This window comes from Variovorax paradoxus, assembly GCF_040544635.1.
Taxonomy (GTDB): Bacteria; Pseudomonadota; Gammaproteobacteria; order Burkholderiales; family Burkholderiaceae_C; genus Variovorax; species Variovorax paradoxus_R.
This window is the reverse complement of sequence record NZ_JBEPKJ010000013.1, coordinates 1-112,342: the sequence shown is the minus strand read 5'-3', so window position 1 is coordinate 112,342 and position 112,342 is coordinate 1. Positions and strand designations below refer to the sequence as shown.

Genomic DNA, 112,342 nt, shown 5'->3' with positions numbered 1-112,342 from the left:
AATCGAGCCATTAGCTACCCTGTCTACGCGATATCAGGTAGTACATCTATGTAACATTTGATTCTAGATTGTAACTTGACCAACATTTGCACCCACCGTCTCCGTCAAAGCCCCTAGGATCAACAGCGAAATATGACCAAACGTACTACCTCCTTTCCCTTTCACCCGATGTCCTGTTTCCGTATTAAATCCATCCGCCAATATTACTCATTTGAGTTTTTTCATGAAATTTCAATCCGTCTTTTCGGCGCAATTCGAAGTCCCCCAACTAGCCTTGGGCGACTTGTTCGTTTCGCTGTCCAATTCGAAAACAGCAGAACGAATTGTCATCTCAATGGTGATTGGACCGAAAAATATGCGGCTTTGGAGGCAATGGGCCGGAGCCGCCGGGCAATTGCCGGACACCCCCTTTGCAGCAGCCTGGCTTCTGTTGCAGGCACGCTGGCTCGGCACGCAACAGCCGGTTCTGCACGAAGCGGTGATGAGCGCATCGGAAGCAGTCGCCAGGCAAGCCACGCTTGCCACAGCATTCGATTCCGAGCAGCCGGCAAGCGCCTGGCTCTCCGCGCTGGACCAGCAACGCCGGCGTGTAACCGAAACAGCCAGAACCACCGAAGCAACCGCACCTGAGTCATCGCCGGGCTTTCTCTGGCTGCGCGGCGACGCCGACACTCCCCCCACCCAAACCCAAGCCGAGGCTCCCCTCCATCTTTGGCTGAGCACCGCATCCGACTCGCCGTGCCTTCACGCCGACGCCGCAGCCGGCCTTCTGGATCCCGCATCGATCGAGCAATTGCTCGTGGCCATCGCCGACACCGCCGCTGACCTGCTCGACCGCGCCGACGCTCCACTCGGCGACATCCGCACCCTGCCCGCCGCCGACTGCGAGCACCAGCTCGCCATTTGGAACGAGGCCATTGCGCCGCTGGACCGCACCCTCACCGTGCCGGGAGTGTTCAGCCGCCAAGCCGCGACCGCTCCCGATGCCGTAGCCCTTGCCGAGGGCGACGCCCGGATGAGCTACGGCGAACTCGAGCGCCGTTCCGACCGGCTAGCCCAACGGCTCCAGCACCTGGGCGTGCAGGCGGGCGACAGCGTCGGGTTGCTGCTCGACCGGTCGATGGCGGCCGTGGTCGCGCAGCTCGGCATCCTGAAGGCGGGCGCGGCGTATGTGCCGGTTCCGACGGACTTCCCGCCCGAGCGCATCGCCTACATGCTCGACGAGGCGAACGCGCAGCAGGTAATCGCCACGCCCGCGCACCGCGATCTCGTGCCTGTGCCCAAGGCCCTGCTGCTGCTCGATGAATCCGGGGAGTTCGAAAGCGCCGAAGACAACGCACCCGCTTCCTGGAGCGCCCCGGCCATCGACGGCGAATCGGTGGCGTATGTGATGTACACCTCGGGCTCGACGGGCACGCCCAAGGGCATCGAGATCTGCCACCGCGCAATCCTCCGCCTGGTCGTCGATGCCGGCTATGTCGAGCTGGCTGCGGGCCGCGCCATGCTGCATGCCGCGCCGCTCGCCTTCGATGCCGCGACGCTCGAGATCTGGGGTCCGCTGCTCAACGGGGGCTGCTGCGTCATTCACGACGAGCGCGTGCCCACGGGCGCCGGCCTGGCCCGCACCATTGCACGCCACGACGTGCACACCGCCTGGCTCACGGCCGCGCTGTTCAACGCGGTGATCGACGACGACCCGGCGCATCTCTCGGGTCTGCGGCACCTCTTGACCGGCGGCGAAGCCCTGTCGGTGCCGCATGTGCGGCGCGCACTGGCGGCGCTTCCGCAACTGGTGCTGAGCAACGGCTACGGGCCGACCGAATGCACGACCTTCGCGGCGACCTACCGCATTCCCGCCGCATTGCCTGCCGACCTGCGCTCCGTGCCGCTCGGCCGCCCGATCAATAACACCGTGCTGCGCGTGCTGAGCCCCACGATGGACCTGCTGCCGACGGGCCTCGTGGGCGAGCTTTGCATCGGCGGCCACGGTCTGGCACGGGGCTATCTGCGGCAACCCGCGTTGACGGAAGAACGCTTCGTGCCCGATCCGTTCGGCGCGCCGGGCGAGCGCCTCTACCGCACAGGTGACCTCGCGCGCTGGCTGCCCGACGGCACCCTCGAATTCATCGGCCGCCGCGACGGGCAAGTCAAGATCCACGGCCATCGCATCGAGACCGGAGAGGTCGAGGCGGCCATCCTCGCCCATCCTGCCGTCAAGAGCTGCGCCGTCGTCGCGCGGCCCGATGCCGATGGGCAGTTGAGCCTGGTCGCCTACCTTGTCGCGCGTTCGCAGAAGCTTTCTTGGGAGGCGCTGCGTGCGCACCTTGCGGCACGCCTGCCCGCGGCGCTGCTGCCCTCTGCGCAAGTCTGGCTCGAGCAGCTCCCGGTCACGGCCAACGGCAAGCTCGACCGCAAGGCCCTCCCCGAACCCGCGGGCGAGCGCCCCGAACTCGCGCAGCCGTTCGAAGAAGCGCGCAACGCCGCCGAGCAACGTGTGTGCGAAGCCTTTGCACGCGCACTGCGCATCGGGAAGGTCGGGCGGAACGACAACTTCTTCGACCTCGGCGGCGATTCGATGCGTGTGCTGCAGGTGCTGGCGGAATTGCAGCGCGAAAGCACGCGGTCGCTTTCGACCAACCTCTTCTTCCGGCATCCGACGCCGAGCGCCATGGCGGCCCACCTGGAACCGGCCGGTGATGCAACGCCTGCGGCCGCCGCCCGGTCACGCGCAAACCAGGCACCGGCAAACACAGCCGACATGTCGGATGCCGTCGCGCTGATTGCCACCGCGGGCCGCTTTCCAGGCGCTGCGGATGTCGAGCAATTCTGGGACAACCTCGTCGCCGGCCGCGACACCATCAGCTTCTTCGATGACGAAACGCTCGATGCGGGGGTGGCCGAAGCCTTGCGCACGGACCCGGCCTATGTGCGGGCCCGCGGCGTGATCGAAGGCATCGAGAACTTCGACGCCGCCTTCTTCGGCATCGGCCCGAAGGAAGCCGCGTTGATGGACCCGCAGCAGCGCGTGTTCCTCGAGATCTGCTGGGAGTGCCTCGAGCGCGCGGGCTATGTGCCCGACGCCGCGCCGGGCCCCGTGGGCGTGTATGCCGGCATGTACAACGCCAGCTACTTCCAGCGCCACGTCAGCACGCGGCCCGACCTCATCGAGGCGGTGGGCGAGTTCCAGGTGATGCTGGCCAACGAGAAGGACTACATCACCACGCGGGTCGCCAACCGGCTCAACCTCACGGGCCCCGCGGTAAGCGTGCACACTGCCTGCTCGACCTCGCTGGTGGCCGTGGCCCATGCCTTCCATGCGCTGCGCACCGGCCAGTGCTACATGGCGCTGGCGGGCGGCGCGTCCGTCACCTGCCCGACGCGCAGCGGCTACCTCTACCAGGAAGGCTCGATGCTTTCGCCCGACGGCCGCACGCGCAGCTTCGATGCGCAGGCCCAGGGCACGGTGTTCAGCGACGGCGCCTCGGTCGTGCTGCTGAAGCGCCTGGCCGACGCGCAGGCTGACGGCGACACCATCTACGCGGTGCTGCGCAGCGCCTGCGTGAACAACGACGGCGGCGCCAAGGCGAGCTTCACCGCGCCCAGCGTGGACGGACAGGCCGCCGTGATCCGCGCCGCGCTGGCGGCTGCCAACGTCGACGCGCGCAGCATCTCGTACGTCGAGGCGCACGGCACGGCCACGCCGATGGGCGACCCGATCGAAGTCGAGGCGCTGGCCTGCGCCTACGGTGAACACACCGATGCGCTGGGCTACTGCACGCTCGGCTCGCTCAAGAGCAACGTGGGCCACATGGTGACGGCCGCGGGTGCCGCGGGGCTCATCAAGACAGCGCTTGCGCTGCACCACGAAGTGATTCCGCCGACGGCGCACTTCACCGCGCCGAACCCGACGATCGACTTTGCGCGCACGCCCTTCTACGTCACCCCAAGCCTGCAGCCGTGGCCGCGCACCGGCGAGCCGCGGCGCGCCGGCGTCAGCTCTTTCGGTGTCGGCGGGACCAACGCGCACGTCATCGTCGAAGAGGCACCCCCGCGTCCCGCCTCGACCAGCGCGGTGGGTCCGCACGTGCTGCCGCTGTCGGCCCGCTCGGAGGCCGCGCTGGCGGTGGCCGCGGAGCAGCTCGCCGCGCACCTCGATGCAACGCCGCAGGTGCCGCTGGCCGATGTGGCCTACACGCTCGGCGTCGGCCGCAAGGCACACGCTTTCCGCCGCGCCGTGGTGGCCGGCAATGCAGCCGAAGCCATCGCCGCGCTGCGCGGCAACGACAGCGCGTGGCGCGTCAGCGGCCACGTCGATGCACGCGCGCCGCAACTGGTGCTGATGTTCCCCGGCCAGGGCGCGCAGTACGCCGGCATGGGCAAGAACCTGCACGCGAACGACCCCGTCTTCGCGGCCGCGTTCGACGCCTGCCTGAAAGCCTTCGGCAGCGCGCTCGAATTCGACCTGCGCGAGCGGATGTTCGGAGACGACGCCGATGCGCTGGCACCCACGGCCGTCACTCAGCCCGCCATTTTTGCGCTGGAATATGCGCTCGCACGCAGGCTCCTCTCGCTCGGTGCGCGGCCGCACGCGCTCATCGGCCACAGCGTCGGCGAGTTCGTGGCCGCGGTGCTGGCCGGTGTGATGCGCCTCGAAGACGCCGCCCGCCTCGTTGCCCGCCGCGGAGCGCTCATGCAGGCCCAGCCCGCGGGCGCGATGCTCTCGGTGCGCCTTGGCGCCGCCGAACTCGAGCCCAGGCTCGGTCCGTCCCTGTCGCTTGCCGCGGACAACGGCCCCACGGCTTGCGTGGCCGCCGGTCCCTTCGATGCCATCGCGGCCCTGCAAGCCTCGCTGCAGGAAGAAGACATTCCAAGCCGCCCGCTGCAGACCTCGCATGCGTTTCACTCCGCAATGATGGACGGCGCCGTCGCGCCTTTCGAAGCGCTGGTCGGCGAAGTGGCCTTGCACCCGCCGACGATTCCGATTTTTTCGACGCTCACGGGCCGGCTGCTTGAAGACGCGGAGGCCACGAGCTCGGCCTACTGGGCCCAGCACCTGCGCGGCACCGTGCACTTCTCGCCGGCCGTGCGCAATGCCATGGCGGAGACCGCGCGGCCGCTCTTCGTGGAAGTCGGCCCCCGCAACGCGCTCGCAACGCTGGTGCGCCAGCACGGCGCCGGCGAAGTGATGTCGCTGCTGCATGGCGAGCCGGCCGACGAGGCCCGCACCCTGCGGCTGGCGCTGGCCCGTCTGTGGACTTGCGGTGCCGACATCGAGTTGTCGCGCCTCGCCGTGCGCACCGGCGCACAGCGGGTTCGCCTGCCCACCTATCCGTTCGAGCGCAAGCGTTTCTGGGTCGACATCGCGGCCCCTGCGGCAAAGCCGGCGATTTCGCCGGAGGCCGCGCCGCCCACGCCCGCCCTTTTCGTTCCACCCCCCGTTTTGGAGACGACCGTGACAGTTGCTGCAGCGCCCCCGCCACTTGCTTCTTCCGCCTTGACTTCTTCCGCCCCGTCGCTGGACGCGCGGTTGCGGACCTTGTTCGAAGACATCTCCGGCATCGACATGGCCCAGGCGGAGGGGCACGCTGCCTTCGGCGAACTCGGCCTGGATTCGCTCACGCTGACCCAGGTTGCCACGCAGATCAAGAAGCGCTTCAAGGTGAACCTGAGCTTTCGCCAGCTCATGGAGAGCTACCGCAGCTTCGACGCCCTCTCCGCATTCCTGCGCGAGAGCCTGCCGCCGGAGCCGGTGGCCGAACCCGCAGCCGCGGCATCCGCGCCGGCTCCAACCGCCGTCGCCGCACCTGCGCAAACGGCCAGCGTCGTCCCGGCGCCTCTGCATTGGTCGCCGGTGTACACGCCGCTTCAGGGCAGCGGAATTGGCGCCACGCCGCTTGTACAACTGGTTACGCAGCAAATGGAATTGATGCGCCACCAGCTCGCGCTGCTGTCGGGCGCGGGGGTGGACGTGCCCTTCAGCGCGATGGCGCAAACGATGCAACCGGCGACGCAGCAAGCCATGCAGGCAACGGCCGCGCTGCCCGCCGCCGACGAACCCGCTGCATCCAAAGAGCCGCTGCGCTACGACGTGACGAAGGCGTTCGGCGCCATCGCGCGGATCCACACGCAGCGCACCACCGAGCCGACCGGCCGGCAAAAGGCGCGGCTGGCGGCCTTCATGCGGCGCTATGTGGAGCGCACGCAAAAGAGCAAGCAGTTCACCGAAGCCAACCGCCCCCACATGGCCGACCCGCGCGTGGTCAACGGCTTCCGGCCGCTCACCAAGGAGATCACCTACCAGATCGTCATCGAGCGCTCGAAGGGGTCGAAGCTCTGGGATATCGACGGCAACGAATACGTCGATGCGCTCAACGGCTTCGGCATGAACATGTTCGGCTGGCAGCCCGACTTCGTGCAGGAAGCGGTACGCCGGCAGCTCGACGAAGGCTATGAAATCGGCCCGCAGCATCCGCTGGCCGCCGACGTCACGGCGCTCATCTGCGAGCTCACGGGCAGCGACCGCGCGGCGCTTTGCAACACCGGCTCCGAAGCGGTCATGGCCGCGCTGCGCATCGCGCGCACGGTCACGGGGCGCAGCACCGTGGTGGTGTTCACGGGCTCCTACCACGGCACCTTCGACGAAGTGCTGGTTCGCGCCGGCAAGGGCGGCAAGGGCCTCTCGGCCGCGCCGGGGGTGATGAGCGGCATGTTCGGCGACATCCGCGTGCTGGATTACGGCACGCCCGAGGCGCTGGCCTTCATTCGCGAGAACGCCGAAGACCTTGCTGCCGTGCTGGCCGAGCCGGTGCAAAGCCGCCGACCCGACTTCCAGCCGCGCGAGTTCCTGGAAGAAGTGCGGGCCATCACCGCGCAAAGCGGCAGCTGCCTGATCTTCGACGAAGTCATCACGGGCTTTCGCGTCGGGCTGGGCGGCGCCCAGGAACTCTTCGGTGTGCGGGCCGACCTTGCCACCTATGGCAAGGTGATCGGCGGCGGCTTCCCGGTGGGCGTGATTGCCGGCAAGCGCGAGTTCATGGACGCGCTCGACGGCGGCGCCTGGCAGTACGGCGACGACTCCATTCCCGGCGTGGGCGTGACGTACTTTGCCGGCACCTTCGTGCGGCACCCGCTCGCGCTGGCCGCGGCCAAGGCATCGCTCACCTATCTGAAAGAAGCTGGCCCCGTGCTGCAGATCGGCCTCAGCACCAGCACCGGCACCATGGCCGAGGAGCTCACGGCCTGGTGCGCCGAGGTGGGCGCGCCCATCGCGATCAGGCACTTCGCTTCGCTCTGGCGCGTGAGCTGGCTCGAAGACCATCCGCTGCAAGACCTTCTGTTCGCAATGATGCGCAGCCGCGGCGTGCACATCCTCGACAACTTCCCGTGCTTCCTGACCAGCGCGCACAGCGAGGAAGACATCGCGACCATCCAGCGCGCATTCAAGGAGTCCGTGGCCGAAATGCAGGAATCCGGATTCCTGCCGCGCCGCGCAACGGTCATCACCGGCTTCGACTACCGCAAGGACCAGGAAGAAGACGGCTCGGTCCTCGCCCGCGACATCGACGGCCAGCCCTTCTGGTACGTGCCGGACACCTCCTCTCCCAGCCATCTCATCAATGGAAAGGCCACAGCATGAACGCCGTTCTTCGCCCCCCCGCCGCCGCGGGCCTTATCGAATGCGTCATCCCGACGACGGAATCGCAGCGCGAGGTCTGGCTCGGCGCGACGATGAGCACCCAAGCCTCGCTGGCCTACAACGAATCGGTGCTGCTTCGCATGCGCGGTCCACTCGATCCGGATGCCATGGCGCGTGCCGTGGCCCGGCTCGTCGATCGCCACCAGTCGCTGCGCGCCACGATTTCGCCGGACGGCACCTGCATGCTGGTCGGCCACTCCGGCGACGATCCGATGGCACAGAAAGACCTGAGCGGCCTTTCGCCGGAAGCCCGTGCACAAGCGCTGAAGGCCGCGCACGACGCCGCCGTGTGCACGCCTTTTTCGCTGGAGCAAGGCCCGCTGTTCCGCGCCGTGCTGTACCGGCTCGGCGATGCCGAGCATGAACTCGTCATGTCGGCGCACCACGTGGTGTGCGACGGCTGGTCCTGGGTGGTCATCACCGAACAGCTCGGCCATCTCTATGCCGAGCAGACCGGCAACGGGCTGCGGCTCAAGGCGGCACCGGCTTATGCAAGCTTTGCCGCGGAAGAAGCCGCCGAAGCCGCACACCCCGATATGCAGGTGCATGTCGACTACTGGCTCGAGCGCTTCCCTGGCGGGATCCCACCCGTGCTCGAGCTTCCGGTCGACCACCTGCGCCCCGCCACGCGCACCTTCAGCTCGCAGCGCACCGAACGGCTGCTCGACCGCCGCCTTGTGACCACCCTGCGCTCGATGAGCGCGAAAACCGGCGCCAGCCTGTTCGCAGGCCTGCTCAGCGGCCTCGTCGCGACACTGCACCGCCTCACCGCGCAGGACGACATCGTGGTCGGCATTCCGGCGTCGGGCCAGATCGCGCGCGACATGCCCGACCTGGTGGGCCACTGCGTCAACCTGCTGCCGCTGCGCCTTTCCGCGCACAGCCAGATGCGCTTCGATGCATTGATGGGCGAGTGCAGCACCGCCGTGCTCGACGCCTTCGACCACCAGGCGCTCACCTACGGCGCGCTGCTGGGCAAGCTTTCGCTCCAGCGCGACCCGAGCCGGCTGCCGCTGGTGAGCGTGGTGTTCAACGTCGACCCCGACGTGGCCAGCAGCACGCAGGCGTTCACGGGCCTCGACGTCACGCAGGACACGATTCCCCGCCAGTACGAGAACTTCGAGCTCTTCCTGAACCTGCGCCCGCTCGACGGCGGGCTGCAGATCGAGGCGCAATACAACACCGACCTGTTCGACGAAGCCAGCGTGCAGCGTTGGCTGGACATGTTCGAGTGCGTGCTTCGCTCGGCCGCGCGCAATCCGAGCGAGGCCATCGGCCGGCTCGAGGTGCTCTCGCCGGAAGGCGCGAAAGAGCTGATTGCGCTGCAGCCGCCGCCCACCGCGCTGGAAGGCGCGCCGCATGCGCTCGCACGCTTCCTGGCCCGCGTGCCCCTGCAGCCTGACCGCCCTGCCGTGCGCGACGGCGCGCGAATCTTCACCTATGCCGAACTCGACGCGCAGTCCAACCGGCTCGCGCGTGCATTGCGCGAACGCGGCGTGTGCCGCGGCCAGCATGTGGGCCTGTGCCTGGAGCGCAGCCTCGAGATGGTCCTTGCGATGGTCGCCGTGCTGAAGGCGGGCGCCGCCTACGTGCCGCTCGACCCCGGGTTTCCGCAGGCGCGGCTCGACCACTACGCCAAGGATGCCGGCCTCAGCCTGCTGCTGACCTCGTCCGATATTGGCGCGGCGCCGCGCAGCTGGCGTGAGGGCGCGGGCGAACAGGTGTTCGAGATCGACCGCGACAGCGCCTGGCAACAGGCCTCCGGCGATCCCCTGCCCGCGAGCGAAGACGACGCCGGCCCGGACGACCCTGCCTATGTGATCTACACCTCCGGCTCCACCGGCCTGCCCAAGGGTGTGTCCGCGCGGCACGCATCGGTGGCCAACCTGCTGCAGTGGATGCAGAGGAAGTCCGGCATGAACGCCAGCGACCGCATTGCCGCGGTGACCACGCTGTCGTTCGACATGGCGGTGCCGGACCTGCTGTTGCCGCTGGCAGTGGGCGCCGAGATCGTGATGGTGCAGCGCGAGCTGGCCATGGACGGCGTGCGCCTGAGCACGCTGCTCCAGGAAGAGCAGATCAATTTCCTGCAGGCCACGCCCGGCATGTGGCAGCTGCTGCTCGACGCCCAATGGCCGGGCGCACCCGGCTTTCGCGGCTGGATCGGCGGCGAGCCGCTGCGGCCCAGCTTCGCGCTTGCGCTGTGCGAGCGTCTTTCAGAACTCTGGAACGGCTATGGGCCGACCGAAACCACCGTGTACTCCACGGCCTGGCTGGTCGACCCCGAAACCGTTGCATCGCGCGGCGTGTCGATCGGCCACCCCGTCGACAACACCGAGATCTGGATTCTCGACGCCGACCTGCAGCCCTGCCCCATCGGCGTGCCGGGTGAAATCTGCATTGCGGGCGACGGTCTTTCGCAGGGCTACATCGACCGCCCCGAGCTCACCGCCGAGCGCTTCGTTACCGCCCGCCTCTTCGGCACGGCAAAGCGGCTGTACCGCACCGGCGACCGCGGCCGCTGGCGCAACGACGGGCTGATCCAGCATCTCGGCCGGCTCGACTTCCAGCTCAAGGTGCGGGGCTACCGCATCGAGCCGGGCGAAATCGAGGCGCGCTGCCGCGAGGCGGCCGGCGTGTCGCGCTGCGTGGTCGTGGCACGCGAAGACAGCCCCGGCGACGTTCGCCTGGTGGCCTACCTTGCGCTGACGCCCGGCGTCGATTTCAATCACGACGCGCTCATGGCGCACCTGCGCGAACACTTGCCGGCCTTCATGCTGCCGCAGCACGTGGTCGCGCTGAAGGCCCTGCCCACATTGCCGAACGGCAAGGTCGACCGGGTCTCGCTGCCGGCGCCGCAAGCGGTTTCGCGCGACGAGGCACGGCGCGGCGCCGCACCGCGCACCGAATGCGAACGCAAGGTGCTGGCCACCATGGAGAAGGTGCTGAGCCTGCCCGGCCTCGACATGCGGGACGACTTCTTCACGATGGGCGGCCACTCGCTCCTGGCCTCGCGCCTCACCACGCTGCTGAGCCGCGAGTTCAAGATCACGCTGCCGCTGCGGTCGCTGTTCGAGGCGCCCACGGCCGAACGCCTGGCTGCCGTGGTCGAGGGCCTGCAGAGCGCGGGCTCCGGCGTGCAGGCCCCGCTGCCTTGCCGCTTCAATCGCAAGACGGCTCCGCTGACGCCGTCGCAGGAACGCATCCGCTTCATGGAGGACCTGCACCCCGGCCGCTCGGTCTACAACGCGCCCGCCGCCCAGCGGCTGACCGGCAATTTCGATGCCGCGCGCTTCGAGGCTGCGTTCAGGGAAATCATTCGCCGCCAACCCGCCCTGCGCACCCGCATGGCGACCGACCCGCACACCGGCCAGCCGGTTCAGGCAATGTCGGAGGCGGTGGACTTCGAGCTGCCCTTCATCGACCTGCGCAACCTGCCGGCCGACCAGCGCGAAGCCGAACTGGCCGAGCGCATGCAGGAGCTTGCCGACCGGCCCATCGACATCCACCGCGCGCCGATGATGCATGCGGCGGTGTTCCAGCTCGATGCGCATGAGCATGTCTTCGTGTTCGTGCCGCATCACCTGATCTGGGACGGCTGGTCTTTCGACCTGCTCCAGCGCGAACTCTCCGCCCTCTACGACGCGGCCGAGCGCGGGCGCCCGCACGCCCTGCCCCCGCTTTCCACCACCCACGGCGACTATGCCGAATGGCAGGCGAACTGGATGAAGGAGCCCGGCTTCCAGGAGCAGCTGGACTTCTGGCTCAAGCGCTTCGCCGACGCGCCGATGCCGCGCCAGCCCAACACCGACATGCCGCGGCGTTCGGGCAAGAGCGGCCAGGGCGGTGCGCAGTGGGTCCGGGTCGATCTCTCGACCACGCAGCAGCTGCGCAAGGTTGCGCGCGACATGGATGTGACGCTCAGCATGCTGACCTTCGGCCTCTATGCGCTCACCATGAGCCGGGTCATCGGATCGGAGACCATCGTCATCGCCAACCCGGTGCGGGGCCGCCAGCAGCCCGAGACCGAAGACGTGATGGGCTTCTTCAACAACGTGCTGCCGGTGACGCTGCAGGTCGGCCCCGAGCAGTCGCTCACCGAGTTCATGCGCTACGTGAAGCGCGAGCTGCTGTCGCTCATGAACTACCAGCAGGTGCCGTTCGAGCGACTGATGGCCGAGCCCGCCCTGGGCGCCCGCATCCGGGCGGTCGGCCCGTACCAGTCGATGTTCTCGTTCCAGGACGCCCGCGACCGCGCACGCCGGCTCGGCAGCCTGCAGACCCGCCAGCTGCACCTGATGCAGCACGGCGCCACCGACGACATCGGCATGTGGCTGATGGACAAGCCGCACGGGCTGGAGGGCGCGCTGATCTACAACGCGGACATCTACCTGCGCGAAACCGGGGCGCAGCTGCGCGACCGCTATCTCGAGCTGCTGCAAAGGGCCGCCGACCATCCCGAAGCCACGCTGGCCGAACTTTCCAGCGAAGAAGGCTCCACCAGCGCCGTCTACCTGCGCAAGCTCGCCGCGGTAGATCCGCACAAGGCTTCGGCACCGGTGAACGGCGCTGCCGCGGCACCGAAGGCGGACGACACCCTCCTGAATCCGGAACATGCGCGGCTCGCGCAGATTTGGGCTTCGGTGATCGGCATCGACGTCAACGACATCCGCCCGACCGACAACTTCTTCGACCTCGGCGGCGATTCGCTGCTCGTGCTGCGGGCGCTCCAGCAGGCCGAGCAGACGCTGGGCTACCGCGTGCATTCGCGCCGCTACCTGTTCGAGAACCTCGGGCAGATCGCGTCGTCCGCCCACGAAGCGCCAGACAGCGCCGACCTCTCGGAACTTGCCCCGCTGCCCCTGGGCAACCTCAAGGGCACGGCGCGCGGCGAAGGCCTTCTGAGCCGCACCTTCGGCGGCTGGCTGCGCAAGGAGTGAGCCATCATGGGACACGCGGCTTTTGCCCTTTCTTCAGTCGACGCGCCGGTCTGCCGGTATCTCGACCTGGATGACTGCGCCGGTCCCGGCGCCGCGCTGATCCTCTCCAGGGAGGAGCAGGCACGCGCCGGACAGTTCCGGTTCCCCCTCGACCGGACGCGCTTCGTGGCTGCGCATGCCGCTCTGCGGTACGCACTGGCCGAGCAGACCGGCGGGCGCGCCGATGCGCTGCGCTTTACCCACAGCGCATTCGGCAAGCCTTCGCTGCTGGGCTGGCCGCGCGTTCATTTTTCGCTGAGCCACAGCCAGGGGCTGGGCCTGATCGCCATCGGCGGGCGCGGTCCGCTGGGCGTGGATGTGGAGCAACTGCGCCCGGTGCCCGATGCACTGGCGCTCGCCGCAACGCATTTCACGCGCCTGGAGAACGAAGCGCTGGCCGCCCTGCCCGCCAACGAGCGCGACCGCGCCTTCCTTACCTGCTGGACGCGCAAGGAAGCCTGCCTCAAGGCCATCGGCCTCGGGCTGATCGTGCCTCCGGAGCGCTTCGAGGTGGGGGTGGAGGCGGACTGCCGCAGCGTCGAGGTGCCGGTCGCCGGCCGCATTCTGTGGCTGGTGCTGCAACCCGCGCCTTCCCGCATGGACAGCGTGGGATCGATCGCGGAATGGCGCCAGACGCACAACCGCGCCAGCGTGCCGAGCGGGGCAACGGAGAGCTTTGCATGACCCCCTATCCATTCTTGTTCGGCCCCGCTTCACGGCAGATCTTCGGCCTGTTCCACGCGGCCGAAGAAGCGCAGCCCGGAAACACCGCGGTGCTCGTCTGCCCGCCTTTCGGGCAGGAAGGCATGCGCACCCACCGCTTCTTCAAGGTGCTGGCCGAGCGCCTCGCGCGCACGGGCATCGCCACCTTGCGCTTCGACTTCTACGGCACGGGCGACTCGCCGGGCGACGAGGAAGACGGCGAGCTCGACGGCTGGCGGCGCGACCTGTGCTCGGCGCATGAAGAACTGCGCCGGCGGGCACCGGCAAGCCGCATCGTCTGGGTCGGTGCGCGGCTCGGCGCCACCCTGGCTGTGCTGGCGGCGCGCAACGGGCGCTGCGACCCGGCGCGGCTGGTGCTGTGGGAGCCGGTCATCGACGGCCGGCGCTATGCGCGCCTGCTGCGCGAACAGCATGTGGCCGCCATCGACACGACCTTCTGCATTCCCGACCTGGCGTGGCGCCGCAGCCTCTTGCGAGAGCCCGATGCAATGCCCGAGGAGGCGCTGGGCACGTCGCTCTCGCCCACGCTGCGCGCGCAGCTCGCCGCGCTCATGCCCGAATCGCTCCCGCTCACAGCCCTGCACGACACGCTGGTGCTGACAGGGTCCGACGACGAGCAGACCGCGCAATGGGCGGCCGAGCAGCAGTCGCGCTACATGCCGGTGCGGCTCGCCTACTTCGAGCACCGACTCGACTGGACGTCCGATCCCTATCCCAACAGCGCCATGGTCCCGGCCGACGCGCTCAACCGCCTGCAGGGGGCTCTCCATGAATGACATGACACACAACCCGGTCCGGTTCGGCTCCGGCAACTCGCTGGTCGGCACGGTCACCAGCCCCTCGCTCCAGATGCCCGCCACCGTTGCCTGCCTGATGTTCAACATGGGCGCCAACCATCGCATCGGGCCGCGCCGCATCAACGTCAAGCTGGCGCATGTGCTGGCCGCCCGCGGCGTGTGCAGCTTGCACTTCGACCTGGGCGGCGTCGGGGACAGCGACGCATCCGACTTCGCGCACGACCTGCAGACCCGCGCGATGCATGACCTGCAGGCCGGCATGGACCTGCTCGAAAGTACGCTGGGCATCCGGCAGTTCGTGATCGTGGCCATGTGCTCGGGCGTGGAGCACGCCATGTCGGTGGCCGAGGCGGACACGCGCGTGGTCGCGCTTTCGCTGTTCGACGGCTTCGCGTTCCCCGAACGGCGCGCCCGCTGGGAGCGCACGGTGCGGCGTGCCATTGCGGCGCCCGCGCATCCGGCCTTCGCGGGCAAGGCCAAGCGTTGGCTTCAGCGGCATTTCCTGCGCAGCTATTCGACCAAGGCGCTGCCCGGCTTCTTCACGGAAAGAAAGGCGCCCGAGGTCAATGCCGTCTGGTTCGGCGCCACCATGAAACGACTGGTCGAGCGGAAGGTGGCGGTGCAGCTGCTGTATTCGGGCTCGCTGCATGTCTCGGACCACGGCCGCGACCAGCTCGGCCCGTTCCGGCGCGAACCGTTCACGCAAGCCCTGCAGTACGAGTTCATGCGCGAACTCGACCACACGTTCTGCACGGCAAAGGGGCAGCAGCTTTTCCTCCAGTCGGTCGGCGACTGGGTGACCGCATGCGCCTGGGGCGCCGGCACGGAACGCCGCAACGCCGCCAGCCCCGCAACAGCCGCCGCCGAGCGCCCGCTGCGCGGCGCTTACGTCCCGCAGTGAACTCATTCCAGGACTTACAGGACCCCACCCCAACGAGCAAAGGACACCCCATGGCACACCTCGACTCAGCCAGTTCCTCGCGCGGCGCACCCGTTGCACCCGCGTCCACCCAAGCTCCGGCCCGTGCGCGCATTCGACGCCGGATCGGATCGGTGGCCTTGCTCGTGCTGCCGCTGTGCCTGGGTGGCTGCGGAATTCCCGGTTTCGGAACGCCCTCCACCGGGGGCTGGAGCTCGTCCCATGCCGAAGGCGAGCCGAAGATCGTCGCCATCACGCCCGAGCTGATCCGCACGCGCGCCGCGCAGGAACCGCAGGGCGTGCCGGCGGACGTGCAGAAGCTCTTCGGCAAGGCACCGGCCTACACGATCGCTCCGGGCGACGTGATCGGCATCGTGGTGTACCGCCATCCGGAGCTGATGCCCAATGCGGGCGCGGTCATCTCGCAGCAGTCGGACCCGACGGGCGTGAGCGTGGCGCCCGGTTTCATCGTCGATGGACAGGGCGAGATCAGCTTTCCCTACATCGGGCGCACGAAGGTCGAGGGCATGACGGAGAGCGCCGCCTCCCAACTGATCACGCGCCGGATCTCTCCCTTCGTCAAAGACCCGCTGGTCAGCGTCAGGATCCAGTCGTTTCGCAGCCGGCGCGTTTATGTGGAAGGAGAGGTTCGCACGCCGGGCTTGCAGATCTTCACCGACGTGCCGATGACGCTGGCCGAAGCGCTCAACCGCGCCGGCAGCATCACCCCCGTCGCCGACCGCTCGCGCGTGAACCTGACGCGTGGCGAACGCACGTTGACCATCGATCTGCCGCTGCTGCAGCGCTACGGCTACGACGCAAGCCGCATCCCGCTGCAGAGCGGCGACATCGTGAACGTGGGCACGCGGGAAGACAGCCGCGTGTATGTGATGGGCGAGATCCGCAACCCCTCGGCCCTGCTGATGCGCAACGGCCGGCTGAGCCTGAACGAGGCGCTGGGCGATGCGGGCGGCCCCGATCTGCTGACCTCGTCGACCGGCCAGATCTACGTGGTGCGCAACTCGCGCGGCGACGTGCCCGAGGTGTACCACCTCGACGCGAAGAACCCCGTGGCGCTGGCGCTGGCCGACCGCTTCCCGCTGCAGCCGCGCGACGTCGTCTACATCGACCCCGTGCCGCTGGTGCGATGGAACCGCGTCATCAGCCTGATTCTTCCCGCCGCGCAGGTCGTGAACCTCGGCGGCACGGCAAGCCGCCGCTGAACCCTCCCTCCCCGTCCAGGCAACCCAAAAAGGTGAACTCATGAATGCGCACTGGCAACCCATGGTTACCGCCCCAACAGATGCGGCGCCGGCTTCCGAGCAGCCTCCTTCAAGACTGCGGGAGCATGTCGACCTGCTGATCGACAACCGATGGAAGATCGCGAAGTTCACCGCGGTGGCGCTGCTGATCGGCGCGGCCTACGCGATGTTCGGGCCGCGCGTGTACGAAGCCAACGTACTCATCCAGGTCGAGGACCCCGAGCGCTCGGGCGGCACGCTGGTCGGCGATTCCGCAAGCAGTGCGCTGAACGCCAAGACGCCGACGGCGGGCGAGGCCGAGATCCTGAAGTCGCGCCTCGTGCTCGGACAGGCCATCGAGAACACCAAGCTCTACATCGAAGCCGAGCCGCTTTATGTGCCGATCGTCGGCCCCTGGCTGGCACGCCGCGCGAAGACACTCTCCGAGCCCGGCTTCGCGGGCCTTTCGGGCTACGTGAGCGGCAATGAGCGGATCGTGGTCGCGCAATTGGACGTGCCGACGGATCTGGAAGGCACGCGCTTCCTGCTGACCACGGGCGCGAACGGCGCCTACACGCTGACGCACCCCAAGCTGGATGCGCCGATCGAAGGCAAGGTCGGCACGCTGCTCGACGCCGAAACCCCGCTCGGCCCGGTGCACCTGCTGGTGGGCTCCGTCTCGGGGCTGCCGGGCGCCGCCTTCTCGCTGGTGCGCCAATCCAAGCAGCTCACCCTGCTCGAGTTGCAGAAGGACCTGCGCGTGATCGAAAAAGGCAAGCAGTCCTCGGTCATGGACGTGAGCTGGCAAACCGGCAACCGAACGCAGCTGGCCAACCTGCTCAACGAAGTCGCACGGCTGTATGTCCGCGTGAACATCGACCAGAAGACGGCGCAGGCGCAGCGCGCGCTCAACTTCCTGGGCAGCGAGCTGCCCAAGTTCAAGCAGCAGCTGGAAGACTCCGAAGAGGTCTACAACCAGTACCGCAACCGCAACGGAACGATCAGCCTCGACGACGAGGCGCGCAACGCGCTGTCGCAAAACATCGAGCTGCAGACAAAGCTCTTCGATGCGACCCAGAAGCGGCTCGAGCTCACCGAGCGCTTCACCGCCAGGGACCCGAGCGTCATGACCATCGACGCGCAGATCGCCTCGCTGAAGAGGGCGCTCGGCGGCGTGGAACAGCGCATCCGCCGCATGCCGATGATGCAGCAGGACTCGCTGCGCATGCAGCGGGACATCAAGGTCAACACCGACCTCTACGTGTCGCTGCTCAACAGCTCGCTGCAGATGCGGCTCGCGAAGGAAGGGCGCATTGGCAACGTGCGCGTGCTCGACCAGGCGCTGACGCCTGAAAAGCAGATCCGGCCCAAGACCTCGATCACCATGGCGCTTGCGCTGCTGGCCGGCCTGTTCCTCGGCGCGGCCTCCACCTTCCTGCGCAGGTCATGGCGCAACACCATCGCCAGCCCGGCGGAGATCGAAACCCACACCGGCCTGGACGTGTACAGCACCGTCACGCTGAGCGACCAGCAGCGCCATCTCGACCGCGCCGTGCTCCACGGCAAGCCCGGCGTGCACCTGCTGGCGGCGGCGCATCCGGACGACCCGGCGCTCGAGGGCTTGCGGCGGCTGCGCACCGCACTGAAGTTCGCGATGCCGCGCGCGCTGAACAACCGGATCATGATTTCGAGCGCCACGCCCGGCGCCGGCAAGACCTTCGTCTCGGCCAACCTTGCGGCGGTGCTTGCTTCGAGCGGGCGGTGCGTACTGTTGATCGATGCCGACCTGCGGCGCAGCAGCGTGGCACCCCGCTTCGGACTGAAGCGCAATGGCGGGCTCTCGGAGCTGATCCAGGGCTCCATCGAACTCGACAATGCCATCCACAAGGGGGTTCTGCCGCATCTCGACGTGATGACGACAGGCGCGCTGCCGGTCGACCCGGCGGGCCTTCTCACGAGCGACGCTTTCGCCCGGGTGCTCGAGAAGGTTTCGGCGCGCTACGACATGGTGATTGTCGACACGCCGCCCACGCTGCTCGCCTCGGAAACGGTCGAGATGGCGACTTGCATGGGCACCCTGCTGATGGTCGCGCGTGCCGGCGACAACGAACTGGGCGACCTGACCGAGAGCGTGAAGCAGCTTCGGCATGCCGGCGTGCATTTCCAGGGCGTGGTGCTGAATGCGCTGGACACCCGCCAGCGCTATTACGGCAGCCTCGCCTACCGGTACGGCGCCTACCGGCTGCGGGTGCACGACTACCCGACCGTGGTCGCGGAACTGCCCCGCCCCGCAACCGTGGCTGCGACGGCGAGCGAGGGAGCGGCAGCGTGAACACCTTGCCATCCAATGCTCCCGTTCAGTGGGCGGGCAATTCGCGGTTGCTGATGGCCACCAAGCGCGGCGCGGACATCGTGATGGCATGCGGCTTCTTCCTGTTCCTGGGGTGGGCCTATGCGCTCGTATGGCTCGGCGTGCTGCTGACGTCGGGCGGCCCGGCGATCTACAGGCAGCCGCGCTACGGCCGGGACGGGCGCGTCTTCAGCTTCTACAAGTTCCGCTCGATGGTGCCCGACGCCGATGCGGTGCTGGCACGCCATCTGCGCGAGAACGAAGCCGCGCGCCGGCAATGGGCGATGTACCAGAAGCTCGACCACGACCCGCGCATCACGCCCTTCGGCGCATTCCTGCGCAAATACAGCCTCGACGAACTGCCGCAGTTCTGGAACGTGCTCAAGGGTGACATGAGCATGGTCGGCCCGCGCCCCTGCATGTTCTCCCAGAAGGACCTGTACGGCGTCTATTGGCCCCACTACTGCTCCGTGCGGCCCGGCATCACCGGCCTGTGGCAGGTGAGCGGGCGCAGCGAGGTGAGCTACCGGCGCCGCGCGGCCATGGACGCCGACTACGTCGCCACGCTGTCCCTGCGCCAGGACATCGCAATCCTGCTGAAGACCTTCCTGGTGGTCGCCGGCGCAAAAGGGTCCGGCTAGGCGCCGAGGTCCGTGCATTCCTTTTTCCCGGCATCTCAATCCTCAACCTTCAACCGAAAGAATATATGCGTATATACGTTGCTGGTCATCGTGGCATGGTGGGTCAGTCGCTCATGAAGCGCCTGCGGGGCCTCGGGCACGAGGTCGTCACGCGCGGCCGTGAGGAGCTCGATCTTCTCGACCAGGAGGCAGTCCGCCGGTTCTTCGCCACCGAGCAGATCGACCAGGTCTATCTCGCGGCGGCAAGGGTCGGCGGCATCCACGCCAACATGACTTACCCGGCGGAGTTCATCTACCAGAACCTCCTGATCGCCGCCAATGTCACGCACCAGGCGTTCCTTGCGAACGTCAGGCGTCTCCTGTTCCTCGGCTCGAGCTGCATCTACCCGCGGCTTGCCGAGCAGCCCATCCACGAAGATGCGCTGCTCAGCGGCAAGCTCGAGCCGACGAACGAACCCTATGCAATCGCCAAGATTGCAGGCATCAAGCTGTGCGAGAGCTACAACCGGCAGTACGGCGCCTCCCACGGCATCGACTACCGCAGCGTGATGCCGACCAACCTGTACGGGCCCGGCGACAACTACCACGCGCAGAACAGCCACGTGGTGCCGGCCCTCGTCAGGCGCTTTCACCTGGCCAAGATGGAGAACGCGCCCGAGGTGGTGATCTGGGGCACCGGCCGCGCGCGGCGCGAGTTTCTCTACGTCGACGACATGACCGACGGCTGCATTGCGGTGATGGACATGACGCGCGAAAGCTACGAGCAGCACACCACGCCCATGTGCGCGCACATCAATCTCGGCACGGGTGAAGACCTGTCGATCGGCGAACTGGCGGGGTTGATCGGCGATGTCGTCGGCTACCGCGGCCGAATCTGCTTCGACACCTCCCAGCCGGACGGCGCGCCCAGAAAGCTGCTCGACGTTTCGTGTGCCGCCGCCATCGGGTGGCACGCCACGGTGCCGCTCGAAGAAGGCCTGCGCCGCACCTATGCGGCCTATCAGGAGGCGATCCGTCCGGTCCAAGAGATCGCCCACGCCTGAGCCGAAAGCCCACACCCCGACCGACAAGGCCCATCATGAGAACACTCTGCTTCTGGTTCGGCGTCGCGGCTGCGTTCGCATGCGCCCAGGTAGATCCGGTCTGGGGCTACGCGGCGGTGTGCGTGCTCTCGCTGGTGCAGCTTGCGATGCTCGGCGCCCCGGGAAAGAGCACGTTCCTGCTGATTCACTACACCGCGATCCTCACGTACTTCTCGGTGGCGCCGGCCATGCAGATCGCCGCCGACGTCTCGTTCTGGGACACGGGCGTCATCGGCGCAGGGGCGCACACGCAAGCCATCACGCTGCTGCTGCTGTACATGGCGGGCGTGGAGGCCGCCCGGTTCGGCATGCATGAGGCGGCGCCCCCCGCCTTCACGCGCGGGATCGGGGTCCCCGAGACGCAGATCGCCGGCGTTGCGCACCCCGTGCTGCTGCTGCTGAGCGGCACGGTCGCAGCGTTCGCGTCGCTGTTCATCCGTCCCGAGCTGAACTTCATCGCGCGCGGCCTGCCGGACGAGGGGTCGAACCTTCCCGTCGATTTCATCATCTATTCGACGCTGCCGAAACTGATCGTGCTGATGTGCTTCGTGGCGCTGGCCATCCACGCGTACCGCCGCCGGACGATCTGGTCGTGGTGTGCCGCGGGTTTTGCGCTGGTGCTGGCCGGCATTGCGGCCTACCCGGTCAACACGCCGCGGCAGATCCTGCTGATCGGCCTCCTGCCGCTTCTCATCTACGGCCTCGGCGTGAAGCGCCGCTGGCTGATGGCGATGCTGATCTTCGGCGCCATCGCAGGCCTTGGCCCGGTGCTGAACCTGGTGTCGCGCGGGAGCTTCTGGGGCGAGTCGCTCACCACGTTCCCCTACAGCCAGGACTTCGACGCCATGTTCATCGTGGCCGGACTGCTGGAGCGCGCGCCCGAACCCGAGCTCGGCCTCGGTCGCTATCTGTTGTCGGCCTTCTCCTTCGTGCTGCCGCGGAGCCTGAAGATGTTTCCGGAATTCGATCCGCTCGGATGGCCGGCGGTTCTGGGCAACTTCTCGCAGAGCAACCTCTCGCTGCCGCCCTTTACCACTGCGTACTTCGACTTCGGACTGGTGGGCCCCGTGATGCTGGGCGTCGCGATCTCGGCCTTGTTCCGCATGCTCGACAAGGTGGTTCAACCGCATGCCGCGCTGTCGGGCTCCTATCTCAGCGCGCTGGTGCTGATGGCCGCCTACGTGCCGTTCATGCGAGGGCCGATTCTGGGATGGGGCCCGTTCGCGGCCTCGGGGCTGATTGCGGCGGTTTTTGCCGGGCTGCTGAGTTCGCGGTTTCGCCAGCCGCGCCGCGGGCCGGCGATGTACGCCCAAGGCACGACGTGAGGTTTCACCATGTACAAATACCTTTTTTACGACTCGATCAGCCTCAACAGGGGCGCGGGCGGTGTGCTGAACGTGTCCGATCTTCTGCTGCGCAGGATGCGCATGTGCAAGGGCGACCACATCCAGCCGATCAGCGAGCGGCACCCGGGCATCTACGCCGCCGCGCAGCGCCTGAAGATCAGCCGGTTCCTCCTGGAAATAGTGCTCTACAACTATCACCGGCTGCGGGCGCTGGTGTCCGGCGAGACGGTGTTCTCGCTGTTTCCCAACTACTTCCTGCCGTTCACGCTTTTCGGGCGCCACCGCGATTCGATCGTGGTCATCCACGACCTGCAGTACAAGGCCTACCCGCAGTATTTCAGCCGCACCAAGCGCTTGTGGCTCGACTGGTGCCTGCGGCGCGTGGCGCGCAGCGCGGCCGATGTGGTGTTCATCAGCAGAAGCAGCCAGCAGGATTTTGAACGGTACTTCGGACGCTGCGAGCACCCCACCGTCATCTTCAACCCGGTGGATGCAACGCGCTCGCCCGGCCCGCCGGGCCCGGTCAAGCCGGCACGCGCGGCGGCCATCGGCGAGCGCTACCTCATCGCCTCGTACCACTACTACCCGCACAAGAACTTCGACGGCACGCTGAAGCTGTTCGAGCGCATGAAGCGCGAGGGCCTGGTCGACTGGCTGGACGTTACCGGCAACGGCGCGGCGGAAGTGAAGCGAATGGCCGCCCAAATGGGCCCCGCCATCAGCGGCTGCGTGCGCCACAGGGGCTTGGTCTCGCGCAAGGAGCTGTCGCAGCTGTACTGCGGCGCGGCCGCCTTCATTTCGCTGTCGGCCTTCGAGGGCTTCAACCTCTCCGCCGCCGAGGCGGCCACGCTGGGCGTGCCGCTGCTGCTGTCGGACATTCCGGTGCACAGGGAACTTTTCGGCGACTACGCCTTCTTCGTCGGCAACGGCTCCAGCGGCCTCGACGGGTTGTCGCGCTACCTGGCCGAGCACCGCTCCAAGCAGCCGGCCTGGCCGCTTGCCGAGGCCTGCGCGCCGGGCACGGTGGCAAGGCGCTACCTCACGCTCAAGCATGAAGCCGTTTCGCTCGCGGGGGCCATGCAATGACCTGGCTTGCAGGCGCTCTTCGGCGGGTTGTCCCGGCATGGCTGCTGTGCGCGGCTTGCGCGGCATCGGCCGCTCCGCCGGTGACGGGCTTCGGCGTGATGGTGCATTACCTGCCCGACAAGCAATCCATCGCCGATGTGGCGCGCTTCGATGCCGACGCGCTTGCCGCGTCGCTCGCCCGCATGCGGGCCTCCTACCTCATCCTGACGCTCGGCCAGAACAACGGCCAGTTCATCGCGCCCAATGCCGCGCTGGAGCTGCTGTGCCCGGGCAGCATCGAGAACCGGCCGCCGCGCGACCTGCCGATGGAGATCGGCCGCGCCCTGCAGCGCCGGGGCATTGCGCTGATGCTCTACCTGCCCTTCCGCGCGCCGCAGGGCGACGCTTATCTGATGGATTGCCTGGGCGATGTCTCGGAGCAGAAGCCGCCGCCCGCGCGCTTCATCGCGGGATGGACCGCGGTGATTCGCGAATGGTCGGAGCACTACGGCGCGCTCGCCAAGGGCTGGTGGTTCGACGGTGTCTACAACACGAAGGACATGTCGGCGGAAGACTGGAACGGGCTCTGCGCCGCCGCGCGCACCGGCGCGCCGAAGCGGTGGCTCGCCTTCAACGCCGGCGAAGGTCCGCAGCGCTTCAGCGCCAAGGCCGCGCCGTGCCAGAACCTCATGGCGGGGGAGCTCCTGCAGCCCCCGGCGCCTTCCGCCGCCTTGGCATCGGGCCTGGCGTTCCATGTGCTCACACCGCTCGGGGCGTCTTGGGCCCAGCCGACGCCGCCGCGCTTCACGGCCGCCCAGGTGCGCGACTGGATTGCCGACGCGAAAGCGCGCGGGGGGCTGTTCACGCTCGACCTGCCATTGGACGCGGACTTGCGCCTTCTACCCACGCACGTCGCGCTGGTGCGCAGCGCCACCGCGCCGCGGCCCTGAGCGCCGCTTGCTCCTTGCTCCTTATTGCTCCTTGTTGCCCTCGCACCAACCAACCCACGCCATTCGTCCACACCCCATGACCAACGCTCTCGCATTCATCGTGGTGGAAGACCGCCAGAACAAGACCCTGCTGCTTTGCCGCGAGTCCGCGGCCTTGGCGCAGGAGCACCTCGTCGTGCTGGCGGGCACCGACGCCGGCCCCGACTACGAGCGCCTGTGCAACAACTATGTGCACCTGTCGAGCAACCCGCCGGAGTTCGAAAAGATCTGCTTCCGGCGTTATTTCCTGCTGGCCGAATACCTCAAGGCGCATCCCGAATGCCGCGAGTTCGTGCTGATCGACAGCGATGTGCTGCTGTTTCGCGGCGCTGGCACGCACATCCGCCGCGTGGCGGGAAAGGCGGATTTTTCCGGCTCGTACATGCGCCCGCGCGACGGCTGGGATCCTTGCCAGATATCGCCGCACGTCAGCTACTGGACCGCCACGGGCCTTCAGCGCTTCATCGCGTTCGTGCTCAACACCTACGCCACCCCCGCGGGCCGCAGAAAGCTGCGCTCGATTGCGGCCCGGTTCGCAGCCAGGGGCGTGCGCGGCGGGGTGTCGGACATGACCCTGCTCCACCTCTGGGCCCAGGCGAGCGGAAACGCCGACCCCATCAACCGGGTGTTCTGCGGACGGGTGATCGACCACAACATCAACGGCGGCCACAACCTGCTTGTGAACGAATTCCAGGTTCGGGGCGGCGCCAAGCGCATCGTGTACGTCGACGGTCGGCCCAGCCTGGTCACGCCCGCCGGCGAGATGGTGCACGTGATGGCGCTGCACTTCCAGGGCAGCGCCAAGATGGCCATGCCGCATGTGCTGCACGGCCGCGTGCGCACGGTCGCAGTGCTGACGTATGCGCTGCAGGTGGCACGCCGGGCCAAGAACTGGGCATTCGTCAGCGGTCTGCTCGTGCAGCGCGCCGTGAGCGGGGGCCGCTTCGCGGGCGCCTCGGCGCCGAAATAACACGCGCAGCACCAAGAGGCGCACGCCATGAACCCGCTCAACTGGCCCCTTGCCCTGACGGGCGTTCGCACGGTGCAGATCCGGGGCCTGGGTGCGCTGGCTTCGCGGCTCTATGCCTACCTGTCGGGCTTCCTGGCTGTGTTTCTCATGGCGGCGTATGTCTCGCCCGCGGAGTTCGGCAAATACTCGATCTACCAGTCGGTGCTGGAAGCGGCGTTGGTCGTCGGAACGCTGGGCAGCTCGCTGCTGTTTTCACGCGAAGCCGCCAGCGTGCCTCCGGGCGTACGCCGCGGCGACGTGTTCCGCACGCTGGCCATCGGGCTCCCGCTGGCCACGCTGCTGATCGCCGTCATCCTGAAGATCCAGCACCTGCCCGTGGCCGGCGTGCCCTTTGCGCTCGTGGTGGCCTCGCTGGCGGTCTTCTCGTTCATCAGCCTGCGCCTTTCGTACAGCCGGGGCCTGGGCTACGCCGGGTTGCTCAACCTGGAAACGGGCATCCGCTCGACCATTCTGGTGCTGGGCGTTGCGGCTCTGGCCGTGCTGGGGTTGGACCTGGATGCATGGCACCTGCTGCTCATCAACCTGATGGCCTTCGTGCTCGTGGGCGCGGCCAGCATGCGCACCGGTTGGGCCGCGGGCCCGCCGCGCGGCCAACCCGCGCTCGAGCTCGCGTCGCAGGGCAGCGCCACCGCCTATTCGCTGCTGATGTTCCTGCTGCGCAAGTCGGACCTGCTGGTGGTGGCCTTCTTCATGCCGCTCGGATACGTGGGCGCCTTCAAGGTCGCCTTTCTGCTGGCAGAGGCGCCGTCGCAGTTCGTGCAGGCCTTTCTCTACACCAAGACACGCGCCATGCTCGGCACCAATGCCGGCGACCTCGATGCTTCGACGCTGCGGTTGGCCAGGCAATCGTTTCTGCTGGGTTGCGTGCTCTTCGCCGGGCTTGCTGCGCTGGTCACCGTTGCCGCGCCGCTGCTGAAGGTCGGCCGCGAAGCGCTCGAGATCTTCCTGTGCATTGCGCCCTACTTCCTGCTGCGCACCTACACGATCCATCACGAGATGCTGCTCGCGCTCAAGAGCCCGATGAGCGTGCTCGGCGGCTGGGCACTGCTCGAAGTGGTGCTGCGGCTGCTGTCGTACGGCGTGGTGGTGGCGGTCTTTCCCGGCAAGCCGCACTACGTTTTCTTCATCGCCTTCGTTTCCGACTTTCTTCTCTACGAGGTGCGAATGCGCGCGCTGTTCGGCTTCTACCCGATCGTGCGGCTGGTCCGCGGTTCCTTTGAAAGGTCGTCGTGAAAATTCTGCTCTATTCGATGAACTTCACACCCGAGCTCGTCGGCATCGGCAAGTACTCGGGCGAGATGGCGCAGTGGCTGCACGCAAAAGGCCATGACGTGCGCGTGATTGCGTCGCCGCCTTTCTTTCCGAACTGGGCGCCGTTCGAAGGATATTCGGCCTGGGCCTACCGCAAGACGGACTGGAACGGCATCACCGTCTGGCGCGCGCCGACCTGGGTGCCCGCGCGGCCGCGGGCGCTCGCGCGCCTGGCGCATCTGTTCTCGTTCATGGTGTCGAGCATGCCCTTGCTCTTCGCGCAGATCCGCTGGAAGCCGGACCTGGTCTTCGTCGTGGAGCCGCCCCTTTTTTGCGCGCCGGCCGTGCTCTTCTTCTCACGGATGCTCGGCATCAAGTCGTGGCTGCACATCCAGGACTACGAGGTGGACGCCGCCTTCGGAATGAGGCTGGTGCGCGGCGTGCGGCTGCGGCGCTTCGCGCTCTCGGTGGAGAGCTGGCTCCTGAGCCGGTTCAACCGGGTGTCGACCATCTCCAGCGCCATGCTCGACAAGGCAAAGAACAAGGGTATCGACGAAACCCGGCTGGTGCTGCTGCCCAACTGGGTGGACGCACGCTTGATCTTTCCGCAATCTGCGGCTGCATCGGTGGCAGGCCAGCCCACGAACGGCTACCGAGGCATGCTCGGTATTGCCGCAGACGAGGTGGTGGTGCTCTACGCGGGCAGCCTGGGCGCCAAGCAGGGCATCGAGCTGCTGGCCGATGCGGCGCACCGCCTGGTCGCGGCGGCGCATATCCACTTCGTCTTCTGCGGCAACGGCCCGAGCCGCGAGCCGCTGAAGGCCGCCTGCGCGAACCTGCCGCGCGTCCACTTCATCGACCTGCAGCCTGCAGAGAGGCTCAACGAACTGCTGGGCATGGCGGACATCCACGTGCTGCCGCAGCGTGCCGACGCCGCGGACCTGGTGATGCCCTCGAAGCTGGCCGGCATGCTCGCGAGCGGCAAGGCCGTGATCGTGACGGCCCATGCGGGCACCGAGCTGAGCAACGTGGTGTCCGGCCGCGGCATGGTGGTTGCACCCGGCGACGCGGACGCATTGGCCGAAGCGATCGCGCAGCTCGCGATGTCTCGCCCGCAACGCGAAGCAATGGGGGCGGCCGCCCGCTCGTTCGCGGAGACCGAACTGGACCGCAACGCCATTCTCCAGCGCCTGGAGCGCGAGTTGCTGCGCTGCGTGGCCGAGCCGCTTGCGGTTCCCGCCCCCACCGGATCCAGGCCATGACTTTTTCAAAGCTGCCTGCCAAGGCTCCCAAAGTGCCAGCCCCAGAGGGCCGGCGTATCTCGACGCAAACGTGAAACCTCCTCCAACCCTAACAACTCCCTAGGAATCTTCATGTCCGACACCGCGCCTCACTCTTCCGACACCCCTGACTCCGCTCGGGCGTCCGAGCGCCGCACGGTTTATCCGTCCGGCGTCTGTCCTCCGGCCGCACCGCTGTGGCCGCATTTCCTGACCGGGCAGGAGGATGCACCGGTTCGCGTACTGCTCGTCGACGACGACGAGTTCATGCGCCGCGTGATTGCCCAGGAGCTGCTGTCGGACATGCGCATCCAGCTCGAGGCGCAGGCCGGCAGCGTGCGCGACGGCCGCCGCCTGCTGACGACCCATGAGTTCGATGTGCTGATGGTCGACCTGCGGCTCGGCGATGGATCGGGGTTCGAGCTCATCCGCGAAGCGCGCAAGCTGCATCGCTACTGTGAAATCATCGTGATCTCGGCCATGGAAGACGATGCCCACGTGATGCATGCCTTCGAGCTCGGCGCCACAGGCTACCTGCTCAAGCACGCCTGGCTGCAGAGCTTCGCGCAGGCCGTTCTGCAGGTGGTGAACGGCGGCGCGGCCATCACGCCCAAGCTGGCGCGCCGGCTGCTTACGCGAATGAACCAGCAGCACAGCGCGGCGCCTCCGGTTGAAGCGCCGCAGCGGGAAGTGACGCTGACGACACGCGAGCGGGAGGTGCTCCGCTGCGTGGCGCGCGGCTGCGTGTCCAAGGAGATCAGCATGCGGCTCGGAATCTCGGGGCAGACGGTCAACGCCCACATCAAGAACATCTACAAGAAGCTGCAGGTTCATTCGCGCGCCCAGGCAGTGAGCTTCGCCACCAACACCGGCCAGCTCTGAACGAGCGGTCCACGCCTTCACAAGGACGTTGCCATGAACAGCCCCACCATTCATCCCGTCGTGCTGTGCGGAGGCAGCGGCACGCGCCTGTGGCCGCTCTCGCGCAAGACGCTGCCCAAGCAGTTTGCACCGCTGATCGGCGACAAGAGCCTGCTGCAGATGACGCTGGAGCGCCTGTGCAGCCTGAACGGCAACATCACCTGCATTGCATCGGAAGACCATCGCTTCCTGGTACGGGAAGCGCTCGAGAAAGCCGGCGCGACCGGGCGGCAGATCCTGGAGCCGATGGCGCGCAACACCGCCGCGGCCATGGCGGCCGCGGCACTGCTCGCCGGCAAGGACGATCTGTTGCTGTTCGCACCGGCCGACCACCATATTCCGGACACGCCGCTTTTCGCGCAGACGGTGCGCCGCGGCGTCGACGCCGCGCTGGCCGGACACATCGTGACCTTCGGAGTGGCGCCCTCCTTCGCCAGCACTGCGTATGGCTATATCGAGGCCGGCGCCGTACTGGCGGACGGCTGCAGCCGGGCTGTCGTGCGCTTCGTGGAAAAGCCGACGGAGGCCGTGGCCCAGTCGCTGATCCTGCACGGCGGCTACAGCTGGAACGCGGGCATCTTCCTCGTGCAGGCCGGCACGCTGATCTCGGCGCTGCAGGCCCACGCTCCCGACATCCTGCTGGCGTGCCAGCGCGCGACCGCCGCCGTTGCCAGCGAAGGCAGCTTCGACCGCCTGGACGCCGAGGCCTTCCAGGCCTGCCGCAGCGACAGCATCGACTATGCGGTGCTCGAAAAGCAGCAGAACATCGCCGTCGTGAAATTCGAGGGTGCCTGGAGCGACGTCGGAAGCTGGAACGCGGTGGCCACGCTGCATCCGGAAGACGGAACCGGCAACCGCCTGAGCGGCAAGGCGAGCGCGCTGCGTTCGCGCAATACCTTCATTCATGCGCCGTACCGCCCGGTCGTGGCGCTGGGCACCGACGACCTGATCATCGTGGACACGCCCGACGCGGTGCTGGTGGCCAAGGCGGACTGTGCCGAGCAGGTGGGAGAAGTGGTGCGCATGCTCGCACTGGCAGGGCAGGCTGAAGCAACGGAGCACCGCCGCGTGGTTCGGCCCTGGGGGGCTTATGACAGGCTCGACTTCGGCGAGCGCTTTCAGGTGAAGCGCCTCACCGTCAATCCGGGGGGCAAGCTGTCGCTGCAAATGCACCACCATCGCGCCGAGCACTGGATCGTGGTCCGCGGTACGGCCAGGGCCACGTGCGACGGGCAGGTCAGCCTGGTGCGGGAGAACGAATCCATCTACCTGCCCTCGGGCGCCATTCACCGGCTCGAAAACCCCGGCAAGACCGTGCTGGAAGTGATCGAGGTGCAAACCGGCAGCTATCTGGGCGAGGACGACATCGTCCGCTTCGACGACACCTACGGCCGCTGCGCACCCATCAGGACACAGGCCGGGACGGCGGTTGCGCTACCGGCCGATGCCGTAGATGTTGGCGATGTTGGCGATGTTGGCGGTGGTGTCGACGCGGCCCCGCAACTGGCAACACAGCCGTGAAAGTGCAGCGGGCGGTCGTTGCATGACGACACGGCCGCTGCCATCACGTAGCATCCGCCCCATGAGCTACACAGTGAACCTGATCGATTTCCCCGATGCACCGGCCGAAGTCATTTCCGCGGCAGAGTCGCGCTTCCGGCGCGAGCTCGACAAGTTGCTGGGCGACGGCGTGAAGCAAGCGCTGAAGGCCTTCGAAAACGCCAGCGAGTCGAGCGCCAACGAACTCACGAAGGACGAAATCGCGCTGGCTGCAAGTTGGGCCAAGGCCTACGAAGCAGCCAAGACTGCGGGCTTTCGCGCGCTGGGCGAAGCCGACGAAGCGTATTTCGAAGTCCGGCTGGACTGACGGCCGAGGCTCGCCACCCCGTCACCCTGTATCAGGCAGATCCTCCATGACGAAGCTCTGGTCTGCCTTGTTGACAGCTTCCGCCCTGCTCTCGGGCTGCGCCGCACCGTCTGCAACACCTCCCGCCACCTCGGCCGCGGCCGTGAGTGCGGTGCAATGGCATTACGTGCGCTCGACCTCGTACGAGGCACGCCAGCCGGGGTTGGGCATCAGCCACCGCCATGAAAGCAAGGTGGGCTGGGTCGATGTCTACGTGTACGGCATGAAGCGCAGCAATTGGGCCGCGGGCGTCGGAGATCCGGAGTTCGACGAACATTTCAAGGCCGCCGTGGAAGAGGTCCGGCTTGCGGGCACAAGGGGCGTTTATGCCAAGGTGGAAGTCGGCCCGGTCAGCGACGAACTGATCGACGGACAGCCGTTTCGCCGCGTGAGCTTTCGCCTGCTGCACGCCGCGAGCCAGAAGACTTACGAGTCGTTCACCTTCCTCACGGGGCGCAATGGCCGGCTGCTGAAATACCGCATGTCGTTTGCCGCGCCGGCACCGAGCAACCTGGACGCCATCGCCCGCGAGTTCATCGAGCACAACCTGCGCAGCGGGCCGGACATGCCGAGGGCCACCCACCCGCTTCTGCGCATCTGAGGCACGCAAATATACTGTACGTTCATACAGTGTTTCCTCTAGAATGACTCGTCTCCCAGAGCAACATTCGAGGCGACACCATGACCACCGCCAGCCCGCCAGCGCCCTCCGCGCGGATCCTGTTTTTTTCGCCGTTGCGGCGCCCGCAACCCCGATCGCATGCAGGCCGAATTTCGACCTGGCCCTTTCGCGTCCACTCCGAGAAAGAGCGCGACGACGGCAGCACTCCTCACGATGGCAACGACATCCGCATGCAGGCGGCGCGCATCATCCGCACGACGGCCGAACAGTGGTGGCCGCCCGCCGAGTGAGCAAGGGCCATGGGCGAGCAGACACTGCCGTTGGCAGCACGGGAGTTCCTGATCGGGCTGTTTCCCGATGCGGCGATACAAGCCGCCATCAAGGCGCATTGCGCCGAATGGTGGTGGCCCGTGGGCCACTACTTTCCGCCCGGCCATCGCCTGCATCTCACGTTGCATTGCGTGGAAGATCGCGGCTGTGCCATCGAAGACCTGCTGCGCGAGGCGCTGGCCGAAGTGCCGGGGCGGCCACTGGAACTCACGCTCGACAGCTCATGCACCTGGCGCAACGACATTTCGGTGGTGCGGCCGGCCGAACACGAGGGCCTGCGCGCGCTTCATGACGACATCGTGCGGGCGGTGCGCAGAACGGGTCTCGCGGTACCCGCCAGGGGCTGGACGCCGCACGTCACCATCGCCAGGCAAACCGAGCGCGCCGCGCGGCCCCCGTGCCTCGCGCCCATTCACTGGAAAGTGCGGGAGTTCAAGCTGATCCGCTCGCACCGCGGCAACTTTTTCTACCACGAGCCGCTGGCGTCTTATCCCATGCAGCGCTAGGCCTCGCCGGTCGCGAGTTCGCCGAGCATGTCCTGCGCATCGTCGTCGAAGCCTGCGATGGGCTGGGCCTTTGCAAGCGCCAGCCACACCGCGAACGGAATGCGGTCGAAGGCGCGATGCACGGCGGCGCGCGCCACCACGAGCCGTTCGCCTTCGAGCACCAGCACGCCGCATTCGGGCGGAACTTCGTCGGGTGACGCAATCGACCGGCCGCGCGCGTCGTTGCCCAGCACGTACCAGCACTCGCCTCCCAGATCGAGGTAGGCCGCGCGCTTGTCCGGCTTGCGCAGGTCGCCCAGCAGATCGGCGCGGCTCACCTTCACCTCGTGCACGATGGGGTGCGCATAGGCTTCGACGCTGGTATTGCGGATCGAGAACACATCGGGCTTCGCAATGCACCAGCGCGGCTTGCCGCCCTCTTCGAGCGGCGGCAGGCGCGCACGCAGGCCGAGGCCGCGCCAGGCGATGCGCCCGCCGCGCGTCATCTCGCGCGCCACGCGCTCGACCAGCGCTTCATGCGGCGAGAGCGCCGCACGGTTGATGGTGAGCGTGGTTGCAATGCGCGCAATGCCGGCGTCCGTCACGCGCAAGGTCTCGTGGCCCTGCGAAGTGCGCACGCGTTCGAGGAACCCACCCGCCAGCAGCTCGACCTCGATGGCGTCGCAGCAGGGCCATCCTGCCGAGCGGTAGATTTCGCGCAGCCGCCGCGCGTGCAGCTTTCCGAAAGGAACGGTGCCGGCGCTCTGCATGGGCGGAGGATCTACCACCGGCGAGGGAAACCCAGGATCGGTGAACGGCGGCTCCACGGGCGGCGGATCGCCCTCGGGCGGCAGCCCGGGCGGCGGTGGCGGCGGCACGGGTATGGGCACATCGGGCGCGGGCGGCGGCGGACCGATCGGCCCGGCGACGGCGGAGTCAAGAACGAGTGCGGACATGAGAGAAACAGGTTAGCGAAAATTCGTTGGGCGCGCGAGACATGGAACGATCGGTTTCAGATTCATTCATGCGGAGTTTTCGTTTTCGTTCAACGGTGCTCGCTCGATTTATTTCAATGGAAGTCGCGGCTGGTGTTGCTCAGCGCCAGCCGGCCCATGAGCGGCGTCAGGTCCTTGAAGCCGGTGGCGATCAGGTGCTGCACCTTGCCGCCGCTGTCGTCGTCGCGCTGCCAGGTGCCCTGCACCGCGAGCAGGTGCGACTTGAGAAGCGGCTCGCGCCACGCTTCGATGACATGGTTCCAGACAATGACGTTGACGTTGCCTGTCTCGTCCTCGAGCGTGACGAAGATGGTGCCGTTGGCGGTTCCCGGACGCTGCCGCCCCTTGACGATGCCGCAGGCGCGCGCGGTTTGCCCACTGGGCAGGCTGCGCAGCTCTTCGGCGCTCATGAGCTTCATGCGCGCGAGGCGCGGGCGCAGCAGCGCAAGCGGATGGCGGCGCAGCGTAAGGCCGAGCGCGGCGTAGTCGCCGACGATTTCCTCGCCCTCGGGCGCTGCGGGCAGTTGCAGAACCTGCTCATTGATCGGCACGCCCTTGAGCAAAGCCGGCGAGCGGCCACCCATGCCGCGGGTGGCGGTGGCGTCCCACACCTGCTGGCGCCGATGGCCCGAGAGCGACATCAACGCATCGGCGGCGGCCAGCGCGGCCATGTCCTTGCCATCGAGTTCGGCGCGCAGGGCGAGATCTTCGGTGCTGGTGAAGGGAGCTTCGGCGCGCGCTGCCAGCAGGCGCTCGGCCCCCGCTTTGCTGAGGCTCAAGATGCGGCGCAACCCGAGCCGTACGGCCGGCTGGTTCTCGTTGCCGAGGCGGTGCTCGATGTAGCGCACGTCGGTGCCGGACGGTGCACGCGGCGCGTCGGGGGCACGGGCCTCGAGCGTGGTGTCCATGTCGCTGCACGTGACATCGACCGGCCGCACTTCGACGCCATGCCGCCGCGCGTCCTGCACCAGTTGCGAGGGGCTGTAGAAGCCCATGGGCTGCGAGTCGAGCAATGCCGCGAGAAAGCAGGCGGGCTCGTAGTTCTTGAGCCAGCTGCTCACAGTGACCAGCAGCGCGAAGCTCGCGGCGTGGCTTTCGGGAAAGCCGTAGTCGCCGAAGCCGAGGATCTGCTTGAAGATGGCTTCGGCGAATTCGACCTTGTACTCTTTCGCGACCATGCCGTTCACGAGTTTGTCGTGGAACTTGTCGAGGCCGCCCTTGCGCTTCCACGCCGCCATGGCGCGGCGCAGCTGGTCGGCCTCGTCGGCGGTGAAACCGGCCGCGATCATCGCGATCTGCATCACCTGCTCCTGGAAAATCGGGATGCCCAGCGTGCGTTCCAGTGCGGGCCGCAGTTCTTCTTTCTCGTAGTGAATCGGCAAGCCCTTGGCCACCCGCTCGCGCTGCTTGAGATACGGGTGCACCATGCCGCCTTGTATGGGCCCGGGCCGCACGATCGCGACTTCGATCACCAGGTCTTCATAGGTTTGCGGCTTCAGGCGCGGCAGCATCGACATCTGCGCCCTGCTCTCGATCTGGAAAACGCCGATGGTGTCGGCGTCGCAGATCATGTCGAACACTTTCTGGTCGTCGTTCGGGATGTGATGCATTTCCACCATCGAGCCACGCCAGCGGTTCATGTGGTCGAGCCCGCGGCGGATGGCGCTGAGCATCCCGAGCGCGAGCACGTCGACCTTGAGCATGCCCATGGCTTCGAGGTCGTCTTTCTCCCACTGGATGACAGAACGGTCCACCATGGACGCCTTCTCGACCGGCACCAGCCGCGTGAGCTTGGTGTGCGTGAGCACGAAGCCGCCGACGTGCTGGCTCAGGTGGCGCGGAAAGCCCTTGAGCCGCTGCGTCATCTCGATCCATTGCACCAGCTTGAGCTCGTCTTCCTCCACGCCGACGCGCGCTGCAGCTTGCCGCAGTTGTTCGCCCAGCACGGTGTCGTCGAACCAGTAGTGGTCCTTGGCGAATTCGTCGATCAGCCGCTCGTCGATGCCCATGGCCTTGCCCACGTCGCGCAAGGCGCTGCGCGCGCGGTAGCAGATGACGACGGCCGCAATGGCGGCGCGCTCGCGGCCGTATTTCTCGTAGATGTACTGGATGACTTCTTCGCGCCGCTGGTGCTCGAAGTCGACGTCGATGTCGGGCGGCTCACGGCGGTGGCGGCTCAGGAAGCGCTCGAACAGCAGGTGGCCCTTTTCAGGATTGATGGCGGTGATGCCCAGGCAATAGCAGACGGCGGAATTGGCCGAGGAGCCGCGGCCCTGGCAGAGGATGTTCTGCGAGCGCGCAAATCGAACGACGTTCTCCACGGTGAGGAAGAACATCTCGTATTCAAGCTCGCGGATCAGATCCAGCTCTTTCTGCAATTGAGTCCGCACCATATCGGGAATGCCGTTCGGGTAGCGCACCTGAGCCCCCTCCCACGTCTTGCGCGCCAGCGTCTGCGTCGCCGTCTCGTTGCTGCCCAACATTTCCAACGGGTACTTGTAGTTGTCCCGGATCACCTCCGGATCGAACCTGCACCGCTCGGCCACCACCAGCGTGTTCGACAGCATCTCGGGCAGATAGAGTTCGGCCAGCCGCACCCGCTGCCGCAGATGCCGCTCGGCATTCGGCTGCAGCGCAAAGCCGCACTCGGCCACGGTCTTGCCTTCGCGCACGGCCGTCAGCACGTCGTGCAGCGGCTTGGCCGAACGCGCATGCATGTGCACGTCGCCGGCCGCCACGAGCGGCACGCCCGTCTGCTCGCCCGCCTGCATCAGCGTGACGAACCACAGGTCGTCGTCGAGCTCGTTGAGCAGCTCGATCGCCAGCCACAGGTTCTCTCCGTAGAGCGCCTTGGCGGCCGTCAGGTCTTCGTGCAGCGTGGCGGCATCCATGGCGCCGCCCGGCGCTCGATGGGGCACGAAAAGAACCTGGCAGTCTTGCAGCGAGGCCACGTCGCTGCCCTCCCAGCTCACGCGGTACTCGCCTTTGGGCAGCTCGGTGTTGCGCGCGGCGGTAATGAACTCGCAGAGGTTGCCCCAGCCCTCGGTGTCGTTCGCGATGACCACGAGCCTGAAGCGCTCGAAGCGGAACTCGCTGCCGAACAGCAGCCGGAAACCGGGGTTGCGCGGAATCGGTGGCTCATCGGGATGGTCGCGCTCGTGTTCCTCCAGTTTGGCCGGCAGATCGCGCAGGCAGACGTGCGCGCGCACGATGCCCGCCACCGAGCACTCGTCGGTGATGGCCAGCGCCGTGTAGCCGAGTTGGTAGGCACGCTCGACCATCTCTTCGGGCGTGGAGGCGCCGCGCTGGAAGCTGAAGTTGGTGAGGCAGTGCAGCTCGGCATAGTCGGGCAGCGTTGGTGCCGGCTTCTTGCGCAACGGCAAGGGCAACGCATGCACCTTGGCGGAATTGCGCCCGAGCAGCTGCTTGTCGCTCAGGTCAGGCATAGAACCCCTGCAGGTACCAGCGCACCTCGCCCTGTGAAAACCGCGCGGAGGGCCGCTCGCGAAAGATCCACACCAGGCCGGCCTCGGGGCTTTCCGCGATGTAGTAGTCGCGCATCGCCGGCTGCCCGCCGTCTTCCTCGCCGCCCCACCAGCCTGCCTCGATGCGCTGCGGCCCGATCAATTTGCTGAGCGGGCCGCGGTAGCACGGGCGCTCGCCGTCCATCTCGAGCAGCAAGGGTTCGGGCAAGAGCCACGGCGGGTAGAGGGCATCGGGCTGCGAAGCCGCGGCCTTTGCCTTCTCCTTTGCTCCCTGGCGGGTCTTGTCCGGCGGCGTCTTGTCTTTCTGCAGCGCGGGCCGCCATGCCTGCTTGCGCTCGGGCCGGTGGTCGGCCTGCGCCGCAGGCACCACCACCTGGTGTGGTCCGAGCCGCACGCTGAGCCGCTCGACCATTTCGTGCAGCTTGTCGCCCTTGCGGTTGTCTTCGGGCAGGAAGCTGGTGCTGGCGCCGGCCCACGGATCGGTTTCGAGCGTACGCAGGCGCAGCCAGCTCGCGGGCGCCGCAAGCGTGGTGAGGGCGAGCTTTTCAGACAGCAGGCGGCGCAGGTGCGCCATGTCCTGCGTGGGCTCGGCCGTGCGCACGGTCACTTGCTGGTGCGGCGGCAGGTTCACGCCGTTGAAGCGCTTGAGGTCGAGCGTCCATTGCAGCTCGAGCGCGCGCGCACCGCGCTGGCGGGCCCGCAGCCAGATCTGCAGCGCCGTGAGCAGGCGGTTGGCCGACCACATCAGTTCGGGCGCGGTTTCGGCCAGCGCGGGCAGCTCGAGCTTCTGCTCGAACACGTCGGGCAGCGTGAGCCAGCTGTGGCTTTCAGGGCGCAGGCCCCAGGCGATATCGAGCGCTTCGCGCAGCCCCGCGCCGAATCGCCGCGTGAGGCCGCCGCGCGGCAAGGCCGCCACCTCGCCCCAGGTGCGGCAACCGAGCCGCGCGAGCAGGTCGAGGTGTTCGCGCGCGGCGCTCAACGTGTCCAGCGGCAGGCCGGCGGGAATGTCCTTGGGCCGGCTCTCGTCGCGCTCGAACAGGCGCAGCCGGGCCAGTGCGATGAGGCTGGTGGCGCCCTGCGCGCCGCGCATCACGGCGTCGGGCGCAGGGTTCTCGTGGGCCAGTTGGCGCATCAGCGACGAGCGCCCGCCCCACAGGCGCTCGCAGGCCGAGACCTCGAGCATCAGCGCTTCGTCTTGCCAGGCGACGTGCGGCGTGTACTGCAGCGCCCACCAGCCCAGCGCCTCGGGCGTGGGCAGGGTCGGCGCTTCAGGCGCGTCGGGTTCAAGCGACCACCGCAATGCGATCCAGTGCATTGGGGCCTCCCTTCCACGCGTCGATGCGCACCACGGTCGCGGACGTTGCCGCCACTTCACCGGCGGGCACCGTGCCCTGCTGCTGCAGGCGCAGCTTGCGGCGCAGCCGGGCGGCGGCCAGCAATGCGGCCATGCGCTCGTTGCGCGCCGGCAGCATTACCGGGGCAGCCAGCGGCGGGCCGCGGCGCTTGAGGATGCGCAGTTCGATCTGCGAGCTGTCGGCCCCGCAACTTTCCACCTGAAGCCGAAGCCGCGCCGGCGACGCGCCCCGTGCGGCCGATTCGGGCCGGCACACGAAGAGCAGCACGTCATGCTGGGCGGCCGCCAGTTGCAGCCGCCGCAGTTCGCCCACCCGGGCCTGCGGGAGCCAGGCCAGCACGGCGGCCACGTCCGCGCAGCGCAGCGCCTGCTCGCAAGCCCACAGCCGCGAGGCCGAGGCATCGCTCCTGACCCACATCAGCGCTTCCACCGGCAACCCCTGCGCCGCGAGCGACGGCCCGCAGGGTTCGTAAGGCGCACCGATCAGCACCACCGGCCCGCCGCGCGCCTGGACCGCCTGCGCCAGCGCGGGCAGCAGCAGCCGCCAGACATGCGCTTCGGGCGCGCTTTGCAGCAGTTCCGTCATGGCGCCGACCGGCCAGCCGCCCCCGGGCAACTCCGCGTCGAGCGCGGTGTAGCCGGTGGCGACGACCTGCGCGTCGGCCAGGCCGAGTTCGTCGGCGTGCCAGACGCCACGGCCTGCGGCAGCGGAAAAGGAGTCGAGGAAAGGGAGGCCCATGATTCAATCGTTAACTGTATTTTTATACAGTATCGCGATCCTCGCAAGGCAAGGGAAATCTCCCGCCTCCCTCCGGACAGCGCCTACGCCCTGCGTAGCGCGCTTTCGCCCGACGCCTGGCTCAGTTGTCCTTGACGATCTTCCAGCTCTTTCCCTCGTCCGTGGACCGCACGATCAGGTTCTCGGGCAGAAAGGCGATCAGGGAACCGTCGGCGCGGTCCACCATCATCTGGCGAACGGCATAGGGATTGGTCATTCCCGGCGAGCTTCCGGTCTGCGACCAGCTCTTGCCGCCGTCGCGCGTGGTCATCAAGCCGAGCTTTCCGGGCATCAGGCTGGACGCGATGGGGCCCACGGCATAAGCCGTCTGCCGGTCCTTGAAGGCGATCGTCACGACAAAACGGCTGGTGTCCAGATCGGTCCAGGTCTGCCCCCAATCGGGCGAAAGCAAGGTGGTTTTCGTCATCACCACCGTCTGGGACACCAGGGTGCCGTCGGGCAAAGCATTCACGTCGAGGGTGGAGCGGCCATTGCTGGAGCGAAACAGCGTGCGGCCATCGGTGGCATGGAGGTCGCCGTTGGGCATCATCACGCCCGCCCGCTCCGGCTGGCCGAAGCTCATGCTGCGCTGCCATGGCACGTTGATCGAGCGGGAATCGGAAAACTCCCCGAGCTTTTGCCACGCTCCGGCATCGAGGTCCTTCGACACGTAGACGGTCCAAAGGCTGTCGCGGCGCGAAATCGCGACCACGCCACCACCGCGCATCGGCTGCGCCAGTTGGATGAGCCCGTCATCGGGCGGCACCAGGTTTTTCCAGGTCAACCCCTCGTCGGAGGAATGGCGCAGCAGGCCTTCCTCGCCCGCCGCCAGCAGCCCGCCACGGTATGGCCGGACCGAGAGCACTTCGCGCCAGGAACCCACGTCGAGTTCCTTCCAGCGGCTCTCGCCGCTCTTGCGCCACAGCACCTTGCCGAGCTTGCTGCCGGCCATGAACTCGCCGTCGGCCGTCTGTGTCAGCCCGTGCCAGATGGACGCCAGGCGCTTGACCTGCGGCGCCAGCGTGGCGCGGCGATCGAGGTCGAGTGTTGGAACGAAGCCATGCTGCGGACGGCCGCGCGTCTGCGCGGCCAACGCGGGGTACAGGGTCTCGAAGGTCTTCTGCAGTTCGGCCTCGGGCGGCACGTAGGCGACGACGAAGCGCATACCGAGGCGCGGCTGGATCAACAGCGTTCCGAGCAACGTGACTTCACCGCGCACTACATCGAAGCTGCCGAATTTCTCATCGATCGGATAGAAGTAGCTCATGTTGCCACCCGCACCCGTGATGTTCTTGATGATGTAGCGCCCGGGCGCGACCATGCCGCTGAACACGGCGGTGGTGTAGGTAGCCTTGCGCGTGCGCGTCAGCACCACGATGTCCCGCCCAGTCTGTTTTTCGCCGGGCGCGAGTACGCGTTCGAGGCGCACGGCGGACAGCGTCTCTGCCGGGTCGGTCTCCCCGGGGCTGTTGGTGATCAGCTTCATGACTACCGCGCCCTCCTGTCCGGTAAGGGTCTGCTCGGGCGTGATCGGTGCAGCGCTGCACGCGGCCAGCAGCAGGGCAACCAGCAACAGCACAAGCCCGTGCAACAGGCGGGAGATGGAATGGGAAGTGGGGTTCATGGATTGGCAATAGCCGGCGGTGCGGCGCCCGCGCCGGCCGGTGATGTTCTTGTGGAGACGGCAGGCCCTCCGCCTGCGGGGAGGCACGATACATTGCGAAACATGCGGGGGCAAGCAATGGCGGTGCGCGATGTTGTATCGACGCACGCAGGTGCTGCGGGACGCTCTCTGGCCTTGGCCCGGCAATCAGAATCAGGGCTATGCAGTAGCAAAAAAGGAGGCGTGATAGTGCCTGTTCCGAAAGAGCGGACCCTGACCGGAAACGTTCAAATGCCGATCGGTGCCGACAGAGGCTTTTGTCCAAATTGCAGCACCGAATGCGAACAAAATGCAGCCGAGTGCATCGCGTGCGGGGCCAGCTTCGAGGCGGGCAGTAATTGGCAGCTCAGTTTTGAAACTCCCGCCGTTCGTCGCCCTGCCGCCGCACCCTTGCCTATGCCCGCGGCCTGGAATTTCGCAAGAAAAGTCATCAACCGACTTTTGTTGGTGCTCACGCTCTTGCCATTGGCGCTCTATCTTCTGCGCCTTTCGTTCTCTCCAATCTATCCCCTTCCCACCGGAGTCGCTGCGGTCGCCGGTCTTTGGGCCTTGTTCCTCTGGATCGCTGCTGGCGCTTGCCTGTGGGCGGTGCATATGGTGGTACTGGCGGGAGCAGAGTTTCTCTTTCGATTCTTTCGATCGAGAAGATGATCACCTTCCCTTCCGGGCCTGAAATGCCATTGAGGCAACAAAGGACTCGAATCATGCGATTCGTTATCGGGCTGGTCGCACTCGGAATTCATTGGGCAGCATGTGCCAGCATGCCGACATGGCGTGGCGTCGAGATCCGGCAGTTCGGCCAATCGGCGGCGCAGCCGGAGCGGGTCTACGCCTTGGGCAATGGCATTCTTTTTCGCTCGGATGATCGGGGCCGAACCTGGAGTCCCTTGCGCATGCCTCGGCTCAGCCAGGCAACTGAACTGCACGTCGATCCGAACGATGCGCAGCACGTGCTGGTACTCGGCCGCAGCCAGAACAACAGAGAAAACCCCGAACTGCACGAGTCGTTCGATGGTGGCCTGCACTGGGTTCGACGCGCGACATTGAAATTTTCGGATCCAAACGGATTGCCTGGCGGCAGCTTTCTACCCACGCGACTGGCCATCCCGACCAGTAGGCAACCTGGCGACTGGTGGGCCTACGACGGTCGCTGGTTCCGATCTTCCGATAGCGGGCAGACTTGGACTCGGTTGCCCGGCGGGCGACTTGCTTTCGCAGCGATGCGAGGACCATCCGTCAGCTTCAGCCTGGACGACAACGTACTTTGGCGGTCCAAGAGCGCGGACCTGTCCTGGGAGAACGTCCACGAGTTCAAAAAGAATGCGGCAACTCCGAGCTATCGCGTACGCCCCCCCTCTAACTTGATCGTGCTCAGCGACGAAGAACTCGTCGTGCGCGACAGCGAAGGCAACTGGTTACAGAGCATCGACGGCGGAGCGAATTGGCTGCCGGCTACCAACGGCTTCCAGAGCTTGAACGGCCCGCATCCGGGATCTGCGTCCCAGGGACCTGCAGCGAGGTCCCTTGGCGAGACGTGGTGCAGCGTTCAGCGCTCGCCTGCTGCGGCAAATACGCTGCTCGCGCAGTGCATATGGGACAACGGCTCGTTTCCGATTTCGACGTGCCTTCACGTCAGCACTGATACGGGGCGCTCATGGATGCCACCGCGAACATCGGGAAGCACGTCAGGCCCTGACTGCCAAGCGCAGGGCCTTCGCAGAGGATGGGCGCCGACCGCCGTGCTGCTGGACGCGGTCGACCCATTCCACATGCTTGCTGCCTGGCAGGCCGGTGGCCTATACCGCAGCGATGACGGAGGCAAGACTTGGCAGTCGTCGGCCGTAGGATTGATGTTCCGCAACGAGCAGGCGTCCGAGATCAACTGGGCTGCGATCGGCGAGCCCGCCCTCATCCAGGCCGTGCTCTACAGAGATTCGAATCTGCTCTCGCGCACTCTCGCAAGTGGGGTCGATATCGATGCTCCGGGTAATCGGTTGGCAAACGTGCTCGACGCTGATCTGACCGCGCGCGAACTGGAGTCTCGGGAGCAAGCAACCCCAAATCCGATGATGTGGCCCGAGTTGCGCAAGGCTCGGGCAGAGGCATTCGCCGTTCCGACGGTGCGCAAAGGACTTCTGACACGTGCGTTGGAACTGAAATTGGATGACATTGCGGATGACTTGATTCGCCGAGGCTATGACTGGGGAATCATCACCGCCGATGCCGCACCATCCGATATGCCGGATAGCGAGCTTCGCGAGATCTTGCACCATAGCCGACATCTTCCTTCGGGCTCGGATCGGATCGGACGGCTGATCGCCAATTACATTGCGGCGACGCGATTTCCTTCCGCGGACCGAACAACACTGGATCTACTTGACGCAGGCGAAACTGAACTGGCGATAAGGGTACTCAAGGCATCGACTCGACGCAGCCCTTTCGATCGGCAGAGCACCATCTCCAAGACATCGAGGCGGCTTGTCGCGGAAGGCCTGCTGACCGCGGGAGAAAAGTCATGGGCCAGAAGAGTCTTCGCCACTGTTCCGCGGCTGCAACAAGGAAGGGGCAAATAGCGATTTACCCAAAGCGCCGTGCCTCTTAAGATGGTCAAACAAACAATTTGTGACCATGCAATACAAAAAGATTCATTTGCTGGCTTCGGCCTTTGCCACCCTTCTCCTTGCGGTACAGCCTGCGGCGCAGGCGCAAACCAAGCCGCTCCTGATCGGCCAGACCTACGTGCAGACCGGGCCGCTGGCGTCCCTGTCGACCGAGCCGCTGATCGGCATCCGTGCCTTCTTGGCCACACTGAATGCCAGCGGCGGCGTCAACGGGCGGCCGGTCGAACTGCGCCAGCTCGACGACGCCTTTGACCCTGCCAAGGGCGCCGAGAACGTCAAGACCTTCGTCAAGGACGGCGCCGTCGGCATCCTCATGCCCATCGGCACGTCGCCGACGGTCGGTGCCTTGAAGGCCGCCAACGAGCTCAAGATTCCGGTCGTGGGCGCGTACACAGGCGCAGCCCCGGTGGTCAAACCGTCCGAATACGGCTTTCCGGTGCGCATCAGCTTCGACGAGGAATACAGCCGCATCGTGAACCACCTGTTCACCATCGGCCTCACGCGCATCGCCTTCGCGCACAACGACAACCCCGGCGCGCGCTCGGCAATGGAGAGCACGCAAAAATTCATTGCCGAACGCGGCGAAAAAATGGTCGGCAGCGTGCCAATCAAGAACGACGGCTCCGACGCGGCCGAACGCGCGGCGGAACTGGTCAAGCTCAAACCGAAGGCCGTGGTGCTGTCGGCCACCAACGACGTGGCAGCCAAGTTCATCACCGCCTACCGCGCGGCGGGCGGCGAAACGGCTTTCTATTCGTTCTCCTTCCTGAACGGGCAAAAGCTGTTCCAGGACATCAAGAAGGACGCGGCCGGCGTGGTCATCTCGCAGGTCGTGCCCTACCCGTGGAACAGCGCCATGCCGGTGATTGCCGAATACCAGGCGGCCATGAAGAAAATCGGCGCGACGGAGTTCAGCTACGCCAGCCTCGAAGGCTATGTGGCGGCCAAGGTCATGGTCGAGGGCCTGAAGCGCGCGGGCACGAGTCCGACGGCCGATTCGCTGCACAAGGGCCTCGAGTCGTTCAAGACGCTGGACATCGGCGGGATTGCGGTGTCTTACCGGCCGGGCGAGCACCGTGGGCTGACCTTTTCCGAGCTGTCGATGCTTAAGGCTGACGGGCGGTATTTGCGCTGAGGGTTTTCTCCGTACGTGAATTCATTCGGGGCGGGTGCAAAGGCCACCGGGTGCTCCCCTCCGCGAATGTCCCCCGGCTTCGCCTCCTCCTTTATTTCGCTGCGGGGAGCACCCGATGCCCTGTGCACTGGGGCATGCTGCTGGTGTACCGCTGATCAACGACTGCTCTGAACAACGCTCCCGCTGGCGGGGTGCCTTGCGCAGCGAAATAAAGGAGGAGGCCGCAGGCCGGGGGACATTCGCGGAGCAAGGTACCCCGTCGGCGGGTGCGCCGCCCTGAACAACGCACCTCGAACGTCGCCCTGAACGCCCCGCCAACATAGCCCCAGCAAGCGCCGAGTAAAAGCCCCAGGCGCAGAATTTGATTCGTGACACCCCTCACGAACCAACCCCACATCACGCGCGCCCGGCTGCTCAGGCTCAGCGCCGCACTCTGCGCCGGTGCAGCGCTCCCCTCCTTCGCACAGCAACAAGGCAGGCCTGCGATGACCATGAACACCCGCCCTATCCCTTCCACCCAGGAGGCCTTGCCGGTTGTCGGCTGCGGCACCTGGATCGGCTTCGACCAGCGCCCCGGCACCGACGAGTACAAGCGCCTGCCCGGCGTGCTCGAAGCCCTCTTCGCAGCCGGCGGCAAGGTGATCGACAGCTCGCCGATGTACGGCCGCTCCGAAGAAACCACAGGCGAACTGCTGGCCGCATCGAAGCAGCGCGAGAACAAGGCTTTTCTTGCGACCAAGGTCTGGACGTCGGGCCGCGAAGCCGGCATTGCGCAGATGGAGCAGTCTTTCGCGCGGCTGCGCACCGAGCGCATGGACCTGATGCAAGTGCACAACCTGATGGACTGGAAAACCCATCTCGCCACGCTGCGCGGCTGGAAAGAGAAAGGCCGGGTGCGCTACATCGGCATCACGCACTACACCGCTTCGGCCTACGACGAAGTGGAAGCCGTGCTGCGCGCCGAGAAGCTCGACTTTCTGCAGATCAACTATTCGATCGACGCGCGCGAGGCCGAGCAGCGACTGCTGCCGCTCGCCGCCGAGCGCGGGGTGGCGGTGATCGTCAACATGCCGTTTGGCGGCGGCGGCCTCCTGCGCCGGCTGCGGGACAAGCCGCTGCCGGCGTGGGCCACTGAAATCGGCTGCACAAGCTGGGCGCAGGTGCTGCTGAAGTTCGTGCTGAGCCACCCTGCCGTGACCTGCACCATTCCCGGCACCAGCCGCGCCCAGCACATGGCCGACAACGCCGCGGCCGGCGCGGGCTCGTTTCCGGATGCGGCGTTCTGGCGCAGCAACGCGGGCTCGATCGGGCTCTGAGCCGCAACCGCGGCGGCTATTCGAACTTCACGTTGTGCTGCCGCACGGTGGCGCCGAAGGCCTCGTACTGCGCGCGGAAAAATTCGGTGAATTTCGCGGGGCTCATGCCGTAACCCTCGAAGCCCTGCTGCACCAGCTGCGCATGCACGTCCGGCCGCTTCAGCGTGTTCTGCAGTTCCTGCGACAGCTTGTCGGTAATGGCCTGCGGCAACCCCGGCGGCCCGAAGAAGCCGGCCCAGGGCGTGATGGTGAGCTTGCCCAGCCCCAGCTCGCTGCCGGTGGGCACGTCGGGCAGCAAGGCGCTGCGCTGCGGCAGCAGCGTGACCAGCGCGCGAATGCGCCCCTCCTTCACGAAGCCCGGTGCCAGCGTGCCAGTGGTGAACATCATGTGGATCTGCCCGCCCAGCAAGTCGGTCATGGCCTGCATGTCGCCCTTGTAGCGCGCGTTCACCACCTTGCGTTCGCCCAGCAGTTGCAGCATGGCCAGCTCCGAGGCGCTGTTGCTCGATGCCGAGTTGTAAGCGCCGGGCTTCGCCGCCACCATCGCCAGCAGTTCGTTCACGCTCTTCACCGGAAGGCTCGACGGCACCACCAGGAACATCGAGAACTGGCCGGCCGAGCTGATCGGCGTGAAGGCCTTGAACGGGTCGTAAGGCGGCGTCGGCCGCAGCGTGGGCGCAGCCACCATCGCGGTGTTGGTGCCCATCAGCAGCGTGTAGCCATCCGGCTTGGCCGATGACGTGGCCTGCGCCGCCAGAACGCCGTCGGCACCGGGCCGGTTCTCCACGATCACCTGTTGGCCGAGCTGCTTCGACAGCCCCTCCGCGATGATGCGCGTGAGCGCGTCGGCGCCGCCGCCGGGTGCAAAGCCGACGATCAGGCGCAGCGGCTTGTCCGGATAGGTCTCCGCGCTCCATGCTGCCGCGCCGGGCAGCATGGCCAGCGCGCTACCGGCAAGGGCCGCCAGGGTCAGGTTTCTGCGTCGCATTTCTTGCTCCTTCTTCAGAAGAGATGCCGCACGCCGAGCTCCCAGCCCGACGAGCGGCGGCCGCCGGCCGGCGCCACACCGCCGCTGACAACATAGCGCGCCTGGCCGCTGTTCATCAACCGCGCGTAGGTGCCGTAGAGCGCGGTGCGCTTCGAGAGGTTGTGCACATAGCCGATGCCGAACTGGCGCGCGTCGTCGCGGTTGCGCGGCATGCCGTTGGCGTTGCGCAGGCTCTCGTCGCTGCGGTCGTCCAGGTACGCATAGCTCACGCGGATGCGGCCGACCTCGAAGGCCGGAATGTGCGCGCCGATCTCTGCGGTGTTCTTGCGCACCGTGCCGGCGGCGAGCTTCACGGTCACCTTGTTGTAGAGCGCGAAGAACTTCGCAAAGCCCGCATCCCACGTGCCGCCGATGTTGGCGTGCGTGTAGTTGCCGATGGTGGCTGTGGCGTCGTAGTGGGTACGGGTCACGGCGGCGGCAATGTCGAATGCGCCCGAGGCGAAACCGAAGCGCGCGCCGGCAAAGTTGCCGTCGTCGCGATTCGGCGCGGTGGAGTTGTTCTCCCCCGTGCCGACCATCGCCATGCCGTAGAAGCCGCCGAGCTTGGACGGCAGCCAATAGCTCACCGTGTTGCTGCCCGTGATGCCGGTGGGCAACGGCCCGGTGCCCGCGCCCGCGAACGTGAGGTTGCCCGCGCGCGCCACGCCGTTGGCGTTGAAGGGATCGAAGTAGATGCTGTTGTAGTGCGTGGGAATGAAGTCGCGGCCCAGGCGCAGTTCACCGACCTTGTCGTGCGACAGGCTCACGAAAGACATGCGGTCGAAGGTGATCGGCCCCGCCACTCCTGCGCCGCTCGCCTGGTTGTTGCTGTTGCTCGCGCGGCCGGTGCCGGTGTCGGGGTTCAGGCTGCCTTCGAGCCAGAAGCCCGCGCGCAAACCGCCGCCCAGATCTTCGGTGCCGCGGAATCCGAGCCGGCTGGTCGAGAGCCCGCCGTTGGACAGCGCCTTGACCGAGCCGCCGCCATCGCCGTTGGTGTACTGGATGCCGAGGTCCATCACGCCGAACACGGTGACGCTGGATTGCGCATGTGCCGCGCCGCTGCTTGCAAGCCCTAACGCTGACCACATCAAAATTTTCTTCATGGTTTCTTGTCTCCTGCTTCTTCTCTTGGTTGAAAAACTCGGAACGCGCGCAGGGCTGCGCCACCGGGTGCGCACGGGGGTGCGCACCGGTCGGCGAAGGCCGGGGTAAAAAGGTGTTGCTAGCCGGAAGGCTCGGGCCGTTCGGTGCGCACGAGCACGGCGCCCTTGGACAGCGGGCTCACGTTGCGCCGGTACTGCTGCAGCCAGCCGGTGTCGAAGGCCGGCGGCGGCGCTTGCCAGTCGGCGCGGCGCGCCTGCAGTTCTGCATCGGTCAATGCGATGTCGAGGCGGCGCGCGTCGAGGTCGATGGTGATCACGTCGCCATCGCGCACCAGCCCCAGCGGCCCGCCGAGCGCGGCTTCGGGCGACACCTCGGCCACCACGAGCCCCTTGCAGACCAGGCCTGAAAGGTGACCGTCGGTCAGGATCGCGACCTGGTCACCCAAGCCCGCGCCGTCAACGGCGAACACCACGCGTGAGGCGCCGCCGCCCATCGCCGGGCCGCCGCACGCACCTGCGCCGCGCATCACGACCACCTGCCCCGGCACGATCTCGCCTTTCTTCAGCGCGGCGATGGCGGCGTCCGAAGTCCAGAAGCACACGGCCGGACCTGTGAAGCTGCGCACCTTGCGTTCCACGATGCCGGTCTTGATGAGTCCTGATTCGGGCGCGAGGTTGCCGCGCAGCAGCACGATGGCGGGCAGCGGCGCCACGGGGCGATCGATGGGGCGGATCACCTCTGGGTCGACGACTTCAACGCTCTGCAGGTTGTCCGCCACGGTGCCACTCGTCACGGTGGGCGCGCTCGTGTCGAGCAAGGGCGCAAGCTGCTTCATTAGCGCACGGCAACCGCCCGCAGCTTCGAAGGCTTCGATGCTGTGCTCGCCGATCGGCCGCACGCCGGCCAGCACCGGCGTCGTCGGGCCGAGGCTTTCGAAGAGGCCATACACATCGACGCCGCACTCCCCTTCGGTCGATATCGCCTGCAGGTGCTTGGCCGTGTTGAGCGAGCCGCCGACGGACAGCACCGCGCGCACCGCGTTGGCGAAGGCGCCGGGCGTGAGGATGTCGCGCGGCTTCAGGTCGTCCCACACCATCTGCACGATGCGCGTTCCGGCGGCGCGCACGTCGGCCATCATCTTCGGGCTCAGCGCGGCCACGGGCGCACTGCCGGGCAAGGCCATGCCGAGCGCCTCGCAGACGATGTGCATCGAGTTGGCCGTGCCCAGGCCCGAGCACACACCCGGCCCGCGAATGGCCTCGCGGCTCATGCCCACGAGTTCTTCGACCAGAAGGTTGCCCGTGACCGCGTGCATCGCGCCGATGAACACTTCCTCGATGTCCATGTGCTTGCCCCGGTACTCGCCGCTGGGCTGGTAGCCGCAGGGCACGAGCAACGTCGGAATGTTGAGCCGCGCCGCTGCCATGAGCTGGCCCGGCACGGTCTTGTCGCACGAGGTGAGGCACACCATGCCGTCGAGCTGCGCGCCCTCCACGGCCACTTCGATGTCGTTGGTGACCAGGTCGCGCGCGCCGAGCATGTAGGCGCCGCGCGCGCCGGCACCGGTGATGAAGTCGCTGGGCGCTGCCGTGCGGATCTCGAACGGCACGCCGCCCGCCGCGCGGATCGCGGTCTTGATTTCCGCCGCCACCTTGTCGAGGTGGCTGAAGCAAGCCGCGAGTTCGGACGAGCTGTTGACGATGGCGATCTTCGGCTTCTCGCAGTCTTCTTCCGGAATGCCGAGCGCGCGCCAGTGCGCATTGCGCACCGACCAGAGATACGAGCCGCGCGGAAAGTTGCTGCGCAGGGAGCGGGTCATGGGCGGTCTCCGGGTTTGTTCTTCTTGGTGATTTCGATCACGCCGCGGTCGGCATCCACGCGCACCCAGTCGCCGGTCTCGATGCATTCCAGCGGGTCGCGCTCGAAGTCGGTCATCGAGGGCGAGTGCGTGACCACGGCGCCGAGCGCCATCTTGGTGGTCATCTCGTTGAACAGGAACGCCGCGGGCGCCGAGTTCATGAGCCGCGTCATGTGGAACATGGCCGACCAGCCCGACGAGCCCTTGGCACCCGGAAACACCAGCACCTTGCCGGCGAAGCTCTGGCCGCGCAGCTCGTGCCGCGTTTCGATGACGGTGCCGGTGCGCGGATCGATGCCGCCCCAGCCCGAGATGCGGTCGCGCGTGACGAGTGCTTCGCCTTCGGCCACACCGCCGACCACCTTGCGGCCGCGGATCACGATGGTGTGTTCATCGGTCACGACTGCGTCGTTCATGCGTAGCCTCCATTCCACCGCCCCGTGCACGCCGCATCGATGCATTCCGCCGTGCTGCCGAACCACGCCTGCACGCCGAGAATCGCGGGCAGGTAGTGCGCCTGCTTGGCCGAATCGAGCGCCACCGTCTTCGTGCCCTTGGGCACGGCGCGGCTCATTGCGGAGCAGCTGTCGGTCATGAGGATGCCGCCCGCGTCCTCGATGATCTTGGTGTAGCCGTTGCGGTCGGCCAGCGACTTGATGGCGCGCGGGGTGAATATCCACAGCTCGCAATCGGGATGCACCTTGCGGCCCTCGATGAGCTGCGCGGCTTCCCAGATCTGCTCGATGGTGTAGTGCGGGCAGCCGAGCATCACGTACTGCACCTCGGCGTCCTTGCCCGTCGCGTTGATCTTCTCGTAGGTGGCGCGGCGCTCGGCCTCGCCATAACGCAGCACCTCGACCGGCGCTTTTCCTGCGAGCGCCTGCTCCAGCGTCAGCGCCTCGGGCGTGATGCCGGCGATGTGATACATCTCCACGCCGCCCGACGACGAAGCCGCCGCGCCGAAGTGCTTGAGCCGCGGCAAGTTGGGCACGCGGGCGATGCCGCGCTTGCTGTGCACCACCGGCACGCGCTCCTGCACATGCTCGCCGATGTAGTAGCCGAGCAAGCCCCAGTCCTGCACCGATTCGACTTCGACGTCGAGCTCGACCACATGCGTGGCGTGGCGGTTCTCGTCGAGGTGGTAGCCCCAGTAGGGAATGCGGCCGGTGAGCATGGCCGCACCCGTGCTCTCGCGGCCTTCGGTGTTGGTACGCGCGCCGAGCACCGAGTTGCAATACACCACGGCCGACGACTCCATCCACGCGCAGTGCTCGCCGCGCGTCGGGATGTTGCCGACCTGGTACGGGGTGCAGGTGTTCATGATCTGCGCGCCGAGGCCCGCCGCATGGCGCTCGCTCTTGTTGTAGAACTGCACGATCTCCTCGCTCACGCCCATGCGCTCGGGCTGGCCGGGGTCGAAGCCCAGCTGCAGGTGGCTGGTGAAGACCTTGAACTTCGGAATCTCGACGGTCTCCTGGCTGTCGAGGCTGAATTCGGAGAACACCGCATCCATGCCGCCGCCCTTGGCGAGCGCGAAGTCGCGCTGGAACGGCGTGGTCGAGGTGATGGTGGCGCAGACGTTGCGCGTCTCGACCAGCCGCTCGGCGCCCAGCGCTTCGCCGTAGCGCATCAGGAGGTCCATCGCCTTCTGCACGGCCGGTCCGTCACGGCCGTCCATCATGGCTTTTTCTTCATCGCTCAGGTGCATGACCTGTGTCTCCGTTTTTATGTTGTCGTGGGGTCGGCCGGGCTAGCCCGGCGAGGGCGTGGGCACATGGCCGCCGATGTCGCGCGCAATGGTGAGCGCGATGTCGTGCAGGCGCGGTGCCAGTTCGTTGCGCAGGCGCTCCTCGGTGAAGACGAAGGCCGCGCCGCCGCCGTTGAGCGCCATCACCTCGCCGTCCGGCCCGATGAGGGGCACGGACACTGAATTGATTTCGCGGTGGAATTCGCCGAGCGAGAGGCAATAGCCCAGCCGCCTGGCTTCGCCGATGGCGCGCGTCATGCCGGGTGCGATGCTGTCCCATTCGGGGCCGCGCAAGAGGCGCATCGAATCGATGAGCTGGTTGCGCTGCACCTCGGGCAGTGCCGAGAGGTAGGCGCGGCCCAGGGCCGAATTGGCCAGCGGCGCGCGCGAACCCACGTCGAGCCGCGCCGAGAGCATCGACGAGCGCGGCCGGCAGGCCTCGATCAGCACCATCTCCATGCCGTCGCGTATGGCCAGGTAGACCGAGGCGCCCACCTCCTCCGCCATCGCCTGCATGCTGGGCCGCGCCGCGGCGCGCACGTCGAGGCTGCCGAGGAACACGCGCGAGAGCGACACGACGCCCGGGCCGAGCATGAAGCGGTCGGCAATCTGCGCGGCCTTGAGCATGCCCATGGAGAGCAGCGTGGCGACCAGCCGGTTGACGGTCGGCCGAGGAATGCCGGTCATGCGGGCAATGTCGGCATGACCCAGCACGGGCCGCTCTTCGCTGAAGCAGCGCAGCACCGAGATGCCGCGCTCCAGCGCGCTCACGGTGTCGGAGCGGTCGCCACGCGCATCGGCGGCTTCGGCGGCGGAAAAAGAGGTGTCGTTTTTATCAGTGGACATGGAAGAACCCGTTGCAAGACTCAAGACTCTGCAATGTAGAGGCTCGCGAGAGAAGTCGGTCGGGCTCATGGCAAGACATTCAGACGCCGGCCTCGGCCGCAGCGGCTGCCACCGGCGCATGCACGCCCTGCCCGGCGCCAGCGCGCAGGTACACGCCCTGGCTCAGGAGTTCGGACTGCAGCGCGCCCACGTCGATGAAGCGCGGCGCTATGCCGCCCCGCGACGCCAGCGCCGCCGCCACGCCCGCAGCCTGGCCGGTAATCCAGCATTGCGGAATCTCGCGCATGAAGCCGTGCGAGTTGCGGTCGCACGAAATGTGGCGGCCGCAGGCCAGCAGACCGTCGAGTTGCTGCGGCACCAGCGCGCCATAGGGAATGGAAATGTTCGGAAACTTGGGCGACACCGCGGGCGTCACGCCCACCTCGTCGGGCAGCGCCACGCCGTCGGGCCACTGGCTGCGCAGCACCGCGCCCACACCGGTGAGGCGGCGCGCATGGCGCACGCCGATCTGCGGCGCGCTGAGCATCAGGTAGGCATCCTCGAAACCCGGCGCATGGGCGCGGAAGTAGTCCAGGTGCGCGGCCATCGCACGGTGCGAACGCACTTCCACGGCCGTGAGGTCGTCCACGTCGAGCGCCGAATACCCCGACTGGCGCGGCCCCATGAACAGCGCCACGTCGTTGCGCCACGAGACGAAGGGCCGCTCGAACAGGCCGCATTGCTCGCGGCCGCCCGCCATGAAGGCGGTGAACGCCTCGGGCTGGCCGGCCTTGAACTCGATCCAGCGGTTCATGTCCACGCCGCCGAAGAGCCACGAGGTGTTCATGCAGTGGTGCACGTCGGCTTCCTCGATGTCGTTCACGTAGGCGGCGCCGGCGCGCGCGAACAGGTCGCCGTCGCCGGTGGCGTCGACCACCACGTCGGCCATGATCGCCATGCGGCCTTCCTTGCTCTCGAACACCACGCCTTTCACGGCGCCGTCCTGCACGATGGGAATGGCCGCCCACGAGTGGTAGATGAGCTTGACCTTGCGCTCCAGCACGATCTCCTGCGAGAGCAGCTTGAGCCGCTCCGGGTCGATGGTGGGCGACCACGTGACGACGCCGTGATAAGCGGCCGTGCGCTGCGACCAGTGCGCAGCCTTGGCCGCGTCCTGCGAGCCCCAGTCTTCCCGCGCGGGGCCGGCAATGGCGTCGGCCGGCAGGCGGTCGAACAGTTCTTCGGCAAAGCCGCGGATCACCAGCTTGCCTTCCCAGTCGGTCATGCGGTCGATCCAGATCACGAGGCCGCCGGTCGAAAGGCCGCCCAGGTGGTTGTAGCGTTCGAGCAGCGCCACGTCGGCGCCTGCGCGGGCGGCAGCTGCGGCCGCCGCGGTGCCCGAAGGCCCGCCGCCGACCACCAGCACGCCGCAGCGGTGGTAGACCGGAATGTTCTTGCCGGGCTCGGCCCAGCTGCCATGGTCAGGCCGCTTGACGCGGCTGTCGCGGTCGAAGATGTCGGAGCTGAGGATGCGCTCGTCGGTGCGGACGACAGTTTTCATGGATGAGTATCTTGGATGGGCTGTTTCGTCGTATTTTGATTTCAATGTTCATTTTGTCAAACATAAAAGTCTGAAAAAGGCCGTTCTTCGGGGTATTCCCTAGATGATGTGGATTTTTATGGTTTTCTAAATCAATATGAGAAGAACATTACAACGGAGACATCGATGAAAAAACCCTGCGGCACTCGCCGTGCGTTCGGCGTTGCGCTCGGCGCGACGGCCTTTCTGGGCCTGACACCCCTGGCGCTGGCGCAAGACTTTCCCGTGCGCGGCGGCAAGCCGATACGCATCGTGGTGGGCTTCACGGCCGGCGGCGGCACCGATGCGCAGGCGCGCATCGTGGCGCAGAAGCTCGGCGAGGTGCTGGGCACCGGCGTGATCGTCGACAACAAGCCCGGCGCCAGCACCATGCTCGCCGCAAGCGAGGTCGCGCGCGCGCTGCCCGACGGCTACACGCTGCTCTACGCGCCCTCTTCGACCATGGCGCAGAACCCGCACACCTTCTCGCAGGTGCCGTACGACCCGTTCAAGGACTTCACCGCCATTTCGATGGGCGGCCGCGGACCGCTGGTGCTGTCGGTGAGCACCACCGTGCCGGCCAGCAACGTGAAGGAACTCGTCGCCTACGTGAAGGCCAACCCCGGCAAGGTGAGCTATGCCTCCTTCGGTGCGGGCACTTCGTCGCACATCTACGGCGAGGCCTTCGTGAAGAAGGCCGGCATCGACGCGGTGCATATCCCCTACAAGGGCGGCTCGGATGCGGCGAAAGACCTGATCGGCGGCCGCGTGCAGTACATGTTCGATTCGGCCTCCTCGGCCCTCATCACATCAGGCACCGGCAAGGTGAAGATCCTGGCCATTGCCGCGAACGCGCGCATTGCCGCACTGCCCGACGTGCCCACCTTCGCGGAGCAAGGCGTGACAGGGCTCGACCTGCCGAGCTGGCTCGGCTTCTACGGGCCGGCGCACATGCCCGCGCCGGTGGTCGCGAGGCTCAATGCTGCGCTCACGCAGGTGTTGGCGATGCCGCAGGTGCGCGACTTCTACCGCTCGGGCGGCTACGAGGCCGGCGCGTCCACGCCGGAAGAGTTCGCCGGCATCACGCGTTCGAGCTTCGAGCGCTGGGGCACCATGGTCCAGCAGGTCGGGTTGGCGAAGCAATGAACCGATTGCCCTCCTCCATCGGGCGACGCCGCGTTGCCGCCTGGCTCGGGCTCGGGATCGCATTTGGCGCAGCCGCATTGCCGCCGGGCGCGCTCGCGGCCGAGCCCACGGCTTTTCCGGAAAAGGGACGCAGCATCCGCATCGTGCTCGGCCTTGCGGCGGGCGGCGCCTCCGACGCGCAAGCGCGCTTCGTCGCCAACAAGCTCGGCGAGGTGCTGCAGACGCCGGTCATCGTCGAGAACCGGCCGGGCGCGAGCTTCATCCTCGCAACGGAAGAAGTGATTCGCGCCGCACCCGACGGCTACACGATGATGTATGCGCCCTCTTCCGTGGTGGCGCAAAACCCGCAGACGCTGGCACAGGTGCGCTACGACCCGTTCAAGGACCTGACGCCCATCTCGCTCGGCGCACGCGGGCCGCTGGTGTTGACCGTGCACGCCAGCGTACCGGCGCGCACGGTGCAGGAGCTTGTGGCGTACATCAAGGCCAACCCAGGAAAGATGAGCTACGCCTCCTTCGGCACCGGCACCTCGTCGCACATCTACGGCGAGGCCTTCGCGCAGCAGGCGGGGCTGGACGTGGTGCATGTGCCCTACAAGGGCGGCGCCGACGCCGCGAAGGACTTTCTCGCGGGCCGCGTGCAGTACTACTTCGACGCGGCGCCCAACGCCATCCAGAACACTGCCACCGGCAAGGTCCGCATGCTGGCGGTGGCGGCGCCGAAGCGCAGCGCGATGCTGCCCGACGTGCCCACGATGACCGAGCAGGGTGTGAGCGGCGTCGACATGCCGAGCTGGCTCGGCTTCTTCGGGCCGGCACGCATGCCGGCGCCCGTGGTCGCCAGGCTCAACGCCGCATTGGCGCAGGTGCTGGGAATGCCGGCCACACGCGACTTCTTTCGCCAGGGCGCCTACGAAGCCGAGTCGTCGAGCCCCGCCCAGCTGGCCGAGCTCACGCGTACAACCTACGACCAGTGGGGCGACATGATCCGCAAGCTGGGGCTGGTGAAGCAATAGCGAGGGCCTGAGGCTCGAGGCTCGGGCTTAAAGAGATATTAAAAACTCTGGGGCATCATTCGCACTGCTTCCCGCGCGCCAACCCACACCACCCCATGCACCTGCTCCTGGTCGAAGACGATGCCATGCTGGGAGAGGCGGTGTGCGACGGCGCGCGCCAGAGCGGCTGGACCATCGACCACGTCGGCGATGCGCCGGCCGCGCGGCTCGCGCTCATCGACCATGCCTACGCCGCCGTGCTGCTCGACATCGGGCTTCCCGGCGAGTCGGGGCTTTCGGTGCTGCGCGCGATGCGCAGCCGCTACGACCCCACGCCCGTGCTGATGCTGACTGCCCGCGGCCAGCTCAGCGAGCGCATCCATGGGCTCGACGCGGGTGCGGACGACTATCTTGTCAAGCCCTTCCAGTTCGACGAGCTCTGGGCGCGCGTGCGGTCGGTCATTCGCCGCAGCCAGGGCCGCGTGATCCCGGTGTTTTCGCACGGCGACATCGAGGTCGACCGCAGCCGCCGCGTGGTGTCGAAGGCCGGCATTGACGTGACGCTGAGCGCGCACGAATACCGCACCTTGCTGGCACTGCTCGAGCGGCCCGGCCACGTGGTCACGCGCGACCACCTGCAGGACGCCGTCTATGGCGGGGCGAGCGCGGTCGAGAGCAACACCATCGCCGTCTTCATCCATCAGTTGCGCCGCAAGCTCGGCGACGACCTGATCCGCACCGTGCACGGGCACGGCTACGTCGTCGGCCAGCCGCGGCCATGAAGCTGAAGTCGCTGCACGGGCGGATGATCATGGTGATCGCCGCGACCATCGCGCTGTGCTGGGCGGTGGCGCTCGCGGTGCTGTTCCTTTACCTCACGCACAACAAGAACAGCATCTGGGACGACAAGCTGCGCACCATTGCCACGCGCATCCTGCTGACCATCCCGGCCGAGAACAAGCTGCGCGTGATGCGGCCGCCGGGCAACGGCCTGCAGTTGCGCGACGAAGCGCTGTCGGAGAGCGAGGCGCTCGCCTTCCAGGTCTGGGTGGACGGCAGCCGGCTGGTCGTGCGCTCGCCAGGCGCGCCGGAGGCGCCGCTGCGGCCCGACTTTACCGAAGGCGTGGCCACGACCGTCATCGCGGGCGAGCGATGGCGCGTGTATTCCGTCTCCGACAAGATGGGCCGCGTGTATGTGCAGGTGGGCAACCTCCACAGCGTGGTGGACGCCGAGCTGCGGCAGGAGGCGCTGACCGCGCTGGTCCTCAACACGCTGCTGCTGCTGCTGGTGGGCGCGCTGATGTGGTTCGTGGTCCGCATCTCGCTGAAGCCGGTGGTGGCGCTGGGCGCGGCAATGCGCAACCGGCGCAGCTTCGACCTCACGCCGCTGACGCCGGCGCTGCTGCCGCGCGAGCTCCATCCGCTGGTCGCCTCCTTCAACCATGCGCTCCGGCAACTCGACGAAGCCGTCGAGGGCGAGCGCCGCTTCATCGGCGACGCGGCCCACGAATTGCGCACGCCGCTCTCGGCAGTGCAGGCGCAGGCCCAGATCGCCCTGCGCGCGCCCACCGCGGCCGAGAAAGACGTGGCGCTGGCCAAGCTGCTCACCGTGGCCGAGCGCAGCACGCGCCTGTCCGAGCAACTGCTCGACCTGGCGCGCCTGAACGCGGGCGCCAATGCGCCGCAGCATGCGGCGGCCGACTTGGGCGCGCTGGTGATGCACGTGGTGCACGAGTTCGACATCCACGCGCTCCAGCAAGTGCGCAAGATCCTGCTCGACGTGCGGCCCTGCACCATTCGCTGCGACATCGACGAGATCGGCATCCTGCTGCGCAACCTGGTCGACAACGCACTGCGCTACACGCCCAAGGGCGGGCGGGTGCGCGTGAGCTGCGGCCAGGAGGCGGGCACGGCGCCGCCGCAGGAACGGCGCGTGTACCTCGAGGTGGCCGACGACGGGCCCGGCGTGCCCGCGTCGGAGCGCGCAGCCATCTTCAAGCGCTTTCACCGCGTGGCCGGCACACCGTCGCGCGGCAGCGGCATCGGGTTGTCGCTGGTGGCGGGCATTGCCGAGGTGCATCGCGCGACCATCGAGACCGGCACCGGTCTCGACGGCCGCGGCCTCGGCATTCGCGTGATGTTTCCGGCGTTGGGCTTCGCCGAGGCTCCTGCGCCTCAGAACCTGTAGAGGTAGCCGACGCGCACGCCGGTCTGGCTCGACCGGCCGACCAGCGGGCTGTTCTTGATGCCGCTGCCGAGGCTGGTGCCGCTGACATCGAGGAAGATCGTCTGCTTCGGCGCCACGGCGTAGTCCACGCGCAGGCCCAGCTCGACGTTCGCGGCGGATTCGCCGTCGTAGCGGGCGCGGTCCGAGCGGGATTCCGCTGCGCGCACGCCGTAGTAGTAGTCGACGTACTTGCGGTCGGCCCAATGCACCGCGAGCCGCGGCGTGAAGCCGAAGGCACCCGAGGTGAAGCGACGATCGACCTGCAGCTTGAACCGGGTGCCCTTGCTGTGCCCGGAAGTGTCGGCCAGCAGCTCGGCCGACAGATTGGCGAACTCGTTGCGCCAGATCGCAGCGCCCCCCAGCCAGATGCTGGCCTTGCGTTCGTCCATGCCGGTCAGGTAGGGGGAGTCTTCGGCCTCGTAGCCGTCGGACGCGTAGCGCGCACGCAGCCGGAACGACACCGGACCGGCGGAAGGCAGCTTCAGGTCGAGGCTCGGGCCCGCAACGCTGACCCACCGGTTCTCGTAGGTGACCATCGGAATGGCGACTCCCTTGTCGTCGAATTCGCGGTAGGGCTTGCGATCCATGCCCGCCGCGATGCCAAGGCCCCACTGGGAGCCCCCGGCCTGGAATTTCTCTTCGTCGGACTGTGCCCAGGCGAGTGGCATGCAGGTGGCGGAGATGGCGCCCACGGCAATTGCCGCGAAGGTCGAGCGGCCATGGAAACGGGGGCCTCGGGCGGCAAGGCGGGTTTGCTTCTTCATCAGGATCCTCAGGGTGAAAAGTCGAAGGTTCGAAGCGGCATGGCCGCCTCGCCGCCGGATGCTGACCCTGAGGCTTTAATAACTCTTTAGGCTTTTTAAGATTCGATGAATGGCGCGCTGCCGCGAGCTTTCACGTCGCCCAGGCTCGCGAAGCCCAGGGGGAAGCTGCGAGGCTGTGAGGCTCAGGCCAGAAAGCGCAGCAGCAGCCGGTTGAATTCGTCGGCGCGCTCGTACTGCGCCCAATGTCCGGCCCCGTCGATCACCACGCCTTCGCGCTGCAGCTGGCCGGCCGTGAGCTGCGCCACCAGCGGACGCGGATCGGCGGTGACGTCGTACTCGCCCCACAGCAGCAATTGCGGTCCGCCGAGCGTGTCGAGCGCAGCCTGCAGTCCGCCTGCCTGCGACACATCCTTGCTGCGAAAGCGCGTGCCGTGGCAGGAGATGTCGTGAATCTCGAAGGCCAGCGGGTCGATGGCGGCCTTGTCGTGCAGCATGAGCGCGGCCAGGTTGTGCAGCAGCGCGGCGCGTTCTTCTTCACGATTGGGTGCGGCACGCCAATTGATCATCTGCGCCGCCATGCGCCGCATCGTGCCGTGGCCTCCGCTGCCCACGAGCGCCAGGCGCCGGATGGCACCTCGCCGCACCGCGAAGCGCGCGGCGGTGAGTCCGCCGAAAGAAAAACCGCCAAGGTCGATGGGCGTGCCGGCGCCGATCAGCTGGTCGAGCGATCCGCCCAATGCATCGAGCAACGGCCCGAGCGGGTCTTCGCCGGGCGCGGCGCGCGGCGGCACGTCGGAGTCGTTGAACCCGGGCATGTCGGGCAGCCACAGGGTGCGGCCGGCCGAAAGCGCATCGACGTTGCGCAGCCAGTGCATCCAGCTGCCGTGGCCGCCGTGCAGCAGCACCAGCGGCGGATGGGCGCTTTCTTCTTCAGCGCCGAAGCGGCGCCAGCAGACGCGAACGCCGCCGTGCACCACGTCATGGCGCGTGCCGCTCGCGGCGATGCGTTCGATGAGCAGGCGGGCTTCGCGGTTTGAACCTGGCGTTGAATCTGAATCGGGAATGGAAGGCATCGCCCGATTCTGCCAACCCGCCGCCTTTTCAGCTGGCGGCCGCGCCGAAGCGGTAGCTCGACACCACGAGGCCGCCCATGAAGGCGTCTTCGTGATAGACGCGTTCGCCGGGCTCCTGCTCGGCCGCACCGACCGCCACCATCAGCGGGATCAGGTGCTCCTCGCGTGGATGCGCCATGCGCGCCGAGGGGGCCGAGGCCCATTCCTGCAGCCGCTGGGCGCGCTCCTGCGGTGCGGACTGCACGGCGGTGTCGTCGAGCCAGTCGCCGAACGCCTTGGACACGCCGTGCGCCTGCGGGCCGAAGTTGCGCAGGTTGTGATAGCTGAGGCCGCTGCCCACGATGAGCACGTTTTCGTCCCGCAAGGGCACAAGCGCGCGACCGAGTGCCAGGTGCTCCGCCGGGTCGAGCCCGCGCTTGAGCGACAGCTGCACCACCGGCACGTTGGCGTCGGGGTACATCGCCTTCATGGGCGAGAACATGCCGTGGTCGAAACCGCGCTCGGGGTCGACGGCCGCAGGCAAGCCTGCCGCGGCCAGGAGCGACTGCACGCGCTTCGCCAGTTCGGGCGAGCCCGGTGCGTCGTAGCGCACTTCATAAGTGTGGGCGGGAAAGCCGCCGTAGTCGTAGATCATCGGCGGCCGCGGGTTGCCCTGCACCGTGAAGACCGGTTCCTCCCAATGCGCGGACACCATGAGGATGGCGCCGGGCGTACGGCCGATCTGGCGCGGCATGTCGGCCAGCGCGGCCGCCAGCTGGTCGTAGACCCCGCCCATCTCCTTCTTCATCCAGGGCCAGGGGCCGCCGCCGTGGGAGATGAAATACGTGGGCAGGCGCGAGGTGTTGTCGTCGTGGGTCAAGTCGATGCTCCTTGAAAGCGTTGCATCGACTGTAGACATTTCCCATCAGGAAATCGACAGGCTAGGATGCATGGATTCATTTCCCCACAGAAAACCTTGCATGGACCGCCTGACCAGCCTGCGCGTGTTTCGAGAGGTCGTCGAATCGGGCAGCTTCGTGGCCGCGGCGGAGCGCCTGTCGATGTCTCCGCCCATGGCCAGCAAGCATGTGGCGCAGCTTGAAAAGTCGCTGGGTGCGCGGCTCTTGCACCGTTCGAGCCGCCACCTCAGCCTGACCGAGGCCGGCACCGCCTGGTACGACCAGAGCCGGCGCGCGCTCGACCTGCTCGATGCCGCTGAGGCCGCCATCGGCCAGAAGAGCGAAGCGCCGCGGGGCCAGCTCAAGGTGAGCGCGCCGGTGTGGTGTGCCACGCCGCGCTTCGCCCGCGTGCTGGCCGACTACCGCGAGCGCTTTCCGGAAGTGCTGGTCGACATTCACCTGGAGAACCGCAAGGTCGACCTCGCGGCCGACGGCTACGACCTTGCGCTGCGCGCCACCCAGGAGCCCTCGCCCGCGCTCATTGCGCGGCCGCTGTGCCGCGTGCCCTTTCACCTGACGGGCACGCCTGCCTACCTGCGCCGCATGGGCGGCAACCCCTCGCTGCCGGCCGACGTGAGCCGGCTCGGCGCCATCGTGCCGAGCTACGTGAACCTCGACAACCTTTCGCTCAAGGGGCCGGGCGGCCGGATGTTTCCGCTGCGGCTCACGCCGACGATGCGCTCCGACGACACCACGCTGACGCTGCATGCGGTGCGCGCCGACATGGGCATTGCGTTCCTGCCCGAGTGGCTGGTCGACGACGACCTGGCAGAGGGGCGGCTGGTGCGGCTGCTGCCAGACCACGCCCCGCATCCGGTCACGCTGTTTGCCGTGTACACCAGCCGCCAGTACATGGCGCCCAAATTGCGCAGTTTTATCGACTTTCTCGGCGAACGGCTGGGCGGCCAGCCGCCCGCGGTGGCAAAACGCACCCTTTCGGGGCAAGGACATACCACCCCGGGCTAAAGTCGGGCTTCCCCTGGAGACCGCACGCCTTGTTCCGTTTCTTCGAAAAACTGCTCCCTCCCTATCCCGCTGCCGAACCGGCGCTTCCCCCGACGGGCTTCTTCGCCTTTCTGTGGGCCTGCACCCAGGGCCTGCGCCTCAAGATGGCCGCCATGGCGGCGCTCACGGCGGCCATATCGACCTTCGAGGCGCTGCTGTTCGCGGTGCTTGGGCGCATCGTCGACTGGCTCGGCGGCCAGGTGCCGTCGCGGCTGTGGGCGGAGCGTGGCGACACGCTGATGTGGCTGGCCGCGCTGCTGGTGATCAGCATCGGCGTGGTCGCGCTGCAGACCATCGTCAAGCACCAGACGCTGGCGGTGAACCTGCCCATGCGCCTGCGCTGGAACTTTCACCGGGTGATGCTGGGCCAGAGCATGGCCTTCTACCAGGACGAGTTCGCGGGCCGCATCACGGCCAAGGTGATGCAGACCGCGCTGGCGGTGCGCGACACCCTCTTCGTGCTGGCCGACGTGGTGGTGGCCATGGGCGTGTATGTGGTGACCATCATCGTGCTGGTGAGCGTGCTCGACACGCAGCTGGTGCTGCCGTTCATCGTGTGGCTCGTGCTCTATGCGGTGTCGCTGATGTACTTCGTGCCGCGGCTGGGCAAGGTGGGCAAGGCGCAGGCCGACGCGCGCGCGCTCATGACCGGCCGCGTGACCGACGCCTACACCAACATCGCCACCGTCAAGCTGTTCTCGCACACGCAGCGCGAGGCCGGCTTTGCACGCGAGGCGATGCGCGAATTCATGTACACGGGCTACGGGCAGATGCGGCTGGTGAGCGCGTTCGAAATCGTCAACCACACGCTCAGCATGGGCCTGACCGCCGGCATGGCCGGCACCGCGCTGTGGCTCTGGTCGAACGGCACGGTGGGCGTGGGCGCGGTGGCGGCGGCCACCGCGATGGCGCTGCGCCTGCAGGGCATGTCGCACTGGATCATGTGGGAGATGACCAGCCTGTTCGAGAACATCGGCACCGTGCAGGACGGCATGAAGACGCTGTCGCGCCCGCGCACCGTGCTCGACGCGCCCGATGCCGGCGTGCTCGACGTGCCGCGCGGCGAGGTGCGCTTCGAGCATGCGAGCTTCCGCTATGCCGATGCGGGCCGCCGCGTCATCGACGACCTGAACCTGGTCGTGAAGCCGGGCGAAAAAATCGGCCTGGTCGGCCGCTCGGGCGCGGGCAAGTCGACGCTGGTCAACCTGCTGCTGCGCTTTCATGACCTGGAGAGCGGCCGTATCCTGGTCGACGGGCAGGACATTGCGCACGTGACGCAGGATTCGCTGCGCAGCCACATCGGCATGGTCACGCAGGACACGTCGCTGATGCACCGCTCGGTGGCCGACAACATCGCCTACGGCCGGCCCGACGCTGCGCAGGCGCAGATAGAAGCCGCCGCCCGACGCGCCGAAGCGCACGACTTCATCCAGACGCTGGGCGACGCCAGCGGCCGGCGCGGCTACGAAGCGCACGTGGGCGAGCGCGGCGTCAAGCTCTCGGGCGGCCAGCGCCAGCGCGTGGCCATTGCGCGCGTGATGCTCAAGGACGCACCGATCCTGCTGCTCGACGAGGCCACCAGCGCACTCGACTCCGAGGTGGAAACCGCCATCCAGCAGAGCCTGTACCGGCTGATGGAAGGCAAGACCGTGATCGCGATTGCGCACCGCCTCTCGACCATCGCGGCGATGGACCGGCTCATCGTGCTCGACGAGGGCCGCGTGGTGGAAGAAGGCGACCACCGCTCGCTGATGGCGCAAGGCGGCCTGTACGCACGGCTGTGGGCCCACCAGAGCGGCGGCTTCCTCGGCGACTCGCTCGACGAAGAAGACGAAGCGCTGCGGGCCTAAGCGGGGCGGGGCTTCAGGTCGGCAACGCGCCGGCCTCGTATTGCGCCGCGAACTCGGCGCTCGGCGGAATCGGCTTGACGATGTCGATCAGCACGCCGTTCGGGTCGCTGGTAATGAAGTGCCGCTGGCCGAAGTCCTCGTCGCGCAGCGCCAGAAGAATCGGCAGGCCCGCGGCCGCGAGCCGGTCGTGAATCGCATCGGGGTCGTCCACCTCGAAATTGAGCAGCATGCCGCCCGCCACCTGGCCGCGCGCGGATGCGGGAATGGTCTCGTGCCGGCCGTCCAGCACGGCGAGGTTTACCGCGGGGTTGCCCGCCAGCTGCAGGTGCACGTACCACTCGCTCGTGAACAGCGGCGTGAAGCCGAAGTGCGCCTGGTAGAAGCCGGCCGTTCCGGCCACGTCGTTGGTCATGATCACCGGGTAGTAGCTCGTCACTTTCATGGCGTCGATCCTTTCAATTAACATACAGACTGCATGTAAATAGCAATATTAATATACAAACAGCCTGTATGTAAATGCCAAAATCAATCACCACTTCTCCGTCCAGAAGCAACCGCGAGCGCACGGAAACCACCCGCCTCGCGCTGATCGATGCGGCGCGCGCCCTGTTCGTCAGCAAGGGCTATGGCGAAACCTCGACGCCGGAGATTGCCGTTGCCGCCGGCATCACCCGTGGCGCCCTGTATCACCACTTCGTGGACAAGCGCGACCTGTTCAGGCAGGTGCTGGTGCGCGAAGCCGAAGCCGTGGCGGCCGACATCGAAGCGGCCACGCCCGGGCAGCTGACGCCGCGCGAAGCACTGCTGGAAGGCAGCAAGGCCTACCTGAATGCGATGAGCGCGCCGGGCCGCACGCGGCTGCTGCTCATCGAAGGCCCCGCCGTCCTGGGCCTCGAAGAAATCATGGCCATCGACGAAGCCACATCGGCGAACTCGCTGCGCCAGGGGCTGGAAAAAGCCAGGCTGGGCAAGGGGGAAGTTTCGCTCGACGCCCTCGCCCGGCTGCTCTCGGCGGCCTTCGACCGGGCGGCACTGGAGATCGATGCCGGCGCCGACGCGAAAGAAATCCACTCGGCGATGCGCTGGCTGCTCGAACAGGCACTGGGGCCCGAGCCACGCCGCAAGCCCTTCGCCTGAAGCGCCCGTGCGGCGCCCGTTTGGGACGCGCCAGCACGATGCATGCGGTCGCCCGGGTCTTCGCAAGTCCTACAGCACAGGCCGCCCCTCGCCGACAGCCGCGGGCCACGTGGGGCCCGATGCTGAAGCTGTCGTCAACAACGAGGAGTCCTCGCGTGAATTCCATCATCTACATCGTCGGTCTGATCGTGGTTGTCGTGGCCGTGCTTTCGTTCTTCGGCCTTCGCTGAGATCGGGCACGCGTTTTCGACTCGTACCTTGCACAAGAACGGGGCCGTCCGCATGGCCCCGTTTTCTCGTGAGTCCCTCGCAGCGCGCCGGGCATAATTCGCGCGCCCCCGCCATCGCGGGACGCCACTTGCGAAGGGACCCTGTTGACCAACACCGCGTTGCGCGAATCTGCTTTTCCGGACGCGGTCATCACCGAGGCGATCCGATGGACCGAAGAGAAAGGTCCACTCGACGATGCGCAAGCCATGCGCACCGCCGCTTCCCGCACAACTGACGAGCACGCGCGCATCGCCGCCCGCGCGCTCCAACTCGGCGAACGCATCGGGCTGCAATCCGAAGTGGCACGCGCCCGCCAATGGGCGCCCTGGGTACTGCTCGGGCTTGTCGCACTGGTGGTCGTTGCCGGCCTGAGCCTTGCGGGCAATGTCGTCGGCGGCGGCGAACGGCATATCAACGTGATCGTGGCGCTCGTGAGCCTTCTGGGCATTCACATGTTCACGCTGCTGCTCTGGCTGATCGGCCTGTGGCTGCCGCTCGGCTCGTTCAATACAAGCTCGCTTGGATGGATATGGCTGTCGCTCACGGCGCGCGTGGCCGGCGGCAAGCGCGGCCAGGCCCCCGTGCTGGTACGCGCAGCCACCGGGCTGCTGACCCGTGCCAGGCTGCTGCCCTGGGCCTTCGGGCTCGTGAGCCACGGCATCTGGGCGCTCTCGTTCGCGGTGGTGCTGGCCGCACTGCTGTTCGCGCTGGCATTCCGCAGCTACACGCTGAGCTGGGAAACGACGATTCTCGACCCGGCCTTTTTCGTGCACGCCGTGCAGGTGCTGGGCTGGGCGCCGGCGCAGATCGGCTTTCCGGTTCCCGATGCACAGACCGTGCTCTCTTCCACGCCCGCCGCGGCGGGCCAGCGCACCTGGGCGCTGTGGCTCACCGGTTGCATCGTGGTGTACGGGCTGCTGCCGCGCCTGGCCCTCGTGGTGCTGAGCGCGGTGGTGTGGCACCGGCGCCGGGCGGCACTGCACCCCGACTGGAGCGAGCCCTACTACCGCAAGCTGACGGCCCGCTTCGCCGCGTTTGCGCCGCCCGCCATCGTCGATGCCGACCCGGGCCGTGCACCCGGCATCGCCCCTGCCGGCCTGGCGCCTTCGGAACTGCAGGACACGCTGTTCGTCATCGGCTTCGAACTGCCTTCGGATACGGCATGGCCGCCCGAAGGGTTGCCCGTCGCAGAGGTGCAACGCATCGACGGCAGCGCCCCCGCGCGCCACGCCCTGCTCGACCGGTTGGCGCATGCGCGTCCACGCGCCGTGCTGCTGGTGTGCCATGCCGCATCGAGCCCCGACCGCGGCACCGAGCGCTTCCTGCGCGAAGTGCTGGCCCATTGCGGTGAATGCCGGTTGTGGCTGGCCCATTCCGCAAAGGACGCGACCCACCCCGACATGGCTCAGCGCTGGGTCGACTGGCTGCAGGGCACCGGCCTGCAACGTGTCGCGGCCACGCACAGGCTCGAAGATGCCTTGCAGCAACTCGGCACCACACCATGACGCAGCAGGCCATCCTCATCGCCGTTGTCGGCCACACCAACGCAGGCAAGACCTCGCTGCTGCGCACGCTGACGCGGCGCGCCAACTTCGGTGAGGTGTCGCAGCGCCCGGGCACCACGCGCCATGTCGAGTCGGTCGATCTCGAAGTGAACGGCCGGGCCGCCGTGCGCTTTTTCGACACGCCGGGGCTCGAAGATGCGGTAGCTCTTCGCGAACACCTGGCCGGCCTCGATCCGCAAGCCACGCCGCCCGAGCGCATCCGCCAATTCCTGCAGGGCCCCGAAGCGCACGGCGTGTTCGAACAGGAGGCCAAGGTGCTGCGCACCATGCTGGGCATCGATGCGGCCTTTCTCGTCATCGACGTGCGCGAGCCGGTGCTGCCGAAGTTCCGCGACGAGATCGAGCTGCTCAACTCCTGCGCCCGGCCCGTGCTGCCGGTGCTGAACTTCGTGCGCGATGCGGCAAGCCGCGAGCCTGCGTGGAAAGAGCTGCTCTCGGCCTACGGCCTGCACGTGCAGGTGCGCTTCGATGCCGCTGCGCCCTTCGTGGGGGCCGAGCGCGAGCTCTACAACGATCTGTCGACGCTGCTTCGCGACCGCCGCGAACTGCTCCATGGCGTGGTGGATTCGCTGACGGCCGAAGCCGCCGAACGGCGCCGCGCGGCTTGCGCGCGCATCGCCGAAATGCTGGTCGACGCCGCCGCGCTGCGCCGCACCGTAGCGGCCGAAGAGTTCGCGGACACCGCGCGCCGAAAGACACTCATCGCTGCGCTGCAGAAAGATGTGTTCGACAAGGCGCAACGCTGCACCGACGACTTGCTCGCGCTCTACGGCTTTCGCCAGGACGACGCCGGCGAGGCGCCGCTGCCGCTCGTCGAAGGCCGCTGGACGCTGGACTTCTTCAGCCCCGAAGCCATGAAGGATGCGGGCCTGCGCCTGGGCAAGGGCGCAGCCATCGGCGCCGCGGTGGGCGTGGTGGCGGACCTGGCCGTGGCCGGCATTTCGCTTGGCGCGGGCGCCGCGGTGGGCGGTGCCATCGGCGGTGCGGTGTCGCAGGGTTGGGGCCCTTTCGGGCGCAAGCTGGTGAACAAGTTGCGCGACGTGCACGAGCTCACGGTCGAAGACGGCGTGCTGTTTGCGCTCGTCGCATGGCAGCTGAAGCTCACGCGGGCATTGGAGCAGCGCGGGCACGCAGCCACCGGGCGCATTGCGGCCGAAACCAGCGCAACGCAGGACGCGCCGACACGCGCCACGGCGGCGGCCATTCGCGCGGCGCGGCCTGCGCGCAGCCATCCCGAATGGGAATCGGCAGGCGTGGCAACGCGCAGCTTCTGGCGCCCCGCGCCGCAGCGCGACGCACTCGCGGCCGATCTGGCGCGCACGCTTCAGGGCGCCTTCGAGGGCTGAGCGCTCCAGGCTTCGCTTGCCTTCACTTGCAGAGGGAGGCGACGGATTCCTACGCACCGGCGCCCGCGCGGGTTCCAGTCTTTTCCAGGACATCGACGGCACGCAGGGTGCCGTTTGTCTTGTCGTCATCGAAAAAAGGAGCATCCATGGCCGTCGAATGCAAACTGCTCGCCACCCCTTTGATCGGACGCGTGTGGCAAGGCCGCACGCCCATTGCGCGGGCCGACGAATACCTGCGCTACAGCTTCGAACATGGCATTCAGGAAATCGCGAAGAAGCCCGCGTGCCTGGGCGTGCAGTACTTTCGCAAGCTGAACGGCGACACCGCCGAATTCCGGACCGTGTCTTACTGGCAATCGATCGACCACATGCACGCCATGCACGCGCAGCGCGGCAATCCGCTGCGCGTGGCGCCGCTGGCGCGCGACGCCGAGTTCCTGCTGGAACTGCCGGAGTTCGTGGACATCGTCGAGGTGCATGTCAATTCGTTCGGCACAGGCAAGTAGCGCCCCAATGCTCTTAGCTCTTCAGCTCTCCAGCAAGTCCTCCAGCCGCAGCGGCAGCCGGCGCAGCCGCTTGCCGGTGGCATGGAACACCGCATTCACGATGGCAGGCGCCACGCCCACCATGGCCACTTCGCCCAGGCCCTTTACGCCCATGGCATTGAGCCGCGTGTCGGGCTTGCCGACAAAGTCGACGTCGATGCGGCCGATGTCCGCCGCAACGGGCAGCACGTATTCCGCAAGGTCGGCATTGAGAAAACCGCCGTAGCGCGCATCGACCTCGCTCGCCTCGCGCAACGCGGCGCCGATGCCCCACACCACGCCGCCCTCGACCTGGCTGCGCGCAGTGCGCAGGCTGGCCACCGTGCCGCAGTCGACCACGCTGAGCACGCGCGGCACGCGGATGCGCCGCGTGGTGGGCTCGATGCGCACCTCGACGAAGTGCGCAATGAAGCTGAAGGCGACGAAATCCGGATACACCGGTCCGGCCGCGGCGGGCAGCCCGCCGGTGAGCCGCCCGAAGACCTGCTCGGGCTGGCCCGGCGCGCGCATCCGGCTTTCGGCCTCGGCGAAGGGACGGCCCGAGGCGCGCAGCATCGCCACCGCCGTGGCGCCGTTCGCACCACCAGGCGCAGCCGGCGCACCGGGCGCGGTGGCCGCACCCGCGTTCTGTCGCAGATCTTCCATGAGCCGCTGGGCAGCCTCCTGCACCGGCGGCAATGCGGTGGCCGTACCCCAGGAGCCGGCGGTGAGATGCTGCGGCGCGGCAGTGGTGTCGCCGAGCAAAATCTCCACCGCGGCCACCGGCGCGCCCAGCGTGCGCGCCACCGTCAATGCAATGGCAGTGCGCAGGCCCTGCCCCATCTCGTGGCCGCCCACTGCCACCCTCACCGTGCCGTTGGCGTTCAACCGCACCTTGGCAATGGCCGGCGCAATGGCCGCCTTGTAGGCACCGACGGCCACGCCCCATCCCACAAGGCTGCCATCGGGCGCACGCATCGAGCGCGGCGCCATCGTGCGGCGCGCCCAGCCGAAGGCGGTGCTTCCCTTGACGAGGCATTCGGCCAGGTGGCGCGACGAAAAAGGCTTGCCGCTGATCGGGTCGACCGCCGTGTCGTTCGCAAGGCGGAACGCGACGGGATCGCGGCCGAGTGCGTAGGCCATCTCGTCCACCGCGCTTTCGAATGCAAAGGCGGCCGGATGCTCGAACGGCGCGCGCATGTAGCCGGGCGTTTGCACGTCGGTGCGCACGAGCCGTTCTCGGCCCAGGAAATTGCCGATGCCGTAGAGCCGCGAAGTGATCTCGGTGCCGCTCGACGGAAACAGGTCATGGCGCGAGGTCTGCTGGTCGATCTCGTGGATGGCTGCGACCAGCTTTCCGTTGCGGTCGGCGCCCAGCCTCACATGGTGGCGGCTCGCGGGCCTGAAGCTCGCGTTGTGAAACAGCTGGCTGCGCGAGAGCACGAGCTTCACCGGCTGCCCCAGCGTGCGCGCCGCAATCGCCACCAGTGCCGTGTGCGACTGCAGCGAGTTCTTCTGGCCGAAGCCGCCGCCCAGCGTGGGCGAAAGCACGCGCACCCTGGCGGGCTCGATGCCGAGCTGCTTCGCCAGGCCGTGGCGCACGCTTTCGGCATTCTGGGTCGGCTCGCGAATGGTCAGCACGCCGTCGGCGCTCCACTCGGCCACCGTCGCGATGATTTCCATCGGGTTCTGGTGCTGATTCGGCAACTCGTACGCCGCGTCCACGGTAAAGGCCGCCCCCTGGAGTGCGGCTTCCGCATCCCCCGCGCGCCGGTCGGCGAACATGGGCTGCGGCAGCAGTGCGGATTGCGCCTGAGGCTCGGCATCGGGCGCATCGATGGTGGCGACGAGAGGAATGGCGGCGTACGTCACGGCCACCAGCGCGGCGGCCTCGCGCGCCGCCTCGAGCGTGTCGGCCACCACCATCGCCACCGTCTGCCCGCGGTAGGCAATCTGCGGCGAGCGCAGCGGATAGAAGCTCTGAAAACCGAAGCCGCCTGCCATCAGGAAGCCGCCTGTGTCGAAGCTGCCGACGTTCTCGTGCGTGAACACGGTGCGAACGCCGCGCACGCGCTGCGCCGCCGCGGTGTCGATGCCCGTCACGGTGCCGCGCGCAATGCGCGATGGCACCAGCGCGGCATGCAGCAACCCGGCGCGCGTATCGTCCGCCGCGTAGCGCGTGGCGCCGCGCACCTTGTCGCGCGCGTCGACGCGTTCGGCACCGGCGCGAGGCGTGTTCCTCGTGGCCGACTTGAGGTGGGTTGCCATCTTCAGTTCCTTTCCCTGGCCAGCATCAGCGCGTCGGTTACCGTTTCGATGCCGAGCGCCACCTTGAACGCGTTGTGCTCGAGCGGCTTCGCGCCCTCGAAGGCAAGTTCGGCGGCGCGCCGCGCGGCCGCGCGCGTGAACGGGGCGCCGACCAGGCTGCGCTCGGCTTGCACCGCGCGCCACGGATGCGTCGCCACGCCGCCGAGCGCAATGCGCGCGTCGACCACCCGGTTGCTCCTGATCTGCAATGCAACCGCCGCCGACGCAAGCGCAAAGGCGTAGGACTCGCGGTCGCGGATCTTGTGGTACGCCGAGCCCCGGCCGATGGGCCCGCGCGGTACGCGGATGCGCACGATCAGTTCGTCGGCCGCGAGCACCGTTTCCAGGTGCGGTGTGGTGCCGGGCGCGCGGTGCAGTTCGCGCAACGGCACCGTACGCTCGCCGCGTGGGCTGACGGTGTCGACAAGCGCATCGAAGGCCGCCAGCGCAACGGCCCAATCGCCGGGGTAGACGGCCACGCAGGCTTCGCTGCCCCCAAGCACCGCGTGGCCGCGGTTCTGGCCGCCCAACGCCGCGCATCCGCTGCCGGGCACGCGCTTGTTGCACGCGAATTCAGGCCCGCCGCGAAAGTAGGCGCAGCGCGTGCGCTGCAGCAGGTTGCCGCCCACCGTCGCCATGTTGCGCAGTTGCTGTGAGGCGGCCTTCCAGAGCGATTCCGACAGAGCCGGAAATTCGCGCTGCACCACGGCGTTCTCGGCCACATCGCTCATGGCTGCGAGCGCGCCGATGCGCAGTTCGTCACGGCTCGACGTATCGACTTCGCGCAGGCCTTCGATGCGGGTGATGTCGATCACCGTGGCCGGCGCTTCGACGCCGAGTTTCATCAGGTCGAACAGCGTGGTTCCGCCCGCGAAATAGCGCGCGCCGGGCTGGTGTCGGGCCAGCAGCTGCACGGCTTCGCCGGTGCTGCGCGGACGGAGGTAGGCGAAGTCATGCATGGCGGCGGCCCTTCATGCGGCCTTCCATGCGCCGCACATGGGGCGCGGCCTCGCGGATTGCCTCGAGAATGCCCGTGTAGGCGCCGCATCGGCAGATGTTGCCGCTCATGTATTCGCGGATCTGCGCGTCGCTGGTGGCGTGGCCTTCGCGCACGCAGGCAATGGCCGCCATGATCTGGCCGGGCGTGCAGTAGCCGCACTGCAAGGCATCGTGATCGAGAAAGGCCTGCTGCATCGGGTGCAGCGTGCCGTCGGCCGACTCGATGCCTTCGATGGTGGTGACGGCGCAACCGTCGGTCTTCACGGCCAGCGTGAGGCACGACGCCACGCGGCGGCCGTCCACGTGCACCGTGCAGGCGCCGCACTGGCCGTGGTCGCAGCCCTTCTTGGCGCCGGTGAGGTCGAGCTGCTCGCGCAGCACGTCGAGCAGCGAGGCGCGCGGCTCCAGTTTCAGTTCATGGCGCTTGCCGTTGATGGTGACGCGGGTCTCCTGGGAGCCCGTGCCGGGCGTCGGTGTCGCGCTGCCGGTTTCCGCGGCCGTGCTTGCGCCGGCCGAAGCCGCGGCGCCCGCACCGGCCGCCGTGGTCATCATGAACATGCGGCGGTTGAGGGTGTTGAAGGCAGCCGACGGGCCTGTTGCGTTCTGCTGGAGTGAATTGCTCATGGGGCTCTTCTTTTTTTTTCAGAATTCGCGGCCAAGGCGCGCATCGATCGAGGCGCGGCCGCTGCCGCGCGCCGAGATGCAAAGCGCGACGAAGACCAGCATCAGCGGGTATTCGTAGCCGCGGTCGATCCAGGGAAAGGTCGGTGCCAGCAGGTAGCTGATGACCAGCATCTGCACCACCACCATCGGCGCGACGATGCGCGTCAGGAAGCCCAGCGCCAGCATCAGCCCGCCGACGCCTTCGAGCAGCGCGACGAACCAACCGATCAGCGGCGCGCCGGGCAGATGCAGCACGTTGGCGATCAGGTTGACCGACCCGGCCATCGGGTCGGCCATGCTGCCGTGGCTGCGGCCCAGCAGCTTGGGGATGCCGTGGGTCATGAGCATCAGCCCGAAGGCGATGCGCAGCAGCGCATAGCTCAACGGCTCCAGCCGGTCGTAAATGCTGCGCAGCCGCGGAAAGATCAGTTGCATGAGGTCGCTCCTTGAATGTCGAAGGGGTGGGAGCGGAAAGTCTCTCTGTTCTACAGAGGTGAATAAATACGCAAATCTCGCCAATACAATTCAATGAGACTCAACAATTGAGGAACCCATGGACCGCTTCGACGCCATGCAGCTGTTCACCCGCATCGTCGATCTCGGCAGCTTCACGCAGGCAGCGGCCGCACTCGACATTCCACGTGCCACGGCCACGCACGCCATCAAGGAACTGGAGGCAAGGCTGCATGTGCGGCTGCTGGAGCGCACGACGCGCCAGGTGCGCACCACGGTCGACGGCCAGGCCTTCTACGAGCGTTGCCGCCATCTGCTGAGGGAACTGGAAGAGGCGGAGTCTTCGTTGTCGGAACTGTCGGTCAACCCGCGCGGGCGCCTGCGCATCGACATTCATGGCGCGCCCGCCAAGGCGATCGTGTTGCCGCGCATTCACGAGTTTCACGAGCGCTACCCGCACATCGAGCTTGCAATCGGCAGCGGCGATCGGCTGGTGGACCTGGTGCGAGAGGGCGTCGACTGCGTGGTGCGCGCGGGCGAGCCGAAGGATTCGTCGCTTGTCACGCGCCGCCTGGCACTGCTTCCGCAGGTCACATGCGCGAGCCCGGGCTACCTGGCCAAGTACGGCACGCCCACGCAGCCGTCAGATCTCGCGCAGCACATGGCCGTCAACTTCTTTTCGGCCTCGCGGCCCGAGGTGTTTCCCTATGAGTTCATGGTGGACGGCAAGCTCGAGACGTGCATGCTGGAAGACTGGATCAGCGTGAACGACGCCGAGCTCTACAAGACCTGCGCCGAACAGGGCTGCGGCATCATCCAGGTGCCGCGCTTCAGCGTGGAGAGCCAGTTGCGCGAGGGCACGCTGGTCGAGATATTGCCGCATGCGCCCTGCCCGCCGATGGTCTATTCGGTGCTGTATCCGCACCACCGCCAGCTCTCGCCGAGGGTGAGGGTGTTCATCGACTGGATCGCGCAGCTTTATGCGGAGCGCTTCGGCACGCCCGCTTAGACACGGACAGCCACAGCCCCGCCCACCGTCACCGTGAAGTCATGAGGCCGACCTAGCATTCGCCGGCCTTTTGCCCCTACGCCCCTACTTCAACCAAGACTGCTCCCCAAGCGATGTACCCCGGCGAACGGCTCAACGGATACAGCCATCTGCTGGGCCTGGTGCTTGCACTGTCGGCCACGGTCCTGTTCCTAGCCAAGACCGTACCCACCGGTGATGCCGCGCGGATTGCCGGCGCGCTGGTGTTCTCTCTTTCGGCTGTGGCGCTGTATGCCGCATCGACGCTGTTCCACAGCACGCGCGGGCGCATGAAGCGCTTCTGGGAACGGGTCGACCATTGCGCCATCTACCTGCTGATTGCGGGCACCTACACGCCTTTCGCACTCGTCACGCTGCAGGGCATCTGGGGCTGGTTGCTGCTCGTTGCGGTGTGGGGCGCCGCGTTCTTCGGTATCGGGCGCGAACTGTTGCAGGCGGACAGCGCGGCTTCGAAGCCTCCGCTGGCGCTCTACATCGGGATGGGATGGCTGGGGGTGCTGGCTGCAGCGCCATTGGCGGCACGGCTCGATAGCGGCGGCCTTGCATGGCTGCTGGCGGGCGGTGTGCTCTACACGGTGGGCACGGTGTTCTATCGAAACCGCCGAGGGTTCAGGCATGCGCATGGGACCTGGCATCTGTTCGTGCTTGCGGGCACGGCCAGCCATTTCGTATCGGTGGGCTGGTTCGTGCTTTGACGACTGCTTGACGGCGCGCCGTCGCGACTGAAAATAAGCACTTTTTAATTACTTGGCAATCCGGCTTCGCGCAAGGTGTGCAAAATGCGTTCCATGCCAAATATTGCCTCCATCCTCAAAGCCGAGATTTCCCGTGTCGCCCGCAAGGAAGTGCGCACAGAGATTGAAACGCTGAAAAAAGCATCCGCGCATCACCGCGCCTCGATCGCCGCATTGCGCCGGCAAGTCGAGAAACTGGAGAAGGAATTGCGGCACGCCCTCAGGGTGTCCGCACGCGTCTCCCCCGCAGGCGAGGCCGACGAAGGCGAATCGGGACCGTCCCGCCGGTTCAGCGCCACCCGGCTGGCGGCGCACCGCGAAAAGCTCGGCCTCTCGGCGGCGGCTTATGGAAAGCTGGTGGGGGTGACCGGCCAGACCATCTACAAGTGGGAACAAGGCAGGGCCCGCCCCCGCAAGGCACAGCTCGAAGGCCTGGCATCCGTGCGCGGCCTGGGCCGGCGGGAAGTGGCGGAACAGCTGAACGCGGAATAGTTCACTACCGGGCCCTGCGGCTTGGCTCGCGCGGCAGGTACAGTTCCGGCACTCATTCACCGGTTCGTTCCTGCCCCGTTTTTCCCATGTCCAATCTCATCGTGCACGGCGGTACGCCGCTTCGCGGCCGCATCGTTCCTTCCGCCAACAAGAATGCCGTGCTGCCGGTGCTGTGCGCCACGCTGCTCACGCATGAGCCGCTGCGGCTGCACGGGGTGCCCGACATCACCGATGTGCGCAAGATCCTCGACATCTTCCGCAGCCTGGGCAGCGAGGCGCGCATGGACCACGCCACCGGCACGCTGGAGCTGCACCACCGCGAGACGGCGTTCGATGCCGCACGCGACCGGCTGCCCGAGGAGATGCGCTCGTCGATCATGCTGGTGCCTCCGCTTTTGGCGCGCTTCGGCATTGCGCGGCTGGAAGACAACGTCAAGGGTTGCACGCTCGGCGTGCGCGAGATCGATCCGCACGTCGACGTGTTTCGCCGCTTCGGCGGCAAGGTGGAACGCGCCAGCGGCTCGCTGCTCGTGCGCTGCGACGGGCCGCTGACGCCCACCGAACACTGGCTCGACTACGCCTCCGTCACCACCACCGAAAACTTCGTGCTGTGCGCGGCGGCGGCCAACGGCACGTCGACGCTCACCAACGCCGCTTCGGAGCCGCACGTGCAGGAGTTCTGCCGCTTCATGACGATGCTGGGCGTGCGCATCGAGGGCATCGGCACCTCGCGGCTCACGGTGCACGGCGGCAATGCCCTGGGCGGCGGGGAGTTCCGGTTCGACGAAGACTTTCACGAGATCACCACCTTCCTGGCCCTGGGCGCCATCACGGGCGGCGACGTGGTCGTGCGCAACAGCGCGCCGGAAAACTTTCCGCTGATCGACCGCACCTTCGCCAAGTTCGGCGTCACGGTCACGCATGAAGACGGCTGGTCGCGCGCCACTTGCACCGGTCCGCTGAAAGTGGAGACGCCTTTCACGAGCAACGTGCTCACCAAGGTGGAGGCTGCGCCGTGGCCCTACTTTCCGGTCGACCTGCTGCCCATCTTCATTGCGCTGGGCGTGCGCGCCCAGGGCAACGCGATGTTCTGGAACAAGGTGTACGACGGCGCCCTGGGGTGGACCAGCGAACTCTCGAAGTTCGGCGCCCATGTCTTCTCTTCGGACCCGCACCGGCTCATCAGCTTCGGCGGCAGCCCGCTGACGCCGGCCGTGGTCGAGAGCCCCTACATCATTCGCGTGGCGATTGCGCTCTTCATGGTTGCGGCCAGCATCGAAGGCCGCTCCGAGATCCGCAACGCCGCGCCGATCCGCCGCGCCCACCCCCGCTTCGTCGAGAACCTGCGCAGCCTGGGCGTGCAGGTGGAGTGGACGAGCGAAGAATAGATAAACAGATAAGCGCCGGGCTCAGCCCCTCAGTGCGTTCACCACGATGCGCGCCGCCGATGCAATGACATCGTTGCGGGCTGGCGCATCCTCCCTGGGAAAGGTCAGGTAGACCGCCAGCACCAGTGGCGCGCCCGCGGGCGGCCACAGCACGCCCGTGTCGTTGTTGGTACCGTAGGAGCCCAGGCCGGTCTTGTCGCCCACCTTCCAGTCCGCCGGCACGCCGGCGCGAATGCGGGCGGCGCCGGTGGTGTTGCCCAGCAGCCAGGTTTCGAGCTGGCTGCGCTGCGCTGCGCCGAGTGCGTCGCCCAGCACCAGCCGCTGCAGGCTTGCGGCCATGGCCTCGGGCGAGGTCGTGTCGCGCAGATCGCCCGGAATGGCGCTGTTGAGTTCGGTCTCCCAGCGATCGAGCCTGAAGGCCTGGTCGCCGATGGAGCGCGCGAACGCAGTCACCGCGGAAGGCCCGCCCAGAATTTTCATCAGCAGGTTGGCCGCGGCGTTGTCGCTGTACTGGATGGTGGCGGCGCACATGGCGGCAACCGTCATGCCCCGCCCCAGGTGCTTCTCGGTAATGGGCGAATTGGTCAGGATGTCGCTCTTGCTGTAGCTAACCCGCCGCTCGAGCAGGCTGCTGTCACGCGCGCTGCGCGCGAGGATGGCCGCGGCCAGCATCGTCTTGAAGGTGCTGCACAGCGGAAAGCGCTCGGTGGCGCGGTGCTGCACGCGCGCGCCGCTGCCGGTGTCGAATGCGGCCACGCCGAGCCGCCCGCCCACCGAGCTTTCGAGCACCGCGAGCTGCGCCTCGGCCGACGTGGCCTTCGGCACTTTGGCGGACCATGCGGTACAGGCGCTGGCCAGCGGCAATGCGGAAGCGGCGAGCAAGAAGATGCGGCGATTGGCGAAGGGTTTCATTTGTTTGTTTGTCAGCGAGTGGATGGAACGAAGGGAATCGTAGGAGCACCATCGCGCAGGCTCCAGCGCCAGGCCGCGCAACCGCGTCTCGCCTGTACCGGGTGTAACCGCACAAATTCATTCAACTTCTCGGTTGAATAATTTTTTCGGCGCAACTATATTCAACCTTATGGTTGAACTAGACGATGAACGGCTCGATGCCGTGTTCCATGCCCTGGCCGACAGCACGCGCCGAACGATGCTGCAGCTGCTGGCCCAGGGCGAGTGCAGCGTGGGCGAGCTCGGCGCGCCGTTTCGAATGTCTTTCGCGGGCGCATCGAAGCACGTCAAGGCGCTGGAGCGCGCCGGCCTGGTGTCCCGCATGGTGCAGGGCCGCGCGCACGTCTGCCGGTTGGAGCCGGCGGCGCTCGCAACGGCCAACGCATGGCTGCGGTACTACGAAGGCTTCTGGAACAACCACCTGGACGCGCTGGAGCAGGCGTTGCGGCGCGACACATCCCGCAAGTGAAGTTCTTTCCCTTTCCATTCAAGGAGCAAGCAATGACCACGAGCAACCTCGGAACCCTGATCGAACCCGGCACCCTGCGCATGGAGCGCACCCTGCCCGCGCCCGTCGAGCGCGTGTGGGCCTATTTCGTCGACCCCGATAAGCGCGCCGCCTGGCTGGCCGGCGGCACCATGGTTGAAGAGACCGGCGGCGTGTTCGAACTGCGCTTCGACCACACCAGCCTTTCCGGAGAAGTGGCACCCGACCGCTTTGCCGCCTGCCGCAGCCCCATTTCCCAGAAATCGCGGCTCATCGCATTGGAGCCATTGAAGCGCCTGACCATCAGCTGGGGCAGCGAAAGCGCCACCGCCTCCGAGGTGAGCTTCGAGTTCACGCCCCGGGGCGATTCAACGCACCTCGTGCTCACGCACCGCCGCCTGCCCGATCGCAAGGACACGCTCAGCGTCTCCAGCGGCTGGCACGCGCATCTCGACGTGCTCGACGATGTGCTGCACGAGCGCAAGCCCCGGGGTTTCTGGACCAACCACGCAGAACTCGAAAAGGCTTACGAGGCGCGGCTTCCAGTCTGAGCCTGGTTCGACGGTGCCGCCGGCCGGGTCGGGCCGGCCCGCATCTTCCGGAGTCGGATGGCGACTACAGGCAAGCGGCCCCGCTTGCGTTAAGGTGCGGTGCATTCGCCGACTCCGAAGCCCCCCATGACCACCCCCTCTCCCGCACCGGCCCGCAAGCATTTTTCGATGATCCGCGGCTTTCACCTGGCCGACGCCTTCACGCTCGGCAACGCCGCGTGCGGCGTGGGCGCGGTGTTCCTCGCCATGGCCTTCATGGCGAGCCATTCGCTCGCGCAATTCTTCTGGGCCGCCGCACTCGCACCCGCTGCCTTCGTATTCGACGTGTTCGACGGGCGCATCGCGCGCTGGCGGCAAACGCACTCCGCCCTGGGGCGCGAACTCGACTCGCTGGCCGATGTGATCTCCTTCGGCGTAGCGCCCGCGGCGCTTGCCTTCGCCGCGGGCCTGGACGGCGGCTGGGACTGCGTGCTGCTGATCTATTTCGTCGGCTGCGGCGTGAGCCGGCTCGCGCGCTACAACGTCACGGCCGAGGCGCTTTCCGAGGGCGCCGACAAGGTCAAGTACTTCGAAGGCACGCCCATCCCGACCAGCGTGGTGCTGGTGGGCGTGCTGGCCTGGGCCGCCTGGCAAGGCCGCATCGGAGACGCCGTGTGGGGCGGCGCGTGGGTGCTCGGCCCCTGGCAGCTGCATCCGCTCACGCTGCTCTTTGCGCTGTCGGGCACGCTGATGATCAGCAAGACGCTGCGCATTCCCAAGTTCTGACCGTCCATCCACTGAAAGGAGGCTCTTCGATGATGAAGCTGTATTTTGACCCGCAAAGCCGCTCGCAGGTCGCGAAATGGATGCTCGACGAAGCCGGCGCGGAATACGAAATCGTGCCGACCCTCATCAAGGAGAAGGCGCACAAGAAGCCCGAGTACCTGAAGATCAACCCCTCGGGCAAGCTGCCGGCATTGGTCGACGGCCGCACCCGCGTGTTCGAGAACGCGGCCATCTGCATGTACGTGGCCGAGAAGTTTCCCGAGGCCGGACTGGCCCCGTCGATGGGCTCGCCCGACCGGGGCCGCTACCTGTCGCTGATGGTCTATTCGACGGCGCAGTTGGAGCCCTCGATGGGCGACAGCCTGCTCGGGTTGCACAGTAAAAACAGCGCGCGCGGCTGGACCAATTTCGAGCAGGCCAAGGATGCGGTGGAGCGCGAACTGGGCTATGGCCCCTATCTCTTCGGCGCGCAGTTCACCGCGGCCGACGTGATGATCGGCGCGATGTTCATCTGGCACCGCGCATTCGGCGGGCGTTCCAACCGGGCCAAGATCGATGCCTACATCGACCGCCTGCAGGCGCGCCCCAAGGGCATGAAGTTCGGTTGATCCACACCCCCACACCCCATGTCACAGGCACCTTTTCCCCACGGCGCGACAGCCGGCCTCGACCAGCTGGTGCGCATTGCCGCCGCGCAGCCGCTGGCACCGGCTTGCGACCATTTCTACTTCCTGCGCCACGGCCAGACCGGCCGCAATGCGCAGCGCATTTTCCAGGCGGTGGACGAACCGCTGAGCGAACTGGGGCTCCAGCAGGCAGCCCGTGCCGCCCAGCTGCTGGCCGGCGAGCCGATTCGCACCATCGTCTGCAGCGATGCACGGCGCGCCCACGACACCGCGCACACGGTTGCGGCCGTGCTCCGCCTCGAGCCCACGCCGCAAGCGGCGCTGCGCGAACGTAATTTCGGCGCGCTCATCGGCACCTCTTCGGCCGAGATCGACTGGGCCTGCGAGCCCGACGGGGGCGAAACGCTCGAGCAGTTCGTGGCGCGCAAAAGGCTGGCGCTCGACGCCGCGCTGGCACAGCCGGCACCGGTGCTGGTGGTGGCGCACGGCGGCACGCTCTACGCGCTGGCCGCGCTGATCGGCGTGCCCATCGACCTGGGCCTGCTCGGCAATGCGCAGCCATTGCGTTTTTCGCGCAGCGGCCCTGCATGGGCCGTAACGCCGCTGCTGCGGCATGCCGACGGGGATTCGGCCCTGGCCTGAACCAGGCTGGGCGCGTACTGTTCGGCATTCACTCAACTGGCAGCCATGGAATTCAAGGACTACTACAGCGCCCTGGGCATCGACCGCACCGCGTCGGAAGACGAGGTGCGCAAGGCCTACCGGAAGCTCGCGCGCAAGTACCACCCCGACGTCAGCAAGGAAGCCGACGCCGAGAAGCGCATGCGCGACATCAACGAAGCCAACGACGTGCTGCGCGACAAGGAAAAGCGTGCCGCCTACGACGCGCTGGCCGACCGCGTGGCGCGTGGCGGCCGTCCTGAGGGCGACTTCCAGCCGCCGCCGGGCTGGGACGCCGGCTTCGAATTCCACCGCGGGCCGAACCAGGGCCCGGCCGACCATGCCGAGTTCAGCGAGTTCTTTTCGTCGCTCTTCGGCGAGGCCGAGCGCCGCGGCGCGGCAAGGCGCAACTACCGCGCACGCGGCGAAGACCATCATGCGGCCATCGAAATCGCACTCGAGGACGCGATCAACGGCGCCGAACGCGAGATCACGCTGCGTGCGCAAGAACTCGACGCGCAAGGCCGCCCCGCGTTCAAGACGCGCACGCTCAGCGTCAAGATTCCGCCCGGCATGCATCCGGGGCAGTTCATCCGGCTCGCCGGCCAGGGCATGCCCGGCCATGGCGGCGAACCGGCCGGCGATCTCTACCTGGAAGTGCGCATCGCACCGCACAAGCTCTACCGCATCGAGGAGCGCGACCTCTACATGACGCTGCCCGTCACCCCGACCGAGGCCGCGCTCGGCGCGCAGGTAACAGTGCCCGTGCCCGCCGGCGGCGCGGTCGAGGTGACCGTGCCGCGCAATGCGCGCAGCGGCCTCAAGCTGCGGCTCAAGGGCCGCGGGCTCGGCGGCAAGCAGCCCGGCGACCTGTACCTGCTGCTCGACATTGCGCTGCCCCCCGCCGACAACGAGGCCGCACGCAAGGCCTATGAGCAACTGGCGCAAGCGTCGGTTTCGTTCAACCCACGCCAGCATCTGGGAGTGTGAACATGGCGACCGTTTCCGTCACGACAGCCGTCAGCGCGTCGCAGCCGCTCGCCGCGAGCGAGGTCGCCCATGCCTGCGGCGCCGATACCGAATGGGTGGTGCAACTCGTCGAAGTGGGCATCGTGCAGATTTCCACGGCCGAGGCGCCGCCCGAGCGCTGGCAGTTCTCGAGCACCGATCTGCAATGCGCACTCGAAGCTCGCAGGCTCGAGCGCGACTTCGGCGTGGGCCTCGATACCGCCGCGCTGATTCTCGACCTGCAGCACGAGGTGCGGCGGCTCAAGGCCGTGATCCGCGCGCACGGCTTGCGTTAGCCGACAGGGCCTCAGCCGGATTTGCCGCGCGCGGTCTTCTTCTGGCCCTCGGCGCGCGGGGGACTTGCGGTTGTCCCCGACGAGGCGCCGGCGCCATTTACCTGATCGACCCACAACAAGGTGTCGACGTAGGTCATGAAGCGGTTGAGGTACTCCGGCGACAAGTCGCGCATCAGCAGGAGCGACCGGTGCACGAGGTGATGCGAATTGAGCGGGCCGGCGTTCCCGGGCACCTTCGCCAGCGACTGCGTCAGCCGCCGATCGGCGCTGAGCCGCGACCACATGCTCTTGAAGTACCTGAGCGTCTTCAGCTCGGGAGCAGGCGCGAGACCAGGCACCACGTCGTTTGCCGCGGCGCCGTCGCCGAGGGCCGGCGCATGCCGGGCGATGTGATCGACGAGCTCCGCGAGCGCACCGCGAGCGGGCGAGTCCGCATGCGTCCCCACCGCAGCATGGAGCGCCGGAGGATTCTCCGTGCGTCGGGCCTTTTCAAGATTCTCGCCATAGGCCGCCACCAGCTTGGCCAGCTTGCCGTCGAGGATGCGCCGCGCTTCACCTTGGTGGGCGCCCGCACGCCTGGCCAGTGCCTCCATGAGATGAAAGCGCACCGGCTCCAGGCGATGTTCGCCGTGCTCGCGCCAAGCGCCGAGCATCGCCACGGGGTCGATGTGCCCGGCCAAAGCCACGGGCGCCGCCGCGTCGGTTCTGCGCGCCTTGCTGCTGCTGTTCACGGGTGCTTCGTGTTGGCGTTGTTGTTGGTATTGGGCTGCCTCGGCGTGGGTGCCATTTCCACGCGCCGGTTCTTCGAACGGCCTTCGGCATCGGCATTGGACGCCACCGCCTGCTCGGACCCGAACGCCGCGGCAAACACCGACGATGAAGGAATGCCTTCTTCGATCAATGCGCGCGTCACCGTCAGGGCCCGCTGGGCCGACAACTCCCAGTTGTCGGCGAACGGACGGTTGCCTTCCTTCGCCTGCCGCATCTGCCGGTCGTCGGTGAAGCCGCTCACCATCAGGACTTCGTCGCGGGCACGCAGGTAAGCGGCCACAGGTGCGGCCAGGCTCTTCAGCAGTTGCCGGCCTTCGGGCTGCAGATCGGCGGAGTTGAAGGCGAACAGCACGCTGCCGCTGATGCCGATGCGGCCGTTGTTCAGCGTGACACGGCCGGCCGCAAGCGGCCCGGCCAAGGCTTGTTCGAGTGCTTCCCGGCGCTGCGTTTCGGCCTGCCGCTGCTGCACTTCGGCCTCGAGCTTCGTCGCAAGGTCCAGCTGCATGCCGAGGGCGCCCACGAGAATCAGCACAAAGGCGCCGACCAGCCCCGACATCAGGTCGCCGAAGACCGCCCATACCGGCACGCTCGGCTCCAGGCCGCCGTCGACGTCTTCTCCCATCATGCTTCGCTGCCCACCGCGGCTTGGCGGCTGGCGATCTGCTGCAGGTCTTCGACGATCTGCTTCTGCGACATGATGCTCAGGTCGATGACCTCCCTTGCCTGCGCAACGTAATACGCCAGCTGCTCGTCGCTGCGCGCGATGGACTTGCCGAGCGCGCCTTCGACGCGCTGCAGATGGGCCACCAGCTTGTCGTTCGATTCGCTGAACAGCTGCACGGCGAAACCGAAGGCCTCGCCGAGGCTTGCCACTTCAACGGCGCTGCCGGTGATCTGTGCGGCGACGCTCTCCAGCTTGCCGGTTTCCGCCTCGACCTTTTCGGTGAAGCGGCTGCCGACACGCTCCAGCACATCCGCCGACGCACCGACCAGCGCATCGACCGCCGAGCGCTGCTCGGTGGAGGCGTGGTTCACGGCGTCGAGCAGGGTTCCCAGCGTTTCCATGATGCGGCTGCGCTCCTCCAGCATCGCGTTGTCGCGCGCCATGCTGTCTGAAAGCTTCTGCCGCAGTTCGGCAACCACTTCGGCCGCAACGCGCGGTGCTTCCGAGGCGGCTTGCAGGAGCTGGGCAATCTCTGCCACGGTGCTCTTCGCATGCACTTGCGCCTGCGCCGACATGTCGCGGGCGGTATGGGCCAGCGTTTCGAAGAGCTGTTGCTGCTGGCTGGCCGTGTGCGCGCCGGCCTGCTGCCATTCTTGCTGCAGCGCTGCGGCCATTGACGACAGCGCTTGCGTCCAGGCCGACAGCCGCTGCTCGTCGCGCGAGGCCATGTCGGTCTGCAGGCTGGCATGCGCCTGGCCTACCGTGCGCAGCAACGAGGCCGAGTGCTGCTCGAAAGTGGCGGCCGCGGCCGCAAGGGACTGGTGCGTGTCGCCCGAGAGCTTCTCGCTGGCGCGCTGGTGCTGTGCGAGTGCGTTGCCCCATGTGTCCGACACGCTGCCCACGGTGGTTTCCAGGCGGGCGGATACGCTTTCGACCAGCGACGCCGAGCGCTGCTCGAAGGTTTCGGCGAAGCGGTCGTGCGAAGCGCGCAAGTCCTTGGACAGCGCCTCGCTGGTGCGCTGGTGCTCGGCCAGCGCGGACTTCCAGGTGTCCGCCACGGTGGCCGTGGTGGCCTCGAAGCGGCCCGACAGCCCGTCGAGTTGCCGCTGCACGGTTTGCGCCATGGTGTCGTGCAAGGAGGCCGTCTCGCGCGCGATGCCGGCCATGGTGGCTTCGACCACCGGCTGGATCGTCGCGCCGGCAATGCGCGCGCTTTCGGTCAGGCTCTGCTTCAGCGATTGGTCGACCGACGAGGCCAGGCCGGCGTACACCGCCTCGGCCTTGCCGTGGAAGTGCTCCTGGCCGGTGATCAGGCGCTCGTTCAGCGCCTGGGTCTGCCGTTCCATCGCAGTCATCATGGCCTGCAGCTGATCGACCAGCTGGGGCATGACCTGGGCTTGCCGCTCGAGCAACTGGAACGATGCCTCGCGCTGATGGGCCAGCGAGTAGACACGCAAGGTGGTCGCAATTTTGCTGTCGAGCATCTGCCCGGCCTGCAGCCGCTCGCGCCGGCACAACGCCGAGGCCAGGCCCAGCATCGCCGACGCGGCCACGCCGGCCACCGAGGTGCCGAACGCCAGCCCCAGGCCCTTTACCGGCGCGGAAAGAGAAGCGCGAATGGCCTGCAGGTCTGTCGCGCTCTCCAGCGCGATGCCGGTGCCGTTCAGCGTCACCACCATGCCGAGAAAGGTGCCCAGCATGCCCAGCAGCACCAGCAACCCGGCCAGGTACGGCGTCAGCGCCGGACCGGGCAAGCCGACACGCTCGCCCTCGATGCGCAGGCGCACCGCGTTGCGCAGCGAAGGATGCAGTCGGCCGAGCCAGGCGCCGAGGTCCGCCGGAGCGGCAGACAGGTCAGCCGCGGCACGGGCCAGGGTGGACGTCGCCTGCTGGAACCGGTGCAGCTCCATCGCTCCCATCAGATAGAAGGCGCCGACGAGCATCGTGACGATGAGTGCCAACGGATGCGAACCGATGTACCCGGCGCCGACCCAGCACACGACGGCCAGGCCCGCGACAAAAACAGCGTAATGAAGAAATCTAGTCATGGCACTCTGGTTGCCTCGTGCGAAGGGCTTCGAGGAGCCCTTCGACAGGTTGAAATCGAAAGTCCAGTTCGGCGAGCAGCACGTTCTGGGTGTCTTTGCGGAATACGTCCAGCCACTCTCCGGGCTGGACGCCGCTTGGGGGTTCGTCAGGCGCATCCGCGCCGCTCGACCTGGCCTGATCGGACTGGTCAGCCTGGGCGGCCAGATGCAAGCGCTTGAAATGTTTTTCGAGCAATGAGGGCACGGTCGACAGCAAGCTGCGCTCGCGCGCGGCCAGCACCTGCTCCATGACCACATCCACGGCGGCAAGCCGGGCCATGGCGGGCGACCTGGCCGCCAGCATTGCGCGCAAACGGCCGCGCAAAGGACCGATGCCGGTTTCCATCGCCTGTTGCTGCGCGACGTAACGGCGGCGGTAGGGCGTGAAGTCGGCTGCCGCGGGCGGTTGCCCGCGTTCCTTGCCGGCCGTGAATGCGGTGTCTTCGCCGATGGCTTTCGCCAACGCGGCGCGCAAGCGCGCGCATTCGCGTTCTTCGGCGCTTGCAGAAGCAGAAGCTCGTGCGGCAACAGGCACGCTTGCTGCAACCCCATCCAGCGCCGCGGACAGCGAGATGGCATCTGTCCAGCCGAACCATTGACTCAACTGGTCCGCGGTGCCCTGTCGGGATTCGCGAACGTCGATGTCAGTCAACCGGGAAAGCAAGCGAACGAGCGCCGAGCCGTTGATACCTGCGCGCCGTGAAACTTGCGCCATACCCCTGAACGAAAAACCTGGCAGTCTACACTGCCGCCCCTCGGTGACGGACCGGTTCCGCCCCCTCTGTCAGAGGAAACTTTAAGTAACGTTTTGGGTCGCCAGCGGGCTGCGTTTCAGGCCCCAACCGCGGCGGGCCACCCTGCCCGCGCCGCGCGCTCGAGCGCCGAACGCCCCACCATGCGATGGAACGGCGCAATCAACCGGATGCAGTTGCGGCCGAGATGCCGCCTGAACCGCGGTCTCGGAGACCTTCGGGTTTCCGTGTTTGGTTAAAGTTCGCGGCTCCTGTCCCGGCCGCGTGCGCGGCCCCAGAACGAAAATTGATGAACCCCGAGACGAAGCCCCGCTGCACCTGGGCCCAGAGCGATCCGCTGCTGGCTGCCTACCACGACGCCGAATGGGGCGTGCCCGAGCATGACAGCCGAGCGCTGTGGGAAAAGCTCATGCTCGACGGCTTTCAGGCGGGCCTCTCGTGGCTCACGATCTTGCGCAAGCGCGATGCGTTTCGCGCGTCGTTTCAGGGCTTCGTGCCCGAAAAAGTGGCGCAGTTCACTGCGGCGGATGTCGATCGATTGATGCAGGACGCCGGCATCGTGCGCTCGCGCGCGAAGATCGAGGCCACCATCGGCAACGCGCGCGCCTACCTCGCGATGCAAGCGGCCGGCGAAGATTTCTCGGCGTTCGTGTGGGGCATGGCGGGCGGCAAGCCGATCGTCAACACCACGGGAACGGTGCCGACGAAAACGCCTCTGTCTGAAGAGATGTCGGCGGCCCTGAAAAAGCGCGGCTTCAAGTTCGTCGGCCCGGTGATCGTCTATGCATGGATGCAGGCCACCGGCGTCGTGGACGACCATTCGGCCAGCTGCTTCTGCCATCACGCCGCGCGGCAGCGCTGAAACGCCTCGGTAGAAAACAAAAAGCCGGACGGCGCTTTCGCACTGTCCGGCTTTTTATCTCTTGCCGAGAGCAACCAACAAGCGAGCGGCTTGGCACCGCTGAACTGGTTCGTTGACTGTTTTCGATTACAGACCGGCTTGACGCGTGAAGCTGCGAGCTTGCGAGGGAACCACGCTGCCTGCAAAGGCTTCGCGGCGCAGGTTCTGGCCCGGAGCGTGCGCTGCGGCAACGGCTTCGTTGCGCACTGCTGCGCGGTCGGCCGAAGCAGCCAGCGTGGGAGCCACGGTCGACGAAGCGGCGTCGCTGTACACGTTGCCTTCACGGGCGGCGGCGGCAGCCTCGGGCGCCACGTCGGCGCGGCTGTAGCCGGAGGTCAGGGGCTGCACACCTTCATACGTTTCTGCGTGGGCGCCAGCGGCGGCGAGCAGGGAGAGAGCGGCGGCGGCGAGGATGTTCGAGGTCTTCATTTCAATTTCCTTCTTGATTGGGCTTTGGATGCCCTGAAGTTTGCACCACGATGACAAGGGAAAACCCTAGCCAATCGAATCGCAGTGTTCATGAAACTGAAACAATGACGGGGAACTTTCTGACGAGAGGGCAAAAATGCACACTCCGTTTAAGAAATTCGACCCAATTCGCGTTCTACCCCGCATATTTTTGCTCTAGCTCGTCGAGCCAGGGCTTGCCGACCAGGCGCTGCCGTTCGGCAAACGAAACCACGAGAGACGGGTCTTCGTCGAGGCGGCGAGTATCCCGCAAAACGGTCAACGCACGTTGCATGCCAGCCACCGCGCCCTGCAATGCGGCGTTGGCATACAGCACCAGCCCATAGCCGAGCGCGCCGAGCTCTTCAGCGCCGAAGGTCGGCGTCTTGCCGCCGATCACCAGGTTCATGAGCAGCGGCTTGCGCAGGTGCCGCGGCATGGCGCGTACTTCGTCGGCCGAGGTCACGGCCTCGACAAAAAGGATGTCGGCACCGGCCTCGCTGAACTGCTGCGCGCGCTCGATGGCGGCCTCGAAACCATGCACGGCCGCCGCATCGGTGCGGGCCATGATGAGCAGATCGGCATCGGTGCGCGCATCGACCGCCGCCTTGATCTTGCCGAGCATCTCGGCCGTGTCGATCACCGCCTTGCCCGCGAAGTGGCCGCAGCGCTTGGGACTGACCTGGTCTTCGAGCTGGATGCAGTCGGCCCCTGCCCGCTCGAGCACGCGAACCGCATGCCGCACGTTGAGCGCATTGCCGAAACCGGTGTCGGCATCGACCAGCAGCGGCAGGTTCACCGCATCGCGGATGCGCGCCGTGTGCTCCGCTATTTCGTGCAGGCCCATGAAGGCCTGGTCCGGCAGCCCGAAGTGCATGTTGGTGACGCCGGCACCCGTGACGTAGATCGCCTCGAAGCCAAGGTCTTCGATCACGCGGGCGGACAACGCATTGAACGCGCCCGGCACCAGCACGCCGCGGCGCGCCTCGGCCAGTCGGCGCAGGGTTTTCCTGGGTGATTCGTTGTTCGCGGACATGGTTCAGGCGGTGTACAGGTCGACGTACTCGTGCACCGGCATCGCCTCGAGCTTCTTCGCATCGAGCGACACATCGAGGATGGCCTGCTGCTGCTTGTGCGCGAAGCGGCGCGCCAGGTTGATGCGGAACTTGGCTTCGAGCAACGGAATGCCATCCGCGCGGCGGCGCTTGTGGCCGATCGGGTATTCGACGGCCACCTCTGAAAAGCTGGTGCCGTCCTTGAACTCCACGGTCAGCGCATTGGCGATGCTGCGTTTCTCCGGGTCGTGATAGTCGGCCGTGAAGCGCGGGTCTTCCACGCACACGATCTTGTCGCGCAGCGCATCGATGCGCGGGTCGTTCGCCACGCTGTCTTCATAGTCGGCGGCCGTGAGGCGGCCGAAGATCATCGGCACCGCCACCATGTACTGGATGCAGTGGTCGCGGTCGGCCGGGTTGTCGAGCGGCCCCTTCTTGTCGATGATGCGAATGCAGGCTTCGTGCGTGCGAATGGTCACCTTCCTGATGTCGTCCACCGTCTTGCCGGACTTCTGCAACTGTGCGTGCAGCGCCATGCCCGCTTCCACCGCCGTCTGGCTGTGGAACTCGGCGGGGAAGCTGATCTTGAACAGCACGTTCTCCATCACGTAGGTTCCGTACGGCCGCTGGAACTTGAAGGGCTGGCCCTTGAACAGCACGTCGTAGAAGCCCCAGGTCTTGGCGGTGAGCACGCTCGGGTAGCCCATTTCGCCGGTCTTGGCGATCAGTGCGAGACGCACCGCGCGGCTGGTGGCGTCACCCGCGGCCCAGCTCTTGCGGCTGCCGGTGTTGGGCGCATGGCGATAGGTGCGAAGGCTCTGCCCATCGACCCAGGCCAGCGACACGGCATTGACGATCTCGTCGCGCGAGAGCCCCATCAGGCGCGCCACCACGGCCGTCGAAGCCACCTTCACCAGCACCACGTGGTCGAGCCCCACCTTGTTGAACGAGTTCTCCAGCGCCAGGCAGCCCTGGATCTCGTGCGCCTGGATCATCGCGGTGAGCACGTCGCGCATCACGAGCGGCTTGCGTCCCGCGGCCACCGCATTGCGGCTGAGCCAGTCGGCCGTGGCAAGAATGCCGCCGAGGTTGTCGCTCGGATGACCCCACTCGGCCGCGAGCCAGGTGTCGTTGAAGTCGAGCCAGCGGATCATCGTGCCGATGTTGAAGGCCGCCTGAATCGGGTCGAGCTGGTAGGGCGTGCCGGGCACCTTGGCGCCATGCGGCACCACCGTGCCGAACACGACCGGGCCGAGCAGCTTGGTGCAGGCCGGGTATTCGAGCGCTTCAAGGCCGCAGCCGAGCGTGTCGATGAGGCAGTGGCGCGCGGTTTCATAGGCAAGCGCGCTGGTGATCTGCTGATGGTCGAGCACGTAGTCGACGATGTCGACCAGCACCTGGTCGGGTTCGGGGCGGACGTTGCTGATGGGAGCTGACATGGTTCTTCTCTGTTGCGGTAAACGGTGCGGGGCTGTGCGAAAGCCTTCAGCGGCGGTCCGATATCGGCACGAAGACCAGGTCTTCCGGGCCGGTGTAGTTGGCGCTCGGCCGGATGATCTTGTTGTCCTGCCGCTGTTCGATGATGTGGGCGGCCCATCCGCTGGTGCGCGCAATCACGAACAGCGGCGTGAACATGGCCGTGGGCACGCCGAGCATGTGGTAGCTCACGGCGCTGAACCAGTCGAGGTTCGGGAACATCCGCTTCGCATCCCACATCACGGATTCGATCCGCTCGGCAATGTCGTACATGCGGGTGGAGCCGGCCTCGCCCGCGAGATGCTTCGCCACGCGCTTGATGACCACGTTGCGCGGGTCCGACACGGTGTAGACCGGGTGGCCGAAGCCGATAACGACTTCCTTGGCTTCCACGCGGCGGCGAATGTCGGCCTCGGCTTCGCCCGGCGTGTCGTAGCGCTTCTGGATCTCGAAGGCCACCTCGTTGGCGCCGCCGTGCTTCGGCCCGCGCAGCGCACCGATGGCACCGGTAATGGCCGAATACACGTCGGAGCCGGTGCCCGCCACCACGCGCGCGGTGAAGGTCGATGCATTGAACTCATGCTCGGCATAGAGGTTGAGCGAGGTGTGCATTGCACGCTCCCAGCTTGCCGAGGGCGCGCGGCCGTGCAGCAGGTGCAGGAAGTGCGCGCCGATCGATTCGTCGTCCGTCTCAACCTCGATGCGCCGCCCCTGCGTGGACCAGTGGTACCAGTACAGCAGCATCGAACCGAGCGAGGCCATCAGACGGTCGGCGATGTCGCGCGCACCGGGCAGCGAATGGTCGTCTTTCTCGGGCAGCACGCAGCCGAGCGCCGAGACGCCGGTGCGCATCACGTCCATCGGATGGGCGCTTGCGGGCAACCGCTCCAGCGCTTCCTTCACGCTCGCGGGCAGGCCGCGCATGGCCTTCAGGCGGCCCTTGTAGGCGCGCAGCTCGGAAACGGTCGGCAGCTTGCCGTGCACCAACAGGTGCGCAATTTCCTCGAACTCGCAGACATCGGCAATGTCGAGGATGTCGTAGCCGCGGTAGTGCAGGTCGTTGCCGGTGCGCCCCACGGTGCACAGCGCGGTGTTGCCTGCGGTCACACCCGAAAGCGCGACTGATTTCTTCGGCTTGAAGCCGGTTATGGGCGCGTTCTCTGTCGGCAGTGTCATACCGTCTCCTCGAATGTCTGTTCATGAAGGCGCGGCGGGTTCGCCAGCCGCACCGGCCGTCCGGCGGCGTCGACCGCCACCATCTCGAATTCGCCGTCGAGCACGCGGGTGAGCGTGTCGGTGGCCACGTCCTGCACGCTGCCGGCCACGCGCACGGTGAGCGAGCTGCGGCCGATGCGCGCCACATGCGTGTCGAGCACCAGCGTGCTGCCCAGCCGCACCGGCGCATGGAACAGCACCTCGCCGCAGCGGGCCATCACCACGTCGCCGCGCGCGAAGCTGCGTCCGGAGAGGAACGCCGCCTTCGACAGCAGCTGCAGTGCCTGTCCGCCGAACAAGGTGCCGTAGTGGTTGGTGTGCTCGGGGAACACCACCTCGATCAGTCGGACTGTGCCGCGTGCGTTTTGCATATTCGCAATTTACGCAAGATCGTGTCCATAATGAAGGACTGAATTGGCGAATGATTGCGAAGCCGACGCATTCGATTTGCGAATCTTGCGAAGATTGGATTGACGATGAAGAAAACCTTCATGGGCGTGCGCCTGCGAAGCCTGCGCGAAGAGCGCGGCCTGAGCCAGCTCGCGCTCGCGCAACATCTCGGCCTGTCGCCGAGCTACCTGAACCAGATCGAGCAGAACCAGCGTCCGCTCACCGTACCCGTCTTGCTTCGCCTGCATGCCACGCTGGGCGTCGACATCCAGGCCTTCTCGGAAGACGAAGAGGCGCGCCTCGTTGCCAGCCTGCGCGAAGCACTGGCCGACAACCCCGGCGGCGATGCCGTCGCACTCGCCGAGCTGCGCGAAGTCGCCACGCAGATGCCGGCCGTGGGCCGCGCGCTGGTCGCACTGCACCAGCGGCACCGCGACGCCATGGAAAGGCTCGAAGCATTGGCCGCCGAACTCGGCGATGGCCGCGGCGACCTTGCGCGCATGCCGCAGGCGCGGCCGATGCCTTTCGAAGAAGTGCGCGACTTCTTCTTCGCACACCAGAACCACATCGCACCGCTCGACGACGCCGCCGAAGCTTTCTCCGCGCAGTGGCGGCTGCGCGAAGGCAACCCGGGCGACCGGCTCGCGCACCGGCTGCTCGAAGCGCACGGCGTGCAGGTGATTCCGGCCGAGGACGACGAAGGCGGTGCCCAGCGCCGCTACGACCCGGCCACGCGCGTGCTGCGGCTCTCACGCTACCTGGAGCCGGGCCAGCACGCCTTCCAGCTTGCAACGCAGCTCGCGTTTCTTGAAGTCGGCGACATGATCGACAAGCTTGTCGCCGAAGCACCTCTGTCGAACGATACGGCGCGTTCGCTCGCGCGCATCGGCCTGGCCAATTATTTCGCCGCCGCCCTGCTCCTGCCCTACGGAATTTTTCTTGAAGCGGCCGAGCAGCTGCGCTACGACATCGACCAGCTCGCGCGGCGCTTCGGCGTGGGCTTCGAGACCATCTGCCACCGCCTGAGCTCGCTGCAGCGGCCCGAGGCGCGCGGCGTGCCCTTCTTTCTCATTCGCGTCGACCGGGCGGGCAACATCTCGAAGCGGCAATCGGCCACGCATTTCCACTTCTCGAAGACCGGCGGCACCTGCCCGCTGTGGAACGTGTACGAGGCCTTCGCGCAACCCGGCCGCGTGCTCACCCAACTGGCCCGCATGCCCGACGGCCGCGCCTACCTCTGGATTGCGCGCACCGTGTCGCACGGCTTCCGAGGCTACGGGTCGCCCAACAAGACTTTTTCCATCGGCCTGGGCTGCGACATCAGCCACGCGACGCGGCTCGTCTATTCCAAGGGCATGGACCTGCGCGACCCCGAGGTGCCGACACCCATTGGCGCGGGCTGCAAGGTATGCGAGCGGGAAGCCTGCCCGCAACGCGCCTTTCCGTTCGTGGGCCGCCCGCTCGACGTGGACGAGAACCAGAGCCGCTTCATGCCCTATGCCGCGGCACCCGACAAGTACGGCAGTGCGCGCGTCGCCCTCAAGAGCGGGGCCAGCCGCGCACCAGTGTCCGGATCGCCACGGCGCCGCTCGCCTTGACCTCTGCGCGGTAGCTGCCCACCAGCGCTTCGCGCTCGGCCGCGGCCTGCGGGTCGTTGCGCCAGGCGAGCAAGGCGGCCACGTCCGCATCGGGCAATGCCGCGAGCAGCGCCTGCGTCACCTGCTTTTCCAACTCGCGCGCCACCGTCAACAGGTTGCGCGGGCGCGGTGACGTGATGCCGCGCGACCACAGCGTGTCGACGGCCATGTCGAGCGTGCGGTCGGGCAAGGACGTGAACTGGCCGGCGTTGCCGCGCGCGAGTTGCTTGACGACGGAGCTCAGCAGCAGCTGGCTGGAGAAGTCGACCTCTCGCATGTCGACCACGGCCATGCGCTCGAGCAGTTCCGTGCGTGCGGGATCGGCCGGCTTCGCGCGCTCGCGGTTGAAGAACTCGAACTTGGCCGCCTGGTCCTTCGCGGCGTAATCGGCACGCAGCTGCGCGAACCGCGTCACCGCGGCCAGCACCTGCGGGCTCGGCGCGGCTGCACCCTTGCCGGCGGTGGCTACTTCCTGCTGAATGGCGGCAACGGACGCGGCGACATCGAAAGACCGCGCGGTCGCCGCGTCCAGCGCCTTGAGTGCGTTGTCGGCAATAGCCTGGTCGGCGGGCTCCAGCAACTGGCGCGCATCGCGCGACACGGCACCCGGCGCATAGGCTTCCTGGTAGCGCGCGTGCACGCCCTCGAACTGCAGCAGCGCGCGGGCGCGGTCTTGCTGCGCCCAGCCCAAGGCCGGTGCGAGCAACAGCGACAGCAGCAGAAGAAGGGGCGCGAGGGAGAAACGTTTGGCAACGGGAAGGGAAACGGTCATGGCGCCATTATTGGCGCTTGCCGTCTGCCATCCCGCCGTGGCACCCGCTTCAGGCCGCCGCCAGTTCCTTGCGCAGCAGCTTCGCGGCCGTGACCATGTTCGACAGCGCGGCTTCCGTCTCGGGCCAGCCGCGGGTCTTCAGGCCGCAGTCGGGGTTGATCCAGAGGTTCTCGAGCGGCACCACGCCAGCGGCCTTGCGCATCAGGCGCACGATCTCGTCGACCGATGGAACGCGCGGCGAATGGATGTCGTACACGCCGGGACCGATCTCGTTCGGGTAGCGGAAACCGCCCGCGTTGTTCTCGCCGCCCAATCCGCCGAACGCGCGCAGCAGCTCCATGTCGGAACGGCTGGTTTCGATGGTGATCACGTCGGCGTCCATGGCCGCGATTTCCGGCAGGATGTCGTTGAACTCCGAATAGCACATGTGGGTGTGAATCTGCGTCTCGTCGCGCACGCCCGAGGCGCTGATGCGGAAGGCCCGCGTGGCCGACTTCAGGTAGGCCGGCCAGCCGGCACGGCGCAGCGGAAGGCCTTCGCGGATCGCGGGCTCGTCGATCTGGATGACGCCGATGCCCGCGCCTTCGAGGTCCACCACCTCGTCGCGAATCGCCCAGGCAATCTGTTCGCAGGTGGTGGCGCGCGGCTGGTCGTCGCGCACGAAGGACCACTGCAGGATGGTGACGGGGCCGGTCAGCATGCCCTTCATCGGCAGCCTGGTAAGGCTTTGCGCATAGGCGGTCCACTCGACCGTCATCGGCGCGGGGCGTGCCACGTCGCCGAAGATGACCGGCGGCTTCACGCAGCGCGAGCCGTACGACTGCACCCAACCGTTGGCGGTGAAGGCAAAGCCGTCGAGCTGTTCGCCGAAGTACTCGACCATGTCGTTGCGCTCGGCCTCACCATGCACCAGCACGTCGATGCCCAGCGCTTCCTGCTTGCGCACGGCCAGCGCGATTTCGGCGCGCATCTTCTCGCGATAGCCTGCGGCGTCGAGCTCGCCCCGCTTGAATGCGGCACGCGCGGCGCGGATTTCCGTCGTCTGCGGGAACGAGCCGATGGTGGTGGTCGGCAGCGCGGGGAACGCAAAGCGCGCGCGTTGCACCAGCTGGCGGTGCCCGAATACGGACGTGCGCTGGTCGTCCCCGGCCACGCTGCGTGCAAGCCGCAGCGCCACGTCGGCGCGGTGCACGCGCGGGCTGCTGCGGCGTGCGGCCACGGCGGCGCGCGCAGCCTTGAGTTCTTCGGCAACCGAACCCTCGCGGCCTTCGAGCACGGCACGCAGCACGCGCAATTCGTCGAGCTTTTCGACCGCAAAGGCGAGCCACGACTTGAGCTCCGCATCGAGCTTGTTTTCCGCGGCCAGGCTGAACGGCACGTGCAGCAGCGAGCATGAGGGCGCGATCCACAGCTCGCCGCGGTTCTTGTCGACCACCGGGCGCAGCGCGGCAAGCGCGGCGTCGGGGTCGGTGCGCCAGATGTTGCGGCCGTCGACGATGCCGACCGACAGCACCTTGTGCGCCGAGAGCCAGTCGGCCACGCCGGTCAGCTCTTGCGGCGACCGCACGGCGTCCACGTGCAGGCCGGCCACCGGCAGCTGGCAGGCCAGGCGCAGGTTGTCCGAGAGCGGCGAAAAATACGTGGCCAGCAGCAGCTTGGGCGCACTGCGGGCCAGCTGCCAGTAGGCACGCTCGAAGGCATTGCGCCAGGCATCGGGCAGGTCCAGGCCCAGGATGGGCTCGTCGATCTGCACCCACTCCACGCCTTGCTGCTTCAGGCGCGCGAGCACCTGTTCATAAACGGGCAGCAGTGCGTCGAGCAGCGAGAAGCGGTCGAAGCCCGCCTCTTTTTCCTTGCCGAGGTACAGAAAACTCAGCGGCCCGAGCAACACGGCCTTGACCGCATGCCCGGCCTGCTGCGCCTGCGCCACCTCGTCGAACAGGCGCGTCGAGGCCAGCTTGAACTGCGTGGCCGCGTTGAACTCGGGCACGAGGTAGTGGTAGTTGGTGTCGAACCACTTGGTCATCTCGAGCGCAAAGGTGCCTTCCGTGCCTTCGCTGCCGTGGTTGCAGCCGGCATCGTGCACGTGGCCGACTTCGTCTTCCACGCCGCGTGCCATCTTGAAGTAGCGCGAGAGTTCGGATTCATCGCCCTTGAAGCCGAAGCGCGCCGGCTCGCAACCGAGCAGCTGGACGTGGTTGGCCACATGGTCGTAGTAGGCAAAGTCGCCGACGGTCACGTAGTCGAGCCCCGCGTCGCGCTGGGCCTGCCAATGGCGCTCGCGCAGCTGTTCGCCAACGGCCTCGAGCGCGGTGCGGTCGATCTCGCCGCGCCAGTGCTTTTCGAGTGCGAACTTCAGTTCCCGGTTGGCGCCCATGCGCGGAAAGCCGAGGGTGTGGGTACGGGTGGTCATTGCAGGTATTCCGGTCGCTGGATCTTGAGAATCCGCAATGGTCGGGCTTTGAGGCATATGATTCAAACGAAACGTTTTGCCCTTTCACTTGAAATTCATTCATGTTGCAGTCGATTCTGGAAATACGCCACCTGCGCACGCTGGCCGCGCTGCGCGACACCGGCAGTCTGGTGCGCGCGGCGCAGTTGCTCAACCTCACGCAGTCGGCGTTATCGCACCAGATCAAGCTGCTTGAAGACCGCTACGGTGCGCAGCTCTTCGAGCGCAAGTCGGTGCCGCCGCAGTTCAGCACCACCGGGCTGCGGCTGCTGCAGCTGGCCGACACCGCGCTGCCGCTGGTCGAAGAAGCGGAGCGCGACGTGGCGCGGCTTGCGCTGGGCCGCAGCGGTCAGCTGCGCATCGTGGTGGAGTGCCACACCTGCTTCGACTGGCTGATGCCGGCCATGGATGCCTTTCGCCAGCGCTGGCCCGAGATCGAGCTCGACATCGTCTCGGGCTTTCACCCCGACCCGATCGCGCTGGTGATGCAGAACCGGGCCGAGGTGGCGATCGTTTCCGAGCAGGACCCCGATGAAACGGTGGACTACCACGCGCTGTTCCGCTTCGAGATCGTCGCGCTGCTCGCCAACGACCATGCGCTGACAGCCAAGGCCCACCTCACGGCGCGCCACTTTGCCGACCAGACGCTCATCACCTACCCCGTGCCCGACGAAATGCTCGACATCGTGCGGCAAGTGCTGGCGCCGGCCGGCGTGGAGCCCGCGCACCGGCGCACGACCGAACTCACGGTGGCGATGCTGCAGCTGGTGGCCAGCGGCCGCGGCGTGGCGACCCTGCCGCTGTGGGCGGTGCAGAACTATCTTGATCGCGGCTATGTCACGGCGCGGCGCGTGGGCAGCAAGGGCCTGACCGGGCGGCTGTACATGGCGTGCACGCAGGGCACCTCCGGCCAGCCGTGGCTCGCCGACTTCGTGCGCATCACGCGCGAGAGTTGCTTCAAGAGCCTGCCCGGGATCGAGCTGCTTTGACCGGAGTTTTCTTGCGCGGGTTCGCCGCGGGTTGTCATTCTGCTGGCCATGTCGAACGCGCGAAAGGCCGCACGACCAGGGCCGCGAGGTACAGTCGGGAATGAACCCACAAACGCCCAAACGCCCTGGTCCGCCTGAAACGGCTCCCGCCGAGATCACGGAAACGCAGGCGTTCACGCGCGCGTGGGTCGTGTTTCTGCTGTTGTTCGCGGGCGTGCTGGGCCTGCTGTGGGCCAACGACGCCTTGTTTGGTTAGGAAGAAGTCTTCTGCACCAGCTTCAGCACGCTTGAAAAGTCCAGCGCGCCGTGGCCCGCCAGGCTGTGCGCCGCATACAGGCTGCGCGCCAGCCCGCCCAGCGGTGTGGCGGCACGTACGGCGGTGGCGTTTTCTTGCGCCAGGCCCAGGTCCTTGAGCATCAGGTCGGTACCGAAGCCGCCCGCATAGTTCTTCGATGCGGGGGCTGTTTCCATCACGCCCGGCATGGGGTTGTACTTCTCGAGCGCCCAGTTGCCGCCGGAGCTGCGGCGCATGATTTCGGACAGCACCTTCGGATCGAGCCCGTTGGCAACGCCCAGCGCCAGCGCCTCGGAGGTGCCGATCATCAAGATGCCGAGCAGCATGTTGTTGCAGATCTTCGCGGTCTGACCCGCACCTGCTGCGCCGGCGTGAAAGATGTTGGCGCCCATTTTCTCGAGCACCGGGCGTGCGCGCTCCAGATCCTTTGCTTCTCCGCCGACCATGAAGGTGAGCGTGCCGGCAACTGCCCCGCCGGTGCCGCCGGAAACCGGCGCATCGATCATGGCGATGCCCTTGGCGGCGGCTGCCTCGGCCACCTTGCGCGAGGTGGCGGCCGCGATGGTGCTGCTGTCGATCACGAGCGTGCCGGCCTTGATGCTGTCGAGCAGACCCGGCTTGCCGCCGCCGCCGAGGAACAGACCCTCGACGTGCGCGCTGGCCGGCAGCATGCTGATCACGATTTCGGCATCGGCCATCGAATCGGCGGCAGAGGGGGAAATGCTCAGGCCTTCGGCTGCGTACTTCTTGCAAGCCTCGCCTGACAGGTCGAAAGCCTTGACCGCGTGGCCGGCCTTCTGCAGGTTCATGGCCATGGGGCCGCCCATGTTGCCGAGGCCGATGAATGCGATTTTCATTTTTTGTCTCCGTTGTACTTGCAGAAGAAGAAGATCAGACCAGCGCGGCCAGCTCCGCGGGCATTTCGCCGCGCGGGCGCAGATGGTCTTCGATGAAAGCGGGCGTGATCTCTTCGATGGTGGCCGGGTTCCAGCGCGGGTTGCGGTCCTTGTCGATCAGCACCGCGCGGATGCCCTCGGCAAAGTCCTTGTGCGCGCAGAAGCCCAGCGACGCCCAGTATTCGAGCCGGAACACCTCGGCCAGCGACATGCGGTGCACACGCTGCCAGAGCTCGAAGCTCAGCGCGGCCGAACTCGGCGCACCCTTCACGAAGGTCTTGGATGCGGACTGCAGCCAAGGGTCGTCGCTTTGCAACTCGCGCAGGCGCTGGGCGATGTCGGTCAGGTCGTCGCCGGCCATCAGCGCGTTGATGGTGTCGTAGTGCTCGCGCACCTTGGAGGGCGGCATCTCGGCGCCCTCGCCGGCACGCGCAAGAATGCGCGAGAGCTCGGCGCGATCGGCCTTCTGCTCTCCGAGCCAGTGCGTGGCCGCAATCGCTTCGAGCACCTGGCCCTTGCGCTCGTGCGGCACCAGCACATCGGCCAGCCCGCAGAAGATGGTGTCGGCCGCATTGAGGTTGGCGGCAGTGAGTGCCAGGAACAGACCCGTGCGGCCGGGCGTGCGCCTGAGGAACCAGCTGCCGCCCACGTCGGGATAGAGCCCGATGCTGATCTCCGGCATGGCGATGCGGCTTTGCGCCGTGACCACGCGGTGCGAGCAGCCCGACATCAGCCCCACGCCGCCGCCCATCACAATGCCGTGGCCCCAGCAGAGAAAGGGCTTGGGAAAAGTGTGGATCAGGTAGTCGAGTTCGTATTCCTCGCAGAAGAAGTCTTCGGCATAGGTGTTGCGGGCGGAGCCGCATTCGAGCAGCGTTTGATACAGCTGGCGCAGGTCGCCGCCGGCGCAGAAAGCCTTTTCGCCGGCAGCCTGCATCAGCACGCCGACGATGCCGTCGTCCCCGGCCCACTCGCGCAGCTTGGGCGTGAGCAGGCGCACCATGTCCACGGAAAGCGCGTTGAGCGAGGCCGGGGCGTTGAGCGTGGCCACGCCGAAGCGCTGGCCGCCGGCGGTCTTGATTTCTTCAAAAAGAACTACGGAGTCGGTCATTGTCTTGAGAGGTTCTGGATGCGGGGCGTCAGCGGATATCGCTGTCCCCTTCCAGCAATTTTCGCGCAACGATCACACGCATGATCTCGTTGGTGCCTTCGAGAATCTGGTGCACGCGGGTATCGCGCACCAGCCGCTCGAGCGGAAACTCGCTCAGGTAGCCATAGCCGCCATGCAGCTGCAGCGCGTCGTTGCACACGTTGAAGCCCGCATCGGTCGCAAAGCGCTTGGCCATCGCGCAATAGGTGCTCGCATCGGCATGGCCCGCATCGAGCTTGCTTGCGGCAAGCCGCACCATCTGCCGCGCCGCAACCAGTTCGGTCGCCATGTCTGCCAGCTTGAACTGCAGCGCCTGAAAACTCGATATCGGCTTGCCGAACTGCTGGCGCTCGTGCAGGTACCGGCGCGCCGCATCCAGCGCACCCTGCGCTGCACCCACCGAGCAGGTTGCGATGTTGATGCGCCCGCCGTCGAGCCCCTTCATGGCAATGCGAAAGCCCTCGCCTTCCTTGCCCAGCAGGTTCTCGGCGGGAATGCGCACGTTGTCGAAGTTGATGGTGCGCGTGGGCTGGCTGTTCCAGCCCATCTTGTGCTCCTTCTTGCCGTAGCTCACGCCCGGCGCATCGGCCGGCACCGCAAAGGCCGAGATACCGCCCGCGCCGCCGCCGCCCGTGCGCGCCATGAGCACCAGCACGTCGGTCGCGCCCGCACCAGAGATGAAGGCCTTGCCGCCATTGATGACGTATTCGTTGCCTTGCAGTTCGGCGCGCGTCTTGAGCGAGCCCGCGTCCGATCCGGCGCCCGGCTCGGTGAGGCAATAGGAAGCGAGCTTGCGGCCGCTCGTCAAGTCTTCGCCCCACTGCTTCGCGACCGCATCGGTCGCCCAGGTGCCGAGCATCCACGTCGCCATGTTGTGGATGGTGATGAAGGCCGTGGTCGAGGGGTCGACCGCGGCCATCTCCTCGAACACCAGCGCGGAATCGAGCCGCGGCAACCCGAGGCCGCCGATGCGCTCGGGCGCATAGAGCCCGCAGAAGCCGAGTTCGCCCGCCTTGGCGATGGCCTCTTTCGGAAAGATGGCCTCCGCGTCCCACTGGGCCGCATGCGGCGCGAACTCGGCCTGCGCGAAGTCGCGCGCGCTCTGCGCAAAGGCGTTCTGCTCTTCGGACAATTCGAAGTTCATTGTTCGCGGCCCTTCCATCGATCCAGTTCGGCGGTCCGTTTGCGAGTCGATTTCTCCAAGCATGAATTGAACACCAGCGGCCAGATGGAGCCGCCTTCGTTCGCTTTCGAGGCGCGCTTGCAAGCGGGGTCGCGGCCCTTGAGCCAGGTGCGCTGCTCGGTGCGCAACTCGACGCGCATCTGCGGCGAGAGCGTCTTCATCACCTCGCCGTAGCGGATGTTGAGCGCGGCATCGGCCGCACGAAAATCGCGCGCAGCGCAGGCGTTCAGCTGCTGCTGGTTGCCGTCGGGATTGCAGTCGTCGGGACCGGCGTCCGCGGCCGCCTGCGCACCGCCCGCCAGCAAAGCCAGCGCCGCTACCGCCCCCCAGGCCGCGACGCGAAGTCTGCGCCTCATTTGAGGCTGATCGTGGTGTTCACGCCGTGCGAGACGGTGCTGTCGTCGAACCAGCGTGCCGTCACGGTCTTGGTTTGCGTGTAGAACATGATGACCTGCTTGCCGTACGGGCCCAGGTCGCCGAGCTTGGAAGCGCGCGAACCAGTGAACGAGAACATCGGCACCGGCACGGGAATCGGCACGTTGATGCCGACCTGGCCCACGTCGATGTCTTCCTGGAAGCGGCGCGCCGCGGCGCCCGACTGCGTGAAGATGGCCGTGCCGTTGCCGTTCGGGTTGCTGTTGATCAGCTCGATCGCCTCGTCGATGTTCTCTGCATCGGCCACGCACAGCACCGGCCCGAACACTTCCTGGTCATAGATCGTCATGCCGGGCTTCACGCCCGAGAAGATCGTCGGGCCCACGAAGTTGCCCTTCTCGTAGCCGGGCACGGTGGGCTTGCGGCCGTCGAGTTCGAGCTTGGCGCCGTCGGCCACGCCGCGTTCGATGAGGCCGTTGACGCGGTCATACGCAGCGCAAGACACCAGCGGGCCCACGTCCACGCCCTTCTCGGTGCCGGCGCCGATCTTCAGCGTCTTGGCCTTCTCGATGAGTTCGGGCACCCAGTTGCGCGCCTCGCCCACCAGCACCGCCACCGACACCGCCATGCAGCGCTGGCCCGCAGCGCCGAAGCTTGCGCCTGCCAGCGCATTGAGCGTCTGCTCCTTGTTGGCGTCGGGCATCACGATGGCGTGGTTCTTCGCGCCCATCATGCATTGCACGCGCTTGCCGGCCAGCGTGGCGCGGTTGTAGACGTGCGTGCCGACCTTGGTCGAGCCGACGAAGCTGATGGCCTTGATGTCCTTGTGGTCGCAGATGCCGTTGACCACGGCTTCACCGCCATGCACCACGTTCAGCACGCCGGGCGGAATGCCGGCTTCGAGTGCGAGTTCGGCGAGGCGCATGGTCACCATCGGGTCTTGTTCGGAGGGCTTCAGCACGAAGGTGTTGCCGGTGACGATGGCCATGGGGAACATCCACAGCGGAATCATGGCCGGGAAGTTGAACGGCGTGATGCCGGCGCACACGCCCAGCGGCTGAAGCAGCGTGTAGGTGTCGACGCCGTTGGCCACATTGTTGGCCAGCTCGCCGAGCTGCAGATTGCCGATGTTCGATGCGTGCTCGACCACTTCGAGGCCGCGGAACACGTCGCCCTCCGCGTCGGGCAGCGTCTTGCCCTGCTCGGCCGTGAGAATGGCGGCCAGTTCGCCCATGTTCTCGCGAATGAGCTGCTGGTACTTCAGGAAGATGCGGGCGCGCGCGCCGATGGGCGTCTTGCGCCAGGTCTTGAAGGCGTCCTTGGCGGAGGCCACGGCGGCGTCGAGCTCGGCCTGCGTCGCAAAGGGCACGCGGGCCAGCACTTCCTGCGTGGCGGGGTTGACGATGTCGCGCCATTCGGTGGTCTTCGATTCGACGAACTTGCCGCCGATCAACAGCTTGACGGTGGCGACCTGGGTCTTGGGGGTGGTGGTGGCGTCCATGGGTTTTGTCTCCTGTGAATTCGGGGCCTGCGTGGCAGGTTCAAGCCGCATCCTAGCTTTGCAGATTTGCCATGACAATAGACAAATATGCGCCATCGCTTTGCAAAAATGCAGAGTCAACCCGAGGGACCGCGAGCACATGGACTGGGACAACCTTCGCTACTTTCTGGAGCTGGCCCGCTCGGGCACGCTGATGAGCGCCGCGCGGCGGCTGGAGGTGGACCACACCACGGTGGCGCGGCGCATCCAGGCGCTCGAAAAGGAAGTGGGTGCGCCGCTTTTCTCGCGGGAGGCGGGCGGCCACCGGCTCACCGAGGCGGGCCGCAAGCTGCAGCCGCAGGTCGAAGCCATGGAGAGCGCCTTCCAGGCGGTGGAGAGCACCGCGCCCGCTTCGCAGGAAGGCCTGTCGGGGCTGATCCGCATCGGCGCCACCGAGGGTTTCGGCACCGTCGTGCTCGCGCCGCAGCTCGCGCTTTTCGCGCAGCAGCACCCCAAGCTCACCATCGACCTGCTGGCGATGCCGCGGCTGGTTCACCTGTCTCGGCGCGAGGCCGATATCGTGATTTCGCTCGAACGGCCGGCGCGCGGGCCCGTGGTCGTGACCAAGCTCACCGACTACACGCTGCGGCTCTACGCGTCGAAGCAATACCTGGCCGCGCACAAGCCGATCAAGACACGCGAAGACCTGCGCGGCCACACCTTCATCAGCTACGTGGACGACCTGCTCTTCAGCAAGGAACTGCAGTACCTCGACGAACTGCACCGGCCCGATGCCTTTGCGCTGCGCAGCACCAGCGTGCTTGCGCAGCACCGGGCGGTGGCCGCCGGAGCCGGCATCGCCGTGCTGCCGGCGTTCGTGGCCGAGCGGGACCCGGCGCTGCGCCCGGTGCTGAGCGGCCAAGCGAATTTCACGCGCACGTTCTGGATGTCGATGCCGGCGGAAACCAAGCACCTCGTGCGGATGCGTGCGGTGTGGGAGTTTTTGCTCGCCACCGCTCAGTCGCAGAAAGACATGCTGATGCCGCCGGGCTGAAGCGCCGATGCACCGGCGCGCTTCGGCGCAGGCCTCAGGAGAACAGGCGTTTCCAGAGGCTCGTGCCTTCGGCGGGCGCTGGCGCAGCAGCCGTGGTTTCCGATGCCTCAAGCAACTCGATCAATCCCGGCACGCGCGGCTTCCCGAGCCAGCGCGCATAGGCCAGGTAGCTTTCCGCCTGGCCTTCGATGCGCAGTTGCTCGGGCATGACGGGGCATGGGGCGGCGCCCAGCAGCATGCGCAGCGCTTCGAGTCGGTTCATGCGGATCGCGCTCGTGATGGCGGTTTCGCCGAGCGACGGAATGATGTCGTTGGCGCCGGCAAGCCCGGCATCGAGCAAGGGCCGGATGGCGGCCGCATCGCCGTTGATCGCAGCGGCGCCCAGCGCTTCGAGCGCTGCCAGTTTCTCGGGGGAAAGACTGGCGGCGTAGGCGTCGTCGCGCTTCTCGTCCTCGCTGCGCGCATCGCCGCCGTGCATCGTCATGAAGTCGGTCACCAGCGCCACGGCTTCGCCGGACGCGTCGATCGCCCAGAAGCTCGGGTAGCTACCGTCGCCCCAGCCCGAGCTGAAGATCAGCACGTTGTTCGCGCTGCCCTCGCCCAGCGGGTAGTGGTCCGCCATGTCCTCGACGCCCAGTTCGGTGTCGAGCACGTCGTCGTAGTAGCTGACGTAGTCGGGGTTGGCCGATGATTCGCGCGCCTCGCGCTCGGCGATGGCAGCTGCGCACTCGGCATCCATGAAGCAGCCGACGCCGGCATCGACGGGGTAGCCGTAGAACTCGTCGTCGCCGAGTTCGTCCTGCGATTGCCCTTCGAGCAGTGCCGGCTCCCAGTGGAGACCGGTGGCCTGCAAGCCGCCCCGCTCGCGCAACCAGAGCACCGCCAGCGCATGGCGGCCTTCGTGCTGCAGCACCTCGGCCGGGAATGCGCCGCGCCCGCTCACGCTGCGAACGAAGGGCTCGCGCTCGGGCTGCACCAGCGGATCGCACGCCACGATGCGGCCGCTCGTGATGTGGAGCACCCCGCAAGGCTGGCGCTGCAGGCGCCGTGTGCGAAGCGCCTCGTCGTCGAGAAAAATGGTCTGGAGGTTGTCGAGGTCGAGATAGGCCATGCGTACAGTTTCTCATCCCTCCATGACAAAGGGCCGCAAAAGCGGCCCTTGTCGATACCGCGTTGCCGCAGCCTACTGGATCAGCTTGGCCCCGGTCTTGGCCTGCAGCGCATCGAAGTTCACGCCAGGCGCGAGCTCGATCACCTTGAGGCCTTCGGGCACCACGTCCATCACGGCCAGGTCGGTAATGATGCGGTCGACCACGCCCACGCCCGTCAGCGGCAGCGTGCACTGCTCGAGGATCTTGAAGTCCTCGGTGCCGTCCTTCTTCTTGGCGACGTGCTCCATCAGCACGATGACGCGCTTCACGCCGGCTACCAGGTCCATGGCGCCGCCCATGCCCTTCACCATCTTGCCGGGAATCATCCAGTTGGCGAGGTCGCCCTTCACGCTGACCTGCATGGCGCCGAGGATCGACAGGTTGATCTTGCCGCCACGGATCATCGCGAAGCTGTCGTGGCTGCCGAAAATGGCCGAGCCCGGCAGCGTGGTGACGGTCTGCTTGCCGGCGTTGATCAGGTCGGCATCCACCTGGTCTTCGGTCGGGAACGGGCCGATGCCGAGCATGCCGTTCTCGCTTTGCAGCCACACTTCCTTGTCGCCGACGAAGTTGGCCACCAGCGTGGGAATGCCGATGCCCAGGTTCACATAGAAACCGTCTTCGAGTTCTTGCGCCGCGCGCGCGGCCATTTGGTCTTGGGTCCAGGGCATCTCAGGCTCCTTTGTTGTTCTTGACGGGGGCGGGCACTTCGCTGCCGGCGGCGGCTTGCGCAATGGCGGCCTGGGCCTCGACCTTGGCGGCCGCTGCGTCAGCCGGCGCGGCGGCGGCCACCGTGCGCTTCTCGATGCGCTTCTCGGGGTTGGCGTTCAGCACGATGCGGTGCACATAGATGCCGGGCAGGTGGATGTCGTCGGGCGCCAGTTCGCCCACTTCGACGATCTTCTCGACTTCGACGATGCAGATCTTGCCGGCCATGGCGGCGGCGGGGTTGAAGTTGCGCGCCGTGAGGCGAAAGCGCAGGTTGCCCGACTTGTCGGCCACGTCGGCCTTCACCAGCGCCACGTCGGGCACCAGCGAACGTTCCATCACGTAGGTCTCGCCGTCGAACTCGCGCAGTTCCTTGCCCTCGGCCACTTGCGTGCCGACGCCGGTCTTGGTGAAGAAAGCGGGAATGCCCGCGCCGCCCGCGCGCAGCTTTTCGGCCAGCGTGCCCTGGGGCGTGAATTCGAGGGCGAGTTCGCCGGCCAGGTACTGGCGCTCGAACTCCTTGTTCTCGCCCACGTACGACGCGATCATTTTCTTGATCTGCCGCGTCTCGAGCAGCTTGCCGAGGCCGAAGCCGTCGACGCCCGCGTTGTTCGAGATGACGGTGAGGTTCTGCACGCCGGTGTCCTTGAGCGCATCGATCAGCGCCTCGGGAATGCCGCACAGACCGAAGCCGCCGACCGCGAGCATCTGCCCGTCGGCCACGACCCCCTTGAGTGCCGCGTCTGCGGAGGGATAAATCTTGTTCACTCGGGCTCCTTGATGGATGGTGGAGAGTTGGCGAAAGCTTTGAAGAGCCTTGAACGATACTACGTAGTCGTATACGTAGTATTTCGTAATGGTGACCCCCGATGCAGGAGATCGATTACCGCCTGGCCTTTGAGCATGCCCCCGTGGGCATGGTGGTTTCGCGCAACCGCACCATCGTGGCCTGCAACGAGCGGGTTTGCGAGATCTTCGGTGCAACGCCCTCCGCATTGGTCGGGCATTCGTTCAGCATTCTCTACCCGAGCGTGGCCGAGTTCGAGCGCATCGGCAAGCGCATGGAACCGTTCCTGAACGCCAGCGGCCGCTATGCCGACAACCGCATGATGAAGCGCCTGGGCGGCCTGCACGGCGCCATGGCCGGCGAAACCTTCTGGTGCCATGTCACGGGCCACGCCATGAACCGCGCCGCGCCGCACGAGGCCGGCATCTGGACCTTCGAAGACCTGGGCTCGCGCCGCGCCGTAAAAGCCGAGCTCACGCCGCGCGAGCGCGAGGTGGCGGCGCAGGTGATGCGCGGGCTCACGTCCAAGGAGATCGGCAAGGCACTGGGCATCAGCCACCGCACGGTGGAACTGCACCGCGCGCGGCTGATGCGCAAGTACGCGGCGGCCACCACGGCGGAGCTGGTGCAGAAGCTCATTGCCGGCTAATTCTTCGCAGCTACCCTGACCTGGTTCCGCGCCGATCGTTGCAAAAACGGAAACGCGGTGTCGCGCAAAGCCCCGTGCCGCGGTGCCTTGCGATGACTATCTTTGAGGCATGCGGACAAGTCGCCCGCAGCCATTCAGGAGTATCGATATGACCACACCTCTTCATTCCGAAAAGAACCTGCTTCTCTCGTCGAAGCTGTCGGTTGCGCGGGCGCAAGCCCTGGCGTCGCACCGGTTGCCGGTCACGCTGACGCTGGCAGCCATCATTCTCTCGGTGCTGGGCGTCAAGCCATAGTGCCGTAGCGCGTTGCGGCCCCGAGCCCGGTCACTCGGGCTTGATGTCGGCCGCCTTGATCACCTTCGACCAGGCCACCAGTTCCTGGTCGACGAATTTTCCGAGCGCCGCGGAGTCCATGTAGGTCGCGAAGGCGCCCTGCTCGTCCACCTTCTTGCGGAACGATTCGCTCTCGACGATCTTCTTGATCTCGGCGCTGAGCCTGGCGACGACTTCGGGCGGCGTCTTGGCCGGTGCGAACACCGCGAACCACGACTCCACTTCGTAGCCCGGCAAGCCTGCCTCGGCCGAGGTCGGCACATTGGGCATCGACGGGTGCCGCTTGCTGCCCGTATAGGCCAGCGCCTTCATGCGCCCGCTGGCAATGTGCCCGATGACCGAAGGCGGCGTGGTGATGAACATGTCCACGTTGCCCGCAACCAGGTCGTTGATGGCCGGGCCCGAGCCCTTGTAGGGCACGTGCGTCATCGGCTGCTTCGACTGCCGCGACAGCAGCTCGCCTGCGATGTGCTGGATGGAGCCGTTTCCCGACGAGGCATAGAACAGGCCGCCCTCTTTCTTCTTGCCGTGCTCGACGAGTTCTTTCATCGAGCTGACCGGCAGCTTGCCGCTCACGGCGACGACGTGCGGCGCGCGCATCACCATGGCCACCGGAACGAAGTCCTTGACCGGGCTCCACTTGAGCTGCGGATAGAGCGAGGGGTTGCCGACGTGGTAGCCCGAGTACTGCATCAGCAGCGTGTAGCCGTCGGGCGCGGCGCGCGCCACGGCTTCGGTGCCGATGTTGCCGCTGGCGCCGGGCTTGTTGTCGACGACCACGGGCTGGCCCAGCGCGCGTTGCAGCGGCTCGCCGACCATGCGCGCCATGATGTCGGTGGAGCCCGCGGGCGCGGTGGGCACGATGAAGGTGATCGGTTTCGAAGGCCAGGTGTCGGCGCTGGCCGCGGTGGCCGCTAGCGCCAGGCCGAGATTGGCCGCAAGAAGGCGAAGTGTGGGTTTCATGGTTTGTCTCCGGTGGTTTTTGTGTGGCTGTCTTCGAAGCTGGCCCGTCAGGGCGCCAGCTCCGAGATTTCGATCAGATTCAGGTCGGGGTCGCGCACGTAGACCGAGCGGATGCGCGATGTGGCGCCGGTTCGCATCACCGGGCCTTCGAGAATCGGCACGCCCTTGTCTTTCAGGCGCGCGATCACGTCGTCGAGCGGCACGCTCGCGATGAAGCACAGGTCCAGCGAACCCGGCATCGGCACCTGCGCCTTCGGCTCGAACTCGTGCCCCTTCACGTGCAGGTTGATCTTCTGGTTGCCGAAGCGAAAAGCCTTGCGGCCCGGGCCGAAAGTTTCCAGCGCCATGCCCATCACGTCGATATAGAAGCGGGTGCAGGCCTCTTCGTCGACAGTGGTGAGCACCAGGTGGTCCAGATGGTCGATCATGTCTGCAGCTCCTTGCCGCGGCGCGCATGCGCACGCGCCGCGATATCGTTGAAATCGGCCGGCGGCGCATGCCGGGTGAGCCGGTGTCCGGCGCGGGAAACCTGGCTCGGCAAGTCGTGCTGCACCAGGGTTTCGAGCGCCGACGCGGCATCGATCAGGCCTTCCAGATCCATACCGGTGTCGTAGCCCATGCATTGCAGCATGTGCACCACGTCTTCGGTGGCCACATTGCCGGTGGCGCCGGGTGCATAGGGGCAACCGCCGATACCGCCGAGCGACATGTCGAGCCGCTCGACACCCGCTTCGACCGCGGCCACGGTGTTGGCAAGCCCCATGCCGCGCGTGTTGTGAAAGTGCGCCGTCCATTGCAGTGCGGGGTGCCTTGCCAGGACCGCCTCGCAAATTGTCTGCCCCTGCGTGGGAAAAGCCATGCCCGTGGTGTCGCACAGCGTGACGCCCTGGACTTGCAACGCGGCGAAGCGGTCGACCCATTCGAGCACCGCGGCAAGCGGCACCTCGCCTTCCATCGGGCAGCCGAACACGCACGAGAGCGAGACGTTCACCGGCACGCCAGCCTGCTTTGCCAGCGCGATGACTTCGGCCAGTTGGGCAAATGACTGTTCGCGCGTCATGCGCAGGTTGCTCAGGTTGTGGGTCTCGCTCACCGACATGACGATGTTGAATTCGCCAATGCGGCTTTCCAGCGCGCGCTCGGCCCCGCGCAGGTTCGGCACCAGCGCGGTATAGACCACGCCGGGCCGACGGGCGATGCGCTGCATCACCTCTTCGCCGTCGCGCAGTGCCGGTATCGCCTTGGCGGAAGTGAACGAGGTCACCTCGATCTTGGCGTAGCCCAGCGTGCTGAGGCGGTCGACCAGCGCAATCTTGTCGTCGGTGGGAATAAATCGGCTTTCCATCTGGAAGCCGTCTCGCGTGGCCACTTCGTTGATGAAGAGCCGCTTGCCGTTGCCTTCTTTCATACAGCCTCGCTTTCTTCGGTGCGGCGCGCCGGCCAGCCCGGGCCCTGCAAGTCGCCGGTGTGTTCGCCGAGCTGCGGCGCGGGGTGCGCAATGCGCCCCGGCGTGGCGCTGAGCTTGGGCACGACGCCGGGCACCTTGAGCATTTCTCCGTCGGAGGTGGTCGCCTCCACGATCATCTGGCGCGCCAGGTACTGCGGATCGGTCGCGATGTCGGCCACCGAGTAGATGCGCCCGACCGGCACGCCGGCCGCATCGAGCACGGCCAGCGCCTCGTCGCGGCTGCGCCGCAGCGTCCAGGCCTCGATGGCGGCGTCGATCTCTTCCACACGCTGCACGCGGCCGTCGTTGTGCACGAGCTGCGGATCATTCTCAAGATCAGCGCGGTCGATGGCGCGCATCAGCCTGCGGAAGATGCTGTCGCCGTTGCCAGCCACCAGCACGTAGTGGCCGTCGCTGCACTTGTAGGCATTGGTCGGCGCAATACCCGGCAACGCGCTGCCGGCACGTTCCCGCACCGCGCCGAACGCATCGTATTCGGGCAGCAGGCTTTCCATCACGTTGAAGACCGACTCGTACAGCGCCACGTCGATGAACTGCCCTTCCCCGCCATGGGCCGTGCGGTGATGCAGCGCGGTGAGCACGCCGATCACGCCGTGCAGCGCGGCCAGCGTGTCGCCCAGCGAAACGCCCACGCGCACAGGCACCCGGCCCGGTTCGCCGCTCAGGTAGCGCAGCCCGCCCATCGATTCGCCGAGCACGCCAAAACCCGGCTTGTCGCGGTAGGGGCCGGTCTGCCCGTAGCCGGAGATGCGCAGCATGATGAGCCGGGGGTTGAGCGCATGCAGCTGCTCCCAGCCCAGGCCCCAGCCTTCGAGCGTGCCAGGCTTGAAGTTTTCGATCAGCACGTCGGCCTCGAGCGCCAGGGCGCGCACGGCCTCCTGGCCTTCCGCGCTGCGCAGGTCGAGGCACACCGAGCGCTTGTTCCGCGACTGCACCTCCCACCATACCGAAGTGCCCTCGCGCAGCAGACGCCATTTGCGCAGCGGGTCGCCGACGCCCGCAGGTTCGACCTTGATCACGTCGGCGCCGAATTCCGCCAGCGTCTTGCCGGCGAACGGGCCGGCGATGAGCTGGCCGAGCTCCAGCACCTTGAGGCCTTCGAGTGCGTTCATCTGCGTCTGTCTCCTGTGGGAATGCCCCAACTCTAAGAACAGATCGCTTCCGCCGGAATTGCTCTGACGGCAGCACGCCTTCGCAAAACGCGAAGGCCGGTGCTTTACTTGCTCTACTTCTTCTTGGCCAACGCAGGCTTGGCGACAGGCAGCAGCGCAGCCTCCGGCGCTTTGACCCAGCCGCGCAGCAAAACGCCAAGGAAGAGACCGCCCGCGAAAATCGCCCAGTACATCCAGACTGGCATGTTCTCCATGCCGCTGTGCAGGTTCATGCCGAAGGCGGCGCCAACGGCCATGAGCGGAAAGGTCAAGGCCGCGATGGTGTTGAGCTTGTGCTGCGCGCGGCTGACTTCCCGGGTCGAGCGCGCCTGCGCCTCGGCCGCATGCGCGAGCCGGTAGTCGAGCGACATGCGGGTGTCGGCCAACAGCAGTTCCATGCCGCGCGTGATTTCGACCGCGAGATCGCGCAAGTCGATGAGCATGAGGTCTTCCTTGACGGCATCGCGCGCCGCCTGCAGCGCGGCCTGCATGTTCATGGCGGCGCGGGTCAGCGGAATGAGCGGGCCGAGAACCTGGAACAGATCCTCGGAAGTTTCAGCGGCCGCGTGCCTGGCCTCGAAAGTGGCCAGTGCCGCGCGATAGCTTTCGAGCAGCTTGGCGAACGCCCGCTCGCCGGGGTTGTTGCCCTTGTGAAACCATGCACCGTCGGGCTTGCGCAAGAACACCGCGGGCTTGCGCTCCGCACCGGGGCCGGCGGGCGGCTCGTGCAAGATCACCAGCAGATGGCCCTGCTCGTGAATGACGCGCTGCGCGCCGTAGCTCGCGCCTCCCAGCCGCTGCTGGATTTCAGACGGCAGTTCCCAGTCGTAGTCGATTCTTCTTGGCATCAGGCGGCCTGCAGTTCTTTCCACAAGGTATCGAATTCGTCCGCAAAGCGGCGCACGAGCGAGGGGTCGTTGCTCAGGATCACGTTCTCCTCGTTGTGCTCGCAGGCACTGCGGGTCCAGTTGTAGCTGCCGTTCAGCAGCCGCGCGCCGTCGAAGATGGCGAACTTGTGGTGCATGTGCGCCTCGGTGCGGTCAACCACAATCGGAATGCCGGCCGCGCGCAACTGGCCCACGTCGCTGCCGCGGTCGAACTCCTTGTCGTTGTCGGTAATGAAGCGCACCGCCACGCCGCGCCGGTATGCGGCCAGCACCTCGGCGGTGATGCGGTCGTCCGACAGCGTGAAGACGCACAGGTCGACCGAACGCCTGGCGGCCTTCAGCTGCTGGTTGATTGCCTGCAGGCAAGCGGTGCCGGGGCTGAAGAAGGCTTGCGAGTGCACCGCAACCGCATCGGGCGAGCGGCCGGTGTCGATCGAGCGGACCACGCCTTCGAGCCACTTGAGCAAAGACAACTGCTCCGGGTCGGCAGTGCGGGCGCGCACCAGGTCGAAGGCCCGGTTGCGCAGCTGGCGCAGGCCGTCTTCGGGCGGTGAGGCTTCGCGCAAGGTGTGGACCAGCACGCGGCGCTCATCGTCGCTCAGGCGCTCGTCGGCCATGGTGGCGTCTAGTTGGGCCAGGAGTTCGGGAAGGGCCGCCATTTCAGTGGTTCTCCATAGTGCTGCGCCCATTCAGGGGCTGTTGTTCAGGGCGTGTGCAAAGGCCACCGGGTACTCCCCTCCGCGAATGTCCCCCGCCTTCGGCTCCTCCTTTATTTCGCTGCGGGGAGCACCCGAT

Annotated in this window: 99 protein-coding genes; 53 read left to right on the top strand and 46 right to left on the bottom strand. The window is 67.0% G+C overall.

Annotation, left to right across the window (positions count from 1 at the left end; all coding sequences use genetic code 11):
- Positions 1-334: 334 nt before the first annotated feature.
- The 21 genes from ABIC94_RS21430 (at position 335) to ABIC94_RS21330 (ending at position 31,674) form a co-directional block, all read left to right on the top strand.
- Positions 335-7,636 (top strand): amino acid adenylation domain-containing protein, encoded by a 7,302-nt coding sequence (locus tag ABIC94_RS21430; protein ID WP_436318072.1) that lies wholly within the window; start codon positions 335-337, stop codon positions 7,634-7,636.
- The gene (locus ABIC94_RS21425; protein ID WP_354374996.1) at positions 7,633-12,636 is read left to right on the top strand and encodes an amino acid adenylation domain-containing protein; all 5,004 of its coding nucleotides are present in this window, start codon (positions 7,633-7,635) and stop codon (positions 12,634-12,636) included. The genes ABIC94_RS21430 and ABIC94_RS21425 overlap by 4 nt, the downstream gene beginning before the upstream one ends.
- A 6-nt stretch (positions 12,637-12,642) precedes the next feature.
- The gene (locus tag ABIC94_RS21420) at positions 12,643-13,359 is read left to right on the top strand and encodes a 4'-phosphopantetheinyl transferase family protein (RefSeq protein ID WP_354374995.1); all 717 of its coding nucleotides are present in this window, start codon (positions 12,643-12,645) and stop codon (positions 13,357-13,359) included.
- Positions 13,356-14,174 carry an alpha/beta fold hydrolase gene (locus ABIC94_RS21415; protein ID WP_354374994.1) on the top strand — a complete coding sequence of 273 codons (819 nt, stop codon included), beginning with the start codon at positions 13,356-13,358 and terminating at the stop codon, positions 14,172-14,174. Before ABIC94_RS21420 ends, ABIC94_RS21415 begins: the two co-directional genes overlap by 4 nt.
- On the top strand, positions 14,167-15,096 hold the full coding sequence (locus tag ABIC94_RS21410) for a hypothetical protein (RefSeq protein WP_354374992.1): 930 nt from the start codon (positions 14,167-14,169) through the stop codon (positions 15,094-15,096). Before ABIC94_RS21415 ends, ABIC94_RS21410 begins: the two co-directional genes overlap by 8 nt.
- Before the next feature lie 50 nt (positions 15,097-15,146).
- Positions 15,147-16,337, top strand: coding sequence for a polysaccharide biosynthesis/export family protein (locus ABIC94_RS21405; RefSeq protein ID WP_354374991.1), 1,191 nt, complete (start codon positions 15,147-15,149; stop codon positions 16,335-16,337).
- A 40-nt stretch (positions 16,338-16,377) separates the two neighbouring features.
- Positions 16,378-18,687 (top strand): polysaccharide biosynthesis tyrosine autokinase, encoded by a 2,310-nt coding sequence (locus ABIC94_RS21400; protein WP_436318070.1) that lies wholly within the window; start codon positions 16,378-16,380, stop codon positions 18,685-18,687.
- Positions 18,684-19,346 (top strand): sugar transferase, encoded by a 663-nt coding sequence (locus ABIC94_RS21395; protein WP_354374989.1) that lies wholly within the window; start codon positions 18,684-18,686, stop codon positions 19,344-19,346. Before ABIC94_RS21400 ends, ABIC94_RS21395 begins: the two co-directional genes overlap by 4 nt.
- 65 nt (positions 19,347-19,411) lie before the next feature.
- A complete protein-coding gene (locus tag ABIC94_RS21390; RefSeq protein WP_354374988.1) occupies positions 19,412-20,389 on the top strand; it encodes a GDP-L-fucose synthase family protein in 978 nt (325 codons plus the stop codon).
- A gap of 35 nt (positions 20,390-20,424) precedes the next feature.
- Complete coding sequence (locus tag ABIC94_RS21385) at positions 20,425-21,753, top strand: hypothetical protein (protein ID WP_354374987.1); 1,329 nt, start codon at positions 20,425-20,427, stop codon at positions 21,751-21,753.
- Positions 21,754-21,762: 9 nt separating this feature from the next.
- Positions 21,763-22,860, top strand: coding sequence for a glycosyltransferase (locus ABIC94_RS21380; RefSeq protein ID WP_354374986.1), 1,098 nt, complete (start codon positions 21,763-21,765; stop codon positions 22,858-22,860).
- On the top strand, positions 22,857-23,789 hold the full coding sequence (locus ABIC94_RS21375; RefSeq protein ID WP_354374985.1) for a hypothetical protein: 933 nt from the start codon (positions 22,857-22,859) through the stop codon (positions 23,787-23,789). The genes ABIC94_RS21380 and ABIC94_RS21375 overlap by 4 nt, the downstream gene beginning before the upstream one ends.
- Positions 23,790-23,865: 76 nt before the next feature.
- Positions 23,866-24,798: a hypothetical protein gene (locus ABIC94_RS21370; protein ID WP_354374984.1), complete on the top strand. Its 933-nt coding sequence runs from the start codon at positions 23,866-23,868 to the stop codon at positions 24,796-24,798.
- 27 nt (positions 24,799-24,825) lie between these two features.
- Positions 24,826-26,091, top strand: coding sequence for an oligosaccharide flippase family protein (locus ABIC94_RS21365; RefSeq protein ID WP_354374983.1), 1,266 nt, complete (start codon positions 24,826-24,828; stop codon positions 26,089-26,091).
- A complete protein-coding gene (locus ABIC94_RS21360; protein WP_354374982.1) occupies positions 26,088-27,371 on the top strand; it encodes a glycosyltransferase WbuB in 1,284 nt (427 codons plus the stop codon). Before ABIC94_RS21365 ends, ABIC94_RS21360 begins: the two co-directional genes overlap by 4 nt.
- A gap of 111 nt (positions 27,372-27,482) precedes the next feature.
- Entirely contained in the window at positions 27,483-28,271 is a 789-nt protein-coding gene (locus ABIC94_RS21355; protein ID WP_354374981.1) for a response regulator transcription factor, read from the top strand.
- A 33-nt stretch (positions 28,272-28,304) separates the two neighbouring features.
- The gene (locus tag ABIC94_RS21350; protein WP_354374980.1) at positions 28,305-29,831 is read left to right on the top strand and encodes a mannose-1-phosphate guanylyltransferase/mannose-6-phosphate isomerase; all 1,527 of its coding nucleotides are present in this window, start codon (positions 28,305-28,307) and stop codon (positions 29,829-29,831) included.
- 61 nt (positions 29,832-29,892) lie between these two features.
- On the top strand, positions 29,893-30,177 hold the full coding sequence (locus ABIC94_RS21345; RefSeq protein ID WP_354374979.1) for a hypothetical protein: 285 nt from the start codon (positions 29,893-29,895) through the stop codon (positions 30,175-30,177).
- A 46-nt stretch (positions 30,178-30,223) separates the two neighbouring features.
- The gene (locus tag ABIC94_RS21340; RefSeq protein WP_354374978.1) at positions 30,224-30,817 is read left to right on the top strand and encodes a hypothetical protein; all 594 of its coding nucleotides are present in this window, start codon (positions 30,224-30,226) and stop codon (positions 30,815-30,817) included.
- Between the two features lie 80 nt (positions 30,818-30,897).
- Positions 30,898-31,128, top strand: a complete 231-nt coding sequence (locus ABIC94_RS21335) for a hypothetical protein (RefSeq protein WP_354374977.1) — start codon at positions 30,898-30,900, stop codon at positions 31,126-31,128.
- A 9-nt stretch (positions 31,129-31,137) separates the two neighbouring features.
- Positions 31,138-31,674: a 2'-5' RNA ligase family protein gene (locus ABIC94_RS21330; RefSeq protein WP_354374976.1), complete on the top strand. Its 537-nt coding sequence runs from the start codon at positions 31,138-31,140 to the stop codon at positions 31,672-31,674.
- On the opposite strand, the gene ABIC94_RS21325 is transcribed toward ABIC94_RS21330, so the two are convergent.
- From ABIC94_RS21325 to ABIC94_RS21305, 5 genes are all read right to left on the bottom strand, one after another.
- Positions 31,671-32,609 (bottom strand): hypothetical protein, encoded by a 939-nt coding sequence (locus ABIC94_RS21325; RefSeq protein ID WP_354374975.1) that lies wholly within the window; start codon positions 32,607-32,609, stop codon positions 31,671-31,673. The two genes, ABIC94_RS21330 and ABIC94_RS21325, sit on opposite strands and share 4 nt — an antisense overlap.
- Positions 32,610-32,722: 113 nt before the next feature.
- Positions 32,723-36,094, bottom strand: coding sequence for an error-prone DNA polymerase (locus ABIC94_RS21320; RefSeq protein ID WP_354374974.1), 3,372 nt, complete (start codon positions 36,092-36,094; stop codon positions 32,723-32,725).
- Positions 36,087-37,448, bottom strand: a complete 1,362-nt coding sequence (locus tag ABIC94_RS21315) for a Y-family DNA polymerase (protein ID WP_354374973.1) — start codon at positions 37,446-37,448, stop codon at positions 36,087-36,089. Before ABIC94_RS21315 ends, ABIC94_RS21320 begins: the two co-directional genes overlap by 8 nt.
- Positions 37,417-38,226 (bottom strand): translesion DNA synthesis-associated protein ImuA, encoded by an 810-nt coding sequence (imuA, locus tag ABIC94_RS21310; protein WP_354374972.1) that lies wholly within the window; start codon positions 38,224-38,226, stop codon positions 37,417-37,419. The genes ABIC94_RS21315 and imuA overlap by 32 nt, the downstream gene beginning before the upstream one ends.
- 121 nt (positions 38,227-38,347) lie before the next feature.
- Entirely contained in the window at positions 38,348-39,889 is a 1,542-nt protein-coding gene (locus ABIC94_RS21305) for a hypothetical protein (RefSeq protein WP_354374971.1), read from the bottom strand.
- 270 nt (positions 39,890-40,159) lie between these two features.
- Here ABIC94_RS21305 and ABIC94_RS21300 point away from each other — a divergent pair, with 270 nt between their 5' ends.
- From ABIC94_RS21300 to ABIC94_RS21285, 4 genes are all read left to right on the top strand, one after another.
- Complete coding sequence (locus tag ABIC94_RS21300; RefSeq protein WP_354374970.1) at positions 40,160-40,579, top strand: hypothetical protein; 420 nt, start codon at positions 40,160-40,162, stop codon at positions 40,577-40,579.
- A 53-nt stretch (positions 40,580-40,632) separates the two neighbouring features.
- Positions 40,633-42,501: a hypothetical protein gene (locus tag ABIC94_RS21295; protein WP_354374969.1), complete on the top strand. Its 1,869-nt coding sequence runs from the start codon at positions 40,633-40,635 to the stop codon at positions 42,499-42,501.
- Positions 42,502-42,556: 55 nt separating this feature from the next.
- Complete coding sequence (locus ABIC94_RS21290) at positions 42,557-43,684, top strand: ABC transporter substrate-binding protein (protein ID WP_354374968.1); 1,128 nt, start codon at positions 42,557-42,559, stop codon at positions 43,682-43,684.
- A 395-nt stretch (positions 43,685-44,079) separates the two neighbouring features.
- Complete coding sequence (locus ABIC94_RS21285) at positions 44,080-45,000, top strand: aldo/keto reductase (protein WP_436318074.1); 921 nt, start codon at positions 44,080-44,082, stop codon at positions 44,998-45,000.
- 16 nt (positions 45,001-45,016) lie between these two features.
- On the opposite strand, the gene ABIC94_RS21280 is transcribed toward ABIC94_RS21285, so the two are convergent.
- The 7 genes from ABIC94_RS21280 to ABIC94_RS21250 all read right to left on the bottom strand — a co-directional run bounded on the left by ABIC94_RS21280 (position 45,017) and on the right by ABIC94_RS21250 (position 53,122).
- On the bottom strand, positions 45,017-45,988 hold the full coding sequence (locus ABIC94_RS21280; RefSeq protein ID WP_354374966.1) for a Bug family tripartite tricarboxylate transporter substrate binding protein: 972 nt from the start codon (positions 45,986-45,988) through the stop codon (positions 45,017-45,019).
- Between the two features lie 14 nt (positions 45,989-46,002).
- Positions 46,003-47,130, bottom strand: coding sequence for a porin (locus ABIC94_RS21275; protein ID WP_354374965.1), 1,128 nt, complete (start codon positions 47,128-47,130; stop codon positions 46,003-46,005).
- A 119-nt stretch (positions 47,131-47,249) separates the two neighbouring features.
- Positions 47,250-48,950: a dihydroxy-acid dehydratase gene (locus ABIC94_RS21270; RefSeq protein ID WP_354374964.1), complete on the bottom strand. Its 1,701-nt coding sequence runs from the start codon at positions 48,948-48,950 to the stop codon at positions 47,250-47,252.
- Positions 48,947-49,405, bottom strand: coding sequence for an aconitase X swivel domain-containing protein (locus tag ABIC94_RS21265; protein ID WP_354374963.1), 459 nt, complete (start codon positions 49,403-49,405; stop codon positions 48,947-48,949). The genes ABIC94_RS21270 and ABIC94_RS21265 overlap by 4 nt, the downstream gene beginning before the upstream one ends.
- Positions 49,402-50,697, bottom strand: coding sequence for an aconitase X catalytic domain-containing protein (locus tag ABIC94_RS21260; protein WP_354374961.1), 1,296 nt, complete (start codon positions 50,695-50,697; stop codon positions 49,402-49,404). Before ABIC94_RS21260 ends, ABIC94_RS21265 begins: the two co-directional genes overlap by 4 nt.
- A 42-nt stretch (positions 50,698-50,739) precedes the next feature.
- Positions 50,740-51,582, bottom strand: a complete 843-nt coding sequence (locus ABIC94_RS21255) for an IclR family transcriptional regulator (RefSeq protein ID WP_354374960.1) — start codon at positions 51,580-51,582, stop codon at positions 50,740-50,742.
- 79 nt (positions 51,583-51,661) lie between these two features.
- Positions 51,662-53,122, bottom strand: a complete 1,461-nt coding sequence (locus ABIC94_RS21250) for an FAD-dependent oxidoreductase (protein ID WP_354374959.1) — start codon at positions 53,120-53,122, stop codon at positions 51,662-51,664.
- 165 nt (positions 53,123-53,287) lie between these two features.
- On the opposite strand from ABIC94_RS21250, the gene ABIC94_RS21245 reads away from it, so the two are divergent.
- From ABIC94_RS21245 to ABIC94_RS21230, 4 genes are all read left to right on the top strand, one after another.
- Positions 53,288-54,286, top strand: a complete 999-nt coding sequence (locus ABIC94_RS21245; protein ID WP_354374958.1) for a Bug family tripartite tricarboxylate transporter substrate binding protein — start codon at positions 53,288-53,290, stop codon at positions 54,284-54,286.
- Positions 54,283-55,302 (top strand): Bug family tripartite tricarboxylate transporter substrate binding protein, encoded by a 1,020-nt coding sequence (locus ABIC94_RS21240; protein ID WP_354374957.1) that lies wholly within the window; start codon positions 54,283-54,285, stop codon positions 55,300-55,302. Before ABIC94_RS21245 ends, ABIC94_RS21240 begins: the two co-directional genes overlap by 4 nt.
- 95 nt (positions 55,303-55,397) lie before the next feature.
- Complete coding sequence (locus tag ABIC94_RS21235; RefSeq protein WP_354374955.1) at positions 55,398-56,063, top strand: response regulator transcription factor; 666 nt, start codon at positions 55,398-55,400, stop codon at positions 56,061-56,063.
- Positions 56,060-57,469: a sensor histidine kinase gene (locus ABIC94_RS21230; protein ID WP_354374954.1), complete on the top strand. Its 1,410-nt coding sequence runs from the start codon at positions 56,060-56,062 to the stop codon at positions 57,467-57,469. The genes ABIC94_RS21235 and ABIC94_RS21230 overlap by 4 nt, the downstream gene beginning before the upstream one ends.
- Here the strand turns inward: ABIC94_RS21230 and ABIC94_RS21225 are convergent.
- The 3 genes from ABIC94_RS21225 to ABIC94_RS21215 all read right to left on the bottom strand — a co-directional run bounded on the left by ABIC94_RS21225 (position 57,457) and on the right by ABIC94_RS21215 (position 60,204).
- On the bottom strand, positions 57,457-58,272 hold the full coding sequence (locus ABIC94_RS21225; RefSeq protein WP_354374953.1) for a MipA/OmpV family protein: 816 nt from the start codon (positions 58,270-58,272) through the stop codon (positions 57,457-57,459). The genes ABIC94_RS21230 and ABIC94_RS21225 overlap by 13 nt on opposite strands.
- A gap of 182 nt (positions 58,273-58,454) precedes the next feature.
- Positions 58,455-59,345, bottom strand: coding sequence for an alpha/beta fold hydrolase (locus ABIC94_RS21220; protein WP_354374952.1), 891 nt, complete (start codon positions 59,343-59,345; stop codon positions 58,455-58,457).
- 28 nt (positions 59,346-59,373) lie between these two features.
- Positions 59,374-60,204 carry a DODA-type extradiol aromatic ring-opening family dioxygenase gene (locus ABIC94_RS21215; RefSeq protein WP_354374951.1) on the bottom strand — a complete coding sequence of 277 codons (831 nt, stop codon included), beginning with the start codon at positions 60,202-60,204 and terminating at the stop codon, positions 59,374-59,376.
- A 100-nt stretch (positions 60,205-60,304) separates the two neighbouring features.
- Here ABIC94_RS21215 and ABIC94_RS21210 point away from each other — a divergent pair, with 100 nt between their 5' ends.
- Complete coding sequence (locus ABIC94_RS21210; RefSeq protein ID WP_354374950.1) at positions 60,305-61,249, top strand: LysR family transcriptional regulator; 945 nt, start codon at positions 60,305-60,307, stop codon at positions 61,247-61,249.
- Between the two features lie 29 nt (positions 61,250-61,278).
- A complete protein-coding gene (locus ABIC94_RS21205) occupies positions 61,279-63,138 on the top strand; it encodes an ABC transporter ATP-binding protein (protein ID WP_354374949.1) in 1,860 nt (619 codons plus the stop codon).
- A gap of 13 nt (positions 63,139-63,151) precedes the next feature.
- Here ABIC94_RS21205 and ABIC94_RS21200 read toward each other — a convergent pair whose 3' ends face one another.
- Positions 63,152-63,580 carry a VOC family protein gene (locus ABIC94_RS21200; RefSeq protein WP_354374948.1) on the bottom strand — a complete coding sequence of 143 codons (429 nt, stop codon included), beginning with the start codon at positions 63,578-63,580 and terminating at the stop codon, positions 63,152-63,154.
- Positions 63,581-63,654: 74 nt separating this feature from the next.
- On the opposite strand from ABIC94_RS21200, the gene ABIC94_RS21195 reads away from it, so the two are divergent.
- The 4 genes from ABIC94_RS21195 (at position 63,655) to ABIC94_RS21180 (ending at position 67,962) form a co-directional block, all read left to right on the top strand.
- On the top strand, positions 63,655-64,275 hold the full coding sequence (locus ABIC94_RS21195; RefSeq protein WP_354374947.1) for a TetR/AcrR family transcriptional regulator: 621 nt from the start codon (positions 63,655-63,657) through the stop codon (positions 64,273-64,275).
- A gap of 374 nt (positions 64,276-64,649) precedes the next feature.
- On the top strand, positions 64,650-66,050 hold the full coding sequence (locus ABIC94_RS21190) for a DUF2868 domain-containing protein (protein ID WP_354374946.1): 1,401 nt from the start codon (positions 64,650-64,652) through the stop codon (positions 66,048-66,050).
- Positions 66,047-67,456: a GTPase/DUF3482 domain-containing protein gene (locus tag ABIC94_RS21185; protein ID WP_354374945.1), complete on the top strand. Its 1,410-nt coding sequence runs from the start codon at positions 66,047-66,049 to the stop codon at positions 67,454-67,456. The genes ABIC94_RS21190 and ABIC94_RS21185 overlap by 4 nt, the downstream gene beginning before the upstream one ends.
- Positions 67,457-67,602: 146 nt before the next feature.
- Positions 67,603-67,962 (top strand): hypothetical protein, encoded by a 360-nt coding sequence (locus ABIC94_RS21180; protein ID WP_354374944.1) that lies wholly within the window; start codon positions 67,603-67,605, stop codon positions 67,960-67,962.
- A 21-nt stretch (positions 67,963-67,983) separates the two neighbouring features.
- Here ABIC94_RS21180 and ABIC94_RS21175 read toward each other — a convergent pair whose 3' ends face one another.
- Genes ABIC94_RS21175 through ABIC94_RS21160 form a run of 4 tightly spaced genes read right to left on the bottom strand, consistent with a single transcriptional unit; the run spans position 67,984 to position 72,384 of the window.
- Positions 67,984-70,248 carry a xanthine dehydrogenase family protein molybdopterin-binding subunit gene (locus tag ABIC94_RS21175; RefSeq protein WP_354374943.1) on the bottom strand — a complete coding sequence of 755 codons (2,265 nt, stop codon included), beginning with the start codon at positions 70,246-70,248 and terminating at the stop codon, positions 67,984-67,986.
- A gap of 2 nt (positions 70,249-70,250) precedes the next feature.
- Positions 70,251-71,246, bottom strand: a complete 996-nt coding sequence (locus tag ABIC94_RS21170; protein ID WP_354374942.1) for an FAD binding domain-containing protein — start codon at positions 71,244-71,246, stop codon at positions 70,251-70,253.
- A complete protein-coding gene (locus ABIC94_RS21165) occupies positions 71,239-71,910 on the bottom strand; it encodes a (2Fe-2S)-binding protein (RefSeq protein ID WP_354374941.1) in 672 nt (223 codons plus the stop codon). The genes ABIC94_RS21170 and ABIC94_RS21165 overlap by 8 nt, the downstream gene beginning before the upstream one ends.
- A gap of 18 nt (positions 71,911-71,928) precedes the next feature.
- The gene (locus ABIC94_RS21160; RefSeq protein WP_354374940.1) at positions 71,929-72,384 is read right to left on the bottom strand and encodes a DoxX family protein; all 456 of its coding nucleotides are present in this window, start codon (positions 72,382-72,384) and stop codon (positions 71,929-71,931) included.
- Positions 72,385-72,502: 118 nt separating this feature from the next.
- On the opposite strand from ABIC94_RS21160, the gene ABIC94_RS21155 reads away from it, so the two are divergent.
- The 4 genes from ABIC94_RS21155 (at position 72,503) to ABIC94_RS21140 (ending at position 76,064) form a co-directional block, all read left to right on the top strand.
- Positions 72,503-73,411 (top strand): LysR family transcriptional regulator, encoded by a 909-nt coding sequence (locus tag ABIC94_RS21155; RefSeq protein ID WP_354374939.1) that lies wholly within the window; start codon positions 72,503-72,505, stop codon positions 73,409-73,411.
- 113 nt (positions 73,412-73,524) lie between these two features.
- Positions 73,525-74,145 carry a PAQR family membrane homeostasis protein TrhA gene (gene trhA, locus ABIC94_RS21150; RefSeq protein ID WP_354374938.1) on the top strand — a complete coding sequence of 207 codons (621 nt, stop codon included), beginning with the start codon at positions 73,525-73,527 and terminating at the stop codon, positions 74,143-74,145.
- Positions 74,146-74,238: 93 nt separating this feature from the next.
- Positions 74,239-74,676: a helix-turn-helix domain-containing protein gene (locus ABIC94_RS21145; protein WP_354375074.1), complete on the top strand. Its 438-nt coding sequence runs from the start codon at positions 74,239-74,241 to the stop codon at positions 74,674-74,676.
- Positions 74,677-74,762: 86 nt separating this feature from the next.
- Positions 74,763-76,064, top strand: a complete 1,302-nt coding sequence (locus ABIC94_RS21140; protein ID WP_354374937.1) for a UDP-N-acetylglucosamine 1-carboxyvinyltransferase — start codon at positions 74,763-74,765, stop codon at positions 76,062-76,064.
- Positions 76,065-76,085: 21 nt separating this feature from the next.
- Here ABIC94_RS21140 and bla read toward each other — a convergent pair whose 3' ends face one another.
- On the bottom strand, positions 76,086-76,976 hold the full coding sequence (gene bla / locus ABIC94_RS21135; protein WP_354374936.1) for a class A beta-lactamase: 891 nt from the start codon (positions 76,974-76,976) through the stop codon (positions 76,086-76,088).
- A gap of 169 nt (positions 76,977-77,145) precedes the next feature.
- Between bla and ABIC94_RS21130 the strand changes: the two genes are divergently transcribed.
- The 7 genes from ABIC94_RS21130 (at position 77,146) to ABIC94_RS21100 (ending at position 81,408) form a co-directional block, all read left to right on the top strand.
- A complete protein-coding gene (locus ABIC94_RS21130; RefSeq protein WP_354374935.1) occupies positions 77,146-77,484 on the top strand; it encodes an ArsR/SmtB family transcription factor in 339 nt (112 codons plus the stop codon).
- Positions 77,485-77,516: 32 nt separating this feature from the next.
- Positions 77,517-78,053, top strand: coding sequence for an SRPBCC family protein (locus ABIC94_RS21125; RefSeq protein WP_354374934.1), 537 nt, complete (start codon positions 77,517-77,519; stop codon positions 78,051-78,053).
- Between the two features lie 126 nt (positions 78,054-78,179).
- A complete protein-coding gene (locus tag ABIC94_RS21120; RefSeq protein ID WP_354374933.1) occupies positions 78,180-78,818 on the top strand; it encodes a CDP-alcohol phosphatidyltransferase family protein in 639 nt (212 codons plus the stop codon).
- 29 nt (positions 78,819-78,847) lie between these two features.
- Positions 78,848-79,426, top strand: coding sequence for a glutathione S-transferase family protein (locus ABIC94_RS21115; RefSeq protein ID WP_354374932.1), 579 nt, complete (start codon positions 78,848-78,850; stop codon positions 79,424-79,426).
- A gap of 18 nt (positions 79,427-79,444) precedes the next feature.
- Positions 79,445-80,086: a histidine phosphatase family protein gene (locus ABIC94_RS21110; protein ID WP_354374931.1), complete on the top strand. Its 642-nt coding sequence runs from the start codon at positions 79,445-79,447 to the stop codon at positions 80,084-80,086.
- Positions 80,087-80,131: 45 nt separating this feature from the next.
- Complete coding sequence (locus ABIC94_RS21105; RefSeq protein WP_354374930.1) at positions 80,132-81,094, top strand: DnaJ C-terminal domain-containing protein; 963 nt, start codon at positions 80,132-80,134, stop codon at positions 81,092-81,094.
- Between the two features lie 2 nt (positions 81,095-81,096).
- The gene (locus ABIC94_RS21100; RefSeq protein WP_354374929.1) at positions 81,097-81,408 is read left to right on the top strand and encodes a chaperone modulator CbpM; all 312 of its coding nucleotides are present in this window, start codon (positions 81,097-81,099) and stop codon (positions 81,406-81,408) included.
- A gap of 11 nt (positions 81,409-81,419) precedes the next feature.
- Here ABIC94_RS21100 and ABIC94_RS21095 read toward each other — a convergent pair whose 3' ends face one another.
- The 4 genes from ABIC94_RS21095 to ABIC94_RS21080 form a co-directional block, all read right to left on the bottom strand.
- A complete protein-coding gene (locus tag ABIC94_RS21095; RefSeq protein ID WP_436318073.1) occupies positions 81,420-82,061 on the bottom strand; it encodes a DUF2894 domain-containing protein in 642 nt (213 codons plus the stop codon).
- 74 nt (positions 82,062-82,135) lie between these two features.
- Positions 82,136-82,801 (bottom strand): OmpA family protein, encoded by a 666-nt coding sequence (locus ABIC94_RS21090; RefSeq protein WP_354375073.1) that lies wholly within the window; start codon positions 82,799-82,801, stop codon positions 82,136-82,138.
- Entirely contained in the window at positions 82,801-84,891 is a 2,091-nt protein-coding gene (locus ABIC94_RS21085; RefSeq protein ID WP_354374927.1) for a DUF802 domain-containing protein, read from the bottom strand. Before ABIC94_RS21085 ends, ABIC94_RS21090 begins: the two co-directional genes overlap by 1 nt.
- Positions 84,884-85,645, bottom strand: coding sequence for a DUF3348 domain-containing protein (locus ABIC94_RS21080; protein WP_354374926.1), 762 nt, complete (start codon positions 85,643-85,645; stop codon positions 84,884-84,886). Before ABIC94_RS21080 ends, ABIC94_RS21085 begins: the two co-directional genes overlap by 8 nt.
- A gap of 326 nt (positions 85,646-85,971) precedes the next feature.
- On the opposite strand from ABIC94_RS21080, the gene ABIC94_RS21075 reads away from it, so the two are divergent.
- Entirely contained in the window at positions 85,972-86,544 is a 573-nt protein-coding gene (locus tag ABIC94_RS21075) for a DNA-3-methyladenine glycosylase I (RefSeq protein WP_354374925.1), read from the top strand.
- 126 nt (positions 86,545-86,670) lie between these two features.
- Here the strand turns inward: ABIC94_RS21075 and ABIC94_RS21070 are convergent, their stop codons facing one another.
- The 5 genes from ABIC94_RS21070 to ABIC94_RS21050 form a co-directional block, all read right to left on the bottom strand.
- Positions 86,671-87,012 carry an alpha/beta hydrolase gene (locus ABIC94_RS21070; protein WP_354374924.1) on the bottom strand — a complete coding sequence of 114 codons (342 nt, stop codon included), beginning with the start codon at positions 87,010-87,012 and terminating at the stop codon, positions 86,671-86,673.
- 175 nt (positions 87,013-87,187) lie between these two features.
- On the bottom strand, positions 87,188-88,066 hold the full coding sequence (locus tag ABIC94_RS21065) for an isocitrate lyase/PEP mutase family protein (protein WP_354374923.1): 879 nt from the start codon (positions 88,064-88,066) through the stop codon (positions 87,188-87,190).
- A 3-nt stretch (positions 88,067-88,069) separates the two neighbouring features.
- The gene (locus ABIC94_RS21060; protein ID WP_354374922.1) at positions 88,070-89,524 is read right to left on the bottom strand and encodes a bifunctional 2-methylcitrate dehydratase/aconitate hydratase; all 1,455 of its coding nucleotides are present in this window, start codon (positions 89,522-89,524) and stop codon (positions 88,070-88,072) included.
- Positions 89,525-89,570: 46 nt separating this feature from the next.
- Positions 89,571-90,737: a bifunctional 2-methylcitrate synthase/citrate synthase gene (prpC, locus tag ABIC94_RS21055; RefSeq protein ID WP_354374921.1), complete on the bottom strand. Its 1,167-nt coding sequence runs from the start codon at positions 90,735-90,737 to the stop codon at positions 89,571-89,573.
- On the bottom strand, positions 90,734-91,147 hold the full coding sequence (locus ABIC94_RS21050) for an acyl-CoA thioesterase (RefSeq protein WP_354374920.1): 414 nt from the start codon (positions 91,145-91,147) through the stop codon (positions 90,734-90,736). Before ABIC94_RS21050 ends, prpC begins: the two co-directional genes overlap by 4 nt.
- Before the next feature lie 105 nt (positions 91,148-91,252).
- On the opposite strand from ABIC94_RS21050, the gene ABIC94_RS21045 reads away from it, so the two are divergent.
- Positions 91,253-92,764, top strand: a complete 1,512-nt coding sequence (locus ABIC94_RS21045; RefSeq protein WP_354374919.1) for a short-chain fatty acyl-CoA regulator family protein — start codon at positions 91,253-91,255, stop codon at positions 92,762-92,764.
- On the opposite strand, the gene ABIC94_RS21040 is transcribed toward ABIC94_RS21045, so the two are convergent.
- Positions 92,706-93,575, bottom strand: coding sequence for a hypothetical protein (locus ABIC94_RS21040; protein WP_354374918.1), 870 nt, complete (start codon positions 93,573-93,575; stop codon positions 92,706-92,708). The two genes, ABIC94_RS21045 and ABIC94_RS21040, sit on opposite strands and share 59 nt — an antisense overlap.
- A 49-nt stretch (positions 93,576-93,624) precedes the next feature.
- Positions 93,625-95,988 (bottom strand): 5-methyltetrahydropteroyltriglutamate--homocysteine S-methyltransferase, encoded by a 2,364-nt coding sequence (gene metE / locus ABIC94_RS21035; RefSeq protein ID WP_354374917.1) that lies wholly within the window; start codon positions 95,986-95,988, stop codon positions 93,625-93,627.
- A 101-nt stretch (positions 95,989-96,089) separates the two neighbouring features.
- Between metE and ABIC94_RS21030 the strand changes: the two genes are divergently transcribed.
- Both ABIC94_RS21030 and ABIC94_RS21025 read left to right on the top strand, forming a co-directional pair.
- On the top strand, positions 96,090-97,016 hold the full coding sequence (locus tag ABIC94_RS21030; RefSeq protein ID WP_354374916.1) for a LysR family transcriptional regulator: 927 nt from the start codon (positions 96,090-96,092) through the stop codon (positions 97,014-97,016).
- A 100-nt stretch (positions 97,017-97,116) separates the two neighbouring features.
- The gene (locus ABIC94_RS21025; RefSeq protein ID WP_354374915.1) at positions 97,117-97,272 is read left to right on the top strand and encodes a hypothetical protein; all 156 of its coding nucleotides are present in this window, start codon (positions 97,117-97,119) and stop codon (positions 97,270-97,272) included.
- Here the strand turns inward: ABIC94_RS21025 and mmsB are convergent.
- Genes mmsB through ABIC94_RS21000 form a run of 5 tightly spaced genes read right to left on the bottom strand, consistent with a single transcriptional unit; the run spans position 97,269 to position 102,416 of the window.
- The gene (gene mmsB, locus ABIC94_RS21020) at positions 97,269-98,168 is read right to left on the bottom strand and encodes a 3-hydroxyisobutyrate dehydrogenase (protein WP_354374914.1); all 900 of its coding nucleotides are present in this window, start codon (positions 98,166-98,168) and stop codon (positions 97,269-97,271) included. The two genes, ABIC94_RS21025 and mmsB, sit on opposite strands and share 4 nt — an antisense overlap.
- 34 nt (positions 98,169-98,202) lie before the next feature.
- Positions 98,203-99,318 (bottom strand): enoyl-CoA hydratase/isomerase family protein, encoded by a 1,116-nt coding sequence (locus ABIC94_RS21015; protein ID WP_354374913.1) that lies wholly within the window; start codon positions 99,316-99,318, stop codon positions 98,203-98,205.
- Between the two features lie 28 nt (positions 99,319-99,346).
- Complete coding sequence (locus tag ABIC94_RS21010; RefSeq protein ID WP_354374912.1) at positions 99,347-100,501, bottom strand: acyl-CoA dehydrogenase family protein; 1,155 nt, start codon at positions 100,499-100,501, stop codon at positions 99,347-99,349.
- Positions 100,498-100,896, bottom strand: a complete 399-nt coding sequence (locus tag ABIC94_RS21005) for a lysozyme inhibitor LprI family protein (RefSeq protein ID WP_354374911.1) — start codon at positions 100,894-100,896, stop codon at positions 100,498-100,500. Before ABIC94_RS21005 ends, ABIC94_RS21010 begins: the two co-directional genes overlap by 4 nt.
- A complete protein-coding gene (locus ABIC94_RS21000) occupies positions 100,893-102,416 on the bottom strand; it encodes a CoA-acylating methylmalonate-semialdehyde dehydrogenase (RefSeq protein WP_354374910.1) in 1,524 nt (507 codons plus the stop codon). The genes ABIC94_RS21005 and ABIC94_RS21000 overlap by 4 nt, the downstream gene beginning before the upstream one ends.
- Positions 102,417-102,555: 139 nt before the next feature.
- Here ABIC94_RS21000 and ABIC94_RS20995 point away from each other — a divergent pair, with 139 nt between their 5' ends.
- A complete protein-coding gene (locus tag ABIC94_RS20995; protein WP_354374909.1) occupies positions 102,556-103,449 on the top strand; it encodes a LysR family transcriptional regulator in 894 nt (297 codons plus the stop codon).
- A gap of 34 nt (positions 103,450-103,483) precedes the next feature.
- On the opposite strand, the gene ABIC94_RS20990 is transcribed toward ABIC94_RS20995, so the two are convergent.
- The 3 genes from ABIC94_RS20990 to ABIC94_RS20980 form a co-directional block, all read right to left on the bottom strand.
- Positions 103,484-104,560, bottom strand: a complete 1,077-nt coding sequence (locus ABIC94_RS20990; protein WP_354374908.1) for a DUF4241 domain-containing protein — start codon at positions 104,558-104,560, stop codon at positions 103,484-103,486.
- 72 nt (positions 104,561-104,632) lie between these two features.
- A complete protein-coding gene (locus tag ABIC94_RS20985; RefSeq protein WP_354374907.1) occupies positions 104,633-105,271 on the bottom strand; it encodes a 3-oxoacid CoA-transferase subunit B in 639 nt (212 codons plus the stop codon).
- Between the two features lies 1 nt (position 105,272).
- Positions 105,273-106,076 carry a CoA transferase subunit A gene (locus ABIC94_RS20980; RefSeq protein ID WP_354374906.1) on the bottom strand — a complete coding sequence of 268 codons (804 nt, stop codon included), beginning with the start codon at positions 106,074-106,076 and terminating at the stop codon, positions 105,273-105,275.
- A gap of 101 nt (positions 106,077-106,177) precedes the next feature.
- Between ABIC94_RS20980 and ABIC94_RS20975 the strand changes: the two genes are divergently transcribed.
- Together ABIC94_RS20975 and ABIC94_RS20970 are read left to right on the top strand one after the other, a co-directional pair.
- The gene (locus tag ABIC94_RS20975) at positions 106,178-106,744 is read left to right on the top strand and encodes a LuxR C-terminal-related transcriptional regulator (RefSeq protein ID WP_258507463.1); all 567 of its coding nucleotides are present in this window, start codon (positions 106,178-106,180) and stop codon (positions 106,742-106,744) included.
- 148 nt (positions 106,745-106,892) lie between these two features.
- Positions 106,893-107,039: a hypothetical protein gene (locus ABIC94_RS20970; RefSeq protein ID WP_165442094.1), complete on the top strand. Its 147-nt coding sequence runs from the start codon at positions 106,893-106,895 to the stop codon at positions 107,037-107,039.
- Positions 107,040-107,069: 30 nt separating this feature from the next.
- On the opposite strand, the gene ABIC94_RS20965 is transcribed toward ABIC94_RS20970, so the two are convergent.
- The 6 genes from ABIC94_RS20965 to ABIC94_RS20940 form a co-directional block, all read right to left on the bottom strand.
- On the bottom strand, positions 107,070-108,041 hold the full coding sequence (locus tag ABIC94_RS20965; protein ID WP_354374905.1) for a Bug family tripartite tricarboxylate transporter substrate binding protein: 972 nt from the start codon (positions 108,039-108,041) through the stop codon (positions 107,070-107,072).
- Between the two features lie 47 nt (positions 108,042-108,088).
- Positions 108,089-108,469 carry a VOC family protein gene (locus tag ABIC94_RS20960; RefSeq protein WP_354374904.1) on the bottom strand — a complete coding sequence of 127 codons (381 nt, stop codon included), beginning with the start codon at positions 108,467-108,469 and terminating at the stop codon, positions 108,089-108,091.
- Positions 108,466-109,449 carry a hydroxymethylglutaryl-CoA lyase gene (locus tag ABIC94_RS20955; protein ID WP_354374903.1) on the bottom strand — a complete coding sequence of 328 codons (984 nt, stop codon included), beginning with the start codon at positions 109,447-109,449 and terminating at the stop codon, positions 108,466-108,468. Before ABIC94_RS20955 ends, ABIC94_RS20960 begins: the two co-directional genes overlap by 4 nt.
- Positions 109,446-110,621 (bottom strand): CaiB/BaiF CoA transferase family protein, encoded by a 1,176-nt coding sequence (locus ABIC94_RS20950; RefSeq protein ID WP_354374902.1) that lies wholly within the window; start codon positions 110,619-110,621, stop codon positions 109,446-109,448. The genes ABIC94_RS20955 and ABIC94_RS20950 overlap by 4 nt, the downstream gene beginning before the upstream one ends.
- A gap of 113 nt (positions 110,622-110,734) precedes the next feature.
- On the bottom strand, positions 110,735-111,508 hold the full coding sequence (locus ABIC94_RS20945) for a hypothetical protein (RefSeq protein WP_354374901.1): 774 nt from the start codon (positions 111,506-111,508) through the stop codon (positions 110,735-110,737).
- Complete coding sequence (locus ABIC94_RS20940; RefSeq protein ID WP_354374900.1) at positions 111,508-112,206, bottom strand: phospholipase D-like domain-containing protein; 699 nt, start codon at positions 112,204-112,206, stop codon at positions 111,508-111,510. Before ABIC94_RS20940 ends, ABIC94_RS20945 begins: the two co-directional genes overlap by 1 nt.
- Positions 112,207-112,342 lie beyond the last annotated feature (136 nt).

Excerpts from the sequence above, each read along its gene's own strand:
- ABIC94_RS21225 (WP_354374953.1), bottom strand. The coding sequence starts at position 58,272 with ATGAAGAAGCAAACCCGCCTTGCCGCCCGAGGCCCCCGTTTCCATGGC.
- ABIC94_RS21305 (WP_354374971.1), bottom strand. The coding sequence starts at position 39,889 with ATGAACCCCACTTCCCATTCCATCTCCCGCCTGTTGCACGGGCTTGTG.
- prpC (WP_354374921.1), bottom strand. The coding sequence starts at position 90,737 with ATGACACTGCCGACAGAGAACGCGCCCATAACCGGCTTCAAGCCGAAG.
- ABIC94_RS21260 (WP_354374961.1), bottom strand. The coding sequence starts at position 50,697 with ATGCACCTGAGCGATGAAGAAAAAGCCATGATGGACGGCCGTGACGGA.
- ABIC94_RS21125 (WP_354374934.1), top strand. The coding sequence starts at position 77,517 with ATGACCACGAGCAACCTCGGAACCCTGATCGAACCCGGCACCCTGCGC.
- ABIC94_RS21355 (WP_354374981.1), top strand. The coding sequence starts at position 27,483 with ATGTCCGACACCGCGCCTCACTCTTCCGACACCCCTGACTCCGCTCGG.
- ABIC94_RS21300 (WP_354374970.1), top strand. The coding sequence starts at position 40,160 with ATGCCGATCGGTGCCGACAGAGGCTTTTGTCCAAATTGCAGCACCGAA.
- ABIC94_RS21340 (WP_354374978.1), top strand. The coding sequence starts at position 30,224 with ATGACGAAGCTCTGGTCTGCCTTGTTGACAGCTTCCGCCCTGCTCTCG.
- trhA (WP_354374938.1), top strand. The coding sequence starts at position 73,525 with ATGTACCCCGGCGAACGGCTCAACGGATACAGCCATCTGCTGGGCCTG.
- ABIC94_RS21415 (WP_354374994.1), top strand. The coding sequence starts at position 13,356 with ATGACCCCCTATCCATTCTTGTTCGGCCCCGCTTCACGGCAGATCTTC.
- ABIC94_RS21265 (WP_354374963.1), bottom strand. The coding sequence starts at position 49,405 with ATGAACGACGCAGTCGTGACCGATGAACACACCATCGTGATCCGCGGC.
- ABIC94_RS21165 (WP_354374941.1), bottom strand. The coding sequence starts at position 71,910 with ATGAGCAATTCACTCCAGCAGAACGCAACAGGCCCGTCGGCTGCCTTC.
- ABIC94_RS21045 (WP_354374919.1), top strand. The coding sequence starts at position 91,253 with ATGAAGAAAACCTTCATGGGCGTGCGCCTGCGAAGCCTGCGCGAAGAG.
- ABIC94_RS21365 (WP_354374983.1), top strand. The coding sequence starts at position 24,826 with ATGAACCCGCTCAACTGGCCCCTTGCCCTGACGGGCGTTCGCACGGTG.
- ABIC94_RS21185 (WP_354374945.1), top strand. The coding sequence starts at position 66,047 with ATGACGCAGCAGGCCATCCTCATCGCCGTTGTCGGCCACACCAACGCA.
- ABIC94_RS21065 (WP_354374923.1), bottom strand. The coding sequence starts at position 88,066 with ATGTCCGCGAACAACGAATCACCCAGGAAAACCCTGCGCCGACTGGCC.
- ABIC94_RS21320 (WP_354374974.1), bottom strand. The coding sequence starts at position 36,094 with ATGCCTGACCTGAGCGACAAGCAGCTGCTCGGGCGCAATTCCGCCAAG.
- ABIC94_RS21375 (WP_354374985.1), top strand. The coding sequence starts at position 22,857 with ATGACCTGGCTTGCAGGCGCTCTTCGGCGGGTTGTCCCGGCATGGCTG.
- ABIC94_RS20940 (WP_354374900.1), bottom strand. The coding sequence starts at position 112,206 with ATGGCGGCCCTTCCCGAACTCCTGGCCCAACTAGACGCCACCATGGCC.
- ABIC94_RS21370 (WP_354374984.1), top strand. The coding sequence starts at position 23,866 with ATGACCAACGCTCTCGCATTCATCGTGGTGGAAGACCGCCAGAACAAG.
- ABIC94_RS20995 (WP_354374909.1), top strand. The coding sequence starts at position 102,556 with ATGGACTGGGACAACCTTCGCTACTTTCTGGAGCTGGCCCGCTCGGGC.
- ABIC94_RS21115 (WP_354374932.1), top strand. The coding sequence starts at position 78,848 with ATGATGAAGCTGTATTTTGACCCGCAAAGCCGCTCGCAGGTCGCGAAA.
- imuA (WP_354374972.1), bottom strand. The coding sequence starts at position 38,226 with ATGGGCCTCCCTTTCCTCGACTCCTTTTCCGCTGCCGCAGGCCGTGGC.
- ABIC94_RS20950 (WP_354374902.1), bottom strand. The coding sequence starts at position 110,621 with ATGAACGCACTCGAAGGCCTCAAGGTGCTGGAGCTCGGCCAGCTCATC.
- ABIC94_RS21160 (WP_354374940.1), bottom strand. The coding sequence starts at position 72,384 with ATGCAACTGATCTTTCCGCGGCTGCGCAGCATTTACGACCGGCTGGAG.
- ABIC94_RS21090 (WP_354375073.1), bottom strand. The coding sequence starts at position 82,801 with ATGGGAGAAGACGTCGACGGCGGCCTGGAGCCGAGCGTGCCGGTATGG.
- ABIC94_RS20975 (WP_258507463.1), top strand. The coding sequence starts at position 106,178 with ATGCAGGAGATCGATTACCGCCTGGCCTTTGAGCATGCCCCCGTGGGC.
- ABIC94_RS21095 (WP_436318073.1), bottom strand. The coding sequence starts at position 82,061 with ATGCTCGGCGCTTGGCGCGAGCACGGCGAACATCGCCTGGAGCCGGTG.
- ABIC94_RS21250 (WP_354374959.1), bottom strand. The coding sequence starts at position 53,122 with ATGAAAACTGTCGTCCGCACCGACGAGCGCATCCTCAGCTCCGACATC.
- ABIC94_RS21210 (WP_354374950.1), top strand. The coding sequence starts at position 60,305 with ATGGACCGCCTGACCAGCCTGCGCGTGTTTCGAGAGGTCGTCGAATCG.
- ABIC94_RS20965 (WP_354374905.1), bottom strand. The coding sequence starts at position 108,041 with ATGAAACCCACACTTCGCCTTCTTGCGGCCAATCTCGGCCTGGCGCTA.
- ABIC94_RS21290 (WP_354374968.1), top strand. The coding sequence starts at position 42,557 with ATGCAATACAAAAAGATTCATTTGCTGGCTTCGGCCTTTGCCACCCTT.
- ABIC94_RS21140 (WP_354374937.1), top strand. The coding sequence starts at position 74,763 with ATGTCCAATCTCATCGTGCACGGCGGTACGCCGCTTCGCGGCCGCATC.
- ABIC94_RS21335 (WP_354374977.1), top strand. The coding sequence starts at position 30,898 with ATGACCACCGCCAGCCCGCCAGCGCCCTCCGCGCGGATCCTGTTTTTT.
- ABIC94_RS20970 (WP_165442094.1), top strand. The coding sequence starts at position 106,893 with ATGACCACACCTCTTCATTCCGAAAAGAACCTGCTTCTCTCGTCGAAG.
- ABIC94_RS21430 (WP_436318072.1), top strand. The coding sequence starts at position 335 with ATGGTGATTGGACCGAAAAATATGCGGCTTTGGAGGCAATGGGCCGGA.
- ABIC94_RS21295 (WP_354374969.1), top strand. The coding sequence starts at position 40,633 with ATGCGATTCGTTATCGGGCTGGTCGCACTCGGAATTCATTGGGCAGCA.
- ABIC94_RS21270 (WP_354374964.1), bottom strand. The coding sequence starts at position 48,950 with ATGACCCGCTCCCTGCGCAGCAACTTTCCGCGCGGCTCGTATCTCTGG.
- ABIC94_RS21345 (WP_354374979.1), top strand. The coding sequence starts at position 29,893 with ATGAGCTACACAGTGAACCTGATCGATTTCCCCGATGCACCGGCCGAA.
- ABIC94_RS21195 (WP_354374947.1), top strand. The coding sequence starts at position 63,655 with ATGCCAAAATCAATCACCACTTCTCCGTCCAGAAGCAACCGCGAGCGC.
- ABIC94_RS21180 (WP_354374944.1), top strand. The coding sequence starts at position 67,603 with ATGGCCGTCGAATGCAAACTGCTCGCCACCCCTTTGATCGGACGCGTG.
- ABIC94_RS21200 (WP_354374948.1), bottom strand. The coding sequence starts at position 63,580 with ATGAAAGTGACGAGCTACTACCCGGTGATCATGACCAACGACGTGGCC.
- ABIC94_RS21110 (WP_354374931.1), top strand. The coding sequence starts at position 79,445 with ATGTCACAGGCACCTTTTCCCCACGGCGCGACAGCCGGCCTCGACCAG.
- ABIC94_RS21030 (WP_354374916.1), top strand. The coding sequence starts at position 96,090 with ATGTTGCAGTCGATTCTGGAAATACGCCACCTGCGCACGCTGGCCGCG.
- ABIC94_RS21380 (WP_354374986.1), top strand. The coding sequence starts at position 21,763 with ATGTACAAATACCTTTTTTACGACTCGATCAGCCTCAACAGGGGCGCG.
- ABIC94_RS21400 (WP_436318070.1), top strand. The coding sequence starts at position 16,378 with ATGAATGCGCACTGGCAACCCATGGTTACCGCCCCAACAGATGCGGCG.
- ABIC94_RS20990 (WP_354374908.1), bottom strand. The coding sequence starts at position 104,560 with ATGGCCTATCTCGACCTCGACAACCTCCAGACCATTTTTCTCGACGAC.
- ABIC94_RS21075 (WP_354374925.1), top strand. The coding sequence starts at position 85,972 with ATGAACCCCGAGACGAAGCCCCGCTGCACCTGGGCCCAGAGCGATCCG.
- ABIC94_RS21005 (WP_354374911.1), bottom strand. The coding sequence starts at position 100,896 with ATGAGGCGCAGACTTCGCGTCGCGGCCTGGGGGGCGGTAGCGGCGCTG.
- ABIC94_RS21025 (WP_354374915.1), top strand. The coding sequence starts at position 97,117 with ATGAACCCACAAACGCCCAAACGCCCTGGTCCGCCTGAAACGGCTCCC.
- ABIC94_RS21085 (WP_354374927.1), bottom strand. The coding sequence starts at position 84,891 with ATGACTAGATTTCTTCATTACGCTGTTTTTGTCGCGGGCCTGGCCGTC.
- ABIC94_RS21010 (WP_354374912.1), bottom strand. The coding sequence starts at position 100,501 with ATGAACTTCGAATTGTCCGAAGAGCAGAACGCCTTTGCGCAGAGCGCG.
- ABIC94_RS21390 (WP_354374988.1), top strand. The coding sequence starts at position 19,412 with ATGCGTATATACGTTGCTGGTCATCGTGGCATGGTGGGTCAGTCGCTC.
- ABIC94_RS21280 (WP_354374966.1), bottom strand. The coding sequence starts at position 45,988 with ATGCGACGCAGAAACCTGACCCTGGCGGCCCTTGCCGGTAGCGCGCTG.
- ABIC94_RS21155 (WP_354374939.1), top strand. The coding sequence starts at position 72,503 with ATGGACCGCTTCGACGCCATGCAGCTGTTCACCCGCATCGTCGATCTC.
- ABIC94_RS21350 (WP_354374980.1), top strand. The coding sequence starts at position 28,305 with ATGAACAGCCCCACCATTCATCCCGTCGTGCTGTGCGGAGGCAGCGGC.
- metE (WP_354374917.1), bottom strand. The coding sequence starts at position 95,988 with ATGACCACCCGTACCCACACCCTCGGCTTTCCGCGCATGGGCGCCAAC.
- ABIC94_RS21080 (WP_354374926.1), bottom strand. The coding sequence starts at position 85,645 with ATGGCGCAAGTTTCACGGCGCGCAGGTATCAACGGCTCGGCGCTCGTT.
- ABIC94_RS21145 (WP_354375074.1), top strand. The coding sequence starts at position 74,239 with ATGCCAAATATTGCCTCCATCCTCAAAGCCGAGATTTCCCGTGTCGCC.
- ABIC94_RS21330 (WP_354374976.1), top strand. The coding sequence starts at position 31,138 with ATGGGCGAGCAGACACTGCCGTTGGCAGCACGGGAGTTCCTGATCGGG.
- ABIC94_RS21050 (WP_354374920.1), bottom strand. The coding sequence starts at position 91,147 with ATGCAAAACGCACGCGGCACAGTCCGACTGATCGAGGTGGTGTTCCCC.
- ABIC94_RS21255 (WP_354374960.1), bottom strand. The coding sequence starts at position 51,582 with ATGTCCACTGATAAAAACGACACCTCTTTTTCCGCCGCCGAAGCCGCC.
- ABIC94_RS21245 (WP_354374958.1), top strand. The coding sequence starts at position 53,288 with ATGAAAAAACCCTGCGGCACTCGCCGTGCGTTCGGCGTTGCGCTCGGC.
- ABIC94_RS21100 (WP_354374929.1), top strand. The coding sequence starts at position 81,097 with ATGGCGACCGTTTCCGTCACGACAGCCGTCAGCGCGTCGCAGCCGCTC.
- ABIC94_RS21315 (WP_354374973.1), bottom strand. The coding sequence starts at position 37,448 with ATGCACTGGATCGCATTGCGGTGGTCGCTTGAACCCGACGCGCCTGAA.
- ABIC94_RS21275 (WP_354374965.1), bottom strand. The coding sequence starts at position 47,130 with ATGAAGAAAATTTTGATGTGGTCAGCGTTAGGGCTTGCAAGCAGCGGC.
- ABIC94_RS20945 (WP_354374901.1), bottom strand. The coding sequence starts at position 111,508 with ATGCCAAGAAGAATCGACTACGACTGGGAACTGCCGTCTGAAATCCAG.
- ABIC94_RS21105 (WP_354374930.1), top strand. The coding sequence starts at position 80,132 with ATGGAATTCAAGGACTACTACAGCGCCCTGGGCATCGACCGCACCGCG.
- ABIC94_RS21425 (WP_354374996.1), top strand. The coding sequence starts at position 7,633 with ATGAACGCCGTTCTTCGCCCCCCCGCCGCCGCGGGCCTTATCGAATGC.
- ABIC94_RS21175 (WP_354374943.1), bottom strand. The coding sequence starts at position 70,248 with ATGGCAACCCACCTCAAGTCGGCCACGAGGAACACGCCTCGCGCCGGT.
- ABIC94_RS21015 (WP_354374913.1), bottom strand. The coding sequence starts at position 99,318 with ATGACCGACTCCGTAGTTCTTTTTGAAGAAATCAAGACCGCCGGCGGC.
- ABIC94_RS21325 (WP_354374975.1), bottom strand. The coding sequence starts at position 32,609 with ATGTCCGCACTCGTTCTTGACTCCGCCGTCGCCGGGCCGATCGGTCCG.
- bla (WP_354374936.1), bottom strand. The coding sequence starts at position 76,976 with ATGAAACCCTTCGCCAATCGCCGCATCTTCTTGCTCGCCGCTTCCGCA.
- ABIC94_RS21420 (WP_354374995.1), top strand. The coding sequence starts at position 12,643 with ATGGGACACGCGGCTTTTGCCCTTTCTTCAGTCGACGCGCCGGTCTGC.
- ABIC94_RS21070 (WP_354374924.1), bottom strand. The coding sequence starts at position 87,012 with ATGAAGACCTCGAACATCCTCGCCGCCGCCGCTCTCTCCCTGCTCGCC.
- ABIC94_RS20955 (WP_354374903.1), bottom strand. The coding sequence starts at position 109,449 with ATGAAAGAAGGCAACGGCAAGCGGCTCTTCATCAACGAAGTGGCCACG.
- ABIC94_RS21130 (WP_354374935.1), top strand. The coding sequence starts at position 77,146 with ATGGTTGAACTAGACGATGAACGGCTCGATGCCGTGTTCCATGCCCTG.
- ABIC94_RS21000 (WP_354374910.1), bottom strand. The coding sequence starts at position 102,416 with ATGGACGCCACCACCACCCCCAAGACCCAGGTCGCCACCGTCAAGCTG.
- ABIC94_RS21385 (WP_354374987.1), top strand. The coding sequence starts at position 20,425 with ATGAGAACACTCTGCTTCTGGTTCGGCGTCGCGGCTGCGTTCGCATGC.
- ABIC94_RS20960 (WP_354374904.1), bottom strand. The coding sequence starts at position 108,469 with ATGATCGACCATCTGGACCACCTGGTGCTCACCACTGTCGACGAAGAG.
- mmsB (WP_354374914.1), bottom strand. The coding sequence starts at position 98,168 with ATGAAAATCGCATTCATCGGCCTCGGCAACATGGGCGGCCCCATGGCC.
- ABIC94_RS20985 (WP_354374907.1), bottom strand. The coding sequence starts at position 105,271 with ATGCCCTGGACCCAAGACCAAATGGCCGCGCGCGCGGCGCAAGAACTC.
- ABIC94_RS21235 (WP_354374955.1), top strand. The coding sequence starts at position 55,398 with ATGCACCTGCTCCTGGTCGAAGACGATGCCATGCTGGGAGAGGCGGTG.
- ABIC94_RS21120 (WP_354374933.1), top strand. The coding sequence starts at position 78,180 with ATGACCACCCCCTCTCCCGCACCGGCCCGCAAGCATTTTTCGATGATC.
- ABIC94_RS21220 (WP_354374952.1), bottom strand. The coding sequence starts at position 59,345 with ATGCCTTCCATTCCCGATTCAGATTCAACGCCAGGTTCAAACCGCGAA.
- ABIC94_RS21170 (WP_354374942.1), bottom strand. The coding sequence starts at position 71,246 with ATGCATGACTTCGCCTACCTCCGTCCGCGCAGCACCGGCGAAGCCGTG.
- ABIC94_RS21230 (WP_354374954.1), top strand. The coding sequence starts at position 56,060 with ATGAAGCTGAAGTCGCTGCACGGGCGGATGATCATGGTGATCGCCGCG.
- ABIC94_RS21410 (WP_354374992.1), top strand. The coding sequence starts at position 14,167 with ATGAATGACATGACACACAACCCGGTCCGGTTCGGCTCCGGCAACTCG.
- ABIC94_RS21060 (WP_354374922.1), bottom strand. The coding sequence starts at position 89,524 with ATGTCAGCTCCCATCAGCAACGTCCGCCCCGAACCCGACCAGGTGCTG.
- ABIC94_RS21040 (WP_354374918.1), bottom strand. The coding sequence starts at position 93,575 with ATGACCGTTTCCCTTCCCGTTGCCAAACGTTTCTCCCTCGCGCCCCTT.
- ABIC94_RS21240 (WP_354374957.1), top strand. The coding sequence starts at position 54,283 with ATGAACCGATTGCCCTCCTCCATCGGGCGACGCCGCGTTGCCGCCTGG.
- ABIC94_RS21405 (WP_354374991.1), top strand. The coding sequence starts at position 15,147 with ATGGCACACCTCGACTCAGCCAGTTCCTCGCGCGGCGCACCCGTTGCA.